The following is a 115,343-nucleotide window of genomic DNA, read 5'->3' on the forward strand; positions in this document are numbered from 1 at the left end:
TTGTCTATTGCTTGAACTTACTCATTAAGTTGAGAACGAATAGTAGAAAGAGCATCCTTCAGATTACCAGGTTACTGAAGGCTTCTGTCTGGAATAGAAGCAATCATCTGATTCGAAGAATCCAAGGTACAGTTCCTTGAAATCCATAAAAAATTGACGCACTGAATTCACGAAATCATATAAGTAAAAAAATGGATGATTACTACCTCTGTTTAGGTGTTTTCAAATTTTAAATTTTCGAAGAAAAGTAAATATCAGAAATTTCAGTCTTTATTTATGCAACACTAGTGACATTTTTTCCTTTTTTAATGTACAATAATTATTAGTCATTATTTTCAGGAGGCCGACTTTGAAACTTAAATTTTATTCAATGTCATTTTTAATCATTATTATTCTTACTCTTATCCTAGCCATATTCAATGGATTTAAAATTCTTGGCCTAGTGAATTCATTATTCCTTTCTTCACTTTTCGTTTTTTGTTTCTCACTATTATTATTTCTCTTTTCTGATGGTGCTTTCAGTATCATGGGACATTCGTTCAGAAGATTCCATTACATGACTGCACCTAAGAGATTAAAGGAAACTATGGAAGACGATGAACTATACACGAACAAGGAAATCAAGATCAGACAGCTGAAATATCCTATCACTATGCCGCTGCTAGTTACTTCAAGTGTAACTTTGGTAATTGCATTACTACTTTCCTTCTTTTTGTAATTAAAAACCCTCGACTATTTTTCAGTCGAGGGTTTCATATTATTCACTGTATTTCTTGAAGACTAACACTGCGTTATGTCCGCCAAATCCCAGACTGTTGGATAATGCATAATCAATTTCAACTTCCTGCGATTTCTCTGGAACATAGTCAAGATCACATTCAGCGTCAGGTGTCTGTTGATGAATTGTCGGTGGCACTTTGCTATTTTCAATAGAAAGTGCTGTGATAATTGCTTCTACAGCTCCTGTTGCGCCGAGCAGATGTCCTGTCATAGATTTTGTCGATGATACTTTTAAGTCTTTCACCGCTTCACCAAACACTTGCTTGATTGCCATCGTTTCATATAAATCACCGATTGGTGTACTAGTACCGTGTGCATTCAAATACTGTACCTGATCAGGTGTGATGCCGGCATCTTTGAGTGCCATTTTCATTGTTCTCACGCCACCTTCACCATTCGGCGCTGGCGCAGTGATATGGAAAGCATCCCCATTATTGCCGTAACCGACAACTTCAGCATAAATATGTGCACCACGTGCTTTAGCATGCTCAAGTTCTTCGAGCACAACTATCCCTGCTCCTTCACCCATGACGAAACCGTCACGACCTTCCTGGAACGGACGGCATGCTGTTTCAGGATCGTTATTGAAAGACAATGCTTTATTAGCCATAAATCCAGCAATCCCCATCTTCGTAATCGGGGCTTCTGTACCTCCAGCGACCATGACATCAGCATCACCGTACTGAAGTATTCTAAAGGCATCGCCAATACAGTTTGTTCCAGTGGCACATGCAGTTACTGTACAGCCATTTGGTCCCTGAGCACCTAAGTCAATTGATACCTGACCTGTTGCCATATCAGGGATCATCATCGGTACAAAGAATGGACTGACACGGTTTGGTCCACGCTGCTGAAGCTGATCATAAGAATTCTCGAACGTTTCCATTCCGCCGATACCAGAACCGATCCATACACCGACACGGTCACGATTATCGTCGTTGATATTAAGCTTACTGTCTTCTACTGCCTGGCGTGCTGCAACAATAGCATATTGTGTGAAGCGATCCATCTTTCTCGCATCTTTTTTTGGAATGTAGTCTTCGATATTGAAGTCTTTCAGTTCGCCTGCAATCTTCACACCATAGTCAGTCGTATCAATTCTAGTAATGTAATCAATTCCATTGACGCCATCAATTGCATTGTTAAATGTTGTTCTTGCATCATTACCTAGAGGGCTCAGTGCCCCGATACCTGTAATCACAACTCTTTTCTTCATAGTCTCCTCCTATTTTCCCCACACTAATGTTATCGCACCATATGTCAGTCCACCACCAAAACCTACTAACACAAGGTTACTGCCTTCTTTTATCTTCCCTTGTTCCAGTTCATACATCATTGATAGCGGGATTGATGCAGCTGACGTATTACCATATTTATCTACTGTAACACTCATTTTCTCTCTTGGTATACCCAATCTTTCACGAGAAGATTCCATAATTCTAATATTCGCCTGATGAGGGATGAACATATCGACATCTTCAGGTTTAAGCCCTGCTTTTTCCACGACCTCTGTCGCCATTTCACCCATAATCCGCACAGCAAATTTAAAGACTTCACGCCCATTCATCTCCAGTAGCTGGTCCTCTTTACGATCATACAAGTATTTACCCCCAGCACCATCACTTCCTAGATGTGAACTGAGTATCCCATGACCTGGACCTACTTCCCCAAGAATGACTGCACCTGCGCCATCTCCAAATAAAATCGCAGTATTGCGGTCTTCCATATTTGCGATTTTAGTCAGTTTCTCTGCACCGATGACTAATATATTTCTGCACGTGCCAGTTTCAATGAACTGCTGAGCTGTAATCATACTGTATATAAAACCGGTACACGCTGCAAGCTGGTCCATGGAAGGTATTGGTCGTAATCCGAGTCTATGCTGAAGCTGGTTGGCGACCGCCGGGAATTTATGGTCACCGGTCGATGTTGCTACTATAATCATATCGATTTCATCTTTATCAATGCCGGAGTCAGCAATTGCTTTTTCAGCAGCGATGAAAGCCATATCACTTGTTTCTTCATTATCCGCTGCAAAACGCCGTTCTTTAATACCCGTCATCTTTGAAATCCATTCATCAGACGTATCAAGAAATTTCTCAAAATCAAAGTTTGTCATTACTCTTTCCGGGACATATGTTCCTATCCCTTTTATACCTACATTCAAATGAGCACCTTCTTATAATCAGTTATTATAACCAGGTACTAATTTACCATATATAAAATGTAAATTCAATCAAAATGACAGTTAATGTGTCTCTTGCAAATATGATTCAAAATGTAGTCTATTGTCTTTTTTGCCATTAGGCAGCATCAATTCTTTTTTATATTTTTTCAATGCTTCAAGAATTTGTTCCTTATAATCTTTATCAACACGGTAAGACATATTCCCGAGCTGTACCATATCTTCCTTTACCCCGAAATAGTATGTTCCGCCTTTGAGTTGATTGTTTGTATATCGCTCTGCCATTTCAAGATAAGCCTCTGATAAGTTTAGCTGCAGGCTGGTCAGTACATGGGGACCATAGTTACTTTGATCGACAATGTAACCGATAGTTGATATATCCCTTTCTTTAAGCAGTGTCATGATATCAGCATTTACACCATCTGCTGCTGGAAGAATAACATCCACTTTATCTTTATCAATCATCTGTTTTGCAAGGGCCTCACCGCGATTATCATAACTGAAGGTATTAATATAATTGGCTACAATTTTTATATCAGAGTTCTGATACTGTGCACCATCTATAAATCCTCTAATATCAGGCTGAGTATCAAAGGCTCCTATAACTCCAATACAATTGTTATCTGATTGATGGCTGGCAATCATTCCGCTGAAAAACCCCATAGAATAGCCATCTATATTTACTGCTGTCACATTTTTTTCAGTAGACTTACCATTAAAGACAACAAAATTGATATCCGGATAGTGAGATGCCATATCGTTAAAAACTTTTGAATATTCTATACCTTGACCAAATAATATATTCACATTTCTTGCAGACATTTCTTTAATGGAGTTTTCGATTTTCGACCGTGTATTAATATTTTCTTCGAAAAAAAATGCAGTGTCATATGTTTGCACTATATCGAGCATTCCTTTATAGCCTTCTGTCCCCCATGTCTGATCGTACATTGAATCCGGAAACAGAAAACCGACGCTGGTTAATTCTTTCTTTTCAGGCTTTAAATACATCACTGCAATAGCTGTTATAATGATGATTAAGACGATAGTTATTATTTTTTTCATTCTCTGCCTCTTACTGTAGGGTATACTTTTTAACGTATCTCTTTTATAATATAACTATAACAAGATTTATGGGGGATATAAACATGCAATATATCATGACATTTGTATGGTCATTCATTTTAGTTCATATGATTAACTTCGTATTGATGAGTTTAGGCGGGGGACAAGAACTTCATCTTGTGACAGCTTCAGTTCTTTCTGTTCTATTTGCAATTTTTGTCATTCTGATTTCCATGACAATTCCAAATGACCCTGTGCCGAATCATCATGAGCATTAAAAAAGCGATGTAATCTTAAAGATTACATTGCTTTTTTTATTCTAATACAAGTTTCGGCTGTCCATTTTCAAGAGTGACTATGACTTTTGCGCCTTCTTTAAGATCATTTTGAATCAATAATCTTGCAAGCGATGTTTCAATTTCACGTTGTACGAATCGTCTTAACGGACGGGCACCATACTGCGGCTCATAGGCTTCCTGCGCCACCCATTGTTTTACTTCATCAGCAACTTCAATTGACATGTGCTGATCTGCAAGTCGCATATTAAGCTGCGCCACTATTTTATCGACGATATATGTCATATCATTTGCACTTAACGGCTTGAACAAAATAATATCATCTATACGATTTAATATTTCCGGCTTAAAGTACTCATGCAGCGCTGTCATTACTTGATTTCGGGCTTCTTCGCTAATATCGTCATTTGCTATACCTTCAAGTAAATATTGAGAACCGATATTACTTGTCATAATAATAATCGTGTTTTTAAAGTCAACAACGCGACCTTTTGAATCAGTCAGTCGCCCTTCGTCAAGAAGCTGTAGAAGCACATTGAATACATCACTATGCGCTTTTTCAATTTCATCCAGCAGAATAACAGAATATGGCTGTCGTCTTACTGCTTCAGTGAGTTGGCCTCCTTCTTCATATCCTACGTATCCTGGAGGAGCACCGATCAACCGTGCAACAGCATGTTTCTCCATATATTCACTCATATCTATACGAATCATATGCTTCTCAGAATCAAACATCGTACTTGCTAATGCCTTTGCAAGCTCTGTCTTACCGACACCAGTCGGACCGAGGAACAGAAAACTACCAATCGGACGGTTCGGGTCTTTAATACCTGCGCGCGCGCGCACAACTGCATCTGCTACAAGGTCGACTGCTTCGTCCTGACCAACAACCCGTTCGTGAAGTATATCGGAGAGTTTCAGCAATTTCTCTTTTTCTGTTTCTACCAGTTTACTCACTGGTATACCTGTCCACTGCGACACGATAGAACCGATTTCTTCATCTGTCACGACTTCGCGAATTAAGCGGTCTGTTCCTTTTGTCTCTTCCTGGAATTCTTCTTCAAGTTCTGAAAGCTCTTTTTCAATCTGCGGTATTTTACCATACTGCAGTTCAGATGCTTTCGCGAGATCATAATTGTTCTGTGCTTCTTCCAGCTGCTGCCGGTACTGATCAAGTTCACTACGTTTTTTCTGCACGACTTGAATCTGGGCTTTTTCCTTATCTACTTTAGCGGTCAAAATCTGCTGCTGTTCTTTTTCGTCCGCCAGTTCACGCTGTAGATCTTTTAACCGGTTCATACTTTGAGTATCCTGCTCACTTTTTAGAGCTTTCTCTTCTATTTCAAGCTGCAGCACACGTCTATTGACAGCATCCAGTTCTGTCGGTTTTGAGCCCATTTCAGTACGAATTGTGGCACATGCCTGGTCGACGAGGTCAATTGCTTTATCCGGGAGAAAGCGGTCTGTAATATAGCGGTCAGATAATTCTGCCGCAGCGACAAGTGCTCTATCCTGAATTCTGACACCGTGATGGACTTCATAGCGCTCTTTTAATCCGCGAAGGATAGAGATAGTATCTTCTACGTCCGGCTCTGCAACCTGTACTTTCTGGAAACGACGCTCTAGTGCAGAATCCTTCTCGATATACTGCCGGTACTCATTGAGTGTCGTTGCACCGATACAGTGCAGCTCACCTCTTGCAAGCATCGGCTTCAGCATATTTCCTGCATCCATTGCACCATCTGTTTTACCGGCACCGACAAGCATATGAATCTCGTCTATAAATAGAATGATTTCTCCATTGCTTTCTTTGACTTCTTTCAGCACCGCTTTTAATCTCTCTTCGAATTCCCCTCTGAATTTGGCACCCGCGACAAGAGCGCTTAAATCGAGTTCAAATATTGTTTTACCTAGCAGTGAATCAGGGACATCTTTTCGTACAATTCGTTGAGCAAGTCCCTCGACTATGGCTGTTTTACCGACCCCTGGCTCTCCGATCAGAATCGGATTATTTTTAGTCTTACGGCTTAAAATACGTATCGTATTACGCACTTCTTCGTCACGGCCAATGACTGGATCCATCTTACCATTTCTGACTTCTTCCACTAAGTCACGACCATATTTTTTCAGCACTTCATACTGTACTTCTGGATTTTGAGTTGTCACATGATTTCCCCCTCTGATCTGTTTGATGATTTCTTTGATGACTTCCGTCTTAATGCCGATAAACTGGCGAGTCAACGCGTGTACTTCCATCGCAGCAATAATTAAATGTTCTACGGACAAATACTCATCGTTCATCTCACCTTTTACCGTTTCAGCTTTTTGCAGCAGTTCATTTAATCCTGCGCTCAAATACTGACCGTACTGCACATTGTCACCACTTATTTGAGGCATCCCTGTTAATTTCTCATTTAATAACTTAGCATAGTCCTGCGTTTTCAGATTGGCTCTATCAAAAACGGTCGATAGCATGCTATCGGTGTCATTCGTAAAATACAACATCAGACTTTCTGCTTCAATTGATTGCATTTTGCGTTCAATAGCATCGTTCTGAGCAAATTCAATCGCCGACTGGACATTGTATGTCATATTATCAATATTCATTGTGTCACCTCATTTTTTATTGTTTGACCATATTTGACCTTTCATTAAATTATAATACGTTGCAGCTTATCTTACAACTTATTTGCCCTTTTCTGATTATTGATAACCAAAAAAAGACGAATCAAAAAGATTCGTCTTCTAAAACTAATATTATAAATCACTATTAACCGCTGACACCTAGGGCAATCTTAGCATAGCGGCTCATCATATCTTTATTCCAAGGCGGATTCCAGACGATATTGACTACTGTTTCTTTAATTTCCGGTAACTCGCCAAGTGCTGTTTTCACTTGATCAATAATTTGTGGTCCCATTGGGCAGCCCATTGAAGTCAAAGTCATATCTACTGTAGTCACACCATCTTCATCCATATCTACATTATAGACAAGTCCTAGATTGACGATATCAATACCAAGCTCAGGGTCAATAACATTTTCAAGCGCGCCTAATATGCTGTCTTTCATTGCTTCTTCCATCTATTATCACTCCTCTATTATCTTATCCCTACTATATCAAATAACTTTCACATAGCCAATTAAATGATATGATGATAGAAGAAGAAAGAAAAGGAAGGTAATTATGAAAGAGAAACATTTAATCTGTCTTGATCTGGATGGAACTTTATTAACGGACGATAAAGTGATTTCACCTTATACGAAGCAAGTGATTCAATCACTCATTAAAGACGGCCATAAAGTCATCATATCTACAGGAAGACCTTATAGAGCAAGCCAAATTTATTATCAGGAACTTGGACTTACTACTCCAATAGTTAATTTTAACGGCGCGTTCGTTCATCATCCCGGTGATATGACATTTAAAACAGTGCACGAAACGCTTGACCTAGAGATTGCCAGGGAAATATTTTCCCATGTCAAAAACCTGAAAATTAAAAACATCATTGCAGAAGTCAAAGACAACGTCTTTTTCCACTACCATGATGAGTACTTGTTTGAAGGTTTCACGATGGGACATCCGCTCGTTACTACAGGTGATTTGATGGAGAATTTAACGGAAGGACCTACGAGTATTCTTATTCAGGCTGAAGAAGCTAATGTTCCGGCTATCCGGCATCATTTAAGTGAAGTATATGCTGAAAGTATCGAACATCGTCGCTGGGGAGCTCCCTATCCAGTCATCGAAATCGTTAAAAAAGGTATCAACAAATCAGTAGGTGTCGATTATGTAGCAAACCACTTTGATATTAAACGTGAAAACATCATCGCTTTCGGTGATGAAGATAATGACAATGAAATGATAAAATTTGCAGGATTAGGTTTAGCGATGGGAAATGCCATTCAGCCATTAAAAGAAATTGCTGACATAGTGATTGAATCCAACAATGACGATGGCATCGGCAAGTTTCTTAATCAGTATTTTTACTAAATCATAAGGAGGACATTCATGCGTATATTAGTAGATAGTGGCAGTGATTTGACACTTGAGGAAATTAAGCAGTATAATCTTGATTTTTTACCTATGTCAGTAGCGATTGAAGATAAAAGTTATAAAGATCAGCTGGAAATAACAAATCAGACAGTTTACGAAGCCATTCAAGGTGGAAAACGCCCGATGACAAGCCAAGTCTCTATCGATCAACTGACTGAGCTGTTTACTGAAATCGCAAAAAATAAGGAACAGGCGATTTACTATGCATTTTCAAGTGCGCTCAGCGGAACTTATCAGTCAGCTGTTATGGTTAAGAATCAGATAGCAGAAGATTACCCTGATTTTGATATAGATATTATAGATTCTCATTCAGCATCAAGCGGTCTTGGTATGCAGATTGTTGATATGGTCCAGTTAAGAGATAAAGGTCTTTCAAAGGAAGAAATTTTAGATCATATTCATCAGACGCATGACTCTATCGTTCATTTATTCACTGTTGAAGACCTTAATTATCTCGCTAAAGGAGGCAGACTGAGTAAAGGACAGGCGTTCCTCGGATCGCTCATCAATATCAAACCCCTCTTAACTGTAGAGAATGGTCAGCTTGTACCCATTGGTAAACATCGTGGCAAAAAGAAAGTGTTCAGTGAAATGGCGGCTCATCTGAAAGCTAACCATCAGTTTGATACTCCTGTGATTATTAGCCATTCAAATGATTTCGCAGGCGCACAGCAACTGGCTGACCTTATTAGAAATGGCGGTAGTAATATCACTATTCATATTAAAGAACTGGGACCCACTATCTCATCTCATACAGGTCAAGGAACGGTTGCCCTATATTATTATAAGGAGGTGACTTCTTGAAAATTATAGTCGTTGGAGCAGTTGCAGGTGGTGCAACAGCTGCTTCTCAAATTCGTAGAGTACTACCTGACGCAGAAATAATCATTTACGAAAAGGACCGTGATATGAGTTTTGCCAACTGCGGTCTTCCTTATTATCTGGGTGAAGTTGTTACTGAAAGAGACCGTCTACTGCAGGCGACACCTGAGTCATTCAGGCAGAAAAAACAGCTTACAGTTAAAACAAAACATGAAGTTACAGCCGTCAATATTGAGGAAAAATCGGTTTCGGTCTTCAATCATGACACAGGCGAATCTTTTATAGACAGCTATGACTTGTTAATATTAAGTCCAGGATGCAGTCCTATCTCTTTAACAGCGACAAAAGAAGCAGATTTTATTTTTCCGCTTCGCAATCTGGAAGATACAGACGCCATTGAAGAGTACATCAAAGCCAATCATGTCAAAAAGGCATTGATTGTCGGTGCCGGGTATATCGGAATCGAAATGGCTGAGAACTTCAAACACCGTGGCTTTGACGTTACTCTGACAAATCGCAGTGAGCATATTTTAAAAGCAATGGATAAGCAGTTTGTTCCACTTCTTAAAAATATCATTACAGAGCATCAAATTAAACTACTACTGAATGACGAAATAGTTAGTTTAGATCAACATGACATTATATTTAAATCCGGTCATCGTGAATCTTTTGATATAGTTATAGCAGCAATAGGAATCAAGCCGAATACTGATTTCGTTAAAGACAGCGGTATTGAATTAAACGAGAATGGCTATATTAAGGTCAATGACTATTTCGAAACAAATGCAGAAGGCGTCTATGCACTAGGCGACGCAATTGAAACATTCTATCGTCATACAAAACAGAGAACAACCGTCGCACTTGCTTGGGGCGCTCACCGCGCAGCAAATTTAATCTCAGGAAATATAAGCGAGCATAAAGAACCTTTTAAAGGACTACTTGCCACTAATATTGTGCGCTTTTTTGAGCATACCATTGCCAGTGTCGGTATCTCTGAACAGGAGCTTAATGAGTATGATTACGAGCATATCAACTATGAGCAGAAAAATCATGCGAGCTATTTGCCGGATGCACGTGTAACATGCATTTCTGTCTATTACAGAAAAGACAATAGGCAGCTGCTCCGTGCCTGCGTTTTCGGTCAGGAGGGTGTCGATAAAAGAATTGACGTTATTGCGACAGCTATGGGATTCGGTGCAACAGTCGATGATTTCAAGGATATTGAAATAGCTTATGCACCGCCCTATTCTTCACCGAAAGATATCGTCAATATGATAGGATATAAGGCATAAATAAGGCTCGGACGTTGATTGGCGTCCGAGCTATATTTATACTTTATTTTTCTTTGATCGTCTTACGACTATGATAATGAAAGCTGAAAATAGAATAATGATCGTTGCAGCAGCATATAAATAGGCATTATTTAATCCTCGCTCATCAATGACCGCATAAAGTTCAGCTTCTTCACGATTCGTGATTAAATGTGACGTCCCGTCTTTCTGGTGAATGCTGTCTCCAATCAATAATCCACTCAACATTTTTCCTGACGGTACGACGTCCTGTCCTATAGCCACGTTGGTCGCTTTGCTTGAATTATTGATGTTATAGAGGAAATCGACTTTATCCGTTTCATAGTAAATGACTTGATTGCCGTCTATATTGTGAATAACTTTAGCAGCGCCGCTGAAGAGTTCATTATACTTTTGATAGACCAAAGATGTGTCCGTTAAATAATCAGTCACTTCTTTCTCAGTTCTAAAATCAAGCAGTTGATGCATGTCAGGCATTCTGGCACCATTCATAGCAATTTCTGTGCCATAAGTCATACTGACCGGATGCTTTTGAATCATTAAATATCCCATCAGCTGCTTAATGCGTGTCCCTGGAAACATATTTTCATCAGCCGAATATTTAGTAAATCTCGGCATAAAAAATTGATCAGCCGAAAGCAGTTCATTGTCATCAAATGTTAAAGGTATTTCTTTATCTGTCGTTTTAAAAGCGTTAGCGAGCTTCAATGTTGTTTCTTCTTTTTGAATGTAATCAAAGTTTTGAGATTTTGTTCCTCGTGGCTGAATTGCAATCGTCAGCATTTTATCTGGGAAGATTTTACTGCTATCAACATTGTTTTGCAGCACGTACATTGATAACCCGTCAACATTAAATTTAGACGTAAACTGCTGCATCTTCTCTTTATAGCGTTTCTGGTTATTTACATCTGTAAGGTCGATGATGTCGCTGCTTTTAAAATAATCTTTTTGAATGGCTGTCATATGAGTGTTGTCAGTAGTAGTAAACTCCTTAGTAGCAACAGCCGGCATATCAATAATAATTTTCATATTTTTATGATGGACTGCTTTGATCAGTTTCTGGAGATTTTCTGGTCCTCCGTATACATCATCTACAGTGTCGTATGAAGTCACTTGATAACCTAGATAATCCTTTTCTTTATGGTCGAAAATGGGAGAAAGATGTATCGTATCAAATCCCATATTCTTGATATAATCAAGTTTTTTTTCGATTCCCTGGAAATCTCCGCCGTAAGGAAGATTATCGTCTCCGTTATTACGGATGTGCTGATTGTTCTGTTCATTGCCGTTCATAAATCGGTCAACAACAAGACTGTAAATTCTTGGTGGAACATTTGATTCTGCAAATACTGGCTTTGGTACTACAACAAGTATCATTAGCAGCAGTAATATTCTTTTCATAGCAATCCCTCTTATCAGTTAATACTTCGATTATACTAGAACAGCAGAGGGTTGTGTTCATCTTCATAAAATGTTCATAAGATTAGCAGAAATATCAATGATGTAACGACACTCAAGCGACGCATCCCCTGCCGAGTGTCGTTTTTAGTGACACTCAAGCGATATAGCCCCCACGAGTGTCGTTTTTAGTGACACTCAGATGCCACAACTCCTGCAAGTGTCGCAATCAGCAAAAAAAAAGTTCTGCTCATTTGAGCAGAACTAATCATTAATTAAACAATGCACTAATTGGTCCAAGCGGTAAGTAAGCACCTAGAGCAAATGTTATTAATGCTAAAAGAATTGTTAAGTAGAAGAAATTGCGAGATGATTTCTTCTTTCTCTTACGAGCAAGTGTCATTTCAATCAGCCCGAGCGTTAAAAGACCTAAAATAAATTTTATTCCATAAAGTGCTGCGTTATTATCCATTGCCTGGAAGAAAATATAACCTCCGCTGACTAGTGCAAGCAATAAAAATAATCTTAACAGCATGTGTAACGGTTTGAAATATTTACTTGGTCCAAGACGGTCAGAGAAATTTTCATAGGCAGCAAAAAATAAAATCAATGCAGCAACCCAGCTGACAATATGCAAATGTAGCATTCCTGTTATCATGTTTTCAACTCCTTTTATAATTACTATTCCATTTTAACATAACCTTGAAACACAAAAACAGAGAAGTTGTTTATCTTCTCTGTTAAAAGTCAGTTATTTTTCACTGATTGTATTCACTAATGTGCCAATACCATCGATAGTCACTTTTACTTCGTCTCCTGCTTTCAGGAAAACAGGAGGATTCATTCCTGCTCCTACGCCGCTCGGAGTTCCAGTTGCGATAACATCTCCAGGGTGTAGTGCAATATACTTAGAAATCTCAGCAATCAAGTCATCGATTTTCAGTATCATTTCGCTCGTGCTGCCGTCCTGACGGATTTCATTGTTGACTTTAGTCACAATGTTGACGTTCTCTGGTGTCGGAAGCTCATCTTTAGTGACAATATAAGGACCCATCGGGCAGCCCCCTAGTAAACTTTTGCTTAAAAATGCCTGAGCATGTTCTTTCTGCAGATCTCGAGCTGTTATGTCATTAACGATTGTATAGCCATAGACATAATCGAGTGCCATTCCTTTAGGGATTTGATGACCATATTTACCGATGACGATACCCAGTTCTCCTTCATAGTCCAGTGAATGGGTAATATCGCTGTGCAGTGGTATTTCATTTCCATCCCCGATTAAACTGGACGGTGCTTTTGTAAATACATAGAGTCGATCAACTGTGTTATTCAATTCTTCGGCATGTTTTGAGAAATTGCGACCAATCGCAATGACATTGTTTGTTGGAGTAACTGGTGGTAGAAATTTAATATTGCTGAAGTTCACTTTATATTGTGCTTTATTATCACTTTTCTCAGCTTGTACGACCACTTTACGTACCGCTTCCTGAAAATCAATTGATCCATTTTGTTCAAGGCCGGCAAGCAATGTTTCAGGATAATCTCCTTCTCCAAATGCTTTAAATACTTCAGGAAGAATCCATGCTGCTTCTTCTCTTTTTACTTTAACGCCGTACGTTTTTTGACCTTGATATTCAAATGATAGAAATTTCATAATTGGCACAACTCCTTCTGTGTTTGTTCATATTATACAGAAAATTTGAACTTTTATCATGTGTTTACCGCAGACTTTCTGAAATAACTTAAAATAAACATAGAAATGGCACTAATGATGATAACTATAAAGCTGCGCAAAAGTACATCATCTAGGAGCATCGTTTTATAATCACCGACTCCAATACCTGTATAGAAGAGCAGCATTGCTAAATCTGCAATTAAAAGTGTGGTCATTACAACGAGTCCATCGATTGTGTATTTCCTGATGACAAGCGCTGCAAGTATAAAAATTCCAACTGCCTGACACGCACCGCCGATCAATATTATCATATCGAAAGCTAAAGATGATTCAGTGAAACGACTTAATGCCTTAATCATCGTGCCAATTGCAAATAGTAGCGATGCACAGAGCAGAGAGCCCCATCTATAACGGCCGACCCATTGTGAGATTCTCTCGCCCATTAATAGAAACGGGAGGAAGACAAAAATCATCATCCCTAGATTTTCAAGAGAACTTGTCAATAAATTTTCTTTAACATAATCAAAATAATTATTTGATTGATACAGTTGAATCAGATGCTGGAACGTGGCTACATCCATAAATGTTTCGCTGAAAAACGATGACATTAACAGCGGTATTCCTAAACACATAATGCCTAACGCAGTCAGAACTGTACCAATTAAATACTCAGAATATCGGCTGTCTATCAATGTCTTCGCTATAATGACAGCTATCCCTAAACATAGAATCATGCCATGTGAATTAATGAAAAAACGGTCCACTGAACCTATGATGATCAATAACATGCATTGTTTAAATGACCATTGACGAATTGTACTACTAAGCAGTAACGACAACAATGGATAACCTGTCCCGAGCACTAGAAAAATCAGCAGCAGAAACTGCTGCTGCTGAGTTTCAGAAAAATAATCTGTAGGTACAACGACATGGATGGGATGTGAAAAATTAATGCTTTCTTCCAGAATGATAAGTATGACGGATAATATGATTAATAATTTAAACTTCATTACTATACCTCTACTTCCTGGTACTCGAAGAAATACAGGAATCCTGATACTGGCTCATTAACCATTTCTTCTAATGCTTTCTTATAAAAATGCATCTGCACTTTGTAACGTTCTTTCAAATGTGCTGCTGTTTCTTCCTTCGTCTGGCCTCGCCGCTCAACAAATCTGTCGGTTTTAAAATCAAGAAAATAATATTTGCCTTTATAGACAAAAACACAGTCAATCATCCCCTGTACGAGTTGTTCCATCGGTGCATTCTCAAGAACCTCACCTGTGAGATATGATTTCCCGATAACAAATGGCAGTTCTTTATATACTGCTGTTGCCTCACAAATCATCTGATATATTTTTGAATGTGAGTACTGGACAAGAGCGTGATTTTCTATTTCTTTCAAATCTTCTGTTCCTATTATTTTCCTGCTGACCAGACTGTCGAGAAACTCTCTCACTTCCTGCTCAGTCATAGATTGACCATGATACGGAAAATGCTGCATTACCGTATGCATTAAAGTCCCTCGTTCCGCAGCTGTTCGCTTGTTCTCCGTCATAAACTTCGGCCGGTTATAAGTTGCACGAGCTAACTGATACTGATTGACGAGTGTCCAGGTTGTTGCACCGTCGTCTACTTCTGTCTGGCGTTTTATATCTGAAACAGATTCTTTAGTAGGGAGTCGATTCATCTGTGTAAATGGATAATGATAATTCATCCGTTCTTCAAGCCAGTCCACATTTGAGACAGCAGCTTCATGATTCGTTTCTATTCCTGATTGTGCGGGCTGTTCCAGAGATGTCACCATATTAGTCTTTATATTTGTTAGCGGATTATCTTCATTCAGCACACTGCCGATAATCAATGCAAGCGGCGAAGAGGCTCCGCGTCTGAATGGTTCGTCCAGTGTTCCATTCAGTTTTACTTGTGACCATCCTTCGATATTTTTATGTGCTGCCTTACCAAGAAGAATGAGACGTTCCTTCGCTCGGGTAAAAGCAACGTACATCAACCGCATTTCTTCTGAGATAATCTCATTGCGGGCTTCTCGTTTAAATAAATGGTTCATCAATGTCGGATAGCTTAAATGTCGGACTGGATCATAGTGATTGATAGCCAGGCCTAAATTCTGGTTCAGCTGCACCATACCGTTTAAGTCCATCATATTGAATTCACGACCAAGTCCTGCATAAATGACAAAAGGAAATTCGAGACCTTTGCTTGAATGGACTGTCATCATGCGTACTACATTCGCTTCTTCAGATATAATATTGACTTCCCCAAAGTCTTTACCTTCACTCAACATATTATCAACATAACGAATGAACTGATAAAGCCCCCTGTAACTGGAGCGCTCAAAATCCTCTGCTTTAGCAAGTAATCCTACAAGATTTGCTCGTCGCTGACTTCCACCTGTCAGAATAGAAAACTTCTCAACTACAAACAATCTGCTGTAAATCCTCTCGAGTAGTTCTCTTACACTAAGCGTTCTTGCCCATTCCCGGTAAAGAGAGAGGTCTGTAAGAAACTGTCTGATTTTTGAACTTAGTGCATTGTCATTTGCTTCAATATAATCTGTCAAATTATTGAAGAAATAAACCTCTTTATTATCCAGCCTTATTTCAACAAGTTCAACTTCGTCAAATTGATAAAGCAGTGACCGCAGTATTCCGACTAAATGAATATCCTGCATTGGATTGTCTATAATTCTAAGCAGGCTCATAATTGTTCTGATTTCATCTGTATGGAAGTACCCTGTTCTACTGTTGACATGAAATGGAATATCATATTTCTTCATGATCGTCTGATGATCATTTGCCTGAGTGAAACTTCTCTCAAGCACAACAATATCCCGGTATTCAGCGGGCCGATAAGTACTCGTTGTCATATCAAATACTTGTTCAGTCAGGATGATTTCATTGACTTTACTGGCAATCCATTCACTTTCAGCAGCAGGAGTCTCCACTTCATCTTTTATAATAACATTCAGTTCTGTTGCTCTATGATTATCATCAAAACGTGCACCGTAGTACAGCTGTTGTTTCTCATCATAGAGTATCTCTCCTACCTCTTCATCCATGATGCGACTAAAAATAGCATTCGTATCATCAATAACTGGCTGGCGTGATCTGAAGTTACGGGATAAGTCAATGACTATACCGTCATCCGACTCGTTAAAACGTTTATATTTCTCGAGGAACAGTCCTGGTTCTGCCTGTCTGAATTTATATATAGACTGTTTGACGTCACCTACCATGAATAAATGATGATTGTTAATCATCTGAACAATGGTTTCCTGCACCCGGTTGGTATCCTGATATTCATCGACAAGGATTTCCTTATAGCGCATCTTCAATGCTTCAGCAATGGCTGTCGGCTCTTGGTTCTGCATTAATATTTGCAGCGCAAAATGTTCATAATCACTGAAATCCAAAATTTTGCGCTCGCGTTTTTTTTCTTGGAACGTTGTAATTAAATCTTGTGTCAGATTAATTAAGACATCTACTTCAGCAGACATTGATTGAATGTCGTTGATCATTTCACTCGGTTCAGCGTAAAAATAATCAGTGCGAAGTTCATTAAAATAATTTTTCGCCTGACTAAGCAGACGCTTGATGTAATCTTCTGTTGCTTGATCATGACGCATATCTTCTACTTTTTTTGAAAATCTGAACGCTGGAATGTTGAGTTCTTCAAGTGCCATAAACTGATAATAAAGCGTTTCGAAGTTCCCATCGATCTGTTCAATTTTACTGATATAGGGTTCTACCGCAAGATATTGTTTTTCATATGCAGGCCCGTCAAGTAAATCACTCGCTTCTTTCAGGAGCTCGACTGCTGCTCTTAACGATTCCTTGATGGCAGCAGACAGTTTATGAAACAATGGATGGTTTATATCAATCTCCTGATAATTATCTACCAACTGTTTTAACCAGCGTTCCGGTTCAGGATTCGCAATTGCAAAATAATAAAGTTGTCTGATAATCTGGCGCAGCGAATGATCATTGCGGTCACTTGACAGGTGTAGCGCTGTTTGCAGAAAATCTTTATCAGGCTCTGTATAATATTGTTCCATCACTTCATCGAGGGACTGCATCAATAGCAATGATACTTCTTCCTCACCTGCTGTTCTAAATACGGGATCTAGATCGATTGTATAATAGTACTGCTCAATCAACTTAAGACAGAAACTATGCAGTGTTGAAATTTCTGCGGCATGAATTTTTACCAACTGAGTTTTCAAATGTTCAGTAGGTTGTTTGATCGCTTCACGACGTATCGCCTGATGAATCCTTTCTTTCATTTCACGAGCACTGGCATTAGTAAACGTTACAATAAGCAGTTCGTCAAGACTTAAGTTTTCATGCACAATTTTCTGGATGATCCGTTCAACGAGGACCGCTGTTTTGCCACTCCCAGCTGCTGCTGCTACTAATATATCACTGCCGTTAGATGTAATGGCATCCCATTGTGCATCAGTCCATTGAGCATCAATTGGTTTCTGTCTCATGATCATCCTCCCTAAGTATGGCTTTAACATCAATTGTTTCATCTACTGTCCTTACATCACCTGCATTGATTAGCGGATCAATATGACATGTTGATTTAAAGGCACAGAACTGGCACGGTAGTCTGCCGTCAAATTCAAGCGGTGCTACCTTTGTATGGCCATCCATAATATGCTCTGCCGTCGAAACAAAATTACTGCGGTTTATGTCGATTAGTTTTAACATATCTTGCTCTGACAGCGTTCTTGAAGAGCTGTAAAATGTGCCATCTTTCTTAAGCTTTGCAGGAATAACGGCTGACTTTACTCCAATGTCAAGAGAGGTATCTAGTTTTGATGCGACATTCAGATCATCAATTATATAGCCCTGCAATCTGAACTGCTCAAAATATGTCAGACTATGGTTACTGATATCATTTCTGTTCTTGTAATTAATGAATGGCGCTTTGACATGAAAATACAGCATTGCAGCAGGTGACAGGGATTTCTCTGTGAGTCTGCAGTGATTTTGCAGGACCACATCCATATAAGTCAGCATCTGCATCTGTTTACCGTAATAAACTTCGCGAAGATCCAGTTCATGGCTCGACGATTTATAGTCAACGATACTGACATAATCCTTATCATGACCTTCCAGCACATCGATTCTATCAATTTGACCTCGAATGGAGATAGGAATTCCTCTATTCGTATAAAGCTTCTGCACTTCAAACTGGTTGCGTCGTGTCGGCTCTGTATTGAAGCTCTGCTCAAACTTAGCCATCCTGAACTGACTGCGTGACTGCTGAAATTGAAGGGCTGTTAATGTTTCAGTTAAAATTTTTGTAATCTGACTGATCATGAACTGGTAATATGCTCTCGAGTATAATACTTGGTACTGTACTTCCGGAAGAAGTCCTTTCAACGTCACTTCAACATACTGGCGCAGTGAGTCACTGGACATCGTGATAATAGAATCTTTTATTTCCTCTGAAATTACTTTTAAAGCATGATGGAAAATGTTACCGAGTTCGAAATGCTGGAATTCAAAAGGTGTCCGTTCGTTCAATCTGAGACCATGTGCTGCAAAATGCTGAAAAGGACAGTTATTATAGCTTTCAAATCTTGAGACACTTGCTTTAATTTCTTCACCATATAATTCGATGGATTGAATTTCGCTGAGCTGCAGCGTGGCATTAACATAGTCTTTTAGTCGGTAGACTTCATTAAAGACTGGAATTCGCTTCATCCATTCAGCTATTGAATGCCATTCCGGTTCACTAAGATGATTGATAATATACGGAATTCCCGTCCTAATCGTCTCGATGAGCTTTTCCGGACGAGTCTGTTCAGCGATGATAGATGTCTCAAGTTCAGGAAAAATTACTTTCAACTGATCGATATATGACGAAGGACGTCTTGAACTGCCGTCTTCACTCATCAGACTATAGTAGATGTGGAGCTCTGTACTGGCATTCGTCAATGCCTGGTAGGCTACAAAACTCTCATCCATTGTTAATACGAGACTTGACGGTGCAAGCTTTAAGTCACTGGAAGTCTCTATCAAATGTTTATCCTGGTCACTGATCAGACCATTGTCTTTATTAACTCTAGGAAGTATATCTTCATTGAATCCGCAAATGAAGACACATGGAATATTTTCGATACGAGCAAGATCCAGATTCAGCAGCTGAATTTCATCGAGCGCCTGTGGTATAGTGCTGAATTCTAGTGACACGAGTCCGACATCAAACATTTCCTTCATTGTCTGAAAATCAAGCGGAGTGTCGCTGAGCATCTCTACAAAATCATCCATCACTTCAATCATTCCTTCGTAAACCTGCTCGTTCTTTAATGCTTCTTCGTTCATACCTAACTGGACAAAGCGGTCTTTCTCCGCCATTAAGTAATCAGGAATTTTAATTTCGACAAGAAAGTCATATAGTATGGTTGCAAACTGCTCTGCTCGGTCTGCTGATTTTATTTCATCAGTGAACTTCAGCAGTAACTTCACAATATACTGTCTGAACGAATTCATCGTCTCCCAGTCTTCCTGGTTATACGGTTTCCGAGTGTCAAAGAAAAACCGCTCATCTTCCAACCAGCGGTTAAATGACAATCCGCGTTCAATAACTGTATTTTCAAGCATATCAATTAGAATTAAATCGCCTTGAATATCAAATCGGCGTGATAACAAACCGGTCTTCAATGCTCTAAACAAATGATCATTCTGCCATGGCTGGGCAGCAAAATCCAGAAGCGAGCGTATAAGCTCGATTGCCGGATGATGAATCATTTGTTCTTTATCGTCAGTGAAAAACGGAATCTCATATTGTTCAAACAAAGATTTTAGTAATGGCAGATAAGATTCATCCCGGTATAACACTGCCATATCGGCATATCGGAACCGTCCAGTTCTCGCTTTTTTATGAATGTGTCTGACGATCGTATCCGCTTCCGTCCTCATATGATCTGCCTCATTCAATGTAATTCCATTGACCGGACTTTGTTCTGGCAGCAATGCATCAAACTGCTGCTCCAGTACTTTTAAACTCGGATTTTTATAACGGGCGGTATCTTTTAATGTTGTAATTTCCACCGGGATATTGATTTCTTGGAGACTTTCTACAAGGAGATTCATGGTCTCTCTTGTTTTTCTGAATGTCTCATTTTCTTTTGTTGGGTCAAGTGTTAATGTGATGGTCATGGAATGTGCATGTTTTGCGAGTTGCTGCAGCACAAGATATTCTATCGTCGTAAAATTATGGAACCCATCGACATATATATCCGCTAACTGAACCGTATGAGACAATGGAATGAGTTCATATAGAAAGTGCATGATGTCTTCTGATTGAATATACAATCCTGCAAGCTGATCTTCCAGTGCTTGATAAATCATTGCTATATCATGTAGTTTATGCTGAGTTCTGACAGCCATATCCTGCTGACTAAGTTCCATCAGTGCATCAGGTGTCACATTATATCGTTTAAACTCTTTAATAGATTCCGTAAGTTTCTGGCTAAAACCATAATACTTCGCGGAAGTTCCAAATAATATTAAATCATTCTGCATCTGCTTCAACGTGAGATATGTCAGCATCTCTATGCCGGCCTTAGAAATCATATCTTCTGATAAGCCGCCTTCTTCACTCATAATACGCCATGCGAGACGGTCAAACCCATATACTGAAGCCCTCATGCTCCCTTTTATTTTCAGGTCAGCAGCGAAGCTCTGCTCAAGAGAGAACGTTGTCTGTTTTGGCGCTATCAGTATAATAGGATCTCCAAGCGGCTGCTCTTTGATTTTAGCTTTAATCGATTCCAATATATGGTACGTTTTCCCGCTTCCTCTTCTACCTAGTAACAATTGAACTGTCATCATATCCTCCTTACTGAAAAACACCTTTTATACAAGTATAAAAAGTGTTAATTATCGTGTTATTTTTCAGTTGCTGGATCAAAATTATAATGAAATGCATTGAAGGGCCAGAATCTCAGAACTACTTCACCTACTACCTGATCTTCCTTAATCAATCCGAAATATCTGCTGTCCTTGCTGACTTCTCTGTTATCTCCTAATACAAGCAGCTGTCCTTCAGGTATTATCGCCTGACCATCTGAATTCACTAAATCTTTGACTGAAAAATTTTCAGTCAAAAGTACATTAGTTTTAGCAAGTTTATTTTCATCGAGATAAGGTTCATTGACTTCTTTATTATTGACGTAAAGTGTGTCGTCTTTATAAGTGACCGTATCTCCACCCGTTCCAATAACACGTTTAACATAGTCCGCTTTTTTATCTGCATGAAAGACGATGACATCTCCTTCATCAATCTTGCCGAGTGTATAGTTGATTCTGCTGACAATGACTTTTTCTCCATCCTTCAAAGTCGGATACATGGAATCTCCTTTGACTGAATATGTCAGGAATAAAAACTGATGGATTATAAATAGCAGCACGAGTGCCACCGCTATGGCAACAAGCCACTCATAGATTTCTTTTTTCAAAAAAGCCACCTCATTATTTTGTTGTTTTATGCCAGTATGTATCTATTACTTTACCGAGAATATATTTTTCTTTGACGCAGCCGAACTGTCTTGAATCGATGCTGTCCGTTAAATGATCTCCTAGTACAATATAACATTTTTTTGGCACAATTTGTTCTTTCATATCTTCTACTTTGAGCAGACTGCTGTAATCAGCGGCTTGCTTTGTGACCTTTTCGCCATTGACATAAACATGTTCCTGATGAACCGCTATATAATCGCCTGGTGTAGCGATGATTCTCTTTACAAATGTATCATTGTCATTCAGCTTGAAGAAGATGATATCTCCGACATCCGGTGGTAAGAAAATATCTTCAACCAGGTTGATAATTACTCTATCACCGGATTGAAAGGTAGGTTCCATGGACTGACCTTCAATCGCATAGGTTGTTATAATAAAAGAGCGAATAAAGATAATAATAATTAAGCTCACTATAAGAAAACTAATGAAGTGCTGCCATCTCTTCATCGTTTTTTACCGGTTTTTTTGTCAAAGTGTTCCTCCAGACGTTTTCCTGCCCACCATAAAAAAATCAATAAGAGGATAACAAGTCCGGATTTCTGCGGATAGATAAAGAATGACTGAATATCAGAACCTACAAAGCTCAGAATTAAAAGCATGACGGCCTTACCGACGCCGACCGCTAATAAATACTCCCGCTGCCTGATATTCGATAACGCTGCTACCACATTGATAATACTAGAGGGTGTGAATGGAAAACAGAGCAGTATGAATAATGGTATAACCCCTCTTGCATTGACTGAATTTATAAATCGATTCACTTTCGGACGATTGGTCATTTTTTTGATGAACCCTGTTTCAGAGAAGTATCTGACCATTAGAAAAACTGCATAGGCACCTGTAAAAGCACCACTCCACGTCAATAGAAATCCAGGAATAATCCCGTAAGCGTTGGAATTGACGACGGCAAATACTACAATAGGCAGTATGGGAAGAAAGGCTTCAAGAAATGGCAGCAGAAAAGCAATAATGATACCGAAAGATTTAAATCTCTCTATCCAGCCCATAATGGAATCTTCAGATAAATAATGTTGAAACCACTCTGTCATTATAAAACCTACTTTTAAATATTTTTAGTTCATTGTATAACAGTTTAAACTATACCGACCAAAATAAAAAGAAAACCGCTGTACGGTTTTCTCAAGGAATTAGCTGTTCAGTCGTTCTTCTAATTCTTTTTTCTTATCTTCATATCCAGGTTTACCTAATAGCGCAAACATATTTTGTTTGTATGCTTCAACACCCGGCTGATTGAATGGATTGACTCCAAGGAGATAGCCACTCATCGCACAGCTGAGTTCAAAGAAGTAAACCAAATAACCAAATGTATATGCATCCTGCTTAGGAATTTCAACGACTAAGTTAGGTACGCCACCGTCAGTATGTGCAAGAAGCGTTCCTTGAAAGGCTTTAGTATTTACGTAATCCATGGTCTGTCCTGCCAGGAAGTTCAGGCCGTCCAGATCATTTTCCTCTTCTTCAATCGTAATATCTTCTCTCGGGCTATTTACTTTAATGACTGTTTCAAATAAATCGCGGCGACCTTCCTGTACGTATTGTCCTAATGAATGCAGGTCTGTTGAGAAGTTCGCACTTGACGGATAGATTCCTTTGAAATCCTTACCTTCTGATTCACCGAATAACTGTTTCCACCATTCATTGAATAACTGAAGACTTGGTTCATAGTTAATCAGCATTTCAATTGTATAGCCTTTGTTGTAAAGAATATTACGAATGGCAGCATACTGATAACTGATATTATCCTCCAGTTCTGACGATGATAGATCGTTTCTTGCATCAGCAGCTCCTGTCATCATCTGGTTAATGTCAATACCAGCCGCTGCAATAGGAAGTAGACCGACAGCAGTGAGCACAGAATAACGGCCGCCGACATCGTCCGGCACAACGAACGTTTCATAACCTTCTGTATCAGCGAGTGATTTCAATGCACCTTTCGCTTTATCTGTTGTCGCATAAATCCGTGATTTTGCTTCTTCCTTACCATATTTCTCTTCAAGCAGCTTCTTGAAGATTCTGAAAGCCACTGCAGGTTCAGTCGTTGTACCTGACTTGGAAATGACATTGATCGAGAAATCCTTGCCGTCTAAATATTTAATTAAATCGCTAGTATATGAAGAAGATAGCTGGTGACCTGCAAAAATAATCTGAGGACGTCCTTCTTTCGGTGCAAAGTTATCAAATGAGTTTGATAACATTTCAATTGCAGCACGTGCTCCTAAATAAGAGCCGCCAATACCGATGACTAGAAGTACTTCTGTGTCCGATTTAATTTTTTCAGCCGCTTGCTTAATTCGGTTGAATTCTTCTTTATCATAATTTTCAGGTAAGTCTACCCAGCCTAAAAAGTCACTTCCTGCTCCACTGCCTTCATGAATCGTATGGTGAATATTTTTAACCAGATCCCTCACTTGATTCAGCTCGTGGCGACCGAAGAATGTAAGTGCTGTTTCATAATCAAATTTAATGTGTGTCATGATTAACCTCCTGAATTTCGTGTCATCTTTATTTTACTCTATTACCGTATAGTTCTCAACGAACAAGGCGTTTAGGAGTTGTTTATCAAAACTTTAATGATAGCTGCTTAAAAAAAATTTAAAAATATTCATAAAAATTAATTAAAATGAATATTTATTCTTGATATATCGAAATGTTTTTGTTACTGTATTATGTATATTAAATCATTTTATATTATATTTATAAATTCGGAGGTAAAACTATGACTGAAAAAGTAGTACTGGCTTACTCAGGAGGATTAGATACAAGCGTTGCAATAAAATGGCTGATGGAACAAGGCTATGATGTGATTGCCTGCTGCCTTGATGTTGGTGAAGGTAAGAATCTTGAGCACGTAAAAAACAAAGCGCTTGCTGTAGGAGCAATAGAATCTATTATGCTGGATAAAGTAAAAACTTATGCAAAGGACTATTTAAGTTACGCGATTAAAGGAAATTCTTTATACGAAAATGTTTATCCACTGATTTCAGCGCTCAGTCGACCATTGATCGCTAAGGAACTGGTGGCGATCGCTCATCAATATAATGCCCAGTACATTGCACATGGCTGTACAGGAAAAGGAAATGATCAAGTTCGCTTTGAAGTGGCTATCCACAGTCTTGATCCTGAATTAAAAACACTCGCTCCTGTCCGTGACTGGGGTTTTAGTAGAGAAGAAGAGATTGAATATGCAAAAGAAAATAATATACCAATTCCTATTGACCTAGATTCCCCTTTTTCCATTGACCAGAATTTATGGGGAAGAAGCAACGAGTGCGGTGTTCTGGAAGACCCTTACGCAGAACCTCCGGAAAATGCCTACGAACTGACTTGCAGTATTAATCAAACGCCTGATGAAGCAGCAACACTTGAAATTACTTTTAAAAACGGTCTTCCTATCGCAATTGATAACCAGCCTTATTTACTTCATGAATTGATTCAAGTCCTGAACAAACTTGGTGGTCTGCATGGTACTGGTAGAATCGACCACGTTGAAAATCGTCTCGTCGGTATTAAATCGCGTGAAGTTTATGAAGCGCCAGGGGCAATGATTATTATAGCTGCCCATCAGGCACTTGAAACCATTACTCTGACAAAAGACGTCCAGCATTTCAAGCCATATGTTGAACAGACGTTTTCCAACCTTATATATAATGGTCTTTATTTTTCTCCTTTAAGCGATCACCTGAAGAACCTGCTGGATGATATGCAGCAATATGTTAATGGTATTGTTAAAGTGAAACTCCATAAAGGAAATATTATAATAACAGGTAGACAAAGTGAAAATACACTTTACAGCGAAAAACTGGCGACTTACACAAAAGAGGATGCGTTCAATCAGCAGGCAAGCAGCGGATTCATCGAAATTTATGAGCTGCCTGTAAAGGTTGCAATGCAAGTATATGGTGGCTCCTATGAGTAAGGCATGGGGAGGCAGATTCAAGGAAGAAATGGCACAACAGGTGCTCGCTTTCAATGAATCGATAACTGTAGATAAGCGTCTATATGCTCAGGATATCGAAGGAAGTATCGCCCATGCAATGATGCTTTGTCAGCAGAGTATCTTATCTCAAACAGATGCTGATACAATTATAGAAGGCCTGCTTACCATCAAACAGCAGATTGAATCAGGTAACGCTCAATTTTCAATTGAAGACGAAGATATTCATATGAACATTGAAAAGCTGCTGATTAAGATTATTGGTCCTGTCGGAGGAAAACTGCATACCGGACGTTCACGTAATGATCAGGTGGCGACAGATATGCATCTATTTGCACGACAAGCTGTACAGGAGTTAATCGAAGCAGTCAGGTTGCTTCAGCAGACCATTGTTCAAATCAGTGAAGAGTATATTGAAGTCGTCATGCCAGGATATACCCACCTCCAGCGTGCTCAGCCAGTCCTGCTATCACATCATCTCATGACATATTTCTGGATGCTGCAGCGTGATAAAGAACGATTGCACGACAGTTTAAAACGCATAAATGTTTCTCCACTTGGTTCAGGAGCGCTGGCAGGTACAACATTTCCGATTAACCAGCGTCATACAATGGAATTACTCGAGTTTGAAGATATTTATCCTAATAGTATGGACGCAGTTTCTGATCGAGATTATCTGCTTGAGACAATGAATAATATGAATCTCATAATGATCCATCTCTCAAGATTAAGCGAAGAAATCATTCTTTGGTGCAGTGAAGAGTTTAATTTTATTAAATTAAGTGACCAGTATTCGACCGGGTCGTCTATCATGCCGCAGAAGAAGAATCCAGATATGGCAGAACTAGTCCGAGGAAAGACTGGATCGGTTACAGGCCACTATATCGCTCTATTAATCACACTTAAAGGTCTACCGCTCGCCTATAACAAAGATCTGCAGGAAGATAAGAAAGGATTTTTCGATGCATTGGATGATACACTCAGCAGCTTAAAAATCTATAGCGGGATGCTCAGTTCCCTCACTGTCAATCACGATAACCTGAAGCAGTCTGTTAATCAGGATTTCTCCAATGCAACAGAACTCGCTGATTATCTTGTTACGCTCGGAATACCTTTCAGAGAAGCACATGCCATCACTGGTAGACTTGTCCTCGATTGCATCGATAAAGGTCGATTGCTTAAAGATGTATCGATGAAAGAATATAAAGACATTGATTCTCGTATTTCAGAAAACATTCACTCTATCCTCACTCCCCAATCTTCAGTAGAAAGACGCCGGAATGAGAACGGTACAAGTGCCCAGTCAGTCAAAAATCAAATCAAAAAAGGAAAGGCGCTGTTATAAGCCCTTTCCTTAAATTTATTTTATTTTCTTTTCGTTGACAATACGCTTATAAAGATCCGGATAATTGGTGAATACTCCGTCTACCCCGTAGCTGTTCAGACGTCTCATATCCGCTTCTGTATTAACTGTATATGGATGGATAACAAAGCCAAATGATTTTAATCGTTTAGTATTCTTTACTGTCAAATCTTTATAGTTAGGGCCGATGCCCATTACAAATGATTTAAGGTCTCTCAACTGCTGATCAGTCAACGTGTCAACTACTCCTCTGTCCGTCAGTTGAACAAGCGAAACTGCTGTATTTAACTGATGAACTTTAATTAGACTTTCAGTTGAGAATGATTGAATTAGGACATGTCCTTTTTTTAGTCTGCTCTTTTTCAGCAGTTTGTGTTTATTCAGGACTTTCAGTAATTGTTGTTCCATACCTGGATAAACTTCTGGAGATTTTGTTTCGATATAATACTTTGCTTTTGTTCCATAACGATTAATGACTTCATCAAGCGTTGGAACTTTTTGACCGGCATATTCAGGACGTGCAAGTGCTGGATATTTTTCATTAAACCAGCTGCCGGCATCCAGTTTTTTAAGTTCAGCTAAAGTAAAGTCTTTTACGAGTCCTGTGCCGTTTGTCGTACGGTCAACCGTTTCATCATGCATAGCAACCAGCTGTCCATCTTTAGTCATCTGCAGATCTACTTCAATATAATCTGCTTTCATTTTGTAGTGACTTAAATCGTAACTTGCAAAAGTATGTTCCGGTGCATACCCGCTGGCACCTCGATGTGCGACTACTGTCTGAACCTTGTTCTTTGCATCTGCATACGGTGATAACACAAGCAGCCCTATTAAACTAACAAGTAGTAAAGTAACAAACTTCTTCAATTCTTTGACCTCCTGGATAAATAATATGAGTTACAGCATTATCATAACCTCATTTCTATCCTAAATATTCATTTTTATAAATACTTAAATAAATTTACAGTGGCAAAATAAAAAAGACTCTAAATATATAGAGTCTAGTCTTTACTAAAATTTATTGTGCTAACTTATAAATTTCAACCACATCTTCTCGGTTCAGTTGATAGAAGTTACCAAATGGTCCATTGAATAAAGTTTTATCTGCAAAAATTTCGAAATCTGATTCTGGAATATCAAATTCACTTAAGCTGGAAGGCGCTCCAATTGATTTCCAGTAATCAGTGATGCCTTTAATACCGGCCTGGACTTTTTCTTCCTGAGATAAAGATGAATCAGCATCGAACACGTCTTCAGCAAACTGGGCGAAGCGCTCCGGTGATTTTCGGCTGACATGACTCATCCATGCAGGGAATAACACTGCAAGCCCTGCTCCGTGTGCGATATCATGAACGGCACTGACTGCATGTTCGATGTTATGAGTCGCCCAGTCACCGTTATAACCCATACGCATGAAGCCATTTAAAGCAACTGTTGCACCAAGCATCAGTGTCTCACGTGCCTCATAGTTTTCAGGATCATTCTGCACGACTCGTCCAGCTTTCATGATTTCCTTCATCACGCCTGCAATCATGGCATCACCGACCGCACTATTATCTGCTTCATTGAAGTACTGCTCAAGCAAGTGACTCATTGAATCAACAATACCATTGACTGTCTGATTTTTAGGTAACGTATAAGTGACTTCAGGATTAAGCAATGAGAATTTAGGAAAAACAAGCGGAGAACCCCACCCTAGTTTTTCATTAGTTTCCCAGTTTGTGATGACACTCCCTGAGTTCATTTCAGAACCTGTCGCTGCAATCGTTAAAATGGTACCGAATGGCACAGCTGACGTTGGAATGACTTCACGTTTGACAATTTTCCATGGGTCTTCATCAATAGTGCTGGCTGCTGAGATTAATTTAGTGCCATCGATGACGCTGCCGCCACCGACTGCAAGAATGAAATCGATATTATTTTCTTTAACAAGCTGCACCCCTTTTTTCACTGTAGAAAGACGTGGGTTCGGCTCAATTCCCTCTAGTTCAAATACTTCATAACTTTCAAGCAGTTGCATGACACGGTCGTATAGACCTGTCCGTTTAATACTGCCGCCACCATAAGTAATCAGCACTTTAGTGCCTGTTGTAAACTGTCTGATCATGTCCGGCAGTTTTTCAATGCTGTCCTTACCGAAAACGAGTTGAGTCGGATTATAGAATGTAAAAGAATTCATCACTTACCTCCATTAGTTGATAATCATAAGTTTATTACTTCTGACTCATCTCTCCTATCAATATGCTCATATATGATAAAAAATGGCGTACTTACTTTAGTAAGTACGCTGTTACTTATGCCCATCCACGGTAACGTGCAGCTTCTGCTGTTCGTTTGATACCGATGATGTAAGCCGCAAGTCTCATATCAATTTTACGGTTTTCGGATAATGTATAGATTGCATCAAATGCTTTCACTAATTTCTCGCGTAGTTTCTCGTTGACTTCTTCTTCAGTCCAGTAATAACCTTGATTATTTTGTACCCATTCGAAGTAAGAAACCGTGACACCACCGGCGCTGGCAAGAACATCAGGTACTAACAGTATACCGCGGTCAGTAAGTATTTTTGTCGCTTCCATTGTTGTTGGTCCATTTGCTGCTTCAACAACGATATCCGCTTTAATATCATTAGCATTATCTTCAGTAATCTGATTGGAGATGGCTGCTGGAACAAGAATATCACAATCTAACTCAAACAACTCTTTGTTAGTGATGGTATCATCGAACAAGTTAGTCACTGTACCAAAGCTGTCCCGACGGTCGAGCAGATAATCAATATCCAAACCATTCGGATCGTGAAGCGCACCGTGTGCATCAGAAATACCTACGACTTTAGCTCCCGCATCATATAAGAATTTAGCAAGGAAGCTTCCAGCGTTACCGAACCCTTGAATAACGACCCGTGAATCTTTAACCGTTTTGCCGCGGCGTTTCGCTGCTTCTTCAATGGCAATAACAACCCCCAAGGCAGTAGAACGGTCACGTCCTTGTGAACCGCCCAGCACAATCGGTTTACCCGTAATAAATCCTGGAGAATTGAATTCATCCATCTTACTGTATTCATCCATCATCCACGCCATAATTTGTGAATTAGTGAATACATCTGGTGCCGGAATATCTTTAGTAGGTCCAACAATCTGCGAAATGGCGCGAACATAGCCACGGCTTAAGCGCTCTACTTCGTGAATGCTCATCTGGCGAGGATCGCAGACAATTCCCCCTTTACCGCCGCCGTAAGGTAAATCAACAATTCCACACTTGAGTGTCATCCACATTGAAAGTGCTTTAACTTCATCTTCATCAACGTCAGGATGGAAACGCACGCCACCTTTAGTTGGGCCGACCGCATCATTATGCTGTGCTCTGTAGCCAGTAAAAGTTTTCACTGTACCGTCATCCATACGGACTGGTATTCTAACAGTCAGTAAACGCATCGGTTCTTTTACTAAGTCGTACATACCTTCGTCAAAACCAAGTTTGTCTAATGCTTCTTTAATAATCACCTGAGTTGATGATACTAAGTTTAAATGTTCCATCATTATCCTATCCGCCTCTTTTTAAAATAATTATTCGTTAATCATTGTAACACAATGACCCATAAATTAAATGGTTTAAATTAAAATTTTGAAAACGCTATCAAATAATTATTTTGTAAATACCTGCTTTACTTGTTCGATAGCCCAGTCAAGATCTTCTTTCGAAATAACTAAAGGCGGAGCAAAACGAATCACTGTATCATGTGTTTCTTTACATAATAAACCGAGTTCTTTTAACTGTTCGCAGTATGGTCGTGCATTTTCAGTCAGCTCTACTCCAATGAACAGGCCGCGTCCACGCACATCTTTGATGACAGGATTATCAATTTTCTTAAGCTCTGATTTAAAATATTCGCCGAGTTCATTTGATCGTTCAGCAAGATTTTCATCAATTAGAACATCTAATGCTGCAATCGATACTGCACAGGCAAGCGGGTTTCCTCCGAATGTTGAACCGTGAGAACCTGCATTAAATACTTCAAGGACTTCTTTATCCGCCAGCACACATGATATCGGGAAAACACCTCCACCAAGAGCTTTGCCTAGAATATACATATCAGGTTCTACATCATCCCAGCTTGTAGCAAAGAATTTACCTGAACGACATAATCCAGCTTGAATCTCGTCTGCAATAAATAATACATTATTGTCATCACATACTTGACGTACCTGTTTCAAAAATCCTTCTTGCGGAATATTGATACCCGCTTCCCCTTGAATTGGTTCAAGCAGAACCGCCGCAGTATTAGGAGTAATAGCTGCTTTAATCTGTTCGATATCCCCGAAATCTACTAGTTTGAAACCGCCGAGCAATGGACCGTAACCGCGCTGATATTCTGCTTCGCTAGAAAGTGAGACTGCTGCCATTGTACGTCCGTGGAAATTGCCTTTCATTGCGATGATTTCAGCTTGATTATCAGCTACACCTTTTACTTGATATGCCCAGCGACGTGCTGCTTTAATGGCTGTTTCTACTGCTTCGGCACCTGTATTCATCGGCAGAGCCATTTCTTTGTTTGCGAGTTTACAGATTTTTTCATACCAAGGTCCAAGCTTATCACTATGGAAGGCACGTGACGTTAATGTTACACGGTCAGCCTGGTCTTTTAATGCCTGGACGATTTTTGGATGTCTATGCCCTTGATTGACTGCAGAGTATGCTGATAGCATATCCATATATTTGTTACCTTCAGGATCAGTTACCCATACACCTTCTGCTTCTGAAATAACGATCGGCAGTGGATGGTAGTTTGGTGCACCGTAGTGATTTGTCTGTTCGATGATTTCTGTTGATTGAGTCATGTTAATCCCCTTTTCATTAAAACAGTAGTGCATAGAGCACTACTGTCATTGATTTTTTATAACATTTCTGAAGTTGTACGACCTTGCATATGAAGAACTAAGTAGTCAGGACCGCCCGCTTTAGAATCTGTACCGGACATTTTGAAGCCGCCGAATGGCTGGTAGCCAACAATTGCACCAGTACATCCACGGTTGAAGTAAAGATTACCGACCATGAAGTCACGACGTGCTTCTTCTAAATGTTCACGGTTGTTTGTAATGACAGCCCCTGTTAAACCATAATCCGTTGCATTTGCAAAATTAATCGCTTCAGTGAAGTCTTTCGCTTTAGCAATACCTACAACTGGTCCGAAGATTTCTTCTTTCATGATGCGGTCATCATGCTTAAGGTCAACGAATACAGTCGGGTTAACGAAGTTACCGACTGATTCATCAGTCGTTCCGCCGACAAGAAGTCTGCCCTCCTGTTTGCCGATTTCGATATATTCCTTAATTTTATTCAGAGATTTGTCATCGATAACAGGTCCCATGAAGTGTTCATTTGTTTCTGGATTACCTGCTGATAATTTTTCAGTTTTTTCTTTGACTTTAGCAACTACTTCATCATAGACATCTTCTAGAATGATTGCACGCGAACATGCCGAACATTTCTGTCCGGAGAAACCGAATGCTGACTTCACGATTGATTCTGCTGCCAGCTCAAGATCAGCTTCTGAATCAACGACGATTGTATCTTTACCGCCCATTTCAGCGATAACACGTTTAAGGTTCAGTTGACCTTCGTGTACTTGTGCTGCACGTTCGTAGATGTGGACACCAACGTCACGAGAACCTGTAAATGAGATGAAACGTGTATCAACATGATCCACGATGAAGTCACCGATATCACGTGATGAACCTGGGATAAAGTTGACAACCCCTTTAGGCATACCCGCTTCTTCTAATACTTCCATGAACTTATAAGCCACCACTAACGTGTTTGAAGATGGTTTAAGGAGTACTGTGTTACCTGTAACAAGGGGTGCCACGGTTGTTCCTGCCATAATTGCCAGCGGGAAGTTCCAGGGAGAGATCACGACGCCTACACCGAGTGGAATATAATCGTAACGATTGAATTCGCCCGGACGGCTTTCTACTTTCACTCCGTCTTTAATACGTAGCATTTCACGACCATAGAACTCAAGGAAATCGATCGCTTCAGCAGTATCTGCATCAGCTTCGTTCCAAGGTTTACCTGCTTCTTTAACCATAATTGCAGAGAACTCAAATTTACGGCGACGAAGGATTGCAGCCGCGCGGAATAGAATATCTGCACGCATTTTTGGATCTGATTTTCTCCATGTTTCAAATGTCTCTTTTGCGATTTCCATTGCTTGTTCGGCATGTTCTTGAGTCGCTTTAGAAACATTACCGATCGTTTCTTCTCTATTAGACGGATTATATGAACGTACTTTATCTTCTGTCATGATACGCTCTCCACCGATGATAAGTGGATAATCCTGACCTAAGTAACCATTTACAGTTTCGAGACCTTTCTTCATTGCCTGTTGATTTTCTTCTACAGTGAAATCAGTGAATGGTTCATGCTTATAGGGAATCATTATAGTACCTCCTTGAAATTGGGTTTAAGAAAACCCTTACACCATCTATAATGAACAAAAATTGAACGAAGTTCAACCCCTTTACTACTAATTCTTTGATAAAAAATTTTTATACAAATAACTGTATAAAGTTCTAGTATTTTTTATATAAAGTGAATAAAAATAACACATCAGCAGAATGTGATCTCATTCTGCTGATGTGTTACTGTAGACGTTTTGCCCTTGCTACCCATTCCGGTAGTTTCTGCCGTAACGATTCAAATCCGATGGAATCAGAGTGTTTAAGTTCTTCCAGCACAGATTTTTTCTCTTTTTTCCGTTCATGCCGTTTAAAATAATCATTTTCCTTTAATGATAAATTAAGTTTACCGTCTTCTGAAACTTCAATGACTTTCGCTTTAACAATCTGTCCGACAGTCAGAAATAAGTTCAGGTTATGAATATAATCATTCATAACTTCAGAGATGTGAATTAAGCCTTCTACATGATCCGGAGTTTCAACAAAGGCACCATATGGCTGAATGCCAGTCACTTTAACTTTAATGAACTGACCTTTTTTATATTGGTTTTTCAATGCCATGTCCCTCCTCACTATTAATATATAAAGTTTAACATATCGGAGTTAAAATGGCTCATTGTTCTATAACATACATTGCTGATTAAGATGGTCAACCTCGTTCAGTATACGATTGATGTCTGCAGATGCAAGATGCTGGTCAAAGCTGAACTGATAGATCTGCTGAATACGCTTCACAGTTTTATCGCGATCATATTTCTGATGGATAATGTCCATGCAGTCATAGATTTCCTGGTCACCCATTGTCACGTCTTCAAAATTCATAGGGTTCCATCCGGCAAGTAATTTATAAAGTTCAATATTAAAGTCAGCGTTCATTGTGCAGTTCTCCACTTTCCAGTCGTCTCATTACATCTTTCTCAAATGCTTCCATCTTTGCTTCTTCTTTGGAAGAATGCCGTTTAAAAAGACGATAAGCGAAGTAAGCAAGCAGCATAAAGCAGAATAATGTAATACCTGCTGGAATGTATTCCATCTTATTTTCGGGGAAATAGAGAAAGTCCATCATTGTTTATCACGCTCCTAATCCATCAAATTATAGCATGTCAAAAATATAAAAAAATCAATAAGTCATGAACATTTCATGACTTATTGATTCAATTGATTACTTTACAATATTAATTTTTTCGATGATGACATCTTCTACAGGTTTATCCTGAGGACCGACTTTAACGTCAGCAATTGTCTCCAGGACATCAAGTCCTTCGATGACCTGACCAAATACTGTGTGCTTCTGATCAAGCCAAGGAGTACCGCCTCGTTCCGCATATGCGTCAACGATTTCTTCCGGCCAGCCGCCTTGTTTTAGTTGTGACAGCATTTGTGCAGGCACCTGTTTCATCTGAACGACGAAAAATTGAGAGCCGTTTGTATTCGGACCCGCATTAGCCATAGAAAGTGCACCGTATAAATTAAATGCATTCATTGAAAATTCATCTTCAAAAGAATCACCGTAGATGCTCTCTCCGCCCATACCTGTTCCAGTAGGATCGCCGCCTTGAATCATAAAGTCATTGATGACACGGTGGAAAGTAATACCTTCATAATAACCTTTTTCAGCAAGCTGGATAAAGTTATCTACAGTTTTCGGTGCGATTTCTGGAAACAATTTTATTTTCATTGTCCCTTTTGTTGTGACCATGTCAACAACACGTTCATTTTCTGAAATTTCTGTATTTAATTGTGGAAAATTAGTCATGATAACTGCTCCTTCATGATATGATAAGTACCATAATATATTAACACAAAAGGAGGGATAACATGTATTATCAACTTTCTTTTAAAACTGGACGTTATATTGTAGAAAAAGTCAGTGAGCAGCAAAATGGTATTGTCATCAAAATTATTGCTGTTTTGATTCATCCGAAGCAAGGAGACTTACATCATTCTCATGAGACAGAAACCTTTTTTCATGAGCGTAAAGCACTTGCTCAATACGAAAAACGAGTTGTCAGTCCGAATCTTTTAAAACCTTATAGTGCCGAAGTACCAGCTTACAATGAGTCATTGCGTCAGGCAGTCATTGTAATGGAGAAAAAATTAGTTGAAGAAGACAGTGTGTTCAGCCATCTTGCACTGCAGAAAATGCAATCTTTAAAAGAAGAATATACTCATTATTACGGCATCAATTTTTGACGATTTATTGAACGTTTAACTCACCAATCATCATTTCTTCTTATTTAATAATATAAGGACGTTCGTTGCAGTTAACCAGCTGATGTTATTTAAAGCATCAAGAATTTTCTGTATACTTAGTTTATCAAGGGAGGTCTATTATGAGTCTATTACATACAGCAGTAAGTCTACCGTTTATCGGGGCTATGCTTATACCTGCCATTTATTACTATAATAAAAGGATTCACCCGGGTTATTTTGCATTGATCATTCCTATAGCGGCAGCTATTTTATTTATATTAGCTCAACTAAATAATCAAATAAATCAAACGTTGAACTGGATGCCGCATATCGGATTGAATCTTAATTTTAGAATGGATGGTATCAGCCTGCTATTTTGCATGCTGATCACTATTATAGGGGCACTTGTTATATTTTATTCGATACATTATTTGAACAAGAGAGAACAGCTCGGTCACTTCTATACATATTTATTACTCTTTATGGGAGCGATGCTCGGTGTTGTTCTTAGTGATAATGTGCTTGCACTCTATTTATTCTGGGAGCTGACAAGTATTTCAAGCTTTCTATTGATCGCCTTCTGGAACCATAAGCAAAAATCACTGGAAGGCGCCTTGAAATCAATGCTGATAACAGTGCTCGGCGGTCTGATGCTCCTCGGAGGTCTACTGACATTAGTAACGATTACTAATACGTTCAGTCTTCATGAAATGGTCAGTAAATCAGACGTGATCATACAGTCACCCTTATTCACTACTGCAATGGTATTTATACTGCTCGCGGCCTTCACGAAGTCAGCTCAGTTCCCATTCCATATATGGCTTCCTGATGCAATGGAAGCACCGACTCCAGTCAGTGCTTACCTTCACTCAGCAACAATGGTTAAAGCAGGGGTCTATTTAATCGCAAGATTCACTCCAATATTTGCACTGTCGGCCAGCTGGATCTACATTGTAACATTCGTCGGAGCGCTTACATTGTTCTGGGCATCATTCAATGCAGTGAAGCAGCAGGATTTAAAAGGGGTCCTTGCTTACAGCACTGTCAGTCAGCTCGGTCTGATGATGACGTTGCTCGGTATCGGCGGCCTTGGCGTTTACCATGATCATCAGCCTTTATTTTATGCAGCTGTTGCAGCATGTACATTCCATATCTTCAACCATGCATCATTTAAAGGAGCATTGTTTATGATAGTAGGAATCATTGATCATGAAACGGGTACTCGTGATCTGCGTAAATTGTCAGGACTCATTCAATTGATGCCTGTGACTTTCACTGCTGCGATAATCAGCGCACTGAGCATGGCTGGTGTACCGCCGTTCAACGGCTTTCTTTCAAAGGAGATGTTCCTCTCCAGTATGTTTGACATCAGTGAAAGCAATATATTTAATGGCCCATCGGTAGTTCTGCTGCTTGCACTTGTGATTATTGGAAGTTTATTTACATTCATCTACTCAGTAAAATTTATTAAAGATGTATTCTTCGGTCATTCTCCTGCAGTTGATAAGCAAGTACACGAGGCGCCGTTATTTCTGTTACTGTCACCATTAGTTATGGTTGCAGTTGTAGTCATTACAGGGTTGTTTCCTAATATTTTGACAGGTCTGATTGAAAGTGCCAGTTATGCTGTTCTTAATAAAGATATTGGACATCTCCATATTTCGCATTGGCATGGCATTAACCCTGCGTTAATCACGACATTGCTGATTTTTGCTATAGGTACAGCTCTTGTATTCGCCTATAAATATTGGCATTCTGTCTACTTATTACAGCGTCCAAACTGGACGTTCAACTATGTTTATCAGAAGGGCTTAACAGCAGTTGAGTCGATATCATATCATATCAATAATACGATTATTGCTTCTGGAATACGTAAGCATTTAATAATAATTTTTACTGCATTGATTGTGATGACAGCGGTGTTTCTGGCGCAGTCACCTCTAAACTTCGGTGACTGGCAGTTATCAGAAGTAAGATTATTTGAACTGATACTTGTCGTACTGATTCTGATTGCTACTTATATGATCATTGTTGCTCAGTCACGTATATTCAGTATTATTATGCTTAGTGCCATCGGTTATTCCGTCGGATTGTTCTTCGTCTTCTTCAATGCACCAGACCTCGCCTTGACTCAGCTGACGATTGAAACAATTTCTACAGCTCTGTTCTTAATGTGTTTCTATCATCTTCCTAAGCTATCACGCTATGAAGAAACTATTAAATTCAGACTGACTAATGCTGTTATTTCCGTTGGTGTCGGACTTGTTGTCACTATTATTGCTCTCATTGCATATGGACATAGGTTCTCACCTTCTATTGCAGAATACTATATTAAGAACGTCTATGAACTTGCCGCAGGCAAAAATATGGTCAATGTCATACTTGTTGACTTCCGGGGATTTGATACATTATTTGAATCTACTGTGCTAGGTATTGCCGGTATCGGAATCTATACGTTGATTAAATTACGCGACAAAAAGGAGGTTGAACATGAACAAACAGAGAAATGATGTGATCTTTCAGTTCTGCACACTGGTCGTATTTTTCATCATTATAATGTTCAGCTTCTCCATTTTTCTAGGTGGCCACTATACGCCTGGCGGCGGTTTTGTCGGCGGTCTTTTAGTTTCCGGCGCCCTCCTGCTCATTTTGATTGCTTATGATATTAGAACTTTGGAAAGAATCTTACCGATTGATTTTAAAAAAGTGATTGCTATCGGACTTGCGTTCTGTTATGCAACACCACTTATTGCATTATTAATGAATAAGCCTTTCTTTACTCACTTTTTCGGCGATCTGCATTTACCGCTGTTCGGTGATATTCACTGGCATACAGCCATGTTGTTTGATTTGGGCGTTATGCTTGCGGTCATCGGAACGACAATGACAATCATTCTGACGATTGGAGAGAATGAATAATGGAAGTTATTATGATTATATTAAGCGGTATCCTCATATCTGCAAGTGTCTACCTTATGTTATCACGCAGCCTTCTCAGAATAATTATTGGTACGTCTGTATTGACTCATGCAGTTAATCTGCTGCTACTGACAATGGGCGGTCTGAAACAAGGGGCGATTCCGATATATGATGAACATCTTAAACGCTATGTGGACCCGATACCCCAAGCACTTATACTAACAGCTATTGTTATCAGTTTCGCTGTCACGGCTTTCTTCTTAGTGCTTGCTTTCAGAAGTTATAAAGAGCTTGGAACTGATAATATGTCCATGATGAAAGGAGTGCCGGATGATGAGTAATCTATTAGTATTTCCTGTCATTATCCCGGCCATTTTTTCAATCATCTTAATCTTTATCGGTAAAAAACCGATATTGAAGAGAATGATTGTCTTAACCGGTGCAGTGACTACTACTATATTTGCAAGTGTCAACCTATGGTATGTTATCAATCATGGCATTCAGTTTCTTGAACTTGGTAACTGGCCGGTTCCATATAGCATCACATTAACCGTTGATCATTTAGGAGCGGCATTCGTTTTTACGTCATCTTTACTGACATCCCTTGTCATCATCTATTCCTATCAGTCCATCGGGATAGAACGTGAACGCTATTATTACTATGCTTCTCTGCTTTTTATGCTGACAGGTTTAAACGGTGCGTTTTCAACAGGTGATATTTTTAATCTGTTTGTATTCTTTGAAGTGTTTTTGATGAGCTCCTATGTACTTATGATTATCGGTGGTACAAAGATTCAGCTGCAGGAAAGTATTAAATATATACTCGTCAATGTCATTTCATCTTCGTTCTTTGTTCTTGCGATTGCTATGCTCTATTCAGTTGTTGGTTCACTGAACATGGCAGATATCAGCATTAAGCTGTCAGGTCAGGAAAATCAGCCAATTATTACACTCTGTGCCATATTATTTATCTTTGTGTTCGCCACTAAGGCTGGTATGTTTCCATTTTATTTCTGGCTGCCCGGTTCCTACTATGCCCCGCCGATTCCAATATTGACGTTATTCGGGGCCTTGCTTACTAAAGTCGGTGTTTATGCGATTATGCGGACATATGCGTTATTTTTCCCCACAGATGTTGTCGAATCATTTATAATGATTATCTCACTGTTGACCATCTGCTTTGGTTGTATCGGGGTGCTCGCATATAAAGATATGAAGAAGATTATCATCTACAACATCATGATTGCTGTTGGCGTCATTTTAGCTGGTGTCAGCTTATTAACAACAGACAGTATGATTGGCGCAATTTATTATGTCTTTAACGATATTTTAATTAAAGCTGCATTGTTTATGCTAGTCGGTGTCATTATCCATATTACTGGTGAGACGCAGATCAATAAGCTTGGTGGAATGATTAAAGAATATCCTGTTCTTGGCTGGACATTTTTTATCGCTGCTTTGTCACTTGCAGGAATTCCGCCTTTCAGTGGTTTTTACGGTAAGTATTACATTGTTAAAGCCGCAATTGCAGAAGGAAACATCCTTGCCGCAGTCATCATTTTATTAAGCAGTCTTGTTGTGCTGTACTCTGTCATTCGTATATTCATCCAAGTATTCTGGGGCACTCCAGTGTTGCTCAACAGTCCAGCCAGACCTTATAATAAACTGCTGATCATCAGCGTGATTACTACACTTCTTGCTGTTGCCTTCGGAGTATATGCAGAACAGCTCTATCCGCTATTCTATCAAGCAGCAGTTACACTGACTGAACCGTCTCATTATACACAGATTCTGGAGGTGAAATAATGGCGATACAGTTTCTGATCAATGTTTCACTGACAATGCTATGGTGTATGATTACTATGAGTTTTTCCTTCGGTAATATGGTTCTTGGTTTCATATTCGGTCTATTTGCGGTGTTCATCATGAGACCATTTCTGCCTGGACGCTTCTATTTAAGACCACTCGTTAAAAGCATCAGACTTGGATTCATCTTTATCATTGAACTATTCAAGGCTAATATTCATGTATTTAAGATCGTCATTTCCAAGGAAATCAATATAACACCTGCATTTTTCGCCTATCCAACAGAACTGACAAAGGACTGGGAAATATCATTACTATCGCAGATGATTACATTGACACCCGGCACAGTAGTTGTAGCTGTCAGTGATGACCGCAAAACACTTTATATTCATGCCATTAATTTTTCAAATCTGGAAGATGAAATAGAAGGAATCCGTTCATCATTTGAAGCAGCTATTAAGGAGATTGGTATACGATGACTATCGTAGTGATAATAGCGCTTATTATCGTAGCAGTTAGTATGCTCGGCTTTTTGTACCGTGCAATAAAAGGTCCTAGTGTTGCTGACCGGGTTGTCGCACTCGATGCACTTGGTATTTCTCTCATGGCCATCATCGCACTGTTTTCAATATTGCTTAATACAACGCATTACATCGGTATTATTATGCTGCTAGCCATATTGTCATTTCTCGGAACAGCATCATTTGCTAAATTTATGGATAGAGGAGAGATCATTGAATATGATAGACACAATCATTAATATAGCCGCAATGATTTTCATTCTCCTTGGAGCGACGATGAGCTTCGTCAGCGCACTCGGTCTATACAGGCTTCCTGATGTTTATACTCGAGCACATTCTGCCAGCAAAGCATCGACACTTGGAGTAATGTTCATCATGACAGGTGTGCTCTTGTTTTTTATAGCAAAGGATCATCAGTTTCAACCATCTCTGCTGCTTGCTATTCTGTTCATTTTTCTGACTGGACCTATCGGCGGTCATCTTATTATGAGAAGTGCCTATTACATCGGCGTACCCTATACTAAGAAAACCGTAAGAGATGACTTAAAGAACGCAAAGTAAATCATTTTGCTAAACAATTAAAGCGAACCATCTAAAGATTTGTCATTAAAAATCTTTGAATGGTTCGCTTTAATATTATATAAATATGTATTATCTCAACTGTTTGACGGCGACTGTACAACGCGCTGCTGACAGAAGCCGGTCAGCATCATCGTATACTTTAATATCCCATACATGTGTCGATTTTCCTTGATGCAATATTTCTCCGATTGCTGTTACTCTGCCCGCTCGGACAGAAGATACGTGATTGGCACTGATCTCCAGTCCAAGACCTATTTCCTTATCCAGGTCGATTAAATCGGCTGTTCCCATAGAAGCTACAGTTTCACTTAAAGCAACACTTGCACCGCCGTGGAGACAGCCGAAGGGCTGCTTCACTTTGTCTGTAACAGGCATGCTGATTGCCAGTCTACCTGGTGTTCTTTTTTCAATTTTCATTTCAAAATATGTCAATAGGCTATCAGTATTAAACAATTCATTAAAATCCATATGAAAATCCCCTTTTTGACTATAATACCATAGCGGCGATGAAGCCGAATATGATCAAAGGAATATTAAAAAGTAAAAATGTCGGTACGCATGTATCCCAAATATGATGATGCTGGCCATCCATGTTAAGTCCCGCAGTAGGACCAAGTGTTGAATCACTTGCCGGGCTTCCCGCATCACCTAACGCACCCGCTGTACCGATGATACTGATAATAGCAAGACTTGAAAGTCCCATGGCGTCACCGAATGGAATGAATAATGCTGCTATTATTGGGATTGTGGCAAAAGATGACCCGATACCTAACGTTACAACAAGACCGACGATCAGCATAAAGATAATTCCTAGTGGTTTACTGCCACCTGTCAGACTGACCATATCTTCAACAAGTGTCGTTACCTGTCCGGACTCTGTCATCACGTGAGCAAAGCCATTCGCTGTCAGCATGACCACTCCGATATATGCCATTATTTTAATACCTGTAGTCAGCTCATTGTCCATCGTACGCCAGTTAAAGACCCCAGAGATGAAGAAGATCAGAATTCCTGCAAGTGCCCCGAAAATCATTGATTCGGTCGTCATCTGAATGATAAACGTCCCTAGTATGGCAGCGATTGTCACAACTACTGTATAAGGCTTAATCACCTTTGCTGTAAATACTTCATCTGACACCGTTTTATATGTTCTCGGCTTTCTATAGATAATAAGACCAAGTATCAGACCAACTACAAATCCTAATGACGGAATAATCATTGCTTTCCATATATCATCAAACTGAATCGTATAATGCGCCTGGTCGAAACCTTTTTTAATGATTTCCTGGAAGATGTGTCCGAAACCAAATGGCAGGAGTACATAAGGGAAACAAAGACCAAATGTCAGAATAACGGCAATCATTCTTCTATCCATCTTCAATTCATTGAATAAGCTGAGCAGTGGTGGAATGATAATAGGAATAAAAGCGATATGAACAGGAATCAGATTTTGTGACATACATGCAAGTAAAGTAAGTGAAACAATAATGACAAGCTTAGTCACTGTTCGCGTTTTCACTGTACTGTCAACACGTATGATATTGATTATTTTTCCGATAAAGTAGTCGGTGATCCCGCTGTAGGAAATGAGTGCAGCAAACCCTCCAAGAAGTGCATAACTCAGCGCTACTTCTGAACCATCCCCTATTCCATCTGTGAATGCACCGATTGTTTCATTCAGGCCCATACCCGCAGTCAGACCGCCTACTAGCGCACCGACGAATAAAGCAAGCACGACATTCAAACGACATAAACTTAAAATAACCATTACGATTACTGCTATTAATACTGCGTTCATAATAAACCTCTATCCTTTAGTTTGGTAAAGTGATACCATACTAAAGTAACTTATTTGAATTGTTGTGTCAACCTTTATGAAATAGTGAATGATATATTTGAATCATAAAATATATTGGCAGCTTTACCTGGATTTTCAGCAGGCTGAACGGCTTATGATAATAATGGGCATAAGAATCATAGGAATCAGATGATAAACTGACCAGTCCCATAGCTATCTGTTTTTCACGTATGACATCCGAAGGAAATAACTGATATTCTGGTGTCTGGATACGGTACTTATAGGCAGTGCGCTGTAATGATAAAGATTCCCCGTAAGTCGTCATTCGCTGCTTGTTAACTGAACTAATCATTAAAACGACAGGCTGAACGTTATACTGGAAACCATAATGCAGCATATCGAATAATACAGCCGAAGTGTTTTCATCAGCACTTACAGCAATGCCGGAACGAGCGATTCTGTCTATTTGATTTTCCTCCTGATGATAGATGACAAATAGAACACTCACATCATCTGTCTGCTGAACTGCTAATATAAGTGGAATTAAATCAGGCAGTTCAGTATTCAGATCAATCGGTATAAGTAATACGTTCCTAACAATATCACCAGTACGCCATTCAATAGCAGCAGCTTGCTTGTCAGAGCATGCTGGAAGCAGCTGATACAGCTCATGCTGAGTAAATTCTGTCATTGTCCCTTTTAAACCATTGATTATTTTAATTAAGTCATCTTTAAAAGTAACTGACGTTAGATTTTTCATTGATTCAATAAGTTCTTCAGATACAGCAGCTTGATAAGCGGTAATTGTAGCAGGCGCAGTAAATTTAACAGTCCATGCAAGCGCCTTAAGCATTGGCTCGTCAAAGTATTTTGTGAGTACATTGAAATTAACAGTGATAGAGGCGTTCATCAAGTCAGTCAGCACTTCTACTACGGTGTCATGGAGTAACAACTGCTGCTCCATTGAAAATCGTTTAGGATTATCAAGATTGATTCCTACGATTCTCAATTCTTCATCTACAATATCTAGAGCATCGTGCTTCTCAAGATAATATATCTCTACATGCTTATTCACTGTTTCATTTTCTGTAGGGACCCATTGACCATAATGAAAAGGTAAAAAACACACATAGACTTCGTCTATATGTGTATGGGGTGGATGTGTCATAATATCTCTCCTAGAACATAGTATAACCGCTGCTACGTAAGCTTCTAATAACAAATCCTGCTACTAATGCTCCAAAGAGTCCACCGGAAAGCATAATGATATCAGCAGGTAATAAATGTGTCAAACCAGACAATAGTTTTTGAAATGCAAATTTAGGTTTCAGAAAATAATCAGCTGTTGATATTTTATCAACAATTGCACAGACAACCAGCGGATAAAACCCTGCCATTATCCATGTAGCTTTAAGCAGCATGTTTAAAATAAATGCAATTCCAAAAAATAATACAAAGAACAATAATACACTAATAATTAACTGAACTAAAGCAGTCATTATTGCCTCCTAAAAAATAAATGATATGTTGAATAGTTGAATTGTTTGCCTGGGGGTGTCTTACTGTTCAAAGGAAGCGGTTCTGATAAATTGTTAATAAATTCATGGACCATGGGTGAACACATCGAATCTGCAAGCAGAAAATCAGGTTTTTCCCATTTGACGTTTTTAATCTCGTCGTTAGGCAGTGAGATAGTGATTTCTGTAGTGAGTGGCTTTACAAGAAAAATAATCATATTGTCGGAAATCAACTCTTTAATGACGCCGCTTCTCACACCAATGACTCCCATAACTTCTCCTATTATACCGGTTTCTTCTTGCAATTCACGAAGTACTGCCTGATCAGCTGTTTCTCCGGCGTCAACAAAACCTGCACACATCGACCACATATCTTTCAGACCACCGTACTGTTTCTGAACGACCAGCCACTCATCGTGCTCATTGATAACAATTGCTGCAGCACCTAGCCAGACATTCCCGCATTTACTCATAACAATCCCCCTGATAAGAAAAAGAGACTTGCTGTTTACAAGTCTCTTTAATCGATTTAAAAACGGTTTTTTTACAGGAATTTACCTTTTTTGAATGCTACACCTGTACCACCGATTTTAAATAGTGCACGTGTATCGATTACTTTCTTCATAAACGCAGCTTTTTTACCTGTAATTTCTTTACCGAAGACTACACCGACACCATCATGTGACCCGAGTGACGCTACTGTACCTTTATCATCGTATTTAAACGTACCCAGTTGATCGTTGTTCAGTAATTTAACGATCTGCTTAGCAGTGAATTCACCTTGCTGCATAGCAATTTGAGCTGTAGTCGGTAATGGACGTTTGTTATCTCCTTCACCAGACATCACTGCTGAACAGTCACCGATGACAAAGATATCATCGTAACCATCGATGCGAAGATCGTCACGAACAACAATACGGCCGCGTTTAACGCCTTCAAATGATTCTTCCATCAAGTGGCTGCCGCGGACACCAGCTGCCCAGATTACAGTGTTAGCATACAGCTGTTCTTCCTGTTCCCCGTTTTTCACAACGAAACCATTTTCGTTTGCTGCAACAATAGGTGTAGCGATTTTAAATTCAACACCGCGAGCTTCAAGGTAATCAACAACATAATTCACCAATTTGTCTGAGAACATCGGAAGCATTTTTGGAGCAGCTTCTACACAAGTCATTTTAACTTTTGCTTGATCGATACCGTATTTTTTACATAACTCAGGCATTCTCTCAGTCAATTCACCTAATAGTTCAATGCCGGTAAACCCAGCCCCACCTACAAGTATTGATAGATCTTTTTCATCTTTGTCAGTACTTTGTGCATAATTAGCAAAACGTTCTTCGATATGAGCTGAAATGCGTCTTGCAGTATTGATGTTCTCGATCTGGAAGGCATGCTCTTTCATTCCACTGATGCCGAATGTCTCAGATTCAAATCCTAATGCAACGACAAGAATATCAAATTTGAAAGTACCGTTAGTTGTTTCAATCGTTTTTTCATCGCGGTTAATCTTTGTCACTTCAGCAGCCACAAAATCTACTTTAGATGCATCTAGAACACTCGCTACTGGATATAAACAGTCTTTATATTCACGTGTCCCAGCTGAAGCTTCATGCAACCATGTTGCTTCGTAATGATATTCATTTTTGTTGATCAGCGTAATATCACAGTCCTGAGCTGATACTAATTTCTGTAATTTTGCGATTGTCTGCAGGCCAGCATAACCAGCACCTAATACAACAACCTTTTTTCTTTCGAAACTCATCATATTCACCTGTCTTTTAAGATTATTATATTGTGATTTTAGTCACATAAACTATTAATACATTCCTTTGCTATCATAACTTGAATAGTAAATTTATTCAAGCTAATCGCCCTCATTTTTAGCAATTTTCAGGTGTTCCGGCAACTTCTCTCGTTCTAAATGAACTACCGCAGCCACATGCCGCGATAGCATTGGGATTATCGATTGCAAAACCTCCGCCCATCAAGGATTGCTTGAAGTCAATAGTCGTTCCGTTCAATATCGGTGCATCTGCTTGATCCACCAGTACATTGACACCATAAAAATTTAACAATAGATCATTTGCTCCCGGGTTCTCTTCAGCACTCATTCCATAAGAAAGCCCAGTACAACCGCCTCCTTTGACAGAGACTTTGAGATAACCGTTCGGCATACCATTTTTCGCCATCATATCCTTCACTTCATAGGCCGCTGCCTCTGTTAAAATGATAGTACTCATAAAATACCTCCTAAAATAGCCAATTTTCTTCGATATGTTTATATATGTTCTTTAGTAGTTCGTCTGCTGTTTCTCCTGTTACCACATCTCCGTTGACAAGCGCATAGAGATTCTCATTGCATAGACCGCAATAAGTCAGGCAGCCATATTCAAGGCAATCGACATCAGGATCTTCAGACAATGCATCAAACACACTCTGACTTCCAGCTGCCATGTTAGAAATACAGAACTCTACAATCGGATTCATTATTCACCTCAAACAAAAATTAATCTTAGTGACTAAAGCGCTACAAATAAACTGTAATCTATATTATAATTTATGATAGTTGAAAAAAGTAGAATTTTGACTTTAAAAGAAAAGGGGATCGAAATGAAAAATCTTGTACTGCTTGGCGGCGGATATGGAAACATGCGTGTAATGCAGCGTCTACTTCCATCTGTCTTACCTGAAGAATATACAATCACATTAATAGATAGAATTCCTTTTCAAGGATTAAAAACAGAATACTATGCACTGGCAGCTGGTACAGAATCTGATAAGGATATCCGTGTAGAGTTTCCTAAAGATCAGCGATTAAATCAGACATTCGGAGAAATCACTGCAATTGATCTTGATAAGCAGATAGTTTCAGTAGGAGATTCTCAAGTCGATTATGATGAGCTGATTATTGGTCTTGGTTGTGACGATAAATATCATAATGTACCAGGAGCAGATACTTATACGTACAGTATCCAGACTATCACTCAGGCAAGAAAGAGTTATCAGGCGATTGCAAACTTACCGGCTGGCAGTACTGTCGGAATTGTCGGCGCAGGTTTAAGCGGCATCGAACTGGCAAGTGAACTACGCGAATCGCGCTCTGACCTCAAAATTAAATTGTTTGATAGAGGCGAACGTATTTTACCGGCCTTCCCAGAGAAATTAAGCAAATACGTTAAAAAATGGTTTGATAAACACGATGTAGAAGTTATTCCAAAATCAAATGTTGTCAAAGTGGAACCAGGTAAATTATATAATAATGATGATACACATGAAGTCGATATTTGCGTATGGACAGCAGGTATTCAACCTGTTGAAATCGTCCGGAACCTCCCGGTGGAGTTCGGTGAAGGCAGCCGAGTCCGTGTGAATCAGTATCATCAGATTCCAACGCATCCTAATGTTTACGTTGTTGGTGACTGTGCTTTATTACCTCACGCACCAAGTGCACAGCTGGCTGAAGTGCAGGCTGAACAGATAGTGGATGTACTTAAGATGCAATGGGAAGGAAAGGCTCTTCCTGAAAAAATGCCTGAACTGAAAATGCAGGGTTTCATCGGTTCATTGGGAGATAAAGAAGGATTTGCCTTCTTGATGGACCGCACTGTCACAGGACGCATCGCAAGAATTATGAAGTCAGGCGTGTTATGGCTCTATAAATATCATAACGGCTAGAACTATTAAACGCCTTGGAGAAAAGTGTCCAGGGCGTTTAATTTATGACGATTATTTTTTTGATGGTTTAATAAAAATCCGCTCAATATATTTAGTCAGCTGTGGCAGCTGGATATATCCGTCTGCTACAACTTCATCATTCATTGTGATAAGCGGATAGAACAATTCGTCATTGTCAATCTGCTCAATTAAAGATTGATCGTAATCTGACTTACCTTCTTTATCAGTAATATCGATGTAATTGAAAGTAAAATCCAGGTTATTAAATTTTCGCCTTAAGTTCGGCTGTATCCAATCAAAAATATCTTTAGACGTCGGCGCATTGACACAGCTTGCACAAACGACATTTGCACCATATACATTGACTTTAATAGAATCCAAGTGCATCCCCCCTTAACCAATTCACTAAAATGTGCTATAGTAATTATACTATTAGCAAGGCTATAAAGAAAGGAGTCTCCTATGACTACAGAACAACAGACAATGTTCGACCAGGTTAATGAAGTTCTTGAGAAACTTCGCCCATTCCTATTACGTGACGGCGGTGACTGTGAATTAGTTGATGTTGAGGATGGTATCGTGAAATTACGATTACTCGGTGCATGCGGCACATGCCCTTCTTCTACTATCACTTTAAAAGCCGGTATTGAACGTGCACTTCTTGAAGAAGTACCAGGAGTTGTAGAAGTAGAACAAGTTTTTTAATATAATTCAAGACCACTCATGTGGTCTTTTTTTGTTTCTTGAGGCTTCCGACGGGTAATTAATTGTATATATTCTCAGTTTACATATAATGAAAATAGGCATAAAGTTTTTAATCTGAATTGAAAGAGGGGTTATTTATGAGCGAGACAACGACTCAGAATGTCAACATCATATTAAACGGTACTCAATTAGAACTTCCTGCAAGAGCTAATCTTCTTGAATACTTAAGATGGCAGGGCATTGATGTTCCATCACTTTGTTATCATTCAGATCTTGGTGCTATTGAAACATGTGACGCTTGTATTATTGAAGTTAACGGGGAACTCGTACGTGCATGTAGTATCGAATTTAAAAACGGTGATGTTGTAAAGACGGGAACGAGTGAAGCATTTGAAGCACAGATGATCGCTATGGACCGCATCCTTCATAATCATGAACTTTACTGTACAGTTTGTGATTTCAATAATGGTAACTGTACAGTTCATAATACGGTCAAACAATTGAAAATTGACCATCAGGCAACCCATCAGTCACCAAAAGGAGCACCTGTTAACAGAGGCAAATTTTATCGTTATGACCCAGATCAATGTATTTTATGTGGCCGCTGTGTTCAGGCATGTCAAAACGTGCAGGTCAATGAAACACTATTGATTGACTGGGAGCTTGAACGACCGCGCGTCATATGGGATGGAAATGGTTCTACTGCTATCGACGATTCTTCATGCGTTAACTGCGGACACTGCTCAACAGTCTGTCCATGCAATGCGATGATGGAAGTCGGTATGGAAGGTGAAGCAGGATTCCTGACAGGAATGCTAAAAGATGCATTCCGTCCTGCGGTAGAAGTGACAAAAGCTGTTGAAACAGGTTACACCCCGCTGATGGCTATTTCTGACATTGAAGCTGAGATGCGTCAAGATAGAATTAAAAAGACAAAAACAGTATGTACTTACTGCGGGGTCGGCTGTTCATTTGAAGTATGGACAAAAAGTCGCGATATTCTCAAAGTTGAACCGTCACCTGAGGCTCCTGCCAACCAGATTTCTACTTGTGTCAAAGGTAAATTTGGCTGGGATTTCGTCAACTCCGGTCAACGTTTGACAAAACCATTGATTCGTGACGGTGCAGAATTCAGAGAGGCAACATGGGAAGAGGCATATCGCCTAATCGCTATGAACTTTAAAGAGACACTTGAAAAACGTGGACCGGAACGACTGGCGTTCATTACATCTTCCAAGTGTACAAATGAAGAGTCATATTTAATGCAGAAGCTTGCACGTGCTGTTATTGGCACTAACAATGTCGACAACTGTTCAAGGTATTGTCAGTCACCTGCTACGATGGGCTTATGGCGTACAGTCGGTTATGGTGGTGACTCCGGTTCTATTACAGATATCGCCAGTGCCGAGCTGATTATCGGAATCGGTACAAATACTGCGGAAGCGCATCCAGTCATCGCCACCCGCGTGAAGAGTGCTCAGAAATTACATGGCTCAAAACTACTTGTATCTGATCTAAGAAAACATGAACTTGCTGAACGCGCAGATATGTTTATCCGTCCAAATCCAGCTTCAGATCTTGTCTGGCTTAATGCAGTCACGAAGTATATCATCGATAATAACTGGCAGGATCAGCAATTCATTGACGAACACGTCAATCACTATGATGAGCTCGTTAACAGCCTTGAAAAATATACATTGGACTACGCGGTACAGCATACAGGACTAACTAAAGAAGAATTAATCCGTGTGGCTACAATGATTCACGAAGCAAAATCAACAGTGATCATGTGGGCGATGGGAATCACTCAGCAGCGAGGTGGCAGTGATGCTTCTACAGCAATTTCCAACCTGCTGCTTGTCACAGGTAACTATATGAAACCTGGTGCCGGTGCTTATCCGCTTCGTGGTCATAATAACGTGCAGGGTGCGAGTGATATGGGTAGTATGCCGGACCATCTGCCAGGCTACCAGAAGATCACAGATGAAGAAGCTATGGCTAAGTTCAGCAATGCATGGGGCGTTAAGTTGAATCCAAATAAAGGTCAGAATAATCACCAGATGGTCGACGCGATGCATTCTGGTGAACTGGACCTGCTATATTTAAAAGGTGAAGATATGGGAATTGTCGATTCAAATATCAACCATGTCAGAGCTGGCTTTGAAAAACTTAAATTCATGGTCGTGCAGGATATCTTCTTCTCTAAGACTTGTGAATATGCAGATGTAGTTTTACCTGCTTCACCAAGTTTTGAGAAAACCGGAACGTTTTCTAATACAGAACGCCGTATACAACGCTTAAATCAGGTATTTGAACCATTGGAAGGATCAAAACCTGACTGGGTCATTATACAGGATATTGCAAATCATTTAGGTGCAGGATGGAACTATACACATCCAAGCCAAATTATGGATGAAATCGCTGCTCTTACGCCGATTTATGCCGGTGTAAGTTATGATCGCCTGGATGGATTCAATAGTTTACAATGGCCCGTCCATGCTGACGGCACTGATACACCACTGCTCTTTACAGAAGGATTCCCGTTTGATGACAAGAAAGCGAGATTATTTCCTGTAGACTGGACACCGCCGACTGAATACGGCGAAGAATACGATATTCATGTCAATAACGGGCGTCTGCTGGAACATTTCCACGAAGGAAACATGACTTACAAAGTAGCCGGACTGAAAAGCGAGACACCTGAGACATTTCTTGAAGTATCGCATGAACTAGCTGCAGAGCGCGGTATAGAAGACGGAACTTTAGTTCGTCTGCAGTCTCCGTACGGTAAAGTAGATGTAAAAACAATCGTGACTGACCGCGTTTTCGATAAAGAAGTCTACTTACCGATGAACGATTCAGGTGATGCTGCTATTAATTTACTATCCAGCTCTATTGCAGATAAGAATACTTCTACACCTGCTTACAAAGAAACAAAAGCAAAACTCATGATTCTGGAGCGTGGCGGCAGATCACCGCTTCCATCCTCTAACTTCCGCTATGGCAATCCTATACCGCAATATGGCGTGAACGTGCAGCAGAAATGGGCACGTCCAGATTATGTCTTCCCTGGAGATATTGTCAGAGAAAGAAGAGGTGGCAAATAATGGCGCAACCAACTAAAGTTATTAGAAGAACAGAAGTAAATGTTGATGAGCTCCGTTCAGAGGAGCTGCGCGAACTCGAGGACCAGCTGATGATGCATAAAGATACATTGCTCAAACTGTTCCGCCTGATGGAACAACTGGACAATCACGAAGTGTTCAACGCACTGAACGCCGGTCTCGCAAAAAGTGACCCTATACTGACACGTGTACTGAATGCATTGAATGAGACAGAGATTGATAAAGCTATCCGTAACGGCCTTTTACTTTCTCAAGGACTCGGCAAGTTTAAATTCGATGCACTTGAGCCTATGATTCTAAAAATCAATAAAGGATTTGAATTATCAGCTGAGCACAATGAAAGGCAGTCACTTGGCTTGATCAGTCTGCTTAAAGTTTTAGTAAGCCGTGACTTCATCGAAGGTGCTGTATTCCTGACAAAGTTTGTTCAAGGATTCGGAATCAGTACTGAGCGCTTAAAACAGGAACAAGGTATCGTTGACCCTGTTCAGACCATTGCGGGTGATTGGGAAGACGTCAATAAAGTTGAGCCTCCAGGAAAATCAGCTCAACAACATTACAGCAGCTCTCCAACATTTCTTGGACTTGCTGCTGGTGCTGCAGTAATTGCTGCTGGTATTATTGTTATTAAAAATTTATCTGAGTAATAAACACCACCTTAAAATAAAAGACCATAAAAAAGAAAGACCGAGACAAAATTGTAAATGTCTTCGAAAACGTCACACGGTGAATCCTGAGAAAATCACCCGTATGAAGTTAACGCGAAGAATGACAACTGTTCTGGTCTTTCTTTTTATTTGTTTTTGACAGCCGTGAGCGGCTCTTCACTGTTTAGTATATGTCGTGCATTATCGACACATAACTGAATCATAGCATCTCTTGTTTCAACAGATGCGCTGCCGATATGAGGTAAGATGACGATATTCGGCTCCTTTAAGAATGGATGATCTTCTTTAATCGGTTCGACAGCAAGTACATCAAGTCCAGCAGCGAGAATATCTTGGTTTTGTACAGCTTGAAGCAAATCTTCTTCAATGACGTGACCGCCACGTCCGATATTGATGAAAATTGCATCGTTTTTCATCTGCTGGAATACTTCCTTATTGAACTTACCTTTTGTCTCATCAGTCAATGGCGCTGTGCAGACAACATAGTCACTCTCTTTAATCAGTTCATCAAATTCGGCATAAGACACGCCAATGCCCTGCTCCGCTTCTTCATGTCTTGAACGGTTATGATAAAGAATCTTCATACCGAATCCCTTGCAGCGTTGTGCAAAAGCCTGACCAATCATACCCATGCCATAGATACCCACTGTTTTTCCGTAGACGTCTTTACCGGCCATTAAATATGGTGACCAGCCAACCCAGCCGCCGCTTTGAACCATCTCTGCTGCTTCAGTGATACGGCGCGCTGTCACGAGCATCAGTGTAAAAGCAAGTTCTGCTGTTGTTTCAGTCAACACGTCCGGTGTATTGCACACAATAATTCCTTTTTCTGCTGCATAGTCCAGATCAATATTATCATAGCCGACTGCCAGATTGATCACTGCTTTTAATTCAGGGCAGTTATCAATATATTCCCGATCAACTTTATCGCTCAGCATCGTGATAACGACTGTTTTATCATTGCTTTGCTCGAGAAATGCTTCTCGGGGCATCGGTTTCAGCTCTTCCGGATACATCGTTACTTCCGACATCTGCTGCAAATCATTTAAAAATCGTTCCGGCACTGCTCTAGTAATTAATATTTTATTCATAGGTCTTTCTCCCTTCATAATAATCAATCACTTCAAGCAAGTTTTTCACAGAATAAGTCGGAGGAATCTTCTCTTCCAAAATAGCTTCGTATGTTGTTACTCCTGTCTGAACATGCAGCGTATCAATGCCGCTGTTAATACCAGACATGATATCGGTCATATAGAGATCCCCGATCATCACCAGTTCTTCTTTCGGCAGACCGATTAACTCCACTGCTTTGTTCATAATATGCTGTTCCGGTTTACCGATATATACTGGTTCAATGCCTGTAGACACAGCTACAACACTTGTCAGTGCCCCGTTGCCTGGTAAGAATCCACGTTCAGTCGGGATCGATACATCTGGATTAGTCGATATAAACGTTGCTCCATTACGGACTGCAAGACATGCCACAGCATATTTCTCATAGGTGATATCAACATCGAGACCGATTACGACATAATCTACATCTTCTGTGACTTTGACGACCAGTCCAGCGTCTTCCAGTGCCGTTCTGATGCCTGTTCCACCAATGACATAGACACTAGCCCCCGGCTTTTCCTCAGCAATATACATTGCAGTCGCCATTGCAGACGTCACGACATTGTCAGCAGTACTGACAAAACCCATGCTGGACAATTTATCCGATACTTCTTCAGGGGTCTTTGAAGCGTTGTTGGTCACAAATAAGTACGGAAGGTTATGCTCGGCAAGGTAATCGATAAACTCCTTAGCCCCTTCGATGATACGTGTCCCAGCATACATCGTGCCATCTAGATCGAGCAGATAACCTCTATACTTCTTCATGCTCTGCCTCCTTTACCGAACGCCGACACAGGTCCAAGTTCATTGTCGATAAATGACAGGACGGAAGGCTTAAATGACTGATAAGCCGACATGTGCTCAGAAAACTGCTGCTTCAACGCCTGATGATTTATCGCTGTATAATCTCTGACCATCCACTGTCTCAGCGGAAGTGTCTCGGTAATAGCTTTTGCATCATCACGACTGATGACTTTCTCCATTTCCAGAATATCAATGACATCCTGATAGCTGCCGGGATCTCTCATGATGAATCCATCGATTATCATATTTCCAACGTCGACCACGCTTTCAATCAGCATATGACATATACGTTCCAACCCATATCCCTGTGCTTCACTGAAACTGTGAGTCAACTGTTCAATATAATCCAGTTTGAGTTGTAATTCTTCTCTGTCCACAAAATACATATGATCGCCTCCATACTTAGTTTAACAAATTTCTGCAAGTACGACATGGCTGATATATCACTCTCAGTAAATAAAAATCGTTGTGAAGTTTAGAAATATTGATTGCAAGGTATATATTAAGAAATCAGAATGAGGAGATGGCACAATGACTTTAAACAACGAATTTACAAAAGAAATTTTATCTGTACTTGAAAACAACAAAGATTTAGGTTTCAGTGATGTTGCAGAAATCGGAGAGCGAATTAAAGCTCATAACAGTCATCTGAACTTCACTGACGCCGAATTGGAACAGGCGCTAAATACACTGTATGAGCAGCGCGATATTGAAAGTATTAAGCTGACTTTCGGTGAAACAGGTCAGAATGACTTTGAAGCAATTGGTTTAACTGATAAAGGCAAACAAGTTCTTACAAGCTTAAGATAATCCGTTCTTCACTTGTTTACATTTATTGTTACAATAGTGAGGACTGGAGGTACAACCTATGATTGACATGTTTTTATATGATGATACGGATAAGGCAAACATCCGATTTGTCAGCTTTATCGGTGAATCGCGCTATGATCTAACATTAATACAGACAGACCGTCATTATGGAAAGACGATTGTGCTTAATACCCAATCTAATAAATTCGGAATTATCGGCCGAGATGACCTAGAAGAAGAAGGCTATATTGCTTATGCACTCGGTTTAAGCGATAAAGAGGCTGAAGATGTAATAGAATTCCTTTCGGATATTATCGGGTAATTATCATAAAAAATGGTTCACATTTATTATGTGGATCATTTTTGTCGTTAATATAAAAAATAGCTGCCGCGGCAGCTATTTTAAAAATTGTTTCAATGTTTTTGCAGTGGTTTCCTGAGTGATACTTTCAGCATTTACTTCAACCGGTTCTTCTTCCACATCAATAGTTTCAGTAACTAGCATGTCAATATCTTCTGCTGTCATTCGCACGACTTCATGAGCAGTCAGTCGTCTCAGCACGAAGTACGGACAGCCAAAGTTACAGTACTCGAGAAGATAATCCTGTATGCTGGAAAATCTTTTACTGATGTCCGCCTTTTTATTCCGGTCTTCATAGAATCCTTTTAATCTCAGCTGCTCGAAACCGATATCTCCTACTATGACCGGATATTTATCAAGTACTTCAGAATATCTATTTTCAAACTGCTCCTGATTAAATGCTTCCCGGTAGTTCTCGATGATATCAAAGTAATGCTCACCTAGTTTAATGACCATATGTTCACCTACTCCGCAATCTCTCCCATGGCTTGACGCGCTTTAGCAGCTTCATTCACCTGTTCATCAGCATGATATGAACTACGAACCATCGGACCTGCCTGGCAATGTTTGAAACCTTTTTCCATCGCTATTTTACGAAGCTTACCGAATTCAAGCGGTGTATAGTACTTCTGTACTTTCAAATGTTTACGTGACGGCTGTAAATATTGGCCGATTGTCATAATGTCTACATCGTTCGCACGTAAATCATCCATCACTTCAAGAATTTCTTCCCATGTTTCACCAAGACCTAGCATCAGACTTGATTTAGTAGGGATATCCGGATAAAGTTCTTTAGAACGTCTCAGCACTTCAAGTGATCGGTCATATGTCGCACGCGCGCGGACTCTCGGTGTCAATCGTCTGACTGTTTCAATGTTATGGTTTAAAATATCGGGCTTTGCATCCAGCAATGTGACCCAGTTATCAAATGATCCGCCCATATCTGACGGCAGGACTTCAATTGTTGTAAATGGATTGCGTTCTCTTACTTTACGGATGGTTTCGGCATAGACGTGAGAACCACCGTCTTTTAGGTCATCACGAGCGACGGCTGTAATAACAACGTGCTTTAAGTTCATCAGTTCTACGGACTCTGCTACGCGTTCCGGCTCTTCAAGGTCAAGTTCGTTAGGGAGACCTGTTTTGACAGCGCAGAAGCGGCAGGCACGAGTACAGACTGCTCCTAAAATCATGAACGTTGCAGTACGTCGTTCTCCCCAGCATTCATGAATATTCGGACATCTTGCTTCCTCACAGACCGTATGAAGATTTTTCTCCCGCATCATCTTCTTAAGACCTGTATAGTTCTTATTCGTATTAAGCTTTATTTTTAACCATTCTGGTTTTCTAAGTATCTCTTCATTCTTTGTAGCCAAAACAACATCCCTCCAATGAATTACCCTATCATTATAACGAACATTCAGCAAAATTCAAATGCTCGTTTACTGTTAACGATGTTTCAGTGCCAAAATCATAATATCACGCAGAAATTCCGGCATAATATATTCCTTGTCATTCTGGACAAACTGTGGAAAAAATCTACCAAATGTATACATATCAAGCGTTGCAAGCGTATACTCCTGATGCGCATCAATCACTTGGCCGTCCACATAGAACTGGCGTTCAGACTGTATTATGCCGACATTATCAAAGACATACATGCCGAATATATCACCGCGAAATCCGAACCCTTTAACTATTTCATCGCGCTGTTCATGTTTCATACTCATCGCAATCACTTCCATCAATTCTCGTCCAGACAGCTTAATCTTTACAAGATTGATCGGATGAGGCAGCATTTTATGTAGGTCATACTTTGTAAAACCTGTGCCAGTGAACCCTTCGACAATGATTCCTGAATTGATCAGTGCACAATCTGCATTTAAGAACAATCTAATTTCTCTGGCGAGTAGTGCTGTCGTGAACGATGCACTATAAAGTCTTCTTGGCAAAGTCAGTTCTTTCTCTACGACAACTTCATTTAGTATCTCGCGTCCTCGGTCATAATAGTCTTCTTCGGCATCAGTCAATTCATCTGTATTAATTAATCGTGCTTTTTTACTGACAAGCTGCCTGCCTTCAAATATTAAAGTCAGCTCACCGATATATTCTCCGTATCTGCCGGCTGCACCAAGTAACACGCCGTTTACAATATGCCCTTTTTCAAAATGGTGATGTGTATGCGCACCGAGAATGATGTCAATACCGCTGATTTCTTCAGCGAGTCGCTGGTCTGCAAATTTACCAAGATGACTTAGAATAACAATGACATCACATTGCCTCTTAATTTGCTGCACTTCTTCACGTATCGCATCTATTGGTTCAGTAACATTCCAGCCGAGCGCCTTATAAAATGGAGTGAACTCTGCTGTTGCGCCGATAAATCCAAATGTAATGCCATGGATATCTTCAATAACATGTGACTTCACATTCCTCGGTAGCCTTCCATCTAAATCGTAAACATTACAGCATGTCACCTGAAAATTCGCATCATCGTACAGGTGATTAAAATCTTCATGAGTCAATGTAATTCCTTCATTGTTACCAATTGTGGCAACACCCGCTCCTGCCTGATTTAATAGTTCTATATTGCCGCGGCCGAGCGTACCTTCTGTAAAGGGATGACTGCGATCTACATGATCCCCTATGTCTACATAATATGTATGTGGAAACTGAGCACGTTTGTCGTCCAGGAATCGGATAATCTTGTTATACGTCGTTAAATGACTATGGACATCATTTGTATGGTAAAGCTTCAGCTCCATTAATCTTCACCTCTATAACTGACTCTTGATAATTAAATACAGACCTAAAAGAAGCATAATGCTTCGTAACAATAACATAACAGTATCTGATTTCATTCTTTTATTAATCTGAACGCCAATTTTAGCTCCTATATAGCTCGCAATAATTAATATAACAGCATAATGCCAAATGACGTTCCCTTGTGCTATATGACTGACAGCACCTGATAAACTGGAAAAGAAAATCATCAGCATGCTCGTTCCGACAGCGATATGAGGCGGAAATCTAAAGATTATAATCATCAATGGCGTCATCAATGCACCACCACCGATACCGAATAATCCAGTCAAGCATCCTACAAAGAACGTCGCAATAATTGCAGGTATCGGTGCTATACTATAATGATGTTTTTCACCTGTCGTATCGATAAAAATACGTTCATGTTTTTGATTCTGGAAAAATTTGATAGGCTTAATCTTATTACGGATCATCAGTACAATGCTGATGAAAATCAAGAAAATGCCGAAATATAAGTTAAAGCTGTCGAGCGTTAAATACTGGCTCAAGTATGCACCGACTAATGCACCTGGTACAATTCCACCTAGAAACAGTGCGCCTGACTTTAAATCGACCTGCTGTGCTTTTACATAGCCGATTGTCGCAGATAAGCCGGTTGAAATTAAAATGACTGTGGAAGTTCCTATCGCTTTTTGAGGAGTAATACCTTCAAGAATACCCGCTTCCATTCTGAGATAAATCAATGTCGGCACAATAATAATTCCGCCGCCAATCCCTACAATAGCGCCAATAACTGCTGACACAACACCCAGTATGATTAATATGACAATTGACATGACGACACATCCTAAAATAATTTGAGCTGCTGATAATTGAGTCCTTGATATTCTATACCTAGAATTTCAATCATCCGTTTTGCGTTCGCTGCAGCATGCCCTCCGGAATTGTTGTTGAAGATGACATAGACGTCTTTAGTCTTCTGATCCAGTATTTTAATTTTACGGGCAAGATCCTGCAGTTCTTCCTCATTATAATTATAAAGATAACGGACATCCCGCCATTCTTGGTCAGACAGATCTTTCTTCGTCCATCCGGCAACATTCCTTCCATGAAACCGCATCAATGCAGTTCGATGGCTCACTCTGTTGACGAATGGAATTGACCCATGGCCACTTTGAGGTTCGTCACATACAGAATGTATGAATCCATTATCATGCAGGAAACTGAGTGTATTCTCCAGCATTCCCGTTTCAAACCAGCTGTCGTTTCTGAACTCAATCGCTAGAGGCATCTCTATTAAATATTCTTTTAAATATAAGATATAATTAATATTAGTCGTATTGCAGTCGAACCACGGCGGAAACTGAATCAGTACCATCGCGAGTTTGTTCTCTTCTACCATGGGTCTAATCATCAAATTGAACTGCTCAATCAGCTGCAGCCTTGTGTCCGCATAATCTTCAATAGAAGCATGTCCGGTAAGCGCCTGATGAATCTTTACGACGAATTTGAAGCTGTCCGGTGTCTCAGCAATCCACTTTCTAATATTCCGCTCCGGCTGGACAGAATAGTAAGTTGAATCCAGTTCAACTGTCGGAAAATGACTGCCATATGCGATCAGTTTATCTTTTTTATTGGTTAAATCGGCATAAAGGGTATCATGGTCACCCCAGCCTGTAAGTCCTATATTAATCATGTTATCACCTGTGTTCATCATACCATAAACACTCATTATATATATAAAGGAGCACTATCATGCCAGCTATAGAAGTGAAAAATGTCAGCTTCACAAAAAATAATAACGAAATACTTCAGCGATTCAGCTGCACCTTTGAAAAAGGACGGATTACTGCACTGATCGGTCCTTCAGGTGCGGGAAAAACGTCATTATTGAAACTGTTGAATGGTCTGCACAGCCCGAGTTCAGGTGAGATCACAATTGACGGGCAATCCATTCAATCTATTAATTTAGTGGAACTTAGAAAGAAAGTAGGTATGGCTCTGCAAAGTGCACCGATGATCAAAGGGACCGTCTATGATAACTTGAATCTGCCAAAAGCGTTATTCAATGACTCATTGGAAGAACATGCTGCTTATGAGCTGCTGGCTCAAGTTAAACTGAACATAAAGCTCGATCAGCCTGCTAAAGAATTATCCGGCGGACAGAAACAGCGTCTATCTATTGCAAGAACACTCGTCAATAGGCCTCAAGTATTACTGCTCGATGAAATTACGTCCAGCCTTGATCCTGCTAGTGTTAAAGAAGTTGAAAAGCTTATTCTCTCCATCCACGAGATGTATCAGACGACTATTATCTGGATTACTCATGACGTCGGTCAGGCTATTAAAGTAACAGACGATTTTGTCATGATGGAAGAAGGTACGTTTATTACAGGAGGATCATCTAAAAATATGATGAAATCCAATCACCCACGTCTTACTCAGTTTTTGGCAGGTGAAATCGAATGACTTTGTTTCAGCTCAGCTTAACTATTATATTTGTAATTATTCCACTTGTTCTCAGCAGTTACTTAAAACTTGGACTTGAAAAAGACATGATCATCGCGACTGTAAGAAGTATAATCCAGCTATTTGTCATCGGTTATTTACTAACCTTTGTCTTTGATGGTGAGCATCCTATCTATATCCTGCTCATGATTATTCTTATGATCGGTGCTGCGACGCAGAATATTATTAAAAAAGGACGAGGCATCAAAGGAATCACGTGGAAAATCATCGTGACATTGATTACAGTTGAAGTTGTGACGATGGGTATTTTAATTGGATGCCATATCATTCCTGCTGAAGCTCGTTACATTATTCCAATCAGTGGAATGATGATTGGCAATGCGATGGTATTGTCATTGTTATTCTTAAACCGTTTCTTAAGTGAAATCAATGCAGCTGATGAACAGATTGAACTGATACTATCCCTTGGCGGTAATAAGAAACAGGCGATTCATGATAGTTTAATGTCGGCTATACGTAGCTCCATGATTCCGACCATTGAAAGTCAGAAGACAATGGGACTTGTTCAGCTCCCTGGTATGATGAGCGGACAGATTATCGGTGGAGCCGACCCAATCGTTGCCGTACAGTTCCAACTGCTCATCTTGTTTCTGCTGCTCACCGCTGCAACTATTTCCAGCATCATGGTAGGCTTTCTAAGCTATCCAACTTTGTTTAATGATAAAGAACAGTATTTAGGTGAATATAGAAATGAATAAAAAATGCTCCTCGATTGAGGAGCATTTCTCATATTATCCGATAGATCCTTCCATCTCAAATTTAATGAGACGGTTCATTTCTACTGCATACTCCATCGGTAATTCTTTTGTGAATGGTTCGATGAAGCCCATAACGATCATTTCTGTCGCTTCTTCTTCTGAGATACCGCGACTCATCAAATAGAATAACTGTTCTTCAGAGACTTTAGAAACTTTCGCTTCGTGTTCTAAAGAAATGTTATCATTCATCACTTCATTATAAGGAATTGTGTCTGATGTAGATGCATTGTCCATAATCAACGTATCACACTCAATGTTTGATCGTGCGCCTTCAGCTTTACGACCAAAGTGTACGATACCCCGGTAGACCACTTTACCACCTTGTTTAGAGATTGATTTTGAAACGATAGTAGACGATGTGTTCGGTGCCATGTGCATCATCTTCGCACCGGCATCCTGAACTTGTCCTTTACCAGCAAGTGCAATAGATAATGTCATACCACGTGCACCTTCACCAAGTAAATAACACGCTGGATATTTCATCGTCAATTTAGAACCGATGTTGCCATCAATCCATTCCATCGTACCGTTCTCATAGACGAAAGTACGTTTAGTCACTAAGTTATAAACGTTATTCGCCCAGTTCTGAATCGTTGTATAACGACAGTAAGCATCTTTCTTAACAATGATCTCGACGACTGCCGAATGCAGTGAATTCGTTGTGTAGACAGGTGCTGTACAGCCTTCGACGTAGTGCACACTTGCACCTTCGTCAACGATAATCAGTGTACGTTCAAACTGACCCATGTTCTCTGAGTTGATACGGAAGTAAGCCTGCAGAGGTGTTTCAAGCTTTACGTTTTTCGGTACATAGATGAATGAACCACCTGACCATACCGCTGAGTTCAGTGCAGCAAATTTGTTGTCTGCCGGTGGAATGACTGAAGCGAAGTACTCTTTGAACAAGTCTTCGTTCTCTCTTAAGGCAGAGTCAGTATCTTTGAAGATAATACCTTGTTCTTCTAAATCTTCCTGCATATTATGATAGACCACTTCAGATTCGTACTGAGCAGAGACACCTGCAAGATATTTCTGTTCTGCTTCAGGGATACCTAATTTATCGAATGTCTGTTTGATTTCTTCAGGTACCTCATCCCATGAACGTTCTGTATGCTCAGATGGTTTAACGTAGTAAGTGATTTCGTCAAAGTTTAGCTCTGACAGATCGCCACCCCACATCGGCATAGGCATTTTGTAGAACTGTTTTAATGATTTAAGACGGAAGTCGAGCATCCACTGAGGTTCTTCTTTCATCTTTGAAATTTCTTTTACGATATCTTCTGTCAGGCCACGCTCTGAACGGAAAATCGATACGTCTTTATCGTGGAAGCCATATTTATAATCGCCAACATCTGGTGCTTTTTTAGCCATTTGATTCACTCCTTATTCTTCTTCTCGTGTTCCTTTTTCTAGTGCTTTCCAGGCAAGTGTTGCACATTTAATCCGGGCAGGAAATTTTGCAACCCCTGACAGTGATTCAATGTCACCCATATCTTCACTGATTTCATAATCTTCTCCGAGCATCATCTGGCTGAATTCTTTACTCATGTGCATCGCTTCTTCTATTGTATGACCTTTGATCGCCTGCGTCATCATTGATGCACTGGACATAGAGATGGAACATCCTTCACCTTCGAACTTAGCGTCCTGAATCGTGTCACCTTCCATGTTCAATGTCAAGCGGATACGGTCTCCACAAGTCGGATTGTTCATGTCAATTGTCATAGTGCCATCTTCAATAATCCCTTTATTTCGCGGATTTTTATAATGGTCCATGATGACAGAGCGATATAGTTGATCGAGATTATTAAAACTCATAACTGAAAAACTCCTTTGTCTTCTTAAGGCTTTCTATCATTACATCCACTTCTTCCTTAGTGTTGTAAATATAGAAACTGGCACGCGCAGTGGAAGACTGATTCAGCCATTTCATCAATGGTTGTGCACAGTGATGTCCAGCACGTATAGCGATACCGTCTGCATCAAGTGCAGTAGCAAGGTCATGTGGATGAACCCCTTCAAGGTTAAATGTGATGAGCCCTGCTCTCTCTGTTGGTCCAGGACCATATATCTCGAGTCCTTCAATTTCAGACATTTTATCATAAGCATAATGCGTCAGTTCATGTTCATATTCTAACACATTGTCCATGCCAAGTGACTCCAGATATTCAATAGCTGCATGGAGACCGATTGCTTCTGCGATCAGTGGTGTACCTGCCTCAAATTTGACAGGCAGCTCTGTCCATGTTGAATCCTGAAGACCGACAAAATCAATCATATCCCCGCCAAATTCAATCGGTTCCATCTGATTCAACAGTTTACGGCATCCGTAAAGCACACCAATTCCTGTTGGCCCTACCATTTTGTGGCCGCTGAAAGCATAGAAGTCAACATCAAGTGCCTGAACATCTACTGTCATATGCGGTACTGCCTGTGCACCGTCAGCGACCATGACCGCCCCGTGACTATGCGCTATAGCTGCAATTGCATTAATGTCGTTGATTGTCCCTAAAACATTTGATACATGAGCTACTGAAACTATCTTCGTTCTATCAGTTATAGCAGTTTCAACATCTTTCATCAATAATGTGCCGTCAGGTTGAAGTGGAATATATTTCAGTACAGCGTTACGGCGTTTTGCAAGCATCTGCCAAGGAACAAGATTCGCGTGATGTTCCATTTCAGTGATGACAATTTCATCACCTTCATTCACAACCATATCGCCATAGCTATGAGCAACGAGATTGAGAGCTGTCGTTGTACCTCGTGTGAAGATGATTTCTTCAAAATACTGCGCATTGATAAATCTACGCACCGCTTCTCGTGCTTTCTCATATCCGTCTGTTGCTCTTGTACCGAGCGTATGAACACCTCGGTGAACATTAGCATTCATGGATTCATAGTACTTGCTGATTGTATCTATGACAACCTGCGGCTTCTGGCTTGATGCAGATGAATCCAGATAAACAAGTGGTTGTCCGTTCACCTGTTCATTTAATATAGGAAAGTCAGCTCTGACTTTTTTTACATCTAAACCGGTCATATTATCAGGACCTTTCTTTTAACTCTAGTTCTTACTTGTCACTTTCTGCTCGATGACTTCCGTCAATTGACGTTTAACTGCTTCAATCGGCAGTACGTTAACGACAGGAGCAAGGAATCCATGAATGACTAAACGCTCTGCTTCCTGTTTAGAAATACCGCGGCTCATCAAGTAGAACAGCTGCATCGGATCTACACGTCCAGCTGAAGCAGCGTGACCTGCTGTCACGTCATCTTCATCAATCAATAGAATTGGATTAGCGTCTCCACGCGATTTCTCTGACAGCATAAGAACACGTGATTCCTGCTGAGCATCTGCTTTCGTAGCACCATGCTTAATATAACCTATACCATTGAAAATAGATGATGCGGAGTCTTTCATCACACCATGTTTCAAAATATGACCGACAGAGTTCTTACCATACTGAATGATCTGTGTTGTAAAGTTCAGTTTCTGTTTTCCACGTCCAACAACAACGATTTTCAAATCACTCGCGGAATTATCACCCATCAAGTACGTCGTATTATCGTTAATAGTGTCACCATCGTTCATTAAGCCAAGTGCCCAGTCAATTACCGCATCCTGTGCAGCAACACCTCGACGGATAACATGCCCAGTCAACCCCTTGCAGAGGAAATCAACTGTGCCGTAAGTAATTTTTGAGTTATCTTTAGCGATAACTTCTGAAATTAAGTTCAGCTGACCTTTAGACGACGGAATCGTTGAAATATAGTTCTCAACATAAGTCACTTCAGAGCTTTCATCAGCAACTATCAGCACATGATTGAATAAGTTTACTTCCTCATTATCATGTAGTACCACCATTTGAATAGGTGACTCTATTACAACATTTTTAGGCACGTAGACAAATAATCCACCGTTAAGAAGAGCGGCATGGAGTGCTGTTAGACGGTGTTCGTCAACTTTAACCGCTTCAGCCATGAAGTACTGCTGAACTAAATCACTATGTTCAGCCATCGCCGTATGGATATTTTTGATAATGACCCCTTGAGCCTCAAGTTTTGGATCCACTTTAATAAATGCCGGCGTGTTATTGTACTGCACATATAGATTGTCCACTGACTCAATATCTACAACTTTCTTCACTTCATCAGGAAGCGCATCTGTAGAAGAGTATGTTTCGCTGTCAATCACAGTATGTTTAATGGAATAAAAATCCCATTTATCTAATTTTGTTTTATCTGGTTTAGGCATTTCAATCGTGTTTAAGCGACTGAATGCATCTCCACGGACAGCTGTCATCCATGAAGGTTCTTTTTTTGATTGTGAAAATTCCTGAATGATTTCCAGGTTCACGTCAAACGTTTGACTCATTTCAAAATCCTCCTCGTGTATAATCAGATATTATTCAGCGTTAACAGTTTCGTCTTCAATATTTAATTCCTGCTTAATCCAGTCGTAACCTTCAGCTTCAAGACGTTGTGCTAACTCTTCTCCACCTGATTTAACAACGCGGCCCTGCATCATGACGTGAACATAGTCCGGCGTGATGTAGTTCAGTAAACGCTGATAGTGAGTAATGATTAAGCAGCCGAAGTTTTCTCCGCGCATCTGGTTAATTCCTTTAGAAACTACTTTAAGAGCATCGATATCAAGTCCTGAGTCGATTTCATCAAGAATAGCAAATTTAGGTTCCAACATCATTAATTGAAGAATTTCATTACGTTTTTTCTCACCGCCTGAGAAACCTTCGTTTAAATAACGCTGTGCCATATCAAGGTCCATCTCAAGAAATTCCATCTGTTTATCTAATTTTTTGATGAACTGCATCAAATTGATTTCCTGTCCTTCTTCGCGACGGGAGTTGATCGCTGAACGTAAGAAATCAGCATTTGTCACACCTGAAATTTCTGAAGGATACTGCATTGCAAGGAATAATCCAGCCTGTGCTCTTTCATCAACTTCCATCTCAAGAACATTTTCACCATCAAGTAATACTTCGCCTTGAGTAACGATATATTTCGGGTGACCCATAATTGCAGAAGATAAAGTAGATTTACCTGTACCATTCGGTCCCATGATTGCATGGATTTCTCCCTGCTTGATTGTCAGATTTACACCTTTCAATATTTCTTTATCTTCAATTGAAACGTGCAGATCTTTAATTTCTAAAACTGATGCCATGTGTATTCCCTCCAGATATATATATAAATTTTCATCTCTATTAGTTTATAATAATTTTAATCTACGGTCAAAGACTGTTCGAAGAACTATACTTATTATTATAACTTAATTGAGAATGATGATACATTAATTAGTTTATACCGTTCATATAATGAGGAATTCCAGGTTTACATAAAATAGTTTAAGGATATTTATAATTAACAAATAAGGGGGAGTACGATGAAGAAACAATTGGCTTTTTTATGTTTAGGCACTACAGTTTTGCTGGCAGCATGTAATAGTCCAAAAGAACAGCTGGATGATTACAATAAAGGGGACGATATTTCTGTATCAAGCGTTGACCCTAATACTAAAAAAGGAAAGCTTATACGGGAAGGCAGTGATATTATGACTTCTACAAACAGTATCCTTCCTGAACATGTCGGCAATAAACTATCATGTACAAGCTGCCACGCCGGAGCTGGTACAGGACAGGCATTAAAGCTTGTTGGCGTAGCTAATGCTTTTCCACAATATCGCGATCGTGAAGGAAGGATGACGACACTCGCTGAACGTGTCAACGGCTGTTTCGAAAGAAGTATGAACGGGAAAGCGCTGGCTGAAGACAGCAAAGAAATGAAATCGATTATCGCCTATCTTGAATTCATCAGTCCAAAAGATAAGTATAAAAGATCTGCGCAAAAATTAGTAATTAAAGATATTCCCGTACCTGACGTTAAACGAGGAGAAGCACAGTTTTCCCGCAGTAACTGCATTACGTGTCACGGTAATTCTTCAGAATATGCTCCTCAAGCTGGACCAGCATTATGGGGAGACGGATCATTCAATGATGGCGCAGGCTTGAGCCGATTCTCAAAAATGTATGACTTCATCTATAACTACATGCCTTACAACAATCCAGGCTCCCTGACTAAACAGCAGGCATCTGACCTTGCTGCTTACGTACTGTCAAATGACCGCCCGGTTTTCAAAGATACTAAAAATCGGAAGTTCTACCCAAAAGGCGGACGTCCTGATGATAAAATCAGTGAAAAGGAACGCGAACTCATCAAGAAAAACCTTTATAAATGGGAAGATTTAAAAGCTGTTGAGAAAAGCTAAAAAACTGCAGACATCATGTCTGCAGTTTTTTATTTTGCCGGTATAACCGATCCTTTGTATTTATCATTAATAAATTTTACGATGTCATCAGACTGAAGCGCTTTGACCAATGCTTTAATTTTAGCATCATCTTTATGACCTTCCTGTACTGCGATTAAGTTCGCGTATGGAGTGTCTTTATCTTCTAGAACGATTGAATCTTTGACAGGGTTAATTTTATTAGCTAAAGCAACATTGGCATTGATGATGACGGCAGCGCCTTCATTGTTCTGGTAAGTTTTAGATAAAAATTCTGCTGCCTGCTTGTTGTTAAATTTAATGTTTTTGTCATTTTTTACGATATCTTTGAATGTCGCTTTCACTGGATTTGTTCCTTTTTTTAGTTCAATCAGTCCAGCTTTCGTGAAGAATGATAAGAAACGACCTTCTTCTGCCGGGTTGTTAGAAACAAATACTTCTGCGCCGTTTGGTAAATCTTTTAAGGATTTATATTTTTTTGAATAGACCGCCATCGGTTCAATATGAACATTGCCGGCAGACTCGATTTTGTAGCCTTTAGATTTTTTCTCTGTATCAAGGTAAGGCGTGTGCTGGAAATAGTTTGCATCTAATTCACCTTCTGTTAACAAACGGTTAGGCGTTGTATAGTCATTGATGATTTTAATTTTCAGATCATAGCCTTCTTTTTTTAGAATCGGTTTTGCTTTCTCCAGAATTTCAGCGTGAGGTGCAGGTGATGCACCGACTGTAATCGTTTTATCTTCTTTTTTTGTATCACTTGACTTGCTGCTGTCTGAAGACCCGCAAGCTGTTAATAGAACGGCAAATAGTAATGTAATGACGAAAGCTGATAATTTTTTCATGTGATAACTCCCTTTATAATATAGTTAGCGTTTATCGATACGTCTTGTGATCGTATCACCGATGAACTGAATCGCAAAAACAATGATAAGAATTAAAACAGTAGATACTAAAATCACGTCGTTCTGACTGCGTGTGAAGCCAACGAGATATGCTAAATTCCCTAGACCCCCTGCTCCGATGACACCGGCGATAGCAGTAGAACCGACTAACGCGATGGCAGTCACTGTGATCCCTGACACAAGGGCCGGCATCGATTCTCGGAGCAGCACTTTAGTGATCAATGTCCAGCGCGTGGCACCCATGGCTTCCGCTGCTTCAATGACACCTTTGTCAATTTCTTTCATACCGATTTCAACGAGTCTCGCGTAGAACGGTGCAGCTCCGATAATAAGTGCAGGCAGTGCGCCTTTAACGCCGCTAATAGTATTCATGAGAATATTAGTGAACGGTATGAGCAGGATTATCAGAATAATAAACGGAATTGCACGAAACAGATTGACTAAAAAAGCTGTGATTCTATAAATGATACGCGCGCCGGGTGACTTACTTCTAGAGGTCAGAAAAAGGATGGTCCCTATAATTAAACCTAAGAAGAAAGTGAAGAATGTAGAGACAATCGTCATGAACAATGTTTCGTACACTGCTATCCAGACATCCGACCACACGACATTATTAAAGCTGAACATCTCCTGTAAAATCTGAGTGAAGCTTTTATCCATGTCGTTCCACCTCCGCTTTCACTCCATGATGTTCAAGTTCTTTGAACATTTCATCAGTGCGTTCGTCAAGCTCCGGAACATGGACGATTAAATGACCGAAAGAACCGTTCTGAGTATGATTGACATGTCCTTCAAGTACATTCATATCAAGATTGTATTTACGGATCATTTTCGAGATGATCGGTTGACCTGTCGTAGAACCGATGAACTTTAATCTTAATATTGTTCCTGTCGGATATGATTCAAATATTTCATTGATAGATGCTTCAACCTCCACGTCCTTTAAATCATCTTTAACAAAACGTCGCGTGACAGCGGACTGTGGATTTCCAAAGACACTGAGGACAGCTCCTTCTTCAACAACGCGTCCATTCTCCATAACCGCTACTTTATGACATATTTTACGGATGACCTGCATTTCGTGGGTGATCAGTATGATTGTCAGTCCGATTTTTCTGTTGATATCAACAAGCAGTTCAAGAATTTCATCGGTCGTCTGAGGGTCAAGGGCACTTGTTGCTTCATCACAAAGCAATACAGTCGGATCATTCGCCAGTGCACGGGCGATACCGACACGCTGTTTCTGTCCACCTGATAGCTGAGACGGGAATGCTTTCTCTCTACCAGTCAATCCAACCATTCGAATTAATTCGTTCACTCGCTGCTCCCGTTCTACTTTAGGGACACCCGCAATTTCAAGAGGGAATGCGATATTATCAAAGACCGTGCGTGACCAGAGCAGGTTAAAGTGCTGAAAAATCATTCCGATCTTCTGCCGTTTCTTCCGCAAGTCTTTCATACTAAGTTCCGCTATATGATCTCCGCCGACAATGACATCACCGGCAGTTGGTTTTTCTAGTCCGTTGAACATTCGAATTAAAGTACTTTTCCCGGCACCGGAAAATCCGATAACCCCATAAATCTCACCATCATTGATCTGAAGATCAATGTGATCTACAGCAGTCAATGTGCCTTTCTTTGTTGCAAATTCCTTCACAACGGAATGCAATGTTATCAATTACTTACCTCCTTTAAACGAATAAAGCGTCTTTCCCATAATTAAGAGAAAGACGCGTCAATATATCGTCTCTCATCTTCTGAAGCAAAAGCTTCATGTGAATTGGCACCATGTCTGACGACGGTTGCCGGGCTTCAAAGGGCACATCCCTCCACCTCTCTTGATAAGAGTAAATTATTAAATTATTTTCTAATCATAGACTATGAACTTTATTCCGTCAATGCTTTATTGACGATTTCATATAAATTTGTCACAGATTCAAATCTAGTAATCTGCGCCTTTACTTCATCATTTCTTATGAAAAATAAGACAGGAACACTCATTACTTTAAAGTCCTGTGCGAACTGTGGAACAAAGTTCATATCAAGTTTCACAACCGGCGCTTTCATCAGCTCAGTCAACACATCGACCATACGTTCCGCGACTTTGCATGTACCGCATAACGGTGTATAACCGAATATCATATAGGTGTCACCAGGCGGACTGCCAGGCAAATACTGCTTGATGCTCATGTGCTATATTCCCATCTTTCACTTCAAATTCGTGCTTCATCAGCACTTTCGCTAAATAATCGTTAGGACACCGACCCACTTCGCAATATTTCGGATCGATATAAATATGACGGCTTTCGCTTAAATGTCTCTTAAACCAGCTGCGGATCGTTTTGCCGGCTTTATCGGCATCAGTCATAATATAAACTTTATGGCCGATGAGTTCCTCAAGCATGGCGTCCAGTTTAGAGATACCCATTGTCCCGTTGGTGCAGATGATATGTACCGGTTCAGATAAGACTTCCTGCAACTTTTTCTTGTCGGATTTACCTTCAACAACGATGACTTTACTCACCATAGCCACATTCATCACCTTCTCTTATGCGATTATAAAAAATTCCCTGATAATTATATTATCAAGGAAATTATACCATTTATGCGTTTGTCATTTCATCATATTGCGCTTGATCCATCAGTTCATTAAACTCATCTTCATTAGACGCTTCAACTTTAACCATCCACGCGTTTTCATAAGGAGATTCATTAACAAATTCAGGACTGTCTTCAAGGTCGCTGTTTACTTCAACCACTTTACCACTAATAGGTGCATATAACTCAGAAACTGTCTTAACAGATTCAACACTGCCAAACGGCTGTCCCGCAGTAATATCGTCACCTACTTCCGGAAGTTCAACAAATACGATATCCCCTAGTTCTGATTGTGCAAAATCAGTAATACCGATTGTATTGATATTCCCTTCAGTTTTTACCCATTCGTGGTCTTTGGAAAATTTTAATCCTTCTAATGATGCCACAAAAATCCCTCCTCTAAGTTTATATGTTAATAATGACACAGCATAAATTTTTATTCAATCTTTTTTACAGCCATGTATTGCGGTAATCTTCTTCCTTGAATCCCAAAGTGATTTTACTGTCATTAACCGCTAATGGGCGTTTTACGAGCATACCGTCCGATGCCAGAAGATTCAACTTCTCGTCATAACTGAAGTCTTCCAGCTTATCTTTAAGATTTAGTTCACGGAACTTAGTCCCTTGACGATTGAACAGCTTATCAACATCGATGTTTGTCTGCTTGACAATACGATCGAATTCGCCTGCTGTCGGTGTGTGTTCTTTTAAATTAATCGGCTCAAAACTCACACCATTTTCTGATAGAAACTGTCCTGCTTTCTTACATGTCGAACAATTGGAAATCTGAAAAAATTTAATCATGAAGAACCTCCATCTCTCTTTATATGTTAATAGTATCAATATTTCACGAAGACGACAACGAACTTCTTAGGCGTACTGTTTAACCTTTAATATAGAATGGTATATAATATAATAAAATATGTAGAGGAGCATTACTATGAGAACAATAAGCCAGTATGCAGAATTTGAGGAAATTATTAACCAGGATGAACAGATGATTGTTAAGTTCTTTGCGGATTGGTGCCCAGATTGTGCTAAGATGGATAACTGGATTGATCCAATCGTGGATGAATATCATGACATTACATGGTACAAAATCAATCGTGACCAAGTGCCGGAAGCTGCAACTGAAAATGACGTGATGGGCATACCAAGCCTTTTAATTTTTGAAAATGGTAAAAAGACTGCTCATTTACACTCAGCAAATGCTAAGACGCCGGAAGAAGTAAAATCTTTCCTCGCAGAAAATATTCGTCAATAATCAGAACTCCTGACTAAGTCAGGAGTTCTTCATTTTCGTCCACCTATTAATTTACCACTCAGTTAATAAGTTTAAATTCTTACGTTGTTTTGTAAGCATGTTGTCTGACATATCCGTTAAATAAACGAAACCGTAGATCATTTCATCCGGTGCAATACTGAGCGTGTCATTAAACCCCGGTGCAGTTAAAACTCCAGGTGTCTTAATGCAGCTGCCGACGCCTGCTTCATGTAAAACCAGTGATAAATTCTGCATGAATGCCCCAATCGCCAGTACATCTTCTAAAAACTGCTTCTGTCTTCGGTCATAGTTACCGACAACGACTAATAATCCACTTAATTTGCTAATTGTCTCAATTTGCTTCGCCTTTTTCTCAAGGTCATTTTTAAATGCATGGTCAGAAAATACTGCCGCAAATTCGGCTAATCTATCTTTCTTGATCCAGATGACTCGCCATGGCTCGCGCAGTCCATGATTCGGTGCATATGCCGCGAGTGTCACCGCTTCTTCTATAATGATATCATCAACAGTTGTATCTTGATCATATTGTTTACAGCTGCGTCTATTAATGATTGCTTCTTGTAATTCCACAGTAAAACCTCTCTTTCAATTGATAACTATTATCAATTATAAGAGAGGTGTCTTTTAAAGTAAATATTTACTGATAGATTTCAAGCAGCGACTTCAGCTGTTTCACATGCAGCTGTCCAGGAGCTGCCTCCTCGCCAATATGTCCATATGTCAATGATGAACCGAATGCCCCACCTGCAATTCGACTGAGCTTTCCTTGTTCTCCCATTGCAATTCCAACAATGTGGTTTTCACATTCCTGCTTTGTTTCATAAACTGCTGACAATAACTTCAGTACATCACGACCATCTTCAGGCATGACAGCCAGTTTGCTGTAATCTGCGCCGAGTCCTTGCATCCGGTTATATAATGCAATCAGTTCCTTGGAGCTCGGTGTATGTTCAAATTCATGATGCGAGATCAGCACTTGTGTATCATGCGCCCGAGCATCCTTAATCAATTTATCCATCAAGTCTTCATATAACAGAAGCTCAATATCAATAATATCAATTACTCCAGCTGCGAGTATTTCCTTGATAAGCTCGTAATAAGCATGCGGTTCTTTCCCTCCTTTACCACCCTGACCCTCTGTCCGGTAAGTGAAGATTAAAGGAAGGTCATCAAACTTCTCTTTCAGCATTTTCAGATCTTTGATATATTCGTCCGCCGTCAATTCTGCACATAAATCAGCACGATATTCTATCATATCAATGTAAGATATATTTTCTAAAAGACGATTAACTGTTGATTCCCATTCACTATTGTTCGTACTTAAAGTCACTACTATCTTAGGAAATACATTACATTTATCCATAACCCGTCCCTCCAGTCACATTAATCATATACCATTAAATCGATAAATGTAAACGGATAACATATGTGAAGAACTTGCTTTAATAAAGTGACTGCAGATGGTAAAGTGGAAAATGAAAAGTATATATCTTTAAAGAACAAGGAGGAGTTAAATGTCTTATACTCATTTAGTCGATGATGCAAGGCTCGACGCTTATTCAAAACTTATTGACACAATCGATACTCATATTCCAGCTGAGTTTGACCAAACAGAGGATTACGGTGGTATCAGCTATGTCGTGCCAAAAACTACTTATCCGCCCGGTTATCATTGCACGCCTGAAAAACCATTGCCATTTCTCTATGTCGTTGCACAGAAAAAACATATCGCCATTTACCATATGGGTATTTATGCGGATGAATCACTGCTCACCTGGTTCCAGAAGGAATATGCGAAACGTGTACCGACTAAGCTCAATATGGGCAAAAGCTGTATTCGGTTCACGAACATTAAAAATATACCATATGACTTAATAGGAGAGCTGGCAGAGAAAATGACTGCTGACCAATGGATTGATCTATATACTGAAATGCTTAAGAAAAAATAAAAAACCATAACCTCAGACGGTTATGGTTAATTGTATGGAGACGGCGGGAGTCGAACCCGCGTCCAAAGATCCTGCAATCGATACTTCTACGTGCGTAGTCGCATTATTAAAGTTTCACCATTAAGCTGACAATGGACAATCTACTTAATGACTAGCCCGATTAATCTCTTCTGTTCAGACTCCAGGCGGAAGTGAACAGCGTATCCTACTAAAGGTTGAACCTCTACATCAGGCACATAGGCGATGCTTGAGAGAGGTGCAGAGTGCGATTAGGCAGCTACTGCGAAGTTGTTAGTTTTGCCAGTTATTATAACTGTTGTGTTGATGACGAAGACAACCCTCCGGCACGCAATACCAACCCAAGTGACCCCTGTCGAATCCGTAACGCCCCCTGGATAAAATATTATTATTTTTAACTAGCATACTATAATATAACAAACTCTTCTGTATGATTCAACTGTTATGAATCATACAGCAAGTCCGTTTAGTATTTCCCTTTCAGAGCACGGTCCATGTCCCGCTTTGCTTCTTTTTCTTTTAACGAATGTCGTTTATCATAATCCTTCTTACCTTTAGCAAGACCAAGCAGCATCTTGCAGTAGCCGTTCTTGATATAGAGTTTAAGCGGTACAAGGGCGTAACCCTGTTCTCGTGTCTGGCCGAACAGTTTATCAATCTGCTTGCGCTTAAGTAATAGTTTACGTGTTCTCAGTGGATCGTGATTGAAACGATTTCCTTCTTCGTACGGTGCAATATGCATATTATAGACATACATTTCGCCTTGATAGACACGGGCATAGGAATCCCGAAGGTTTGCACTGCCGCGTCTAATGGATTTGATTTCAGTTCCCTGCAGTTCTATTCCTGCTTCTATCGTCTCTTCTATTGTATAGTCATGACTCGCTTTTCTGTTCTGTGCGAGTGTCTTACCATCGCCTTTTGGCATTTGTTTCACCTCTATTTCTTCTTGCCACGTCCTGTGTTCTTCACGGCTTTTGATTTATAGAATGGCTTTTTATTACCTGTATTATTGCTGTTATTACTACGGCTGTTGTTTCTTCCTTTACCGCGACCTTTGCCACGCGACTTGCGGTCATCGCCGCCACCTTTTTTTTCAGTGCGTATGACTGTGCCACGTGATTTACGTTCTACCTGTATTGGTTCCATGCCGACGATGCTGAAGTCAATCATGCGTTCATCAATATTGACGCTAAGCACTTTAATTTTCACTTTATCGCCAATGCGGAATACTTTGCCCGTGCGCTCGCCAATCAGTGCCATCTGACGCTCGTCAAAGTTGTAGTAATCATCAGTCATGTTCGTATTATGAACCATGCCTTCAATTGTATTCTCAAGCTCAACGAACATACCAAAGTTTGCAACAGATGAGATAATACCTTCGAATTCTTCGCCTACATGCTGCAGCATATACTCGGCTTTCTTCAGGTCATCTGTATCACGTTCAGCATCCACTGCACGACGTTCACGTTTGGATGTATGATCGCTTATTTCTACGAGCATCTCCTGCCACTTCTCCTGTGCAGTATCATCCATTGATTTTTCAATCAAGTACTTGCGGATCAATCGATGGACGATTAAGTCAGGGTAACGACGTATAGGTGAGGTAAAATGTGTATAATATTCTGCTGATAATCCGAAGTGACCGAGTGACTGCTCTGAATATTTTGCCTGCTGCATACTGCGAAGCATGAGCGTTGAAATAACCATCTCTTCAGGTTTACCTTTAATTTCCTTTGCGATTGACTGCAGTGTCTTCGGATGAATGTTCTCAGTACCCCCACGAACGAGTATGCCGAAGTTCGCGATGAACTCAAAGAAGCGTTTAATCTTATCCGCTTTCGGTTCCTCGTGAATACGATAGATGAAAGGGACTTTCATTTTGCTGAAGTGTTCTGCTATTGTCTCGTTCGCTGCAAGCATGAATGATTCAATAAGACGCTCACCTTTACCGCGCTCACGAATAGCAACATCATATGGTATGCCATCTTCATTCACCAAGATTTTCGCTTCTTTAAAGTCAAAATCTACTTCACCGCGACGCTTACGCATAGACACTAAAATTTTATTTAGCTCCTCGGCATCTTCTATCATTGGCACAATATGTGCATATTTCTTGCGCAGTTCTTTATCGCCGTCTAGTATGGCATTGACATCACGATAGGTCATCCGTTCATCGGAATAAATGACACTGTCATATATTTCGTGACGAATGACATTACCTGATGAATCAATTTCCATTTCACAGCTCATAGTCAATCGATCTGCGTGTGGATTCAGTGAACAGATACCGTTAGAAAGACGATGCGGAATCATTGGAATGACACGGTCTACTAAATAAACACTTGTGCCGCGTTCATAAGCTTCACGATTAAGCGCTGATCCCTCAGTGACATAGTGACTGACATCTGCAATACTGACAGTCAGAATAAAATTTTCGCCCTTGCGTTCAATACTAATCGCATCATCCAGGTCTTTAGCGTCTGCACCGTCGATTGTAATGGTCAGTTTGTCTCTCAAATCACGACGACCTCCGATTTCCGATTCGCTGATTTCATCAGGAACAAGCTCCGCTTCTTTAATAGCGTCAGGAGCAAAGTCTATGTTGATACCGTGCTGATAGATGATGGACAGAATGTCGACTCCCGGATCATTCTTGTGACCGAGAATTGCTGTCACATGGCCTTCCGGGTTGCTTGAACCATCTGGATAGGCTGTTAGTTCCACTAGCACCTTATGGCCTTCAACTGCTCCTAAGTTTTTTCCTTTAGGTATGAAGACATCCTGCGTCAGACGTTTATCATCAGGCAGCACAAAGCCAAAATGCTTTGCTTCTGTATAAGTACCTACGACTTGAGTTATAGCCCGATTGGTGATTTCCTTGACCACCCCTTCTTCTCTGCCATCTCTGCCTTTAGAAACCTGAACAAGAACCGTATCTCCGTCCATCGCCTGATTAATGGCATTCGGCGGGATGAAAATATCTTCAACGTCAGCTTCAGTCGGCCTGACAAATGCAAAGCCTTTTTTATTCTGACTTAAAATTCCTTCTACTTTATTGTTGCTAGGATCATTAAAGATATATTTATCATTCTTAGTCCGTTTAATCTTACCTTTCTGTTCAAGATCAACGAGTGATTTCACCAGTTCCTTGAATTCATCAGCGGACGTTAATCCCAGCGCTTGTTCAAGGTCTGTGATGGATGCAGCTTCACTTTTTCTTATCTGTAAAAATGCCAGTGCTGTCTGTTTGAAATCTTGCATGGGTTTTCCCCCTTCTTAGTTAGACCAGTCAAGTGACTCAAGATAACGATAATAGTCATCAAATAACTGTTCTTTTTCCTTATCAATTGTAATGACGTGACCTGAGTGCTCGTACCAGTGAATTTCTTTGTCATCACTTGATGTTTCTTCGTATATAATTGTAGCTGATTCCGAATTAATCATTGTATCCAGTTTGCCTTGTGCTACGAACAGCGGTACATAGACATCTCCGACAGAGTCTCTGACACCACCTATTGTCTGCTGCAATTCCTCAAGAGTAGCCGTCGGATGAAACTGGCTCATCTCCGCGTCAATTTGAGAAGAATCCTTACCTTCACGTTTCTTATATTCGCGTGCATAGTCCAGTACACTTTCAAACATATTTCCTGTCGTCTTGATATGCATCGGACTGCACATTGTAGCGACACCGATTACGTCACGATACAGACTGAGTTTCAATGCGAATACACCGCCTAGTGACAAACCAGCAACCGCTATATCTTTATACCCTTTTTCCTGTAAAAAATCATAAGCTTCGAGCACTTGGCGCCACCATACGTGGGGACTTGAGTCTAACAGTTCTTCAGGCGGTACACCGTGGCCTTCATAATGCGGAGCATATGATGTATAACCTTTCTTTTGAAGAAAGCGACCGAGCTGTCTCACATCCGAGGAATTGCCTGTAAAGCCGTGTAGCAGTAAAACAGCACGCTCACCTTCCTCAAAGAAAAATGGTTTTGGTAATTGAATTTTCATTATTTCTAACTCCTTTATGACTTGCACATACTTCTATTGTATGGTTTTTGACAAGGAAATAAAATAAAAAAGTCCGGTTGTGACCGGACTTTGTCTTATAAATTGAAATAAGTTAATGCCAGCATAATTAAGAAAAACAAGACTGACAAAACAATTGTCGTACGAAGGAGTACCAGTTCGACACCGCGTGTCTTTTGTTTTCCGAATAACGTTTCAGCACCACCGCTGATTGCGCCGGATAAACCATTACTCTTACCCTCTTGTAATAAAACGACTGTAATCAATCCGATACAAATAATGACCAAAAGTATCATTAACAATGTATGCATGGTTGGTCCTCCTACTCATAATCACTTCTACTATTTTAACATGATTCAGTAAAAAAAGGAATAACAACTAAAAGAAGACACGGCGTCCCGTGTCTTCTGAGCATTAATTATTTATTTAAATTATAGAAAGATTTAAGTCCTTCAAATTTAGCTGTTTCATACAACTCGTCTTCAATACGAAGTAACTGGTTATATTTTGCGATACGGTCAGTTCTTGATAAAGAACCTGTTTTGATTTGTCCTGCATTTGTCGCAACAGCGATATCAGCGATTGTTGTATCTTCTGTTTCACCTGAACGGTGAGAAACGACTGCAGTGTAACCTGCTTTTTTCGCCATTTCGATCGCTTCAAACGTTTCAGTCAGCGTACCAATCTGGTTTACTTTGATCAAGATAGAGTTACCGATACCTTGTTCGATACCACGAGCGAGGATTTCAGTGTTTGTAACGAACAGGTCGTCACCGACAAGCTGAACTTTGTCTCCTAAGCGCTCAGTCAGCATCTTCCAGCCGTCCCAGTCGTTTTCGTCCATGCCATCTTCAATAGAGATGATTGGATATTTGTTCACTAACTCTTCTAAGTAGTCTACTTGTTCAGCAGAAGAACGTTTCGCGCCGCCTTCTCCTTCGAACTTCGCATAGTTGTATACACCGTCTTCAAAAAATTCAGAAGCTGCACAGTCAAAGCCGAGGTAAACATCTTTTCCTGGTTCAAGACCTGATTTTTTGATGGCTTCTAAAATTGTTTCTACGCCGTCTTCAGTTCCTTTGAAACGAGGAGCGAATCCACCTTCGTCACCGACTGAAGTTTCAAGACCACGTTCTTTAAGGATAGATTTTAAGTTATGGAAGATTTCAGCACCCCAGCGTAATGCTTCTTTGAAAGATTCTGCACCAACTGGTAATACCATGAACTCCTGGAATGCGATAGGCGCGTCAGAGTGAGAACCACCGTTAACAATATTCATCATCGGTACTGGTAACTGAACGCCGTTAAATCCGCCTAAGTATTTGTATAAAGGCTGGCCTAAATAGTCAGCAGCTGCACGAGCAACAGCCATAGAAACACCAAGTATAGCATTAGCACCCAGTTTACCTTTATTAGGCGTACCGTCTAAAGCAATCATCATCTTGTCGATTGAAACTTGTTCAAGAACTGAGAATTCGCCTTCGATGATTTCCGGTGCGATAATTTCATTTACATTTTCAACAGCTTTTTCTACACCTTTACCTGAATAGCGGTCTTTGTCACCGTCACGTAATTCAACCGCTTCATGTTCACCAGTAGAAGCACCAGAAGGTACTAGAGCACGACCGAACGCACCGCTTTCTGTCAGTACTTCCACTTCAATTGTAGGGTTCCCACGAGAATCAAGAACCTCGCGAGCGTAAACGTCTGTAATAATTGGCATAGTTAAAACTCCTTTGAATGTATTTTCATTTTATATTATTGATGATTGTTGTCGATATAGCAACTTTTAAGATTTAGCGATGAGTGATTCGCCAGTCATTTCTTTCGGTTGTTCTACACCTAAAAGTTCAAGCAAGGTCGGCGCAAGGTCAGCTAATCTGCCACCGTCTCTTAAAGTGACTTCTTTGTCCGTTAAAATAACCGGTACAGGATTCGTTGTATGAGCAGTCATCGGATGGTCATCCATCGTCACCACTTCATCTGAGTTGCCGTGATCAGCTGTAATAATGGCACGTCCGCCAAGTTCCAGAATACGGTCAACGACAGCGCCCAGGCATTCGTCCACTGCTTCAATCGCTTTGATTGTCGGTTCAAGCATTCCACTATGACCAACCATATCCGGATTAGCAAAATTCAATAGGATTAAATCCAGATCTTCCTTGTTCAGTTCAGCAATCAGTGCATCTTTCACTTCATACGCACTCATCTCTGGTTTTAAATCATAAGTGGCCACTTTTGGTGAATCAATCAGCACTCGACGTTCACCATCAAATTCATTGTTACGACCGCCGCTCATGAAATAAGTGACATGCGGGAACTTCTCAGTTTCAGCTATTCTGAGCTGCTTCATTCCTTGATCTGCTACTACTTCGCCGATAGTGTTGACAAGATTTTCTTTTTCAAATACTACTTCAGCTTTAACATTATCACTATATTTTGTGAAAGTGACGAAGTTAATTCCCAATAGACGTTTGTCCATTTCAAATCCAACAAACTCCTCGTTAGTGTACACTTCAGATAACTGTGCTGCACGGTCTGGTCTGAAGTTGAAGAAAATCATAGAATCACCGTCGTTGACACCGGTATTCTCAGAACCTGCTTCAAAATCTTTTACAACAAACGGAACAACAAATTCATCTGTCACACCTTCAGCGTAACTTGCTTTGACGCCTTCTGCAGCTGACTTGAACTCTTTACCTATACCATAAGTCATCGCTTCATAAGCTAACTGTTCACGTTCCCAGCGCTTATCGCGGTCCATGGCATAGTAGCGGCCGGATATAGAGGCAAACTGACCGACACCTAAGTTTTTGAACTGAGCTTCTGTCTCTTCAATGAACTGAAGTGCTGTCTCCTGACCAACGTCACGACCATCTAAGAAAGCATGGACATATACTTTGTTAACACCTTGATCTTTAGCAAGTTTCAGCAATGCAAAGAGATGTTTATAGTGACTATGGACACCACCGTCAGATAATAAGCCCATCAGATGAAGTGCACTGTTATTTTCTTTCACATGTTTCATTGCTTTAACTAATACGTCATTTTCAAAGAAATCGCCATCTTCAATCGATTTATTAATGCGGGTTAAACTCTGGTAGACTACACGCCCAGCACCGATGTTTAAATGCCCGACTTCAGAATTCCCCATCTGTCCGGCCGGAAGTCCGACGTCCAGTCCACATGCAATGAGCTGGTTATGTGGATATTCTTTATAATAGCGGTCAAAATTAGGTTTGTTCGCTTGAGCAACCGCATTACCTTTCACTTCATCACGACATGCAAAGCCGTCTAAAATAATTAATGCTGTCGGTTGGGTCATTACTTTGCACCTTCTAACAATTTAACGAATGAAGCTACTTCCAGTGAAGCCCCTCCAACTAGAGCGCCGTCAATGTCTTCCTGTGCCATATACTCCTTGATATTCTCAGGTTTTACAGAGCCACCATACTGTATTCTTACAGCCTGCGCTGCTTCGCTTGAAAAGTCCTTCTCTACTACTGAACGGACGAACTTACACATCTGCTCAGCATCTTCAACAGAAGAAGATTTACCTGTTCCAATTGCCCAGATGGGTTCATAGGCGATGACTGCCTGTTTCACTTGATCTTCAGTAAAATCTTTAAGCGCTGCTGACACCTGACTTTCTACTACTTGCTCAGCCGTATCAGATTCTCGTTCTTCTAAAGTTTCACCGACACAAATAATCGGAGTCATATTATTTTTGAAGACTGCTAATGCTTTTTTATTCACATCTTCGTCTGTTTCCTTAAAATATTGGCGACGTTCTGAATGACCAAGTACCACATATTTAACGCCTAAATCGTTAAGTGCTGCAGGACTCGTTTCTCCAGTAAACGCACCGCTTTCTTCAAAATAAGCGTTTTGAGCGCCGATATTTAAATTTTTAACATCAGCTGTTACTAGGGCATCCAATTGGATAGCCGGTGCACAGATGACTGTATCAACCTCTTCACTAGCCGGCAGTACAGGAAGATTAGCTACAAAATCTTTTGCTTCTGCCACTGTTTTATTCATTTTCCAGTTTCCTGCGATAATAGGTTTTCTCAATGTTAACACTCCTTATTTATTTATCAGAAATTGCTTTAATACCTGGTAATTCTTTGCCTTCCAGATATTCAAGTGATGCACCGCCACCTGTTGAGATATGTGTGAATTTATCAGCAAAGCCGAGTTCCATTGCTGCTGCAGCAGAATCGCCGCCGCCGATGATTGTTGTTGCATCTTCAAGCGCTGCTATCGCTTCACAAACGCCGATTGTACCTTGTGCGAAATTGCTCATTTCAAATACGCCCATCGGTCCGTTCCAGACAACAGTCTTCGCACCGACGAGTTCTTTTTTGAACAGTTCGACTGTTTTAGGACCAATATCAAGTGATTCCTGGTCAGCAGGAATGGCGTCAACTGATACTTCTGTGATTTCACTATCATTTGAGAATTCTTTTGTTACTTTTCCGTCCACCGGCAAAATAATTTTGCCTTCACCGCGTTTAAGCAAATCTTTAGCTAAGTCGATCTTATCTTCTTCTAATAAAGATTTTCCGATTTCTTTTCCTTGAGCTTTCAGGAAAGTATATGCCATACCGCCGCCAATCAGCACTTTATCAGCAACAGTCAGCAAGTTTTCAATAACGCCGATTTTATCAGAGACTTTAGCTCCGCCCAGTATTGCTACAAAAGGTCGTTCAGGGTTCTCAACGACACCACCGATGAACTTGATTTCTTTCTCCATCAGAAAGCCCGCTGCTGTTTCCAGATGAGATGCAATACCGACATTGGACGCATGAGCACGGTGAGCCGTGCCAAATGCATCATTGACAAATACGTCGCCGAGAGACGCCCAGTATTTACCGAGTTCAGGATCATTTCCGCTTTCCTTCTTACCATCAACGTCCTCAAAACGCGTGTTCTCAACTAAGAAAACATCACCCGGCTTTAAACCTTTAACAGATGCCTCAAGATTTTCACCGCGAGTTTCTGTAGCAAAACCGACTTCTGTGCCTAACAGTTCAGAAAGGCGTCTCGCAACAGGCAAAAGAGATAAGTTCTTTTTATCTTCTTCTGTCTTCACTTTTCCTAAATGAGAGAAGATGACCGGGATGCCACCTTGTTCAACGATATATTTAATGGTCGGTACTGCTTCAACTATACGATTATCGTTAGTGATTTCTCCATCTTTCATTGGTACATTGAAATCTGCCCGTACGAGTACTTTCTTGTCCTTAAGCTGTAAATCCGAAACAATCTTCTTAGCCATGTTAAATGCCTCCAGTTTTGATAGTAGATTATCATAAAAAAGCGGGAGAAGCGTAACTTCTCCCGCTTACTCAGATTAAGCAAATATTATTTAGCTTGAGCTTGCTTTGCTAAGTATTCTAATGTACGTACGAGTTGCGCAGTGTAGCTCATTTCATTGTCATACCAAGCTACTGTTTTAACCATTTGATGTTCGCCGACTGTCATGACACGAGTCTGAGTTGCATCAAATAATGATCCATAAGTGATTCCGATAACGTCTGAAGAAACAATTTCATCCTCAGTATAACCGAATGATTCATTAGTTGCTTCTTTCATTGCCTGGTTGATTTCTTCAACAGTCACTTCTTTTTCAAGGATAGTCGTCAACTCTGTAATAGAGCCTGTTGGCACAGGAACACGTTGAGCTGAACCATCTAATTTACCTTTTAATTCAGGGATAACAAGTCCGATGGCTTTTGCAGCACCTGTAGAGTTAGGAACAATGTTGTTAGCTGCTGCACGTGCACGACGGAAGTCACCTTTAGGATGAGGTGCATCCAATGTGTTCTGGTCGCCGGTAAATGCGTGAACTGTCATCATTAATCCTTCAATGATGCCGAATTTATCCTGTAATGTTTTCGCCATTGGAGCCAAACAGTTTGTAGTACATGAAGCTCCAGATACGATTTCTTCTGAACCGTCAAGAACATCGTGGTTAACATTGTAAACTACTGTTTTCAGGTCGCCTGTTGCTGGAGCAGAGATTAATACTTTTTTAGCACCTGCTTTAATATGAGCCTGTGCTTTTTCTTTATCAGTGAAGAAACCAGTACATTCAAGTACTACATCAATATCAAGATCGCCCCATGGTAATTCTTCAGGTTTTGGGTTAGAGAAAGATTTGATTTCCCGCCCATTAACTAGGAAACCATTTTCAACAACGCGTACTTCTTCTTTAAAACGGCCTTGAGTCGTATCATATTTAAGTAAGTGTGCTAACATTTTATCATCTGTTAAATCATTGACTGCTACCACTTCAATTCCTTCAACCTCTTGTAATCTTCTAAATGCTAAACGTCCGATACGTCCGAATCCGTTAATTGCTACTTTAACTGCCATGAATAATGGCCTCCTTTATTTCATTATAATATTTTAAAAGGTTTTAACCTTTAATAAATAATCTGCTACTGCTTCGTCTGTTATAAGGATAGTTTGCTCAGGTGCGATGTTTAAATAAGCTTCAATCGCTTCTCTCTTACTCTTTCCACCGGCTACAGCAACAATATGCTGCTTTGCCGACAAATCTTCAAGTTGAAGTCCGATCGTTCGCACCTTATGAATAATATTACCCGATTTATCGAAATAATAACCAAATGCCTCGCCAGCAGCCTGTTCATCAATAAGTTGTTTTTCTACGTCTGCTGAAGTTGTACGACGGCCAGCCATCGTCATCGCATCACCAATACCATGTATAACGACTGCTGCTGATTTAACTTGATCCAGCACCCGTTTGACGGCCGGCTCTTCAAGTAAGCTGAGATAAGTTGCTTCACTGACGAAATCAGGAACATATAGTACTTCATAAGTTCCTTCAGTTTTAGCTGCCATACTCGCAACAATACTATTGGCCTGCTGGTGCATGTGCTCGCCGAGACCTCCGCGGGCCGGCGTGAATAATACATCAAAAGGAACTGGAGTAAGGTGTTTTGCAACGCTTGCCATCGTTGAGCCCCCAGTGACAGTAACTGTCATTCCTGGAATCAACATATCCTGCAGACAATGGCTCGCTTCACTCCCCATCTGGTCAGCAGCTGACTCATCTTCGTCTGAATCGCCTTTCACAACAATTACTTTCTTAAGATGATATAGTTCGCTGAGCTGGCGACCAACAGCGGTTAGATTGCCATAACGCTTCAAGTAATGAGTGAGCTGATGAAGTACTTCCTCACCATCTGATGTCACCGTCATACCTTTTGTATGAATCTCAATCAAGTGTTCATCTTTCAATATATTAACTTCAGTCCGAAGCACACGTTCAGTCAAGTTAAGCTGTTCACTTAACGTACGCCTGCCAATCGGCTGAAGTTGATATATAGTGGAAAGAATATTGAATCTGCGGTACATCTTTTCGATTAAATCAGGAATCAGTCGTTGCTGTACTGCAAGAATGTTATCCATTGACATCCTCCTCGCAAACAAGAGTGACCCAACTGTGACACAAAACGACCCACATGGGACAAAAAAGTACTCTCGTTACAAATTCATCATAACAAGAGCACTACATTTATGCAAGGAATAACATTGTTAATCAATCAAATTTTGATAATTCCTCAATAACTGTTACAAAATCAATAATGCCTTCTTGAATAATAGCGTCGTTATAAGTAAGTACAGGTACTCTAATCTGCCATAGTTCAAGCAGCTGGTCATCTTTAGTGATATCTACTTCCTGATAGCTGAAAGGAATCTCTTCCCGCGCAAATTCCAGCTGTATTTTTGCCTCATCACATAATCCGCAGTTCGGCTGCGTATACATGACGAGTTCCAGTTCATGTTTGTTATCGTTAATCCTGCTCATAAACCCAGTCCTTTAATTTCTGATTACTATAATGTTCAACATACCCTGCTTCATATTGATCGTCATTCAGCATCGTTTCAAGTTTTAATCGACCCGCTTCAGTAATTTCAATGTCTTTTAGCACCACTACATCTTCCTCTATTATTTCTCCGGAGATAAAATCCTGTTCTTTTAATGCTTTCAATGTATCTTCTAATGTTTCCAGTTCAATCCAGCCAAAGAACTCAGCAAGTACTGTCCCTTTTCTTAACTCATATAATATAACAAATTCCAGCCGTCTGACATTCAGCATAATGACCATCTCCTCATCTTTAGTTCACTATACCCAATAAAAGAATAAATAAAAAAAAGCTGCTTCAATTAGCAGCAGATTTGATAACGCCCTCGGAGGGGATCGAACCCCCATCTTAAGAACCGGAATCTTATGTGTTATCCATTACACCACGAGGGCACGGTAAATTCTATTATACCGATAGAACTGAAAAAGATAAATATGAAATAATACAATATTACTGTTTTTAAGAATTAAACTCGTCTAAAGCTATTTTCAAATACATGAGTTTAATCTTTTGACTATTTTTGACCATCCATAGTATATTATATTTAAACCTATATCAAGGAGGATTTACTAATGAATTTAATCCCTACAGTAATTGAAACTACAAATCGCGGAGAGCGTGCTTATGATATTTACTCTCGTCTGTTAAAAGACCGTATTATCATGCTCGGTTCTCAAATTGACGATAACGTTGCAAACTCTATCGTATCTCAGCTCTTATTCCTACAGGCTCAGGATGCAGAGAAAGATATCTATTTATACATCAACTCACCAGGCGGCAGCGTGACTGCTGGTATGGCGATTTATGATACAATGCAGCATATCAAACCTGATGTACAGACAATTTGTATCGGCATGGCTGCTTCTATGGGTTCATTCTTGCTTGCAGCGGGCGCTAAGGGTAAAAGATTCGCCCTACCGAATGCTGAAGTCATGATCCACCAACCACTTGGCGGTGCTCAAGGTCAGGCGACTGAAATTGAAATCGCTGCGCGTCATATTTTAAAAACTCGTGAAAAATTAAATCGTATTTTATCAGAACGTACTGGTCAACCGATTGAAAAAATCGAAAAAGATACGGACCGTGATAATTTCTTAAGTGCTGAAGAAGCTAAAGAATACGGTTTGATTGATGATGTCATGCATCCAACAGAAACAGATAAATAGTATTTTTGACTTGCTGACAGCTAAATGCTGTCAGTTTTTTTTGTGAAGATTTACATAAGCTTTACATATTTAATGACCTTAATTTACAAACTCTTGTTAGATTAATGATGTACTTATAAAACTTAGGAGGAATTTTTCCGTGAAAACTTTTAACAAAGTCATTGCTTCATCTGTCATTGCTGGGCTGTTCTTATCTTCTTTACCGACTGCGTCCCCGCTTCAAACGAAGACTGCTGAAGCTGCAGCAACATGTAAAGCTTCTTCTAAACCTAAGAACTTTATCTTCATGATTGGTGACGGCATGGGCCCATCTTTCAATTCTGCTTACCGATATATGCAGGATAAACCACAAACTAAAGAGTTAGACAAAGTATCTTTTGACAGCTATTTACTAGGTGGTCAGCGCACTATCGCTGAAGATGACCATCAGAACATCACGGATTCTGCATCTGCTGCAACAGCTATGAGTGCTGGTGTTAAGACTTACAACAATGCTATCGCTGTAGATAACGACAAAACTCCAGTAAAAACTGTCCTTGAGCAAGCTAAAACAGTAGATAAGTCAACTGGCTTAGTTGCTACTTCTGAAGTAACTCATGCGACTCCAGCAGCTTACGGTGCACATGATGAGTCTCGTAAAAATATGCCTGCTATCGCTGATGACTACTTCGATGAGATGATCAAAGGTCAGCATAAAGTCGATATCATCCTCGGCGGTGGTAAAGATTACTTCAAACGTGATGACCGCAACTTGATCAAGGAATTCAAAAATGATGGCTACAAATATGTCAACAACAAAAAAGGGCTATTAAAAGCTGCTTCAAACTCAAAAGATAAGCAGATTCTCGGACTGTTCTCACCAGGCGGCATGCCTAAGATGATTGACCGCGATGCAAATATGCCATCATTAAAGCAGATGACTTCTACAGCAATTAAAAAGTTAAGCAAAGATAAAGACGGTTTCTTCTTAATGGTAGAAGGTTCACAAATCGACTGGGCTGGTCATGCAAATGACGTCACTGGTGCAATGAGCGAAATGAGAGACTTTGATCTTGCATTCCAGGAAGCTATCAAATTTGCTAAAACTGATTGTAACACTTTAGTCATCGCTACTGCTGACCACTCTACAGGTGGATTATCAATGGGTGCGCGAGGAGAATACAACTTCTTAGTTGAGCCAATCAAACAAATGAAACATACACCAGAATACTTACGTGCTCAAATGATGAAAGATGGCGCTGACATCGATAAAATCATCAAGGACAACATCGGCTTTGAATTAACAGCTGACGAAGTAAAAGCAATTAAAGATGCTGTTACCTCTAAAAAGGCAGCAGCAATCGAAGATGCTATCGAACGCCCGGTTGATACAAGAAGTTTCACTGGCTGGACAACAGGCGGTCATACAGGTGAAGATGTTAATGTCTATGGTTATGGTCCAGGAAGCGACTTATGGAGAGGCAATATGGACAATACAGATAACGCAAAACGCATCTTCAAGTTCTTAAAATAATGCAGCAGCTGTATTAACATACAAGGCTGGGACAAATGTCTCAGTCTTATCTATTTTTCTAAAGGAGTTTGCATATGAAATATTTTATATACATATTATTAATTACTCTACTTGCGGGTTGTCAACAAACTTCATCAACTACTGAAAAGCCGACTGACACGCATGTGAACAGTCATGAACAGCGTGACGGGGAAGAGCTTCCAGTCGGTCAGAAGAAGACTTACCCATTGACAAAGTTGAAGACTGAAACAATTGACCAGACTATCAAAGTTAAAGATAATGAGACGATTATCTATACAGAGGACACCGGTCACGGTATACCGACAAAGCCTGCCGGCGAAGGACACAGTTTTCACGCTATCCTGAAAGCTGAACTTAAAGATATGACGATGTACATGCTTGACGATGGTACGTTTATCACTGCTGATCCGAAATACATCTTAATAGAGAAAGAAGGACGGGGCAAAAATATATATCCTCAGTTTAAAATGCATGAAGACGATAAAAAATATTTAAACAGTCTTGATAAAAAAGACGTGGATTATGCTGCTTACAAACAATACGCCAATCAGTTCGGTCAACGGCAATTTGACTATAACCGTGAACTATTGATGCATACTGCGATTCATGCAGTAAACCACAGAACGCCGGACAGTCTTGAAATACCGAAAGAAACTTTTAAGTCATTCGAAGCTTTTAAAAACGAGCATTAATGGCCTAACGCAATTAAAATTAGAAACACCTTGGACGTTACAGAACGCTGCCAAGGTGTTTCTTTCTTAATATTTGATTGTCATTTCTTACTTCTTGAACTCGATATGTTCACCATTTCTCAGTTTATCTGCTATTTCATCCAGTTTCCTTAATCGATGATTCACTCCCGATTTAGAAATAATACCGGTCGAAACCATCTCTCCTAGTTCTTTCAGAGAAATATCCTGGTGCAGTACACGAAGTCTTGCTATTTCGCGAAGACGCACCGGCAGCTCATCAATCCCTATTTCCTGGTCAATCAATTCAATGTTCTCCACTTGCCGCATCGCTGCACCGATTGTCTTGTTCAAATTGGCTGTCTCACAGTTAACCAGTCTGTTCACGGAATTCCTCATATCCCTGACAATCCGCACATCTTCAAACTTCAGCAGTGCCTGGTATCCACCGATCAGACTCAGAAAATCTGAAATGCGCTCCGCTTCTTTCATATAGCTGATATAGCCTTTTTTTCGTTCCAATGTTTTAGCATTCAGACCATAAATATTCATCAATTTAGTCAAGTCTCTTGAATGCTCTTCATAAAGAGAAAATATTTCCAGATGATAGGATGATGTCTCCGGATTATTGACTGAACCTCCTGCCAGGAAAGCCCCTCTTAAATAGCTTCTTTTACAGCAATCATTATTAACTAGACGTTCATCAATAGTATGGAGAAAACTGCCATCAATGAGTATACCAAGTTCTGATAATATATCTTTTGCTTTTGTCTTAATGCGGCATATATAGACATTGTTCTTTTTAAGTTTCATTTTCTTTCTGACCAGCAGCTCGATTTCCACACCAAAAATCTTTTTTATGAGCGAGAATACGTGTCTTGCGATAGCGGCATTTTCCGACTGGACATTGATGACCCATTCCCGGTTTGATACGCTTAAATTACCATTCATCCGAATTAAAGCAGCAAGTTCTGCTTTGTTACAGCAGTCGTCTGCTTCAATTCGCGTAAGTTCATTTTTCATTTCAGATGCAAATGACACTGTTATTCTTCCTCTCTCTGAGTGACCTGAATCGTGCTTATCTCAGATAAAGCAAGTTCATAAATCATATCTGCCAGTACTTCATTATTATGTCTGACCATATAATCTTTATTAACATGCACTAATTGATCATTCGTTATCATTTCAATCCCCATTGATTTTACTCTCAATGTATCACAGCTGACAAATGTCGAATTTCTTCTTGCATAGTTTGAAGAAATCTTCTTATTCAGCGTCTTGTGATTGGCTATGACGAACTGAATGAACGGTCCACCCACATGCTTATGAATCGCCTCGATATGATCTGCTACTGAATAACCGGTCGATTCACCAGGCTGAGTCATGATATTAGCAACATACAGTTTCTTTGCTTCACTGTCCAGCACAGCCTGTGCCAGTTCATCAAGCAGTAGATTCGGAATGATACTTGTATAGAGACTTCCCGGACCGAGGACAATCAAATCTGCTTCCATCAGTGCATTGACCGCCTCACCCATTGGTTTAATATTAGCAGGTGTCAGAAATACGGTATCTATTCGTTTATTTTTGAGGGGAATCAACGACTCACCAACAACAATTTCCCCATCTTCCATAATAGCATTAAGTATCGGACTTCTATTTGTTGATGGAATCACAGTCCCTTTGACATTTAGTATCTTGCTCAGTTCACGAACAGCATGTCCAAAATCTCCAGTTACATCCGCCATTGCCGCCAACATTAAATTGCCGACTGGATGACCACCTAGTGTATTGGAATCAAATCGATATTGAAATAGCTTTTCAAGCATTGGTTCTGCATCACTTAACGCAGCCAGAACGTTTCTAATATCTCCAGGTGCAGGGATATCCATAACGTCTCTAATTCTCCCTGTACTACCGCCATCATCCGCCACGGTAACGATTGCAGTAATATCTACTGGATAGGCTTTTAAACCGCGGGCTAGCACTGACAGCCCTGTCCCTCCACCTATCAGACAAATCTTAAGTTGCCTCATGACTTAATCTTCCTTCAATCATTGCATCTCTATGACTTGTATTGACTTCAAATTCAAAGAATTCCTTAAGATCGTGGCTGATTCTTTCGGCGAGAGCAACTGAACGGTGCTGTCCACCTGTACATCCTATTGCTATCACTACTTGCGATTTTCCTTCTCTCATATAACCGGGAATAATGAATTTCAGCAAATCCATCAGTTTATTATAAAATATTGTGGTTTCTTTCCACTTCATCACATAATCATATACTGTTTCATCAAGTCCTGTTAACGGGCGTAATGTTTCGATATAATACGGATTTGGCAGGAACCTGACATCAAATACTAAATCTGCGTCAATCGGTATGCTGTGCTTGAATCCGAAACTCATCACATTGATTCTGAAGATGTTATCTTTCCCTTGATTAAACAGCTCCATCACATGGGATCTCAGTTCTTTTGACTTCATATCTGTAGTATCCACAATAAAAGTCGCTATACCACGCAGATCTGCGAGAAGCGCCCTTTCATTATGAATGGCTTCCAAAGGCGCCCCACCATCAGCAAGCGGATGCGTTCTTCTCGTCTCTTTATATCTTGATACAAGCACTTTATCCTGAGCATCTACGAACAATACTTGTACCGCTATATCAGTTAAATTAATAATATTCTGAAGTTCTTCTCTTAAATTATCAAAGAATTCCTTTCCCCTTAAATCAATACCGATAGCAACGCGAGATAAAGACTGATTACCGTCATGCATCAATTCAATAAATTTAGGCAGCAGAATCGGGGGGAGATTGTCTACACAGAAATAACCGAGATCTTCCAGGCTCTGTATCGCTACAGATTTCCCGGCACCACTCATTCCAGTAACTACTACAAGTTTTTTCATTATCATATCGTTCAATGGACAACCCTCCTCACCTTCTATTTTACACGAAATCATAAAAATAGATACGCCAGTAGGGCGCATCTATTTACTGCATTTAGCTGTTAACTTTATCGTTCAGATGTTCGATGTAATGTTGAGCATTCTGAGCGGCCAGGCTGCCATCACCCGTCGCAGTGACAATTTGTCGCAACGATTTGTTTCTCACATCACCTGCTGCGAAAATTCCTGGAATTTTCGTTTCCATTTCGTCGTTTGTTTCAATGTAACCTGCTGCATTTGTTATACCAAGATCAATAAAAGGAGCAGTTAGCGGCTGCATGCCGATATAAATAAATACGCCGTCAGCATTAACGACAGATTCTTCACCGTCTTTATTGATCAATGTTACACTGCCGACTTTACCGTCTTTTTCATTGATCGTTTTAAGTGTTGAATTCCAGATGAAATCTACTTTTTCATTTTTAAACGCCCGGTCCTGAAGAATCTTCTGAGCGCGCAGTTCATCACGACGGTGAACAATAGTGACTTTATCTGCAAACTTAGTCAAATAGACGCCTTCTTCAACAGCAGAATCTCCTCCGCCGATGACGATTAAGTTTTTCTGCTTAAAGAACGCACCGTCACATACCGCACAGTAAGAAACACCGCGACCGCCAAGTTCTGTTTCACCAGGAACACCGATTTTCTTATATTCTGCTCCAGTCGCAATAATGATGGCTTTACCTACCAGTTCTTTATCACCTAGAGACACAATTTTGTCGTCGCCTTCGACACGAACACTCTTAATATCTCCATAAGCATATTCTGCGCCGAATTTTTGTGCATGGTTGAACATTTTAGTAGATAAATCAGGTCCAGTGATCAAGTCAAACCCAGGGAAATTCTCCACGTCGGCAGTACTGGCCATCTGTCCACCCGGCATTCCTCTTTCTACCATCACTACTGAAAGGTTAGCACGTGCGGCATATAAAGCTGCAGTCATCCCCGCAGGACCTGCTCCGATAATAATTACATCATAATTCTTAGTTTCAGTCATAATATCCTCCTTATACGTATGTTCGTGAATATAGCATATACCAATTTCATTCATTTAAAAATTATTTTGCTTAAAGAAATCATAGGCCTTTGTAAACTGATATTTAGTCGTATGAAAAAGCACTGCGCATTTTTCCATTGAAATGAATGTTCCCTGTCCTTTTGAAAACATATAATAAGTAGCAGCAATATAGGGCTTATATTTCAGCGGAAGGTTTTCAGCGATTACTGCTTCAGCGTTATCGATCCATGCAAGCAGCAGCTCATGATTGTTATCGTGTTGATAAAGCGCCTTGAGGCCTTTATGAATAAAGTTAAGTTTCACAAGTTCAAGCTGATGGAAAATATAGGATAAGTAGAGTTTCTCGTAGTCACCCATTAATTCCAGTTCATCCCACAGTTCTTTTGAGATCATTGTCTCTTTATGATCTAACTGTGAAATCAGAAAGATTCCAAGTATCCTTCTATGACTGTCCTCACTTCTGAGCAGTGGTATGACTTGATTTTCTATATAACGCATACCGTTAAATATTTCATGCGGACTCGGTGTGTGACTACCAGTAAGCTGCACTAGCAACTTCCACATGTCTTCAGAAGCTTTATAGTCACCAAGAGCATAATAGTTGAAGCTGAGCGCATGATACAACTGCGCATTCTTCAGCATCTTTTTCTTATAAATAGGCAGAAGAAGGGCCTGAGACGCTGCATACTGTTTCAAGTAACAGAGCACTATCCCGAGTTTAAATGACTCATCCTCATTAATCGGATGAAGTTTATTCAGACGTTGAAGGTAATACTGATATTCAACGTGCTGGTGCGTGTTATAGAGCAGTAATGTATAGTGACAGAGTGCATGAATATCTGTCTCGTTTTCTTCCAGCAACTGCTCCAGCAGTGCTTTTGCTTCAGGATAACGGCTCATGAATAAATAAGCCATCGCCTTTAAATTACGCATCTCTTTTCTCGATTGAAGAGAAAGCGGCTGATTGCTAATCCAGTCGATTGATTCATTAATTCGTCCTAAAGAAAATAAATACTGGAAAATCTGCTGTGTGACAAATAACGCGCTTTCCGCTTCCACTTCTGTCTTATTGTTATATACAACATCAAATGTCGTCACTAATTCATCCATATAAGCCTGATCATCTGTCAGCTGCACATAATACAGTCCGAATAGAAATGCTTTATTCGGTTCGCGGGCTTTAGTATAGAGCTGGCTCAGCAAGTAGAAGTAATCTTCATATGCTTCTTCTCTCACAATACATTCAAAAATATAGCCGGCTCCTGTATCTGCTTGTCCTATCTCCGCATTACACATCGCAAGATCTTTGATATAATCCTCAGACTGTTTAAGCTTCAATGCCTTCTTGAGATAAGTGATCGCATCATTATAAGCAGCCTGACTCATCTTTTTCTTTGCGAGAGAATAGTAGCTTTCAGCGTCGTTCGGCATGCTGACTATTTTTTCATTCATTTCTTCACCTCACTTCTGATTTGAAGTGGACAACCACAGGCAAACGCTCCAGCCGGAACATCCTTTGACACGACACTGCCTGCACCGATAACAGCACCATCACCAATCGTCACGCCTGGCAGTACAATGGCATTCGCTCCAACCATGACCTCATCACCGATAAGGATATCTCCCGTCCGATATTCATGGACTAAATATTCATGACAGAGCAGCGTAGCGTTAAATCCGATGACACAATTTTTACCTATTGAGATTTTTTCCGGGAACATAATATCCGGTGTCACTTTATATGCTATTGAAGTGTACGGACCAATCGTCATTCCAATCATCTGATAAAGTCTGCGTTTCAAACGCATAGATGGACAGAAGCGTCCCAATTCAATGACAACTGTGTTAATTGAAACTTTCAGCAGTGAAACTGTACGGTATACCCGCCATAATGGATTAGGTCCAGATACATTTACTTTATTTGTACGTCTCATCGTTGCTTCCTTTAAGCGGGACATTGACATCACCGTACTTCGGCAGATTGTATCGGTAAGTCCGGTATATCCAGGTGATGATCGCAACAGCAATAATAAAAATTGAAATGACCTGAGCAATTCTCAAATGTTCTGTCAGCATCAGACTGTCTGTCCGCAATCCTTCGACAAAGAAGCGACCGATGGAATACCAGATGCCGTACAATAGAAAAGTCTGTCCGATTCTTAAGTGCTTTCTGACAAGCAGCAGAATAATGAAACCTGTTAAATTCCAGAGTGATTCATAGAGAAACGTCGGGTGATAATAAATTCCGTCTATATCCATCTGTCTGATAATCCAGTCAGGCAGCATTAAGTTTTCTAAAAATGTACGCGTTACTTCACCGCCGTGTGCTTCCTGGTTCATGAAGTTGCCCCATCGACCGATTGCCTGAGCGAGAATGATACTTGGTGCTACAATATCTGCAAGCTGGAAGAACGACAGATTTTTCCGCTTAGCGAGAATAAATCCAGTAACAAAGGCACCGATTAATCCACCATGGATAGCAATTCCACCATTCATAATCATTGGTATTTCAGCCAGATGTTCCTTATAATAACTCCATTCAAATGCAACATAATAAATTCGTGCACAGATAATTGCGATAATGACTGCCCAGACGATAATATCGATTAACGTATCTTCTTTATAGCCTTTTTTGATTGATTCACGCTGCGCAATTAAATAGCCGATCAATATGGCCGAAGCAATGATAATGCCATACCATCTGACGGATAATGGTCCTAATTCAAATGCAATTGGATCAATGGATAGTAACATGTTAATTCCCCTTTAATGACTGACTTTTAATTTGTTCGTTAAGTCTATCGTTGAATTCTTCAGCCGTATTAACACCAAGTGCGTTCAAACGGTAGTTCATAGCAGCGACTTCAATAATGACTGCGAGGTTACGCCCCGGTCTGACAGGAATCGTCTTCTTTGTTATCTGTGAATCGAGTATGGTCAGTTTTTCTTCAATCAGTCCAACGCGGTCATACATTTTGTCTTTGTTCCATGTCTCAAGGTTGATATTAAGCATGACACGTTTCTCCTGAAGAATAGATCCTGCACCAAATAACGTCATGACGTTAATAATACCGAGCCCTCTGATCTCAAGCAGATGTTCAATAAGCTGGGGCGGTTTACCCATTAACACATTTTTTGAGATTTCCTTAATTTCAACGTTATCATCCGCAACGAGTCGGTGTCCTCTCTTAACTAGTTCCAAAGCAGTTTCACTTTTACCGACGCCGGAATCCCCGGTAATTAGTACACCAATACCGTAAACATCAACAAGCACACCATGCAGGCTTGTCTCAGGAGCAAGCTGAGTCTCAAGGTAGGACGTCAGTTTACTGATCAGACTAGTGGTCGCATCATCAGAAGAGAGAAGCGGCGTGCCTTTACGATCACAGGCAGCAATTAGTTCTTCAGGCGGTTCAATTCCTCTTGTAATAATGATACACGGTGTTTCTTTACGGCAAAGTTTATTCATTCTATCTACTTTATCTTCCTTGCTCAGCATTTCAAAGAAAGAAGTTTCCGTTGTTCCAAGCACTTGAATTCTATCAGAAGAATAATGCGAGAAGTAACCGGCCATTTCAAGTCCAGGTCTTGAAATGTCTGCATTCATCACCATTCGGTCAACACCTTGTTCACCAGCTCGTAATTTCAGTTTGAATTTCTTTATAATATCGCTACATGTAATCATGGAAACCCTCCGTACGTTCGATATCTTCATTCTAAATAACTTCCGGCTTAATTACAATGAAATGAAAAAGTAGAAATCGACAAAGAAAGAGGTCGGGTTAAGCAGCTCTTCTTTAAGAACTACTTTAGTTCCGACCTCTTTTTAATCAAGTTCAATTGAACTGCTTATGCATTCGCTCAACCAACTGTTTCAAATACATTCCGGTATATGACTCTTTAGTTTCCATAATAACTTCAGGAGTTCCTTCAGCAATAATCTGTCCACCACCAGAACCACCTTCTGGTCCTAGGTCAATAATGTAGTCAGCTGTCTTTATAACATCCAGATTATGCTCGATGATAATAACTGTGTCACCATTCTCAACAAGTTGATGCAATACTTTCAGCAATCTCGCTACATCGTCTACATGGAGACCTGTCGTCGGCTCATCCAGAATATACAGCGATTTGCCGTTGGATCGTCTATGGAGTTCAGATGCCAGCTTAACACGCTGTGCTTCACCACCTGACAATGTAGTCGCCGGTTGGCCGAGTTTAATGTATCCTAGACCAACATCAACAATTGTTTTCAATTTACGGTTGATCTTAGGGATGTTTTCAAAGAAATAATAGGCGTCTTCTACTGTCATATCCAGTACATCTGAAATATTTTTATCTTTATAAGTAACTTCCAGAGTTTCACGGTTATAACGCTTTCCGTCACATACTTCACATGGTACATACACATCAGGCAGGAAGTGCATCTCTATTTTAATGATACCGTCCCCGCGACATGCCTCACATCTTCCACCTTTAACATTGAAACTGAAACGACCTTTCTGATAGCCTCGGAGCTTCGCCTCGTTTGTCTGACTGAAAACATCACGAATATCATCAAATACGCCAGTGTACGTCGCTGGATTTGAACGTGGTGTCCGGCCGATCGGCGACTGATCGATGTCGATAATCTTCTCAATCTGCTCGACCCCTTCGATAGATCGATGTGGACCTGGTTTCGCTTTCGTCTTATACAGCTTCTGTGCAAGACCTTTATAAAGAACATCATTGACTAGAGTACTTTTACCCGAGCCGGAAACTCCTGTCACTACCGTCATCATACCAAGAGGAATGTCCACATCAACATTTTTCAAATTATTGCTTGATGCACCTCTTACAGAAATATAGCGTCCGTCAGATGTCCGTCGTTGCTCAGGCAGCTCAATTTTTTTCTTGCCGCTTAAATACTGCCCTGTCAGTGACTTCTTATCTTTCATGACTTGCTTCGGTGTTCCCTGCGAAACAATCTGACCTCCATGTACTCCTGCCCCTGGACCAATATCGATGAGATAATCAGCAGCAAGCATTGTATCTTCATCGTGTTCAACAACAATCAATGTATTACCCATGTCACGCATAGACTGTAACGTTGATATCAGGCGGTCATTGTCTCTTTGATGAAGTCCGATAGATGGCTCATCCAAAATATATAAGACCCCTGTCAATCTAGAACCGATTTGAGTGGCCAGACGAATACGCTGTGCCTCTCCCCCGGATAATGTTCCTGCCATACGATTTAAAGTTAGATATTCAAGACCGACATTATTTAAAAAGGATAATCGTTCTGTAATTTCCTTAAGAATTAAGTTTGAAATCATCTGTTCTTTCTCTGTTAATTCAAGCGATTTAAAATGGTTCACTGATTCACCGATTGAGCGGCGTACCGTCTGACCAATGTGCTCCTGATTGATCTTCACAGCCATTGCCTCTTTATTTAATCGATAGCCGTCACATGTTTCACACTTTTCATCCACCATATATTTGCGCATCTGTTCTCTTGTATATTCAGAAGGCGTCTCTTTGAAACGCCGCTCAATATTGTTGACGATTCCTTCAAATTTCATACTTCTTGTACGTGTTACACCATTATCCTGTTTAAACTTATAAGAAATATTATCTGGACCACCATATAGAATGATATGGCGATCTTTTTCAGGCAGCTTACTGAAAGGTTTTTTCATATCAATTTTATAATGTTTACATGTCTGTTTCAGCAGATTAGGATAATATTCGGAACTGATAGGCTGCCATGGTACTAAGGCACCGTCCTGCAGACTTTTGGACTCATCAGGGATAACCAGGCTGATGTCGACTGTCAGTTTTGTCCCTAAACCGTCACAATCCGGGCACGCGCCGAACGGACTGTTGAAAGAAAACATCCGTGGTTCCAGCTTATCGATGGAAAAACCACAGACTGGGCAGGCATGATGCTCGGAAAACTTGATTTCCTTCTCACCGATTACATCAATCAGCACGTTACCTTCAGCAAGATGCAGCGCATTCTCGATTGAATCAGCCAGTCTGCTTTCTATTCCTGGTTTTACTACAAGACGGTCAACGATGACATCTATATCATGGGCATGTGTTTTCGGGAGATCAATATCGTCTCCAATATCGTACATCTCATTATTAATTCTAAGACGTGCATAGCCTTTTTTAGAAATATCCTCAATCAATTTTTTATGTGTTCCTTTTCGGCCTCTCACAAGAGGTGCAAGCACCTGGATTTTTGTCCGTTCTTCCATACTCATGACATGATCGACCATCTGCTGAATCGTCTGTGATTCTATTTTGATATCATGTATTGGACAGTATGGTGTGCCGATTCGTGCATATAATAACCTTAAGTAGTCATAGATTTCAGTGACTGTCGCCACCGTACTTCTTGGATTATTACTCGTTGTTTTTTGATCGATGGAAATGGCCGGGGATAAACCTTCAATGGTATCCACATCCGGCTTGTCCATCTGACCTAAAAACTGTCTGGCATAGGCGCTGAGCGATTCTACATAGCGTCTTTGTCCTTCAGCATAGATAGTATCAAAAGCAAGACTCGATTTACCGGAGCCTGACAAACCTGTCATTACGACGAGTTTATCCCTCGGAATAGTAATATCGATATTTTTCAAGTTGTGAGCTCTCGCCCCTTTGACAACAATTTCTTTATTTTTCATGGTCTCACCCTTCAGCCTTAAGTTCAAACAAAATATCACGTAATTCAGTCGCACGCTCGAAATCAAGTGCTTTAGCCGCTTCTTTCATTTCGTGCTCAACACGTTCAATAGTCTGCTGGCGTTCTTTTTTCGATAATTTCTTCTTCGTCTTCTTCGGTGTGTCTGTTTCTTCAGTTTCAACAGTCGCACTGATCACATCACGAATTTTTTTGTTGATGGTCATTGGCGTGATGCCGTGCTTGATATTGTAAGCTTCCTGAGTTTCACGACGACGCTGCGTCTCTGAAATCGCAATTTCCATAGATCTTGTCACTTTATCAGCATACATGATGACTTTCCCTTGTTCGTTACGCGCTGCACGGCCGATTGTCTGAATTAATGAACGTTCTGAACGGAGAAAACCTTCCTTATCAGCGTCAAGGATGGCGACCAGTGATACTTCAGGAATATCCAGTCCTTCTCTTAACAAATTGATGCCAATCAATACGTCATAAACGCCCATTCGCAGGTCGCGGATGATTTCAATCCGTTCAAGCGTCTTGATTTCTGAATGAAGATAGTTGACTTTAACCCCAGCCTCTTTTAGGTAAGTCGTTAAATCTTCACTCATCTTCTTCGTAAGCGTCGTAATCAGTACGCGCTCATTCTTATCAACACGCTGCTGAATCTCTTCCATAAGATCATCAATCTGATGTTCAGATTTTCTGACTTCGATCATCGGATCAAGTAAACCAGTCGGCCTGATGATCTGCTCGACCATTTCATCCGTATGCTCAATTTCATATGGACCAGGTGTGGCTGAAACGTAGACAAATTGTTTCGCCTTCTTGTCGAATTCATCAAACGTCAGTGGTCGATTATCAAGTGCACTCGGCAGTCTGAATCCATGATCTACAAGGACGTTCTTTCTTGCTTGGTCGCCGTTATACATACCTCTTACTTGCGGTAGACTCACATGCGACTCGTCAATCATGACCAGCCAGTCGTCTCCGAAGTAGTCAAGGAGCGTATAAGGCGTTGACCCTTTCGGTCTTAACGTTAAATGAACAGAATAATTCTCGATACCTGAACAAAACCCCATCTCGCGCATCATTTCCAGGTCATAGTTAGTCCGCTGCTCAAGCCGCTGTGCTTCAAGCAGCTTATTCTCTGCTCGGAACACTTTAAGCTGTGCTTCAAGCTCACGTTCGATTCTTTCAATCGCAAGTTTCATCTTTTCCTCGCGGGTAACGAAGTGACTCGCCGGGAAAATAGCAAAGTGCTCGCGCTCCTTTAATACTTCACCTGTCAAATAATTAATTTCACGGATGCGTTCAATTTCATCGCCAAAAAACTCAATGCGTATACACTGCTCATCACGTGACGCCGGAAAAATTTCCACAACATCTCCTCTTACCCTGAATGTGCCGCGGTGGAAGTCTATGTCATTTCTCGTATACTGAATATCGACTAATTTTCTGAGCAGCTGATTGCGCTCTAGTTCCATACCAGTGCGGATACTGACCACCATGTCCTTATATTCTTCCGGATTACCAAGACCGTATATACAACTGACCGAAGAAATGACGATGACATCATTGCGTTCAAACAATGCACTGGTCGCCGAGTGCCGAAGTTTATCTATTTCATCATTGATAGATGCATCTTTCTCAATAAATGTATCGGTTGAAGGGACATAAGCTTCAGGCTGATAATAGTCATAGTAGCTCACGAAATATTCCACTCTATTGTCCGGAAAGAATTCCTTGAACTCACTGTATAACTGTCCCGCAAGCGTCTTATTGTGCGCAATGATCAATGTCGGTTTGCCTACCTGCTGAATCACATTACTCATCGTAAATGTTTTACCTGTTCCTGTCGCACCAAGGAGTGTCTGATGTCTCTTGCCTTCTTTGATACCTTTAACGAGTTTATTTATAGCTTCAGGCTGATCTCCTGAAGGCTGGAATTCTGACTGTATCTTAAATGGATGCTTTTCCATCATACCCCTCCCTTTTCTTATCTATTTTAACAAAATTCAATAACCAGGTACAAACATTTGTTCGTAGAAAAGAGCCCGGAAACATTTGTTGATTTCAATGTCCCAGACTCTTACTGTTCATGAAGTTGAAAGCGATCGACAACCAAATAACCAATAATCAGTGAAATGGTGTCTATAAAAACAATCATCTCTGAATGAAAGAAGCCTTTATATACGGATACCCCGATTACTATAGTCGCTAACAATAGACCTGTATATTTATTTCTGATAATCATACTGAATATGACAACCAACAGTGCCGGAAGAAATAAAGCAAGTAAATACCATGTCACTCTAAATCCTCCTCACCAAGTATTGAGTAGGTGATTTCTCGAAGTTCAGATCTTGGAATGAATTTCTCTTCCAGCATTTCAGGAAGAATATGATTTAAAAAATCCTGGACAGAAACGAGATGGTCAAACTGTATAATGGTCTTCAGGCTTTTCTCGTAAATTTCAAAAAACAGCGGCTCAGGATTACGCTTTTGGATCTCACCGAATGATTCATACAGCAGATCGATCTTATCAGCGACTGACAAAATCTGACCTTCAAGTGTATCATCCTTTCCTTCCTGCAGCCGCTCGCGGTAAATCTCCTGATACTCAGCTGGAAATTCTGTTTCAATGAATTTACTGATCATCTGTTCTTCAACTTCGTTAAAAAGCTGCTTCAGTTCTTTGGAAGCATATTTGACCGGCGTTTTAATGTCTCCTGTAAAAATTTCCGGATAATCGTGATTTAACGCTTTTTCATAAAGTCTTTTCCAGTTGATTTCATTGCCATTATATTCTTCAACAGTACCGAGGTACTGTGCAATTTTTGTCACTTTGAATGAATGACTGGCTACGTTATGGTCCTGATATTTAAATTTCCCTGGACAACGCACGAGTTTTTCCAGGTCAGACAAACTTTTGAAATATTGATGGACTCCCATTAGTTCCCCTCCTCTATCTGCTGGATTAGTGCATTTAATTTCTGTTCATTCATTTCTCCTAAATATGTTTTCAGCACTTTTCCATTATTATCAACAAAAAGTGTCGTAGGTAAATTATTGATTTTATATTGCTTTCGTACAGTGGCATCTGCTGTCAGCATCGGATAGTCGGCATGATATTTTTTTATGAAAGCATCACGGTTCTTATGTTCATCCTGGATGTTCATCCCAATGACCTGGATATGGTTAGGTTTCTGATGATAATAATTAACCAGCTCCGGCATTTCTCTGTTACATGGTTCACACCACGATGCCCAGAAGTTAATGATATTGATATCACCCGTAAGTAATTTACTCAGTACCTGACTTTGACCTGTCTTGTCTACCACTTTCATTTGATCGATATTCCTGCCATTTAGATAGTGGGGATGACCTGCGACACTAGTTGACTGGTCGTCAAAAGTCATTACGCGCCACACACTGTAGCCGGCTGTCAGCAGAAGTGCTGCGCTTAGTAACACAACTATGAAACGTTTCATGAAGATCCTCCAAATGTAATATGGTTACATTATAACAATGAACAAAGAATTAGCACTATCTTAATGAACAAAAAACTACAGCAACTGACAATTGTCAGCTGCTGCTGTTTTTTTGCTAATAGATGTATTGGTAAGAAGATACATTTGAGCGATATACTGTTCGGTATGTCTTAACACCCTGTCTCGGAAAATTCATCTCAGACACTAATATATTTCCATTTTTATAAACGCGTTCTACGACAGCTACGTGACCGTAATAACCTGATTTTGAGACCATTACAGAGCCATATACCGGTTTTCTTCTGACTGTATAACCAGAACGTGCGGCATTTGTTGCCCAGTTTCTCGCATTTCCCCATCTATTAGACACATAACGACCCATTTGTGCACGACGGTTAAATGCATAATACACACAAGAACCCCATGAATAATAATTGGCAGCTTTATATTTGATTGGATTTCTATAAACAGCGGCTTCCGCCTCATTGGATACTTTTATGGGTGAAACATGCAGCTCATCTGCAATTGTGAATAATACGATTAAAGTTAATAAAGTCAGAATAATCTTTTTCATGTCTTCTGTTCTCCTTTAATTTCTTTTGCAAAAAAATCATAACATAACAAAAGTAAGAGTAAACTAATGTTATGGTTTTGTAATATAAGTGTTATCTCAATCCATTAAAACTGTCGAACTGTTACAGAGAAGAAAACTGTCTGCTAAATAATGTCAAAAAAAATGAAGACATCTCAATTAGATGTCTTCATTACTTTTAATAGAATATTTACGTTCTAATATCTGTAGTAGCCTGTAACTGAACCACTCACATAGTTCACTGGACGCTGTTTAATACCTTCAGATGGATTAAGTGCATCAACCATCTGTCCGTTACCAACATAAACACCGACGTGTGATCCGCCATTAAAGAATACCAGGTCTCCTGGTTGTGGTGCAGAAACTTGAGTACCTGCTGCCATCTGGCTGTACGTTGTACGTGGAATTGATTTACCCATAGAAGCCATTACTTGCTGCGCAAATGCTGAGCAGTCTACAGCTGATGCAGAATTAGCACCATATACATATGATTTACCACTTGCTACGCCATTTGCGACACTTGATACATTACCACTGACTGGAGTAGTTGCTGGTGCTGCTTGTTGTGACTGTGTATAAGTAGGTTGTGACTGTGTATTAGCTCTATTATACGTATTCGCTGTGCTAGTTTCTGTTCTGCTTGCTGGAGCAGCAGCTCGCTCTGTTCTGTATGTTGTTGCCGTTTGTACATTATTTTCAGCTGCAGGAGCTTCCTGTACAGCAGATGTCGTGCGAGAAATTTGTCTGACTGCCGTTGTTCTTCCTGCTTCGACTGGTGCTTTGACAGGAGCAGCTGCTGCGATAGCAGGTTTTGCTTGTGATCTGTTTTCGTTAAAACCTTTTTCAGAAACGATGATTTTCTTACCAACTGTTAAACCTTCAGATGAAAAGTTATTCCATTTTTTAAGATCATCAGTGCTGACTTCAAATTTTTCGGCGATTGCTTTTAAAGTATCACCGGATTTAACAACGTAGAAATCTTTAGATTCTACTTTGATTTTATCGCCAGCTTTGATTAAGTCGCCGGATAATTGGTTAAGTTCTTTTAATTCTGAGACTGAAGTGCCATTTTCTTTAGCGATAGCCCATAATGTATCACCGGATTTTACTTCGTAATCACTTGCCTGTGCTTGGACTGTTGCTATACCTGTGATAGCTGTCACTGCAGCTGCAGTAAATAATGTTTTCTTCATAATTAAAAAATCCTCCTATAGTTTAACAGATGTAACGTTCGTTACGATTCGTTTATAACTATAACACAGAGGATTTTTTAAGTTGCGGTTGTAATATTTTTGTAATCTAAACGTCACTGCCTGTCAATACATTTAAAATTTCTCTATTTTCAGAAAACAACTTACTTCTGCTTAGCGAGATAGTCAGCAATCTGTTCTGCTTCCTTACCTTCCGCCTGCCCTTTTGGCATAGCCCCTTTACCGTTTTTTATAATATTAAGAATTTGTTCTTTTGAATATTTGCTGCCGATTTTCTGTAAGTTAGGGCCGCTTGCTCCTTCCATGTCTTTGCCATGGCAACCCACACAAGTATTCTGCTGAAATGCTGTTTTACCTGGATCAGCTGATGAGGTATTCTCTGTCTGTTTAGACTGCTCTCCGCCACATGCGGCTAATAATAATGCCGAACTGAAAAGAAGTGCAGATAATTGTTTTTTCAAAGTAACTCCCCCTTTGTATAGTTATACCAAAGAACCATGCCGATTAAACGACATGGTTCATCATTATTAAATTTGACTTTTTAAATAGGCATCAATAAACAATGATATATCTCCGTCCATGACTGCACTTGTATTTCCTGTTTCGGCATTCGTCCGGTGATCTTTGACCATCGAATATGGGTGGAAGACATATGAACGTATTTGAGAGCCCCAGCCAATTTCCTTCTGCTCTCCTCGTATGGCAAGCATTTCTGCTTCCTGCTCTTCAATTTTACGTTGATAGAGCTTCGCCTTCAGCATCTTCATCGCCTGTTCACGGTTTTTAATCTGTGACCGTTCATTTTGACACGTGACGACAACACCTGTTGGTTTATGTGTGATGCGGACAGCAGAATCGGTCGTGTTGATATGCTGACCACCTGCACCACTGGCACGATACGTATCGATATTCAAATCTTCAGTGTTGATTTCAATCTCGATATTATCGTTATCAAACTCCGGTGTCACTTCACATGACGCAAATGATGTATGTCGCCGCCCTGAAGAATCAAATGGCGAAATACGGACTAAGCGGTGTACGCCCTTTTCTGCCTTTAGATAGCCATAGGCATTATGTCCCTTAATCAATAACGTCACACTTTTAATTCCTGCTTCGTCGCCAAGCAGGTAGTCCACTGTCTCTACTTTGAATCCTTGTTTCTCACTGAAACGCTGATACATGCGGAGCAGCATCGCTCCCCAGTCCTGTGACTCTGTACCACCTGCGCCGGGATGAAGTTCAAGAATCGCATTGTTCGCATCATGTTCACCATTCAGCAGCAGCTTCAGTTCAAACTGATCGACTGATTCTTTAAGTGCAATCAGCTGCTCACTGATTTCTTGTTCCATATCGTCGTCTGGTTCTTCTTTGACCATCTCGACCATCACTTCAACATTTTCTTTCTCCTCAGTCAGCCTGCGATATCCGCCCACTACTTCCTTCAAGGCATTACTTTGATTGATAATGTCCTGAGCTTTGCTCGAGTCATTCCAGAAGTCAGGATCAGCCATCATCTCATCAAATTCCTGAATATTTGTCTCTTTTTCTTCTAAGTCAAAGAGACCCCCTGAATGATTGTAATTTCTCTTCTAATTCTGCTAATCTGTTTTTTATTTCAAATGGTTCCATAGCTGTTCCTACTCTCTACCGTGACAATTTTTATATTTTTTCCCGCTGCCACAAGGACACGGGTCATTTCTGCCGATTTCCGGCTCGCTTTGTTTCGGTTGTTTTTTAACCTTCTCTTTGCCGTCATTCGCAAGCATCGCTTCGCCTTTAGCCACCTGCTCACGCTCTACCTGCTCGTCTTTGTCGATAACTGACTTCAAGATATATTTAGATACATCATCTTCAATATCTTCAAGCATACCTTCAAACATACTTAAACCTTCATTCTGATATTCACGCAGCGGGTTGATCTGTCCATATGACCGCAGGTGAATTCCTGTACGGAGCTGATCCATCGTATCGATGTGGTCAGTCCACTTCATATCGATAGTACGTAATAGAATCATGCGTTCAAATTCACGCATCTGTTCACCGAGCATCTCTTCCTGAGAAGCATACTGTTGATCGATATGATTCATTACCACCTTGAAAATATCATCTTTATCCCGGCGGGCGATTTCTTCTTCTTTTAATTCTCCTTCAGAAATATACATATCTTCAACAAAATTAATGAATGCCTTATACTCATGCTCATCTTCATCGAGAATGAAATGGCCGTTGACTGCACGTCGTACGGATTCCTCAATCATAGAGCGGACTTGTTCAGAGCAGTCTTCCTGTTCAAGAATGTCATTACGTTCCTTATAGATGATTTCACGCTGTTTACGCAGCACATCATCATATTCAAGAACTCGTTTACGGCTGTCATAGTTATTCCCTTCCACTCGTTTTTGAGCAGATTCCACAGCACGTGACACCATTTTTGATTCTATTGGTGCTTCGTCATTCATACCAAGACGCGACATCATCGTCTGCATTCTTTCTGAACCGAATCGCACCATTAATTCATCCTGCAGTGATAAATAGAACCGACTGAAACCAGGGTCTCCTTGACGTCCGGAACGACCACGGAGCTGATCGTCGATTCGTCGTGATTCATGACGCTCAGTACCGATGACAGCAAGGCCACCAAGTTCAACTACACCGTCGCCAAGCTTGATATCTGTTCCTCGTCCAGCCATGTTTGTCGCGATAGTGACTGCTCCGCGCTGTCCTGCATTCGCTACAATCTCTGCTTCACGTTCATGGTTTTTAGCATTCAGTACATTATGTCGAATGCCACGCTTTTTGAGTAAGCCTGAAATATATTCACTTGTTTCAACGGCAACAGTACCGAGCAGTACGGGCTGACCCACTTTATGCCGTGAAATCACTTCTTCGACAACCGCAGCAAGTTTGCCTTTTTCTGACGCAAAGATTAAATCAGCATTGTCGAGCCTTGCCACTGGTTTGTTCGTCGGAATCTGAGTAACAACCATATTATAAATGCTGACGAACTCTTCTTCTTCGGTTTTTGCCGTACCTGTCATACCTGACAGTTTGTTATACATACGGAAAAAATTCTGGAACGTTATAGAAGCCATTGTCTTAGATTCATTTTGAATCTCAACGCCTTCTTTTGCTTCAATCGCCTGGTGAACACCGTCAGAGAAACGACGACCTGGCATCGTACGACCGGTGAACTGATCGACGATGACGATTTCACCGTCCTGAACGACGTAATCCACGTTATTCAGCATTGAGCGGTGTGCCTTTAATGCAATGTTAATATGATGCATCAATGTGACATTTTTTACATCATATAAGTTTTCGACCTTAAACATCTTCTCAGCTTTATCAATTCCTGTTTCAGTCAGTTGAATGCCTTTTGTCTTCTCGTCGTAATTGTAATCGACTTCATCTTTCAGCATCTTGACAAAAACATTTGCCTGAACATAGAGACCAGTTGACTTTTCAGCCTGTCCGGAGATAATCAGCGGCGTACGTGCTTCATCGATCAGAATAGAATCGACCTCATCGATAATAGCGAAGTTGAGCGGGCGCATGACGCGCTCTTCAGAATATGTCACCATATTATCTCTCAAGTAATCGAACCCAAGTTCATTGTTAGTGCTGTAAGTGATGTCGCAGCTGTAGGCATCACGTTTTTCCTGTGTTGATTTGCTGTTTAAATTGACGCCGACGGATAGACCTAGGAAGTTGTATAACTGCCCCATTTCTTCCGCTTGAGTACTTGATAAATATTCATTGACTGTGACGACGTGTACACCGCGTCCAGTTAATGCATTTAAATAGACAGGCATTGTCGCAGTCAATGTTTTACCTTCCCCGGTTTTCATTTCAGCAATGTCACCGCGGTGAATGACCGTTCCACCCATAATCTGCACAGGATGCGGAAAAAGACTTAATACACGTAGTGCAGCTTCACGAACAAGCGCAAATGCTTCCGGTAAAATCTGATCGAGATATTTTTCCTGCTCTTTATAATCTGTGATTCCTTTTAAGTCATTTTGATATTTGACTGTCATACTTCTAAGTTCTTCATCTGACATTGCTGCCATTTGTTCTTTATAGGATTCAACCTGATCTGCAGTCTTGGATAAAGATTTTACATCGCGTTTAGAACCGTCAAACATCTTCTTAATAAATCCCATGCTGTTCTCTCCTTTAATTACGAAAAACTATCGTCTACAACTTCTAATAATATCATTTATTGCCTGCATATAAAAATATTTAAAAACATGATTTCAGTTTTCATAACAATTTACTGAGGTAAGCAGCGCGGTATGCAGCTGTTCCACTGCTCAGACAACAAAAAAACCTCACAATGTTGTGAGGTAAATCTCATTTCACACTTCTGTTGATGTCTCAATCAATCCATACTTACCATCATTACGACGGTATACGATGTTAGTACCATTAGTTTCTGCATCGTTGAAGATAAAGAAATCATGTCCGAGCATGTTCATCTGCAGTACCGCCTCTTCTGAATCCATCGGTTTAAGATCGAACTGCTTGGAACGGATAATCTCAATATCATCATTACCGTCTTCCTCAACAAGGTCTGTATCAGGCAGACTTGGAAAGACATCTTTTTCTACACCTTTTTCACGGAACTTGCGATTTACTTTTGTTTTATGCTTACGCACTTGTCTTTCAAGTTTTTCTACAATCAGATCAACTGCAGCATATAGGTCTGCATGTCTCTCTTCCGCACGTAATGTCAGATTTTTTAATGGAATGGTCACTTCGACTTTTGCTTTAGAATCTTGGTAAGTCTTAATCTTTACATGGGCATTCGCATCAGGCACCTCTGTAAAGTAACGCTCAAGCTTACTCAATTTCTCTTCAATATAATTGCGGATAGCATCTGTCACAGTAATATTATCACCGTGAATCTCATATCTGAACATATTGCATCGCTCCTTCTGAAACCAATTTCTATGATGTTTCTTCCTGCTTTTATTTTACCAAATATTCAGACTCTTGCAAATGTTAACACCTTTACTTCTGTGACATTTTCATTTCTGAGAACTTCTGCAGCCCGGTGTACTGTAAGTCCAGTCGTATATATATCATCAATGAGAAGTACGCGTTTTGCTATCTCCCCTTCTATATAGAAAGGATTGCTGTCTTTCAACCGCTCTACCTTTGTCAGACCAGCCTGTTTTGCCCGATGTTTCGTCTTAAGTGGCGTTTGAAACGTTATTCCTGTTCTCTTGACTACTTCAGCCATATGGTCAAATCCTCTTTCATGAATCTTCTCACTGCTCGATGGAAGAGGAATGACCATATCATAATCCAATCTTTTGATATGCGGTTTGAAGAATCGGGCGAAAACTTCAGCAAGTACGATGTCTTTTCTGAATTTATATTTATAAATCAGCTGCCTGGTCCAGTCATCATAATCATATAGACAGATTATATCGTCAAGCGGCAAAAAAAGCTCTTTCATAAACAGGCAGTCAATACAGCTCTCTTCATCGGGAAGTAATTTCTTATTGCAATGACTGCACCGTCTTACCTGTTCATAGTTGAATTTTCTGCTGCAGTCATCGCACATGATAGGTTCTTGCGAAAAATATGTTCTAAATGACAATTCTTCTATATATTCTTTAAGGCAGATGAGACATATCACTTGATCCACCCCAGGCTGACAGCTGCATGATTCATCCGCTGTATTTCTTTCACTGCTTTTTGCATACTTGAAGAAACACCATTATGAAAGAATACCACTTCTCCCTTATAAGGATCACGCTTACGGTCAACCCTGCCGGCCATCTGTATCAGACATTCACTGGTGAAGCTCCCTGCATCAATGACCCAGACATCAAGTCCAGCCTTCGTAAATCCGCGTTCAAGGATTGATGTTGTAAAAACGATCAAGTGATGACCTGCTCTGATCTGGTCCACTTTTTCATGTCTAAGGGCGTCATCAGCATATACTGTCACAGGGTTAAAATTTTTATAGACTTCACCGGCTGTCTCCATTTCCCGGATATTATTAAAGAATAGGAGCAGTGTACCTTTTGTCCTCTGTTGGAGACGCGCAGATAGCCCACCTTTCAACACTGTTTTGATAGACAAATACTTAAAGGAAGGGACTGGCAGCGGTCGTCCATGATAGCGGGCCGGCAATGTAATAATGTCATGAGGATTAAATTGCTGAATTAAACGCTTCGGTGGTGTCGCAGTCAAATAGATGATTGTTGAAACCGGCGTGGCCGCTCTATGAATACAACTCATCAATCGGTCATCCATCGGTAAAGGGAAGGCATCCACTTCGTCCACGACAATCAGACTGAAATGATGAAAGTAACGATAGAGCTGTTGAACGGTACAGATGACAAAAGTACTGTTATACGTCAACGGATGTCCTTCGTATAAGACATCAATGTCAGCAGTAAAGTAGCTTGTCATTCTCAAATACAGTTCTTTAACTACATCGACCCTTGGTGAGACAAGTGCTACGTTCATTCCTATTGACCGAGCGCTCTGAATGCCCTTTAAAATCATCTCTGTTTTACCTGCACCTGTTACTGCATGAAGCAGTCGTTTTCCTCCTGTCTTGACCGCTTCATCAATCATTTCAGATGCATATTGCTGCTGCTCAGTCAGTTCAAAGTCAAGATGACACTCCAGATTCTCTGGAAGAGACGGTATTTCTGTCAATTGATAATAGGTTTCTGTTGTCGACCATGTCATCATAATGCAGTTTCTGCAATAAGTAATCTCTTGTTTAAAGTGATGACTGTAATAAGTATGGAACAGCTGCTGATTTTCATTTTGGCAGATTGTGCATTTAAAACCCTTATCTATAACTACACCTTTCACTCCATCAATTCCTGTTTCAAATAAACTCATCATGTCCTCCCATAAAAAAACAGCACACTTAATAAAGTGTGCTGTCTGTCATATAAAATTTAAATAAAACAGATGATTCCATTAAAAGTTCAGACGTCGCTTTGTAACGCCGAACCCTAATGCTTTTTCTCCTAAGTGCGTACCAATCACCGGACCGAATTCAGTTAAGATCCATTTAATTTCAGGATGTTCAGCTTCAAGCTTCGTAAGCCAGACACGTGCAGTCTGTTCATCATTTGCGTGAATAATACAAGCTGTCACTTCTTCAGCATCACCGATAAATTCTTCGATCAACATTTCAATTTCATTCATGGCTTTCTTCTTCGTACGGACTTTCTCAAACGGTATAATTTTAGTATCCTTGAACTTCAAAATAGGCTTTACCTGCAGCATACTGCCGATAATGACTTGAGCACTGCTCAATCGTCCACCTTTTTGAAGATTTCTTAAATCGTCTACAAGAAAATAAGCAGTCGTCTCCTCTTTCATCGCTGCAAGTTCTATCATGATTTCTTCCACTGAATGATTATTCTTCATTTCACTCGCGCGCAGCGCAAAAAAACCTTGCGGCGTACATGAAATTTCTGAATCAAATGCATGAACATTAATGCCTTCAACCATCATCCCAGCTGCAATCGCTCCCTGGTAGGTACCACTGATGCCGCTTGATAAATGAACAGCGATGACATCCGTAATTCCTTGAGCCAGCAACCGCTGCAGCAGCTTAACATAATCTCCGATTGCAGGCTGGCTGGTCGTCGGAAGTTCTTTCTCAGTTTTCATCCGTTGATAAAATTCGACGCTTGAGATTTCTTTAATCTCACGATAAGGTACATCATCAAATAATACACTGAGCGATATGATATGAATGCCTTTCTCTACTGCAAGCTGTTCAGGCAAATATGCCGTAGAATCTGTAACAATTGCAATGCTCATGCCATTCCTCCTTACCTTCCCCACATTTCCATAATACCACGTTGCCATAAAAAATAAAGTGCTGATCATTGTATCATTAAAAGGCATTGACTATACTGATAATGACAAGCTGACTAAAGGAATGATTAATATGTCTGAGAACTATATTACGATTAAAAATGAATTAGAATATGAACAGATCATCAATAAATCACGGTTTATCACTGTGTTATATCCGGTCTTCTCAGAAGAAGAAGCAAAAGAATATCTTTCGCAGATTAAAACACAGCACAAGAGCGCCAATCATCACTGTTCTGCATATACAATCGGTTCCGAACATCAAATTCAAAAAGCAAATGATGACGGGGAACCGTCAGGAACTGCAGGTATCCCAATGCTGGAAACATTGAAGAAAGAAAATATTCATAATGTGATTGCCATTGTTATCCGTTATTTCGGCGGTGTCAAGCTGGGTACAGGTGGATTAATTCGCGCTTATCAATCGAGTGTCTCTGAAGCAATCAAACAGTCAGGTAAAGTCAGCATGCAGCTTGCCGAACGCTATCTTGTCACTGTAAATTATGAACAGACTGGAAAATTTGAGCATCATATTGAGCAGACTTCTTATAAAGTCATTGATCAGTCTTATACAGATAAAGTGATTTA

Annotated in this window: 119 protein-coding genes, 1 tRNA gene, 1 other RNA gene and 1 riboswitch (1 of these 122 running past the window's edge); of the genes, 30 read left to right on the forward strand and 91 right to left on the reverse strand. The window is 40.2% G+C overall.

Annotated elements, in window-relative coordinates; genetic code table 11:
* Positions 1–370 precede the first annotated feature (370 nt).
* Positions 371–718, forward strand: coding sequence for a DUF3899 domain-containing protein (locus ERX29_RS02495; RefSeq protein WP_243719954.1), 348 nt, complete (start codon positions 371–373; stop codon positions 716–718).
* Positions 719–757: 39 nt separating this feature from the next.
* Here ERX29_RS02495 and fabF read toward each other — a convergent pair whose 3' ends face one another.
* From fabF to ERX29_RS02510, 3 genes are all read right to left on the reverse strand, one after another.
* The gene (gene fabF, locus ERX29_RS02500; RefSeq protein ID WP_133443112.1) at positions 758–1,996 is read right to left on the reverse strand and encodes a beta-ketoacyl-ACP synthase II; all 1,239 of its coding nucleotides are present in this window, start codon (positions 1,994–1,996) and stop codon (positions 758–760) included.
* Between the two features lie 9 nt (positions 1,997–2,005).
* Complete coding sequence (locus ERX29_RS02505; RefSeq protein WP_133443113.1) at positions 2,006–2,947, reverse strand: beta-ketoacyl-ACP synthase III; 942 nt, start codon at positions 2,945–2,947, stop codon at positions 2,006–2,008.
* 81 nt (positions 2,948–3,028) lie between these two features.
* Complete coding sequence (locus ERX29_RS02510; RefSeq protein ID WP_133443114.1) at positions 3,029–4,030, reverse strand: BMP family ABC transporter substrate-binding protein; 1,002 nt, start codon at positions 4,028–4,030, stop codon at positions 3,029–3,031.
* A 95-nt stretch (positions 4,031–4,125) separates the two neighbouring features.
* Between ERX29_RS02510 and ERX29_RS02515 the strand changes: the two genes are divergently transcribed.
* The gene (locus ERX29_RS02515) at positions 4,126–4,308 is read left to right on the forward strand and encodes a DUF2929 family protein (RefSeq protein WP_243719952.1); all 183 of its coding nucleotides are present in this window, start codon (positions 4,126–4,128) and stop codon (positions 4,306–4,308) included.
* A 36-nt stretch (positions 4,309–4,344) separates the two neighbouring features.
* On the opposite strand, the gene clpB is transcribed toward ERX29_RS02515, so the two are convergent.
* Together clpB and ERX29_RS02525 are read right to left on the reverse strand one after the other, a co-directional pair.
* Positions 4,345–6,933 (reverse strand): ATP-dependent chaperone ClpB, encoded by a 2,589-nt coding sequence (gene clpB / locus ERX29_RS02520; RefSeq protein ID WP_133443116.1) that lies wholly within the window; start codon positions 6,931–6,933, stop codon positions 4,345–4,347.
* A 163-nt stretch (positions 6,934–7,096) separates the two neighbouring features.
* Positions 7,097–7,408, reverse strand: a complete 312-nt coding sequence (locus tag ERX29_RS02525) for a metal-sulfur cluster assembly factor (RefSeq protein WP_133443117.1) — start codon at positions 7,406–7,408, stop codon at positions 7,097–7,099.
* Between the two features lie 103 nt (positions 7,409–7,511).
* Between ERX29_RS02525 and ERX29_RS02530 the strand changes: the two genes are divergently transcribed.
* Genes ERX29_RS02530 through ERX29_RS02540 form a run of 3 tightly spaced genes read left to right on the forward strand, consistent with a single transcriptional unit; the run spans position 7,512 to position 10,495 of the window.
* Positions 7,512–8,318: a Cof-type HAD-IIB family hydrolase gene (locus ERX29_RS02530; protein ID WP_133443118.1), complete on the forward strand. Its 807-nt coding sequence runs from the start codon at positions 7,512–7,514 to the stop codon at positions 8,316–8,318.
* A gap of 18 nt (positions 8,319–8,336) precedes the next feature.
* Positions 8,337–9,185: a DegV family protein gene (locus tag ERX29_RS02535; protein ID WP_133443119.1), complete on the forward strand. Its 849-nt coding sequence runs from the start codon at positions 8,337–8,339 to the stop codon at positions 9,183–9,185.
* Positions 9,182–10,495 carry a CoA-disulfide reductase gene (locus ERX29_RS02540; RefSeq protein ID WP_133443120.1) on the forward strand — a complete coding sequence of 438 codons (1,314 nt, stop codon included), beginning with the start codon at positions 9,182–9,184 and terminating at the stop codon, positions 10,493–10,495. The genes ERX29_RS02535 and ERX29_RS02540 overlap by 4 nt, the downstream gene beginning before the upstream one ends.
* 36 nt (positions 10,496–10,531) lie before the next feature.
* Here the strand turns inward: ERX29_RS02540 and ERX29_RS02545 are convergent, their stop codons facing one another.
* The 10 genes from ERX29_RS02545 to ERX29_RS02590 all read right to left on the reverse strand — a co-directional run bounded on the left by ERX29_RS02545 (position 10,532) and on the right by ERX29_RS02590 (position 24,636).
* Positions 10,532–11,914: an alpha-amylase family glycosyl hydrolase gene (locus tag ERX29_RS02545; RefSeq protein ID WP_133443121.1), complete on the reverse strand. Its 1,383-nt coding sequence runs from the start codon at positions 11,912–11,914 to the stop codon at positions 10,532–10,534.
* Positions 11,915–12,182: 268 nt separating this feature from the next.
* The gene (locus tag ERX29_RS02550) at positions 12,183–12,557 is read right to left on the reverse strand and encodes a YisL family protein (protein WP_133443242.1); all 375 of its coding nucleotides are present in this window, start codon (positions 12,555–12,557) and stop codon (positions 12,183–12,185) included.
* Between the two features lie 105 nt (positions 12,558–12,662).
* Positions 12,663–13,565 carry a fumarylacetoacetate hydrolase family protein gene (locus tag ERX29_RS02555; protein ID WP_133443122.1) on the reverse strand — a complete coding sequence of 301 codons (903 nt, stop codon included), beginning with the start codon at positions 13,563–13,565 and terminating at the stop codon, positions 12,663–12,665.
* Positions 13,566–13,621: 56 nt separating this feature from the next.
* Positions 13,622–14,596: a hypothetical protein gene (locus ERX29_RS02560; RefSeq protein ID WP_133443123.1), complete on the reverse strand. Its 975-nt coding sequence runs from the start codon at positions 14,594–14,596 to the stop codon at positions 13,622–13,624.
* A 2-nt stretch (positions 14,597–14,598) separates the two neighbouring features.
* Positions 14,599–18,096: a helicase-exonuclease AddAB subunit AddA gene (addA, locus tag ERX29_RS02565; RefSeq protein WP_165981039.1), complete on the reverse strand. Its 3,498-nt coding sequence runs from the start codon at positions 18,094–18,096 to the stop codon at positions 14,599–14,601.
* Positions 18,077–21,451, reverse strand: coding sequence for a helicase-exonuclease AddAB subunit AddB (gene addB, locus ERX29_RS02570; protein WP_165981040.1), 3,375 nt, complete (start codon positions 21,449–21,451; stop codon positions 18,077–18,079). The genes addA and addB overlap by 20 nt, the downstream gene beginning before the upstream one ends.
* Positions 21,452–21,510: 59 nt before the next feature.
* A complete protein-coding gene (gene lepB / locus ERX29_RS02575; RefSeq protein ID WP_133443126.1) occupies positions 21,511–22,080 on the reverse strand; it encodes a signal peptidase I in 570 nt (189 codons plus the stop codon).
* 13 nt (positions 22,081–22,093) lie between these two features.
* Positions 22,094–22,552 carry a signal peptidase I gene (gene lepB / locus ERX29_RS02580; protein WP_165981041.1) on the reverse strand — a complete coding sequence of 153 codons (459 nt, stop codon included), beginning with the start codon at positions 22,550–22,552 and terminating at the stop codon, positions 22,094–22,096.
* A gap of 32 nt (positions 22,553–22,584) precedes the next feature.
* Positions 22,585–23,190 carry a TVP38/TMEM64 family protein gene (locus ERX29_RS02585; protein ID WP_133443128.1) on the reverse strand — a complete coding sequence of 202 codons (606 nt, stop codon included), beginning with the start codon at positions 23,188–23,190 and terminating at the stop codon, positions 22,585–22,587.
* Positions 23,191–23,289: 99 nt separating this feature from the next.
* Entirely contained in the window at positions 23,290–24,636 is a 1,347-nt protein-coding gene (locus ERX29_RS02590) for a glucose-6-phosphate isomerase (protein ID WP_133443129.1), read from the reverse strand.
* Between the two features lie 242 nt (positions 24,637–24,878).
* On the opposite strand from ERX29_RS02590, the gene ERX29_RS02595 reads away from it, so the two are divergent.
* Both ERX29_RS02595 and argH read left to right on the forward strand, forming a co-directional pair.
* Positions 24,879–26,078 (forward strand): argininosuccinate synthase, encoded by a 1,200-nt coding sequence (locus ERX29_RS02595; RefSeq protein ID WP_133443130.1) that lies wholly within the window; start codon positions 24,879–24,881, stop codon positions 26,076–26,078.
* Positions 26,071–27,441: an argininosuccinate lyase gene (gene argH, locus ERX29_RS02600; RefSeq protein WP_133443131.1), complete on the forward strand. Its 1,371-nt coding sequence runs from the start codon at positions 26,071–26,073 to the stop codon at positions 27,439–27,441. The genes ERX29_RS02595 and argH overlap by 8 nt, the downstream gene beginning before the upstream one ends.
* A 15-nt stretch (positions 27,442–27,456) precedes the next feature.
* On the opposite strand, the gene ERX29_RS02605 is transcribed toward argH, so the two are convergent.
* From ERX29_RS02605 to ERX29_RS02645, 9 genes are all read right to left on the reverse strand, one after another.
* Positions 27,457–28,326 carry a glycerophosphodiester phosphodiesterase gene (locus ERX29_RS02605; RefSeq protein ID WP_424960622.1) on the reverse strand — a complete coding sequence of 290 codons (870 nt, stop codon included), beginning with the start codon at positions 28,324–28,326 and terminating at the stop codon, positions 27,457–27,459.
* A gap of 151 nt (positions 28,327–28,477) precedes the next feature.
* Complete coding sequence (locus ERX29_RS02610; RefSeq protein WP_133443133.1) at positions 28,478–29,638, reverse strand: iron-containing alcohol dehydrogenase; 1,161 nt, start codon at positions 29,636–29,638, stop codon at positions 28,478–28,480.
* A gap of 115 nt (positions 29,639–29,753) precedes the next feature.
* Positions 29,754–30,998 carry a Glu/Leu/Phe/Val family dehydrogenase gene (locus ERX29_RS02615; protein ID WP_133443134.1) on the reverse strand — a complete coding sequence of 415 codons (1,245 nt, stop codon included), beginning with the start codon at positions 30,996–30,998 and terminating at the stop codon, positions 29,754–29,756.
* 105 nt (positions 30,999–31,103) lie between these two features.
* Complete coding sequence (locus tag ERX29_RS02620; RefSeq protein ID WP_133443135.1) at positions 31,104–32,297, reverse strand: ornithine--oxo-acid transaminase; 1,194 nt, start codon at positions 32,295–32,297, stop codon at positions 31,104–31,106.
* Positions 32,298–32,353: 56 nt separating this feature from the next.
* Positions 32,354–33,898 (reverse strand): L-glutamate gamma-semialdehyde dehydrogenase, encoded by a 1,545-nt coding sequence (gene pruA, locus ERX29_RS02625; RefSeq protein WP_133443136.1) that lies wholly within the window; start codon positions 33,896–33,898, stop codon positions 32,354–32,356.
* 202 nt (positions 33,899–34,100) lie between these two features.
* On the reverse strand, positions 34,101–34,472 hold the full coding sequence (gene ygs, locus ERX29_RS02630; protein WP_133443243.1) for a S1 domain-containing post-transcriptional regulator Ygs: 372 nt from the start codon (positions 34,470–34,472) through the stop codon (positions 34,101–34,103).
* 66 nt (positions 34,473–34,538) lie between these two features.
* A complete protein-coding gene (locus ERX29_RS02635) occupies positions 34,539–34,793 on the reverse strand; it encodes a DUF1871 family protein (RefSeq protein ID WP_133443137.1) in 255 nt (84 codons plus the stop codon).
* Positions 34,783–34,983, reverse strand: coding sequence for a hypothetical protein (locus ERX29_RS02640; protein WP_133443138.1), 201 nt, complete (start codon positions 34,981–34,983; stop codon positions 34,783–34,785). Before ERX29_RS02640 ends, ERX29_RS02635 begins: the two co-directional genes overlap by 11 nt.
* A 96-nt stretch (positions 34,984–35,079) precedes the next feature.
* Entirely contained in the window at positions 35,080–35,673 is a 594-nt protein-coding gene (locus ERX29_RS02645; RefSeq protein ID WP_133443139.1) for a peptidylprolyl isomerase, read from the reverse strand.
* Between the two features lie 62 nt (positions 35,674–35,735).
* Here ERX29_RS02645 and kapB point away from each other — a divergent pair, with 62 nt between their 5' ends.
* The 8 genes from kapB (at position 35,736) to mnhG (ending at position 41,917) form a co-directional block, all read left to right on the forward strand.
* Positions 35,736–36,110 carry a sporulation phosphorelay system protein KapB gene (kapB, locus tag ERX29_RS02650; protein WP_133443140.1) on the forward strand — a complete coding sequence of 125 codons (375 nt, stop codon included), beginning with the start codon at positions 35,736–35,738 and terminating at the stop codon, positions 36,108–36,110.
* A 140-nt stretch (positions 36,111–36,250) separates the two neighbouring features.
* Positions 36,251–38,620: a Na+/H+ antiporter subunit A gene (locus ERX29_RS02655; protein WP_133443141.1), complete on the forward strand. Its 2,370-nt coding sequence runs from the start codon at positions 36,251–36,253 to the stop codon at positions 38,618–38,620.
* A complete protein-coding gene (locus ERX29_RS02660; protein WP_133443142.1) occupies positions 38,601–39,029 on the forward strand; it encodes a Na(+)/H(+) antiporter subunit B in 429 nt (142 codons plus the stop codon). Before ERX29_RS02655 ends, ERX29_RS02660 begins: the two co-directional genes overlap by 20 nt.
* Complete coding sequence (locus ERX29_RS02665; protein ID WP_133443143.1) at positions 39,029–39,370, forward strand: Na(+)/H(+) antiporter subunit C; 342 nt, start codon at positions 39,029–39,031, stop codon at positions 39,368–39,370. The genes ERX29_RS02660 and ERX29_RS02665 overlap by 1 nt, the downstream gene beginning before the upstream one ends.
* A complete protein-coding gene (locus ERX29_RS02670) occupies positions 39,360–40,835 on the forward strand; it encodes a Na+/H+ antiporter subunit D (protein ID WP_133443144.1) in 1,476 nt (491 codons plus the stop codon). The genes ERX29_RS02665 and ERX29_RS02670 overlap by 11 nt, the downstream gene beginning before the upstream one ends.
* The gene (locus tag ERX29_RS02675; protein ID WP_133443145.1) at positions 40,835–41,314 is read left to right on the forward strand and encodes a Na+/H+ antiporter subunit E; all 480 of its coding nucleotides are present in this window, start codon (positions 40,835–40,837) and stop codon (positions 41,312–41,314) included. The genes ERX29_RS02670 and ERX29_RS02675 overlap by 1 nt, the downstream gene beginning before the upstream one ends.
* Positions 41,311–41,595 (forward strand): Na(+)/H(+) antiporter subunit F1, encoded by a 285-nt coding sequence (locus tag ERX29_RS02680; protein WP_133443146.1) that lies wholly within the window; start codon positions 41,311–41,313, stop codon positions 41,593–41,595. The genes ERX29_RS02675 and ERX29_RS02680 overlap by 4 nt, the downstream gene beginning before the upstream one ends.
* Positions 41,576–41,917 (forward strand): monovalent cation/H(+) antiporter subunit G, encoded by a 342-nt coding sequence (gene mnhG / locus ERX29_RS02685; protein ID WP_133443244.1) that lies wholly within the window; start codon positions 41,576–41,578, stop codon positions 41,915–41,917. The genes ERX29_RS02680 and mnhG overlap by 20 nt, the downstream gene beginning before the upstream one ends.
* 90 nt (positions 41,918–42,007) lie before the next feature.
* Here mnhG and ERX29_RS02690 read toward each other — a convergent pair whose 3' ends face one another.
* From ERX29_RS02690 to ERX29_RS02725, 8 genes are all read right to left on the reverse strand, one after another.
* Entirely contained in the window at positions 42,008–42,406 is a 399-nt protein-coding gene (locus ERX29_RS02690; RefSeq protein ID WP_207999150.1) for a hotdog fold thioesterase, read from the reverse strand.
* A gap of 19 nt (positions 42,407–42,425) precedes the next feature.
* On the reverse strand, positions 42,426–43,739 hold the full coding sequence (locus ERX29_RS02695) for a Na+/H+ antiporter family protein (protein ID WP_243719957.1): 1,314 nt from the start codon (positions 43,737–43,739) through the stop codon (positions 42,426–42,428).
* 64 nt (positions 43,740–43,803) lie between these two features.
* Positions 43,804–44,904 (reverse strand): hypothetical protein, encoded by a 1,101-nt coding sequence (locus tag ERX29_RS02700; RefSeq protein ID WP_133443148.1) that lies wholly within the window; start codon positions 44,902–44,904, stop codon positions 43,804–43,806.
* A gap of 10 nt (positions 44,905–44,914) precedes the next feature.
* Entirely contained in the window at positions 44,915–45,235 is a 321-nt protein-coding gene (locus ERX29_RS02705) for a YuiB family protein (RefSeq protein WP_133443149.1), read from the reverse strand.
* Positions 45,235–45,726, reverse strand: coding sequence for an NUDIX domain-containing protein (locus ERX29_RS02710; RefSeq protein ID WP_133443150.1), 492 nt, complete (start codon positions 45,724–45,726; stop codon positions 45,235–45,237). The genes ERX29_RS02705 and ERX29_RS02710 overlap by 1 nt, the downstream gene beginning before the upstream one ends.
* 71 nt (positions 45,727–45,797) lie before the next feature.
* Positions 45,798–47,015, reverse strand: coding sequence for an NAD(P)/FAD-dependent oxidoreductase (locus tag ERX29_RS02715; protein ID WP_133443151.1), 1,218 nt, complete (start codon positions 47,013–47,015; stop codon positions 45,798–45,800).
* A 118-nt stretch (positions 47,016–47,133) separates the two neighbouring features.
* Complete coding sequence (locus ERX29_RS02720; RefSeq protein ID WP_133443152.1) at positions 47,134–47,493, reverse strand: HesB/IscA family protein; 360 nt, start codon at positions 47,491–47,493, stop codon at positions 47,134–47,136.
* 10 nt (positions 47,494–47,503) lie between these two features.
* Positions 47,504–47,740 (reverse strand): YuzB family protein, encoded by a 237-nt coding sequence (locus ERX29_RS02725; protein ID WP_133443153.1) that lies wholly within the window; start codon positions 47,738–47,740, stop codon positions 47,504–47,506.
* Between the two features lie 123 nt (positions 47,741–47,863).
* Here ERX29_RS02725 and ERX29_RS02730 point away from each other — a divergent pair, with 123 nt between their 5' ends.
* Complete coding sequence (locus ERX29_RS02730) at positions 47,864–48,928, forward strand: NAD(P)/FAD-dependent oxidoreductase (RefSeq protein ID WP_133443154.1); 1,065 nt, start codon at positions 47,864–47,866, stop codon at positions 48,926–48,928.
* A gap of 51 nt (positions 48,929–48,979) precedes the next feature.
* Here the strand turns inward: ERX29_RS02730 and ERX29_RS02735 are convergent, their stop codons facing one another.
* Complete coding sequence (locus ERX29_RS02735; protein ID WP_133443155.1) at positions 48,980–49,309, reverse strand: YuzD family protein; 330 nt, start codon at positions 49,307–49,309, stop codon at positions 48,980–48,982.
* Between the two features lie 81 nt (positions 49,310–49,390).
* Here ERX29_RS02735 and ERX29_RS02740 point away from each other — a divergent pair, with 81 nt between their 5' ends.
* From ERX29_RS02740 to ERX29_RS02750, 3 genes are all read left to right on the forward strand, one after another.
* On the forward strand, positions 49,391–49,633 hold the full coding sequence (locus ERX29_RS02740; protein WP_041635844.1) for a NifU family protein: 243 nt from the start codon (positions 49,391–49,393) through the stop codon (positions 49,631–49,633).
* 137 nt (positions 49,634–49,770) lie between these two features.
* Positions 49,771–52,740, forward strand: a complete 2,970-nt coding sequence (fdhF, locus tag ERX29_RS02745) for a formate dehydrogenase subunit alpha (protein ID WP_133443156.1) — start codon at positions 49,771–49,773, stop codon at positions 52,738–52,740.
* On the forward strand, positions 52,740–53,405 hold the full coding sequence (locus ERX29_RS02750) for a helical membrane plugin domain-containing protein (RefSeq protein ID WP_133443157.1): 666 nt from the start codon (positions 52,740–52,742) through the stop codon (positions 53,403–53,405). The genes fdhF and ERX29_RS02750 overlap by 1 nt, the downstream gene beginning before the upstream one ends.
* Positions 53,406–53,551: 146 nt before the next feature.
* On the opposite strand, the gene ERX29_RS02755 is transcribed toward ERX29_RS02750, so the two are convergent.
* From ERX29_RS02755 to ERX29_RS02765, 3 genes are read right to left on the reverse strand one after another with little or no spacing between them, the layout of a single operon-like run.
* On the reverse strand, positions 53,552–54,517 hold the full coding sequence (locus ERX29_RS02755; protein WP_133443158.1) for a 2-hydroxyacid dehydrogenase: 966 nt from the start codon (positions 54,515–54,517) through the stop codon (positions 53,552–53,554).
* Positions 54,510–55,304 carry a TIGR01457 family HAD-type hydrolase gene (locus ERX29_RS02760; RefSeq protein ID WP_133443159.1) on the reverse strand — a complete coding sequence of 265 codons (795 nt, stop codon included), beginning with the start codon at positions 55,302–55,304 and terminating at the stop codon, positions 54,510–54,512. The genes ERX29_RS02755 and ERX29_RS02760 overlap by 8 nt, the downstream gene beginning before the upstream one ends.
* Positions 55,301–55,729 (reverse strand): DUF86 domain-containing protein, encoded by a 429-nt coding sequence (locus ERX29_RS02765; protein WP_133443160.1) that lies wholly within the window; start codon positions 55,727–55,729, stop codon positions 55,301–55,303. Before ERX29_RS02765 ends, ERX29_RS02760 begins: the two co-directional genes overlap by 4 nt.
* A 145-nt stretch (positions 55,730–55,874) precedes the next feature.
* On the opposite strand from ERX29_RS02765, the gene ERX29_RS02770 reads away from it, so the two are divergent.
* Together ERX29_RS02770 and ERX29_RS02775 are read left to right on the forward strand one after the other, a co-directional pair.
* Positions 55,875–56,153, forward strand: coding sequence for a hypothetical protein (locus ERX29_RS02770; RefSeq protein WP_133443161.1), 279 nt, complete (start codon positions 55,875–55,877; stop codon positions 56,151–56,153).
* 58 nt (positions 56,154–56,211) lie between these two features.
* Positions 56,212–56,475: a DUF3055 domain-containing protein gene (locus ERX29_RS02775; protein WP_133443162.1), complete on the forward strand. Its 264-nt coding sequence runs from the start codon at positions 56,212–56,214 to the stop codon at positions 56,473–56,475.
* A gap of 75 nt (positions 56,476–56,550) precedes the next feature.
* Here the strand turns inward: ERX29_RS02775 and ERX29_RS02780 are convergent, their stop codons facing one another.
* The 5 genes from ERX29_RS02780 to ERX29_RS02800 all read right to left on the reverse strand — a co-directional run bounded on the left by ERX29_RS02780 (position 56,551) and on the right by ERX29_RS02800 (position 60,973).
* Positions 56,551–56,970, reverse strand: a complete 420-nt coding sequence (locus tag ERX29_RS02780; protein WP_133443163.1) for a YutD family protein — start codon at positions 56,968–56,970, stop codon at positions 56,551–56,553.
* Between the two features lie 8 nt (positions 56,971–56,978).
* Positions 56,979–57,890, reverse strand: coding sequence for a lipoyl synthase (lipA, locus tag ERX29_RS02785; RefSeq protein ID WP_133443164.1), 912 nt, complete (start codon positions 57,888–57,890; stop codon positions 56,979–56,981).
* 72 nt (positions 57,891–57,962) lie between these two features.
* Positions 57,963–59,279, reverse strand: a complete 1,317-nt coding sequence (locus ERX29_RS02790) for a bifunctional metallophosphatase/5'-nucleotidase (protein ID WP_133443165.1) — start codon at positions 59,277–59,279, stop codon at positions 57,963–57,965.
* 12 nt (positions 59,280–59,291) lie between these two features.
* On the reverse strand, positions 59,292–60,113 hold the full coding sequence (locus tag ERX29_RS02795; protein ID WP_133443166.1) for a sulfite exporter TauE/SafE family protein: 822 nt from the start codon (positions 60,111–60,113) through the stop codon (positions 59,292–59,294).
* Between the two features lie 11 nt (positions 60,114–60,124).
* Complete coding sequence (locus tag ERX29_RS02800) at positions 60,125–60,973, reverse strand: DUF72 domain-containing protein (RefSeq protein WP_133443246.1); 849 nt, start codon at positions 60,971–60,973, stop codon at positions 60,125–60,127.
* A gap of 59 nt (positions 60,974–61,032) precedes the next feature.
* Here ERX29_RS02800 and ERX29_RS02805 point away from each other — a divergent pair, with 59 nt between their 5' ends.
* Together ERX29_RS02805 and ERX29_RS02810 are read left to right on the forward strand one after the other, a co-directional pair.
* Positions 61,033–61,746, forward strand: a complete 714-nt coding sequence (locus tag ERX29_RS02805; RefSeq protein WP_133443167.1) for an ABC transporter ATP-binding protein — start codon at positions 61,033–61,035, stop codon at positions 61,744–61,746.
* Positions 61,743–62,504 carry an ABC transporter permease gene (locus tag ERX29_RS02810; protein ID WP_133443168.1) on the forward strand — a complete coding sequence of 254 codons (762 nt, stop codon included), beginning with the start codon at positions 61,743–61,745 and terminating at the stop codon, positions 62,502–62,504. Before ERX29_RS02805 ends, ERX29_RS02810 begins: the two co-directional genes overlap by 4 nt.
* Positions 62,505–62,537: 33 nt before the next feature.
* On the opposite strand, the gene sufB is transcribed toward ERX29_RS02810, so the two are convergent.
* The 5 genes from sufB to sufC are packed head-to-tail and all read right to left on the reverse strand — an operon-like array spanning position 62,538 to position 67,752.
* Positions 62,538–63,935, reverse strand: coding sequence for a Fe-S cluster assembly protein SufB (gene sufB / locus ERX29_RS02815; protein WP_133443169.1), 1,398 nt, complete (start codon positions 63,933–63,935; stop codon positions 62,538–62,540).
* 12 nt (positions 63,936–63,947) lie between these two features.
* Positions 63,948–64,382 carry a Fe-S cluster assembly sulfur transfer protein SufU gene (gene sufU, locus ERX29_RS02820; RefSeq protein ID WP_133443170.1) on the reverse strand — a complete coding sequence of 145 codons (435 nt, stop codon included), beginning with the start codon at positions 64,380–64,382 and terminating at the stop codon, positions 63,948–63,950.
* Positions 64,372–65,607: a cysteine desulfurase gene (locus tag ERX29_RS02825; protein WP_133443171.1), complete on the reverse strand. Its 1,236-nt coding sequence runs from the start codon at positions 65,605–65,607 to the stop codon at positions 64,372–64,374. Before ERX29_RS02825 ends, sufU begins: the two co-directional genes overlap by 11 nt.
* 24 nt (positions 65,608–65,631) lie before the next feature.
* Positions 65,632–66,942 (reverse strand): Fe-S cluster assembly protein SufD, encoded by a 1,311-nt coding sequence (gene sufD / locus ERX29_RS02830; protein ID WP_133443172.1) that lies wholly within the window; start codon positions 66,940–66,942, stop codon positions 65,632–65,634.
* 30 nt (positions 66,943–66,972) lie between these two features.
* On the reverse strand, positions 66,973–67,752 hold the full coding sequence (gene sufC / locus ERX29_RS02835) for a Fe-S cluster assembly ATPase SufC (protein ID WP_133443173.1): 780 nt from the start codon (positions 67,750–67,752) through the stop codon (positions 66,973–66,975).
* Between the two features lie 219 nt (positions 67,753–67,971).
* On the opposite strand from sufC, the gene ERX29_RS02840 reads away from it, so the two are divergent.
* Complete coding sequence (locus ERX29_RS02840; RefSeq protein WP_133443174.1) at positions 67,972–68,853, forward strand: c-type cytochrome; 882 nt, start codon at positions 67,972–67,974, stop codon at positions 68,851–68,853.
* 29 nt (positions 68,854–68,882) lie between these two features.
* On the opposite strand, the gene ERX29_RS02845 is transcribed toward ERX29_RS02840, so the two are convergent.
* From ERX29_RS02845 to ERX29_RS02875, 7 genes are all read right to left on the reverse strand, one after another.
* Positions 68,883–69,716, reverse strand: a complete 834-nt coding sequence (locus tag ERX29_RS02845) for a MetQ/NlpA family ABC transporter substrate-binding protein (protein ID WP_133443175.1) — start codon at positions 69,714–69,716, stop codon at positions 68,883–68,885.
* Positions 69,717–69,740: 24 nt separating this feature from the next.
* A complete protein-coding gene (locus tag ERX29_RS02850) occupies positions 69,741–70,436 on the reverse strand; it encodes a methionine ABC transporter permease (RefSeq protein ID WP_133443176.1) in 696 nt (231 codons plus the stop codon).
* Positions 70,429–71,454, reverse strand: a complete 1,026-nt coding sequence (locus tag ERX29_RS02855; protein ID WP_133443177.1) for a methionine ABC transporter ATP-binding protein — start codon at positions 71,452–71,454, stop codon at positions 70,429–70,431. Before ERX29_RS02855 ends, ERX29_RS02850 begins: the two co-directional genes overlap by 8 nt.
* A 69-nt stretch (positions 71,455–71,523) precedes the next feature.
* Positions 71,524–71,624: riboswitch (SAM riboswitch) on the reverse strand.
* A gap of 39 nt (positions 71,625–71,663) precedes the next feature.
* On the reverse strand, positions 71,664–71,966 hold the full coding sequence (locus ERX29_RS02860) for a thioredoxin family protein (RefSeq protein ID WP_133443178.1): 303 nt from the start codon (positions 71,964–71,966) through the stop codon (positions 71,664–71,666).
* Positions 71,926–72,309: a toprim domain-containing protein gene (locus ERX29_RS02865; protein ID WP_133443247.1), complete on the reverse strand. Its 384-nt coding sequence runs from the start codon at positions 72,307–72,309 to the stop codon at positions 71,926–71,928. Before ERX29_RS02865 ends, ERX29_RS02860 begins: the two co-directional genes overlap by 41 nt.
* Positions 72,310–72,379: 70 nt before the next feature.
* Positions 72,380–72,760: a glycine cleavage system protein GcvH gene (gene gcvH / locus ERX29_RS02870; RefSeq protein ID WP_133443179.1), complete on the reverse strand. Its 381-nt coding sequence runs from the start codon at positions 72,758–72,760 to the stop codon at positions 72,380–72,382.
* 64 nt (positions 72,761–72,824) lie between these two features.
* Entirely contained in the window at positions 72,825–73,178 is a 354-nt protein-coding gene (locus ERX29_RS02875) for a Spx/MgsR family RNA polymerase-binding regulatory protein (RefSeq protein ID WP_133443180.1), read from the reverse strand.
* A 136-nt stretch (positions 73,179–73,314) separates the two neighbouring features.
* Between ERX29_RS02875 and ERX29_RS02880 the strand changes: the two genes are divergently transcribed.
* A complete protein-coding gene (locus ERX29_RS02880; protein ID WP_133443181.1) occupies positions 73,315–73,638 on the forward strand; it encodes a thioredoxin family protein in 324 nt (107 codons plus the stop codon).
* A gap of 51 nt (positions 73,639–73,689) precedes the next feature.
* On the opposite strand, the gene ERX29_RS02885 is transcribed toward ERX29_RS02880, so the two are convergent.
* A complete protein-coding gene (locus ERX29_RS02885) occupies positions 73,690–74,229 on the reverse strand; it encodes a nitroreductase family protein (RefSeq protein WP_133443182.1) in 540 nt (179 codons plus the stop codon).
* A gap of 67 nt (positions 74,230–74,296) precedes the next feature.
* Complete coding sequence (gene aroD, locus ERX29_RS02890; RefSeq protein WP_133443183.1) at positions 74,297–75,022, reverse strand: type I 3-dehydroquinate dehydratase; 726 nt, start codon at positions 75,020–75,022, stop codon at positions 74,297–74,299.
* A 151-nt stretch (positions 75,023–75,173) separates the two neighbouring features.
* Between aroD and ERX29_RS02895 the strand changes: the two genes are divergently transcribed.
* A complete protein-coding gene (locus ERX29_RS02895; RefSeq protein WP_133443184.1) occupies positions 75,174–75,608 on the forward strand; it encodes a DUF1801 domain-containing protein in 435 nt (144 codons plus the stop codon).
* Positions 75,609–75,640: 32 nt separating this feature from the next.
* Here the strand turns inward: ERX29_RS02895 and ssrA are convergent.
* The 14 genes from ssrA to ERX29_RS02965 all read right to left on the reverse strand — a co-directional run bounded on the left by ssrA (position 75,641) and on the right by ERX29_RS02965 (position 87,955).
* Positions 75,641–76,000, reverse strand: a transfer-messenger RNA (tmRNA) gene (ssrA, locus tag ERX29_RS02900).
* A 92-nt stretch (positions 76,001–76,092) separates the two neighbouring features.
* Positions 76,093–76,554 (reverse strand): SsrA-binding protein SmpB, encoded by a 462-nt coding sequence (gene smpB / locus ERX29_RS02905; RefSeq protein ID WP_133443185.1) that lies wholly within the window; start codon positions 76,552–76,554, stop codon positions 76,093–76,095.
* Between the two features lie 11 nt (positions 76,555–76,565).
* Entirely contained in the window at positions 76,566–78,890 is a 2,325-nt protein-coding gene (rnr, locus tag ERX29_RS02910; protein ID WP_133443186.1) for a ribonuclease R, read from the reverse strand.
* Positions 78,891–78,905: 15 nt separating this feature from the next.
* Positions 78,906–79,646, reverse strand: a complete 741-nt coding sequence (locus tag ERX29_RS02915) for an alpha/beta hydrolase (RefSeq protein WP_133443187.1) — start codon at positions 79,644–79,646, stop codon at positions 78,906–78,908.
* Between the two features lie 95 nt (positions 79,647–79,741).
* On the reverse strand, positions 79,742–79,975 hold the full coding sequence (secG, locus tag ERX29_RS02920) for a preprotein translocase subunit SecG (protein ID WP_133443188.1): 234 nt from the start codon (positions 79,973–79,975) through the stop codon (positions 79,742–79,744).
* Between the two features lie 107 nt (positions 79,976–80,082).
* Positions 80,083–81,387: a surface-displayed alpha-enolase gene (eno, locus tag ERX29_RS02925; RefSeq protein ID WP_133443189.1), complete on the reverse strand. Its 1,305-nt coding sequence runs from the start codon at positions 81,385–81,387 to the stop codon at positions 80,083–80,085.
* A gap of 66 nt (positions 81,388–81,453) precedes the next feature.
* A complete protein-coding gene (gene gpmI / locus ERX29_RS02930; RefSeq protein ID WP_133443190.1) occupies positions 81,454–82,989 on the reverse strand; it encodes a 2,3-bisphosphoglycerate-independent phosphoglycerate mutase in 1,536 nt (511 codons plus the stop codon).
* Positions 82,989–83,738, reverse strand: coding sequence for a triose-phosphate isomerase (gene tpiA, locus ERX29_RS02935; RefSeq protein ID WP_133443191.1), 750 nt, complete (start codon positions 83,736–83,738; stop codon positions 82,989–82,991). Before tpiA ends, gpmI begins: the two co-directional genes overlap by 1 nt.
* A 16-nt stretch (positions 83,739–83,754) precedes the next feature.
* On the reverse strand, positions 83,755–84,945 hold the full coding sequence (locus tag ERX29_RS02940) for a phosphoglycerate kinase (RefSeq protein ID WP_133443192.1): 1,191 nt from the start codon (positions 84,943–84,945) through the stop codon (positions 83,755–83,757).
* 86 nt (positions 84,946–85,031) lie between these two features.
* Positions 85,032–86,045, reverse strand: coding sequence for a type I glyceraldehyde-3-phosphate dehydrogenase (gene gap / locus ERX29_RS02945; RefSeq protein ID WP_133443193.1), 1,014 nt, complete (start codon positions 86,043–86,045; stop codon positions 85,032–85,034).
* A gap of 33 nt (positions 86,046–86,078) precedes the next feature.
* On the reverse strand, positions 86,079–87,104 hold the full coding sequence (locus ERX29_RS02950; RefSeq protein WP_133443194.1) for a sugar-binding transcriptional regulator: 1,026 nt from the start codon (positions 87,102–87,104) through the stop codon (positions 86,079–86,081).
* Between the two features lie 130 nt (positions 87,105–87,234).
* A complete protein-coding gene (locus tag ERX29_RS02955; protein WP_133443195.1) occupies positions 87,235–87,504 on the reverse strand; it encodes a glutaredoxin family protein in 270 nt (89 codons plus the stop codon).
* On the reverse strand, positions 87,491–87,796 hold the full coding sequence (locus ERX29_RS02960) for a hypothetical protein (RefSeq protein ID WP_133443196.1): 306 nt from the start codon (positions 87,794–87,796) through the stop codon (positions 87,491–87,493). The genes ERX29_RS02955 and ERX29_RS02960 overlap by 14 nt, the downstream gene beginning before the upstream one ends.
* Positions 87,797–87,883: 87 nt before the next feature.
* Positions 87,884–87,955 (reverse strand) — tRNA-Arg (locus ERX29_RS02965).
* Between the two features lie 180 nt (positions 87,956–88,135).
* Here ERX29_RS02965 and clpP point away from each other — a divergent pair.
* The 3 genes from clpP to ERX29_RS02980 all read left to right on the forward strand — a co-directional run bounded on the left by clpP (position 88,136) and on the right by ERX29_RS02980 (position 90,955).
* Positions 88,136–88,729: an ATP-dependent Clp endopeptidase proteolytic subunit ClpP gene (gene clpP / locus ERX29_RS02970; RefSeq protein ID WP_133443197.1), complete on the forward strand. Its 594-nt coding sequence runs from the start codon at positions 88,136–88,138 to the stop codon at positions 88,727–88,729.
* Positions 88,730–88,868: 139 nt separating this feature from the next.
* On the forward strand, positions 88,869–90,242 hold the full coding sequence (locus ERX29_RS02975) for an alkaline phosphatase (protein ID WP_133443198.1): 1,374 nt from the start codon (positions 88,869–88,871) through the stop codon (positions 90,240–90,242).
* Positions 90,243–90,316: 74 nt separating this feature from the next.
* Positions 90,317–90,955: a hypothetical protein gene (locus tag ERX29_RS02980; RefSeq protein ID WP_133443199.1), complete on the forward strand. Its 639-nt coding sequence runs from the start codon at positions 90,317–90,319 to the stop codon at positions 90,953–90,955.
* An 87-nt stretch (positions 90,956–91,042) separates the two neighbouring features.
* On the opposite strand, the gene whiA is transcribed toward ERX29_RS02980, so the two are convergent.
* The 22 genes from whiA to ERX29_RS03090 form a co-directional block, all read right to left on the reverse strand.
* Positions 91,043–91,993: a DNA-binding protein WhiA gene (gene whiA, locus ERX29_RS02985; RefSeq protein WP_133443200.1), complete on the reverse strand. Its 951-nt coding sequence runs from the start codon at positions 91,991–91,993 to the stop codon at positions 91,043–91,045.
* A gap of 2 nt (positions 91,994–91,995) precedes the next feature.
* Positions 91,996–92,988 carry a gluconeogenesis factor YvcK family protein gene (locus ERX29_RS02990; RefSeq protein ID WP_133443201.1) on the reverse strand — a complete coding sequence of 331 codons (993 nt, stop codon included), beginning with the start codon at positions 92,986–92,988 and terminating at the stop codon, positions 91,996–91,998.
* On the reverse strand, positions 92,975–93,868 hold the full coding sequence (gene rapZ, locus ERX29_RS02995; RefSeq protein ID WP_243719959.1) for an RNase adapter RapZ: 894 nt from the start codon (positions 93,866–93,868) through the stop codon (positions 92,975–92,977). The genes ERX29_RS02990 and rapZ overlap by 14 nt, the downstream gene beginning before the upstream one ends.
* An 88-nt stretch (positions 93,869–93,956) precedes the next feature.
* Entirely contained in the window at positions 93,957–94,898 is a 942-nt protein-coding gene (gene trxB / locus ERX29_RS03000; RefSeq protein WP_133443203.1) for a thioredoxin-disulfide reductase, read from the reverse strand.
* Between the two features lie 54 nt (positions 94,899–94,952).
* Positions 94,953–96,371 (reverse strand): hypothetical protein, encoded by a 1,419-nt coding sequence (locus ERX29_RS03005; RefSeq protein WP_133443204.1) that lies wholly within the window; start codon positions 96,369–96,371, stop codon positions 94,953–94,955.
* Positions 96,368–96,853, reverse strand: coding sequence for an acyltransferase (locus ERX29_RS03010; protein ID WP_133443248.1), 486 nt, complete (start codon positions 96,851–96,853; stop codon positions 96,368–96,370). The genes ERX29_RS03005 and ERX29_RS03010 overlap by 4 nt, the downstream gene beginning before the upstream one ends.
* Positions 96,837–97,673: a prolipoprotein diacylglyceryl transferase gene (lgt, locus tag ERX29_RS03015; protein ID WP_133443205.1), complete on the reverse strand. Its 837-nt coding sequence runs from the start codon at positions 97,671–97,673 to the stop codon at positions 96,837–96,839. Before lgt ends, ERX29_RS03010 begins: the two co-directional genes overlap by 17 nt.
* 1 nt (position 97,674) lies before the next feature.
* On the reverse strand, positions 97,675–98,604 hold the full coding sequence (gene hprK, locus ERX29_RS03020; RefSeq protein WP_133443206.1) for an HPr(Ser) kinase/phosphatase: 930 nt from the start codon (positions 98,602–98,604) through the stop codon (positions 97,675–97,677).
* A 151-nt stretch (positions 98,605–98,755) separates the two neighbouring features.
* The gene (gene uvrA / locus ERX29_RS03025) at positions 98,756–101,593 is read right to left on the reverse strand and encodes an excinuclease ABC subunit UvrA (protein WP_133443207.1); all 2,838 of its coding nucleotides are present in this window, start codon (positions 101,591–101,593) and stop codon (positions 98,756–98,758) included.
* A gap of 4 nt (positions 101,594–101,597) precedes the next feature.
* Positions 101,598–103,577, reverse strand: a complete 1,980-nt coding sequence (gene uvrB / locus ERX29_RS03030; RefSeq protein WP_133443208.1) for an excinuclease ABC subunit UvrB — start codon at positions 103,575–103,577, stop codon at positions 101,598–101,600.
* A 107-nt stretch (positions 103,578–103,684) separates the two neighbouring features.
* Positions 103,685–103,906 (reverse strand): DUF2198 family protein, encoded by a 222-nt coding sequence (locus ERX29_RS03035; protein WP_133443209.1) that lies wholly within the window; start codon positions 103,904–103,906, stop codon positions 103,685–103,687.
* Positions 103,903–104,547 carry an HD domain-containing protein gene (locus tag ERX29_RS03040; protein WP_133443210.1) on the reverse strand — a complete coding sequence of 215 codons (645 nt, stop codon included), beginning with the start codon at positions 104,545–104,547 and terminating at the stop codon, positions 103,903–103,905. The genes ERX29_RS03035 and ERX29_RS03040 overlap by 4 nt, the downstream gene beginning before the upstream one ends.
* Positions 104,547–105,086, reverse strand: coding sequence for a TlpA family protein disulfide reductase (locus ERX29_RS03045; protein WP_133443211.1), 540 nt, complete (start codon positions 105,084–105,086; stop codon positions 104,547–104,549). The genes ERX29_RS03040 and ERX29_RS03045 overlap by 1 nt, the downstream gene beginning before the upstream one ends.
* Before the next feature lie 115 nt (positions 105,087–105,201).
* The gene (locus ERX29_RS03050; protein ID WP_133443212.1) at positions 105,202–105,660 is read right to left on the reverse strand and encodes a CHAP domain-containing protein; all 459 of its coding nucleotides are present in this window, start codon (positions 105,658–105,660) and stop codon (positions 105,202–105,204) included.
* 215 nt (positions 105,661–105,875) lie between these two features.
* Complete coding sequence (locus ERX29_RS03055) at positions 105,876–106,871, reverse strand: LysM peptidoglycan-binding domain-containing protein (RefSeq protein ID WP_133443213.1); 996 nt, start codon at positions 106,869–106,871, stop codon at positions 105,876–105,878.
* Between the two features lie 161 nt (positions 106,872–107,032).
* A complete protein-coding gene (gene cccB / locus ERX29_RS03060; protein WP_133443214.1) occupies positions 107,033–107,350 on the reverse strand; it encodes a cytochrome c551 in 318 nt (105 codons plus the stop codon).
* Positions 107,351–107,416: 66 nt separating this feature from the next.
* Positions 107,417–108,518, reverse strand: a protein-coding gene (prfB, locus tag ERX29_RS03065; RefSeq protein WP_243719953.1) for a peptide chain release factor 2 whose coding sequence is annotated in 2 segments (ribosomal slippage) — positions 107,417–108,454 and positions 108,456–108,518 — 1,101 coding nt in all. Because the reading frame shifts where the segments join, the coding sequence is not laid out codon by codon here.
* An 8-nt stretch (positions 108,519–108,526) separates the two neighbouring features.
* Entirely contained in the window at positions 108,527–111,052 is a 2,526-nt protein-coding gene (secA, locus tag ERX29_RS03070; protein ID WP_133443216.1) for a preprotein translocase subunit SecA, read from the reverse strand.
* A 195-nt stretch (positions 111,053–111,247) separates the two neighbouring features.
* Positions 111,248–111,811, reverse strand: a complete 564-nt coding sequence (gene hpf, locus ERX29_RS03075; RefSeq protein WP_133443217.1) for a ribosome hibernation-promoting factor, HPF/YfiA family — start codon at positions 111,809–111,811, stop codon at positions 111,248–111,250.
* A gap of 65 nt (positions 111,812–111,876) precedes the next feature.
* Positions 111,877–112,353 (reverse strand): ComF family protein, encoded by a 477-nt coding sequence (locus ERX29_RS03080; protein WP_165981043.1) that lies wholly within the window; start codon positions 112,351–112,353, stop codon positions 111,877–111,879.
* 179 nt (positions 112,354–112,532) lie between these two features.
* On the reverse strand, positions 112,533–113,762 hold the full coding sequence (locus tag ERX29_RS03085; RefSeq protein ID WP_165981044.1) for a DEAD/DEAH box helicase family protein: 1,230 nt from the start codon (positions 113,760–113,762) through the stop codon (positions 112,533–112,535).
* Positions 113,763–113,843: 81 nt separating this feature from the next.
* Positions 113,844–114,698 (reverse strand): DegV family protein, encoded by an 855-nt coding sequence (locus ERX29_RS03090; RefSeq protein WP_133443220.1) that lies wholly within the window; start codon positions 114,696–114,698, stop codon positions 113,844–113,846.
* A gap of 130 nt (positions 114,699–114,828) precedes the next feature.
* Here ERX29_RS03090 and ERX29_RS03095 point away from each other — a divergent pair, with 130 nt between their 5' ends.
* A protein-coding gene (locus ERX29_RS03095; protein ID WP_133443249.1) for a YigZ family protein crosses the window boundary here: on the forward strand, positions 114,829–115,343 show its 5' portion. The gene runs 118 nt beyond the window's last position; 515 of the gene's 633 nt are visible here — the first part of the coding sequence; its start codon is at positions 114,829–114,831; its stop codon lies off the right edge, out of view.

The sequence above is a fragment of the Macrococcus lamae genome (assembly GCF_004359545.1).
Taxonomy (GTDB): domain Bacteria; phylum Bacillota; class Bacilli; order Staphylococcales; family Staphylococcaceae; genus Macrococcus; species Macrococcus lamae.

Bases quoted from the DNA above. Each gene is read 5' to 3' on its own strand.
- ERX29_RS02495 (WP_243719954.1), top strand. From the start codon at position 371: ATGTCATTTTTAATCATTATTATTCTTACTCTTATCCTAGCCATATTC.
- fabF (WP_133443112.1), bottom strand. From the start codon at position 1,996: ATGAAGAAAAGAGTTGTGATTACAGGTATCGGGGCACTGAGCCCTCTA.
- ERX29_RS02510 (WP_133443114.1), bottom strand. From the start codon at position 4,030: ATGAAAAAAATAATAACTATCGTCTTAATCATCATTATAACAGCTATT.
- ERX29_RS02515 (WP_243719952.1), top strand. From the start codon at position 4,126: ATGACATTTGTATGGTCATTCATTTTAGTTCATATGATTAACTTCGTA.
- clpB (WP_133443116.1), bottom strand. From the start codon at position 6,933: ATGAATATTGATAATATGACATACAATGTCCAGTCGGCGATTGAATTT.
- ERX29_RS02525 (WP_133443117.1), bottom strand. From the start codon at position 7,408: ATGGAAGAAGCAATGAAAGACAGCATATTAGGCGCGCTTGAAAATGTT.
- ERX29_RS02530 (WP_133443118.1), top strand. From the start codon at position 7,512: ATGAAAGAGAAACATTTAATCTGTCTTGATCTGGATGGAACTTTATTA.
- ERX29_RS02535 (WP_133443119.1), top strand. From the start codon at position 8,337: ATGCGTATATTAGTAGATAGTGGCAGTGATTTGACACTTGAGGAAATT.
- ERX29_RS02545 (WP_133443121.1), bottom strand. From the start codon at position 11,914: ATGAAAAGAATATTACTGCTGCTAATGATACTTGTTGTAGTACCAAAG.
- ERX29_RS02550 (WP_133443242.1), bottom strand. From the start codon at position 12,557: ATGCTACATTTGCATATTGTCAGCTGGGTTGCTGCATTGATTTTATTT.
- ERX29_RS02555 (WP_133443122.1), bottom strand. From the start codon at position 13,565: ATGAAATTTCTATCATTTGAATATCAAGGTCAAAAAACGTACGGCGTT.
- ERX29_RS02560 (WP_133443123.1), bottom strand. From the start codon at position 14,596: ATGAAGTTTAAATTATTAATCATATTATCCGTCATACTTATCATTCTG.
- addA (WP_165981039.1), bottom strand. From the start codon at position 18,096: ATGAGACAGAAACCAATTGATGCTCAATGGACTGATGCACAATGGGAT.
- addB (WP_165981040.1), bottom strand. From the start codon at position 21,451: ATGACAGTTCAATTGTTACTAGGTAGAAGAGGAAGCGGGAAAACGTAC.
- ERX29_RS02585 (WP_133443128.1), bottom strand. From the start codon at position 23,190: ATGACAGAGTGGTTTCAACATTATTTATCTGAAGATTCCATTATGGGC.
- ERX29_RS02590 (WP_133443129.1), bottom strand. From the start codon at position 24,636: ATGACACACATTAAATTTGATTATGAAACAGCACTTACATTCTTCGGT.
- ERX29_RS02595 (WP_133443130.1), top strand. From the start codon at position 24,879: ATGACTGAAAAAGTAGTACTGGCTTACTCAGGAGGATTAGATACAAGC.
- argH (WP_133443131.1), top strand. From the start codon at position 26,071: ATGAGTAAGGCATGGGGAGGCAGATTCAAGGAAGAAATGGCACAACAG.
- ERX29_RS02610 (WP_133443133.1), bottom strand. From the start codon at position 29,638: ATGAATTCTTTTACATTCTATAATCCGACTCAACTCGTTTTCGGTAAG.
- ERX29_RS02615 (WP_133443134.1), bottom strand. From the start codon at position 30,998: ATGATGGAACATTTAAACTTAGTATCATCAACTCAGGTGATTATTAAA.
- ERX29_RS02620 (WP_133443135.1), bottom strand. From the start codon at position 32,297: ATGACTCAATCAACAGAAATCATCGAACAGACAAATCACTACGGTGCA.
- pruA (WP_133443136.1), bottom strand. From the start codon at position 33,898: ATGATTCCCTATAAGCATGAACCATTCACTGATTTCACTGTAGAAGAA.
- ERX29_RS02635 (WP_133443137.1), bottom strand. From the start codon at position 34,793: ATGAACGCTGACTTTAATATTGAACTTTATAAATTACTTGCCGGATGG.
- ERX29_RS02640 (WP_133443138.1), bottom strand. From the start codon at position 34,983: ATGATGGACTTTCTCTATTTCCCCGAAAATAAGATGGAATACATTCCA.
- ERX29_RS02645 (WP_133443139.1), bottom strand. From the start codon at position 35,673: ATGACTAATTTTCCACAATTAAATACAGAAATTTCAGAAAATGAACGT.
- kapB (WP_133443140.1), top strand. From the start codon at position 35,736: ATGTATTATCAACTTTCTTTTAAAACTGGACGTTATATTGTAGAAAAA.
- ERX29_RS02655 (WP_133443141.1), top strand. From the start codon at position 36,251: ATGAGTCTATTACATACAGCAGTAAGTCTACCGTTTATCGGGGCTATG.
- ERX29_RS02660 (WP_133443142.1), top strand. From the start codon at position 38,601: ATGAACAAACAGAGAAATGATGTGATCTTTCAGTTCTGCACACTGGTC.
- ERX29_RS02665 (WP_133443143.1), top strand. From the start codon at position 39,029: ATGGAAGTTATTATGATTATATTAAGCGGTATCCTCATATCTGCAAGT.
- ERX29_RS02670 (WP_133443144.1), top strand. From the start codon at position 39,360: ATGATGAGTAATCTATTAGTATTTCCTGTCATTATCCCGGCCATTTTT.
- ERX29_RS02675 (WP_133443145.1), top strand. From the start codon at position 40,835: ATGGCGATACAGTTTCTGATCAATGTTTCACTGACAATGCTATGGTGT.
- ERX29_RS02680 (WP_133443146.1), top strand. From the start codon at position 41,311: ATGACTATCGTAGTGATAATAGCGCTTATTATCGTAGCAGTTAGTATG.
- mnhG (WP_133443244.1), top strand. From the start codon at position 41,576: ATGATAGACACAATCATTAATATAGCCGCAATGATTTTCATTCTCCTT.
- ERX29_RS02690 (WP_207999150.1), bottom strand. From the start codon at position 42,406: ATGGATTTTAATGAATTGTTTAATACTGATAGCCTATTGACATATTTT.
- ERX29_RS02700 (WP_133443148.1), bottom strand. From the start codon at position 44,904: ATGACACATCCACCCCATACACATATAGACGAAGTCTATGTGTGTTTT.
- ERX29_RS02705 (WP_133443149.1), bottom strand. From the start codon at position 45,235: ATGACTGCTTTAGTTCAGTTAATTATTAGTGTATTATTGTTCTTTGTA.
- ERX29_RS02710 (WP_133443150.1), bottom strand. From the start codon at position 45,726: ATGAGTAAATGCGGGAATGTCTGGCTAGGTGCTGCAGCAATTGTTATC.
- ERX29_RS02715 (WP_133443151.1), bottom strand. From the start codon at position 47,015: ATGAGTTTCGAAAGAAAAAAGGTTGTTGTATTAGGTGCTGGTTATGCT.
- ERX29_RS02720 (WP_133443152.1), bottom strand. From the start codon at position 47,493: ATGAGTACTATCATTTTAACAGAGGCAGCGGCCTATGAAGTGAAGGAT.
- ERX29_RS02725 (WP_133443153.1), bottom strand. From the start codon at position 47,740: ATGAATCCGATTGTAGAGTTCTGTATTTCTAACATGGCAGCTGGAAGT.
- ERX29_RS02730 (WP_133443154.1), top strand. From the start codon at position 47,864: ATGAAAAATCTTGTACTGCTTGGCGGCGGATATGGAAACATGCGTGTA.
- ERX29_RS02740 (WP_041635844.1), top strand. From the start codon at position 49,391: ATGACTACAGAACAACAGACAATGTTCGACCAGGTTAATGAAGTTCTT.
- fdhF (WP_133443156.1), top strand. From the start codon at position 49,771: ATGAGCGAGACAACGACTCAGAATGTCAACATCATATTAAACGGTACT.
- ERX29_RS02750 (WP_133443157.1), top strand. From the start codon at position 52,740: ATGGCGCAACCAACTAAAGTTATTAGAAGAACAGAAGTAAATGTTGAT.
- ERX29_RS02755 (WP_133443158.1), bottom strand. From the start codon at position 54,517: ATGAATAAAATATTAATTACTAGAGCAGTGCCGGAACGATTTTTAAAT.
- ERX29_RS02760 (WP_133443159.1), bottom strand. From the start codon at position 55,304: ATGAAGAAGTATAGAGGTTATCTGCTCGATCTAGATGGCACGATGTAT.
- ERX29_RS02765 (WP_133443160.1), bottom strand. From the start codon at position 55,729: ATGTATTTTGTGGACAGAGAAGAATTACAACTCAAACTGGATTATATT.
- ERX29_RS02770 (WP_133443161.1), top strand. From the start codon at position 55,875: ATGACTTTAAACAACGAATTTACAAAAGAAATTTTATCTGTACTTGAA.
- ERX29_RS02775 (WP_133443162.1), top strand. From the start codon at position 56,212: ATGATTGACATGTTTTTATATGATGATACGGATAAGGCAAACATCCGA.
- ERX29_RS02780 (WP_133443163.1), bottom strand. From the start codon at position 56,970: ATGGTCATTAAACTAGGTGAGCATTACTTTGATATCATCGAGAACTAC.
- ERX29_RS02790 (WP_133443165.1), bottom strand. From the start codon at position 59,279: ATGGAGCTGAAGCTTTACCATACAAATGATGTCCATAGTCATTTAACG.
- ERX29_RS02795 (WP_133443166.1), bottom strand. From the start codon at position 60,113: ATGTCAATTGTCATATTAATCATACTGGGTGTTGTGTCAGCAGTTATT.
- ERX29_RS02800 (WP_133443246.1), bottom strand. From the start codon at position 60,973: ATGATTAATATAGGACTTACAGGCTGGGGTGACCATGATACCCTTTAT.
- ERX29_RS02805 (WP_133443167.1), top strand. From the start codon at position 61,033: ATGCCAGCTATAGAAGTGAAAAATGTCAGCTTCACAAAAAATAATAAC.
- ERX29_RS02810 (WP_133443168.1), top strand. From the start codon at position 61,743: ATGACTTTGTTTCAGCTCAGCTTAACTATTATATTTGTAATTATTCCA.
- sufB (WP_133443169.1), bottom strand. From the start codon at position 63,935: ATGGCTAAAAAAGCACCAGATGTTGGCGATTATAAATATGGCTTCCAC.
- sufU (WP_133443170.1), bottom strand. From the start codon at position 64,382: ATGAGTTTTAATAATCTCGATCAACTATATCGCTCTGTCATCATGGAC.
- ERX29_RS02825 (WP_133443171.1), bottom strand. From the start codon at position 65,607: ATGACCGGTTTAGATGTAAAAAAAGTCAGAGCTGACTTTCCTATATTA.
- sufD (WP_133443172.1), bottom strand. From the start codon at position 66,942: ATGAGTCAAACGTTTGACGTGAACCTGGAAATCATTCAGGAATTTTCA.
- sufC (WP_133443173.1), bottom strand. From the start codon at position 67,752: ATGGCATCAGTTTTAGAAATTAAAGATCTGCACGTTTCAATTGAAGAT.
- ERX29_RS02840 (WP_133443174.1), top strand. From the start codon at position 67,972: ATGAAGAAACAATTGGCTTTTTTATGTTTAGGCACTACAGTTTTGCTG.
- ERX29_RS02845 (WP_133443175.1), bottom strand. From the start codon at position 69,716: ATGAAAAAATTATCAGCTTTCGTCATTACATTACTATTTGCCGTTCTA.
- ERX29_RS02850 (WP_133443176.1), bottom strand. From the start codon at position 70,436: ATGGATAAAAGCTTCACTCAGATTTTACAGGAGATGTTCAGCTTTAAT.
- ERX29_RS02860 (WP_133443178.1), bottom strand. From the start codon at position 71,966: ATGAGCATCAAGCAGTATTTGCCTGGCAGTCCGCCTGGTGACACCTAT.
- ERX29_RS02875 (WP_133443180.1), bottom strand. From the start codon at position 73,178: ATGATTAAATTTTTTCAGATTTCCAATTGTTCGACATGTAAGAAAGCA.
- ERX29_RS02880 (WP_133443181.1), top strand. From the start codon at position 73,315: ATGAGAACAATAAGCCAGTATGCAGAATTTGAGGAAATTATTAACCAG.
- aroD (WP_133443183.1), bottom strand. From the start codon at position 75,022: ATGGATAAATGTAATGTATTTCCTAAGATAGTAGTGACTTTAAGTACG.
- ERX29_RS02895 (WP_133443184.1), top strand. From the start codon at position 75,174: ATGTCTTATACTCATTTAGTCGATGATGCAAGGCTCGACGCTTATTCA.
- smpB (WP_133443185.1), bottom strand. From the start codon at position 76,554: ATGCCAAAAGGCGATGGTAAGACACTCGCACAGAACAGAAAAGCGAGT.
- rnr (WP_133443186.1), bottom strand. From the start codon at position 78,890: ATGCAAGATTTCAAACAGACAGCACTGGCATTTTTACAGATAAGAAAA.
- ERX29_RS02915 (WP_133443187.1), bottom strand. From the start codon at position 79,646: ATGAAAATTCAATTACCAAAACCATTTTTCTTTGAGGAAGGTGAGCGT.
- secG (WP_133443188.1), bottom strand. From the start codon at position 79,975: ATGCATACATTGTTAATGATACTTTTGGTCATTATTTGTATCGGATTG.
- eno (WP_133443189.1), bottom strand. From the start codon at position 81,387: ATGCCAATTATTACAGACGTTTACGCTCGCGAGGTTCTTGATTCTCGT.
- gpmI (WP_133443190.1), bottom strand. From the start codon at position 82,989: ATGACCCAACCGACAGCATTAATTATTTTAGACGGCTTTGCATGTCGT.
- ERX29_RS02940 (WP_133443192.1), bottom strand. From the start codon at position 84,945: ATGGCTAAGAAGATTGTTTCGGATTTACAGCTTAAGGACAAGAAAGTA.
- gap (WP_133443193.1), bottom strand. From the start codon at position 86,045: ATGGCAGTTAAAGTAGCAATTAACGGATTCGGACGTATCGGACGTTTA.
- ERX29_RS02950 (WP_133443194.1), bottom strand. From the start codon at position 87,104: ATGGATAACATTCTTGCAGTACAGCAACGACTGATTCCTGATTTAATC.
- ERX29_RS02955 (WP_133443195.1), bottom strand. From the start codon at position 87,504: ATGAGCAGGATTAACGATAACAAACATGAACTGGAACTCGTCATGTAT.
- ERX29_RS02960 (WP_133443196.1), bottom strand. From the start codon at position 87,796: ATGCTGAATGTCAGACGGCTGGAATTTGTTATATTATATGAGTTAAGA.
- clpP (WP_133443197.1), top strand. From the start codon at position 88,136: ATGAATTTAATCCCTACAGTAATTGAAACTACAAATCGCGGAGAGCGT.
- ERX29_RS02980 (WP_133443199.1), top strand. From the start codon at position 90,317: ATGAAATATTTTATATACATATTATTAATTACTCTACTTGCGGGTTGT.
- ERX29_RS02990 (WP_133443201.1), bottom strand. From the start codon at position 92,988: ATGAGGCAACTTAAGATTTGTCTGATAGGTGGAGGGACAGGGCTGTCA.
- rapZ (WP_243719959.1), bottom strand. From the start codon at position 93,868: ATGATAATGAAAAAACTTGTAGTAGTTACTGGAATGAGTGGTGCCGGG.
- trxB (WP_133443203.1), bottom strand. From the start codon at position 94,898: ATGACTGAAACTAAGAATTATGATGTAATTATTATCGGAGCAGGTCCT.
- ERX29_RS03005 (WP_133443204.1), bottom strand. From the start codon at position 96,371: ATGAATGAAAAAATAGTCAGCATGCCGAACGACGCTGAAAGCTACTAT.
- ERX29_RS03010 (WP_133443248.1), bottom strand. From the start codon at position 96,853: ATGAGACGTACAAATAAAGTAAATGTATCTGGACCTAATCCATTATGG.
- lgt (WP_133443205.1), bottom strand. From the start codon at position 97,673: ATGTTACTATCCATTGATCCAATTGCATTTGAATTAGGACCATTATCC.
- hprK (WP_133443206.1), bottom strand. From the start codon at position 98,604: ATGATTACATGTAGCGATATTATAAAGAAATTCAAACTGAAATTACGA.
- uvrA (WP_133443207.1), bottom strand. From the start codon at position 101,593: ATGAAAAATAAAGAAATTGTTGTCAAAGGGGCGAGAGCTCACAACTTG.
- uvrB (WP_133443208.1), bottom strand. From the start codon at position 103,577: ATGATGGAAAAGCATCCATTTAAGATACAGTCAGAATTCCAGCCTTCA.
- ERX29_RS03040 (WP_133443210.1), bottom strand. From the start codon at position 104,547: ATGGGAGTCCATCAATATTTCAAAAGTTTGTCTGACCTGGAAAAACTC.
- ERX29_RS03045 (WP_133443211.1), bottom strand. From the start codon at position 105,086: ATGAAACGTTTCATAGTTGTGTTACTAAGCGCAGCACTTCTGCTGACA.
- ERX29_RS03050 (WP_133443212.1), bottom strand. From the start codon at position 105,660: ATGAAAAAGATTATTCTGACTTTATTAACTTTAATCGTATTATTCACA.
- ERX29_RS03055 (WP_133443213.1), bottom strand. From the start codon at position 106,871: ATGAAGAAAACATTATTTACTGCAGCTGCAGTGACAGCTATCACAGGT.
- secA (WP_133443216.1), bottom strand. From the start codon at position 111,052: ATGGGATTTATTAAGAAGATGTTTGACGGTTCTAAACGCGATGTAAAA.
- hpf (WP_133443217.1), bottom strand. From the start codon at position 111,811: ATGTTCAGATATGAGATTCACGGTGATAATATTACTGTGACAGATGCT.
- ERX29_RS03080 (WP_165981043.1), bottom strand. From the start codon at position 112,353: ATGAAAGAGCTTTTTTTGCCGCTTGACGATATAATCTGTCTATATGAT.
- ERX29_RS03085 (WP_165981044.1), bottom strand. From the start codon at position 113,762: ATGAGTTTATTTGAAACAGGAATTGATGGAGTGAAAGGTGTAGTTATA.
- ERX29_RS03090 (WP_133443220.1), bottom strand. From the start codon at position 114,698: ATGAGCATTGCAATTGTTACAGATTCTACGGCATATTTGCCTGAACAG.